The sequence below is a fragment of the Bordetella pseudohinzii genome (assembly GCF_000657795.2).
GTDB lineage: Bacteria > Pseudomonadota > Gammaproteobacteria > Burkholderiales > Burkholderiaceae_B > Bordetella > Bordetella pseudohinzii.
Map to the genome: position 1 here is coordinate 57269 of NZ_JHEP02000012.1, position 91586 is coordinate 148854.

The following is a 91586-nucleotide window of genomic DNA, read 5'->3' on the forward strand; positions in this document are numbered from 1 at the left end:
GCTGGAGCACGTCTCCAAGAATTACGGCGATCTCTGTGTCGTCGCCGATATGAACCTGGAGGTGGAACAAGGCGAGTTCCTATCCCTGCTCGGCCCGTCGGGCTGCGGCAAGACCACCACCTTGCAGATGATCGCCGGCTTTGCCGAGGTCACGCGCGGGCGCATCACGCTCGATGGCCGCGACATCACGCACGCCAAGCCCAATACGCGCGGCCTGGGCATCGTGTTTCAGAGCTATGCGCTGTTTCCGCACATGACGGTCAATGACAATGTGGCGTTCGGCCTGGCCATGCGGCGTCTGGCGCGCGACGAGCGCGAGCGCCGCACGCGCGAGGCGCTGGCCCTGGTCAAGCTGGACAATTACGGCGAACGCTATCCGCGCGAACTGTCCGGCGGCCAGCGCCAGCGCGTGGCCCTGGCGCGCGCCCTGGTGATCCGACCGCCCGTGCTGCTGCTCGACGAACCCTTGTCCAATCTCGACGCGCAACTGCGCGAGGAGATGCAGTTCGAGCTGCGGGGCATCCAGCGCCAGATCGGCACCACGACCATCATGGTCACCCACGACCAGGCCGAGGCCCTGTCGATCAGCGACCGGGTGGTGGTCATGCAGGAGGGCCGCGCGACGCAGATCGACGCCCCTTACCGCATGTACGAACACCCGCGGACCGATTTCATTTCGCGCTTCGTGGGCAAGACCAATATGCTGGCGGCGCGCGTGGCGCGCGCCGGCGAGCGCGCCGACATCCAGGCCGGACCGCTGACGCTGCAAGTCGATGGCCAGGGCCTGCGCGCCGGCGACGACCTTCAGCTGTCGCTGCGCCCGGAAAAACTGCTGCCGGTGGCCCCGGGTCAGGGCCGCCTCGACGGCCGCGTGGTCACGCGCTACTTCCTGGGCAGCCAATGGCAATACGAACTGGACACGCCGCTGGGCAAGCTGATCATGCTCACGCCCAATGACGGGCGGACGCCCCACGCCGATGGCCAGACCGTAGGCCTGGACTGGGCCGATGGCACGCCGCGGCTATTGGCCGCCGGGGAGCGGCGATGAGCACCCTGACCGCCAAGCCCCGTAGCGACGGCCTGCCCGCCCTGCTGGGCTCGCTGCCCTTGACGCTGCTGTTCCTGACGCTGGTGCTCACGCCGCTGGCGCTGACGCTGCTGCTGTCCTTCGCGCAGTTCGACTACAACACCGGCATCCAGCCCGGCTATACGCTGGACCAATATCTACAGGTACTGACGGACGGCTATTTCCTGGAGATCTTCTGGCGCACTTTCTGGATCGCCGCGCTCACCACGCTGATCTGCGTGCTGATCGGCGCGCCCGAAGCCTACATCCTGTCGCGCATGAGCAAGCCCTGGCGTTCCATCTTCCTGCTGGCGGTGCTCTCGCCGCTGCTGATTTCCCTGGTGGTGCGCGCCTTTGGCTGGAGCCTGCTGCTGGGTCCCAGCGGCCCGCTGGGCAAGACCGCCGCCGCCCTGGGCCTGGGCCCGCTGCTCTACACGCCCACGGCCATCATCATCGGCCTGGTGCACGTGATGCTGCCCTTCATGGTCATCCCGGTGTGGACCTCGCTGCAAAAACTGGATCCCACCGTGGAACAGGCCGCCTATTCCTTAAACGCCTCGCGCGCGCAGACGCTGTGGCGGGTGGTGCTGCCGCAGGCCATGCCGGGCGTGCTCTCGGGCAGCCTCATCGTCTTCGGCCTGTCGGCCAGCTCCTTCGCCATCCCGGCGCTGCTGGGCGGGCGTCGCCTGAAGATGGTGGCCACCATCGTCTACGACGAATTCCTGACGGAACTGAACTGGCCCTTGGGCGCGGCCATCGCCATGCTGCTGCTGGTGGCCAACGTCATCATCATGATGAGCTACAACCGGGTGGTGGAGCGATCCTACCGCCGCAGCCTGGGCTGACGCGCCATGCAGAAGAACGGTCCTTTCGCCCTGGCCTTCAATCTCCTGGTGGTGGCCTTTGTGCTGGCGCCGCTGGTGATCGTATGCCTGGTGGCCTTCACGCCGGCCTCGACCCTGTCTATCCCCACGACGGCGTTCTCGCTGCGCTGGTTCCGGGCGGTTTTCGCGCATGCGGACTTCATGCAGGCCTTGCGCAACAGCCTCTGGCTAGCCTTCTGTTCGGCCAGCATCGCGACCCTGCTGGCCATCCCCGCCGCCATCGCCATCACGCGCTACCGCTTCCCCGGCCGCGATGCGCTCAATGGCCTGTTTCTCTCTCCGCTCATGATCCCCCACCTGGTGCTGGGCGTGGCCCTGCTGCGCTTCTTTGCGCTCATGGGCACCACCGGCAGCTTCGGATGGCTGGCGCTGGCGCATGTGGTGGTGATCACCCCTTATGTGATGCGCCTGGTGATCGGCGCGCTGGTGGGCTTTGACCGTTCGGTCGAGCATGCCGCGCAATCGCTGGGCGCCGGCCGCGCCACGGTCTTCCTGAGGATCACCCTGCCCATGATCCTGCCGGGGGTCTCCGGCGGCTGGCTGCTGGCCTTCATCAACAGTTTCGATGAGTTGACCATGTCGGTCTTCATCACCGCGCCCAGCACCGTGACGCTGCCGGTGCGCATGTACATGTATGCCACGGAATCGGTCGATCCCATGATGGCGGCGGTCTCGGCCCTGGTGATCGCGCTGACCGCGCTCACCATGCTGCTGCTGGACCGGGTCTATGGACTGGACCGTGTGCTGGTCGGGCAAAAATAACCAGGCGGAGATCATCGTGCCTTTACTGAATCGCGTGGCCGAGACCCATCGTCCCACGCTGGCCTTCACGCTGGACGGCCAACCGGCCGTCGCCTTGCAAGGCGATACCCTGCTCACGGCCGTGCTCACCCGCGGCGAACAACTGCGGCTCTCGGAATTCAGCGGCGCCCCGCGCGCCGGCTTCTGCATGATGGGCGCCTGCCAGGATTGCTGGATGCAGCTGGAGGACGGCCGGCGCGTGCGCGCCTGCTCGACCCTGGTGCAGGCCGGCATGCGGGTGCTGACCCATCCCCGCGCGGCGGGTCCGGGAGCGGCGGCATGATGCCTCATCCCGCCATCGTGGGCGCCGGTCCGGCCGGCGTACGCGCCGCGCAGACGCTGGCCGCCGCGGGCCTGCGGCCGGTGGTGATCGACGAAGCGCCACGCGCCGGCGGGCAGATCTATCGCCAGCCCCCCGAGGGTTTCACGCGCGCCAAGGCCGAGCTCTACGGCTCCGAGCATCGCAAGGCCGACGCCATCCATCGCGCGATGGAGGCGCTGCGCGACAAGGTCGACTACCACCCCGAGACCCTGGTCTGGAACTGCGAGGATGGCGTTCTCGACCTGATGCGCGATGGCGTCTCGCAGAGTATCGGCTACAGCCATCTCATCCTGGCCACCGGCGCCACCGATCGGGTGCTGCCCTTTCCCGGCTGGCTGACCCCGGGGGTCTACACCCTGGGCGGCTCGCAGGTCGCGCTCAAATACCAGGGCTGCGCCATCGGCGGCCGCTGCGTGTTCCTGGGCACGGGCCCGCTGCTATACCTGGTGGCGTATCAGTACGCCCGCGCCGGCGCCCGGGTCGCGGCCGTGCTGGATACCGCGCGGCCGGGCGGCCGGCTGGCCGCGCTGCCCGGCATGCTGGCCGCGCCCGGCCTGCTGGCGCGCGGCATGGGCTATATGGCCTGGCTGCGGCTGCATGGCGTGCCGGTGCGCACGGGCGTGCGTCCGCTGGCGGTGCTGGGCAGCAAGCGCGTGGCCGGACTGCGCTACCGCGACGGCCGGGGCCGTGAACAGCACATCGAATGCGATGCGCTGGGCTATGGCCTGACCCTGCGCGCCGAAACCCAGCTGGCCGGCCTGGCCGGCTGCGAATTCGAATTCAACGCCCGCGACCGCAATTGGCTGCCGCGCCGTGATGCCGCCGGACGCTGTTCGGTGCCGGGTGTCTATGCGGCAGGCGACGGCGCGGGCATCGCCGGCGCCGATGCGGCCGAATTGGCCGGCGAGCGCGCCGCGCTGGCCCTGCTGGCCGACGCCGGGCTGCCGCACGATCCCGCGCGCGCCGACTGGCTGGAACGCCGGCTCGCCCGCATCGGCCGCGTGCGCGACGCGCTGGAGCGCGCCTTTCCCTTTCCCGCCGATTGGCCGATCGCCGATGACGTCATGCTGTGCCGCTGCGAGGAAATCAGCGCCGGCGCCCTGCGCGCCGTGGCCCGCGACGGCCTGGCGAAGGAACTGAATCGCGCCAAGGCGCTCACCCGCGTGGGCATGGGCCGCTGCCAGGGGCGCATGTGCGCGGCCGGCGCGGCCGAGGTCATGTCGCAGGCCCTGGGCGTGGCGCCGCAGGCGGTGGGCCGCCTGCGCAACCAACCGCCGGTCAAACCCATCCCTGTGCATCTGGCCATCGCGCGGGAAGCCGGACAATGAGTATCGAAACCGAAGTCCTCATCATCGGCGGCGGCATCGTCGGGGCCAGCGCGGCCCTGTTCCTGCGCCGCCGCGGCCTGCCCGTGATCTTGCTGGACATGGGCGCCTGCGGCGCGCGCGCCAGCGGCGTGAACTACGGCGGCGTGCGCCGCCAGGGCCGCCCGCTGGCGCAAATGCCCCTGACCGCGCGCGCCCATGAGCTGTGGGGGCAATTGCCTGGCCTGATCGGCACCGATGGCGAGTATGTGCGCAGCGGCCATCTCAAGCTGGCGCGCACCGAGCAGGACCTGGATGAACTCCGCGCCTATCGCGAGCGCACCGAAGGCTGGGGCATGGATCTGCATATCCTCCCGGCCGATGCGCTGCGCCGGCGTTTCGCCTGGCTGGACCCTGGGCTGGCCGGCGGCTCATTCTGCCCCGAGGATGGACACGCCAACCCGCGCCTGGTCTCTCCGGCCTTCGCCCAGGCCGCCGCGCGCGCGGGCGCGGACGTGCGCGAGCAACAGCGCGTGGTCCAGGCGGTCGCCGAAGACCGGCGCTTCGTGGTGCGCACCGCCTCGGGCGAGGAGATCCGCGCCCGCTTCCTGCTGAACTGCGCCGGCGCCTGGGGCGCGGACATCGCCGCGGCGTTCGGCGAACCCGTGCCCGAGACGGCCATCCATCCGCTCATGATGGTGACCGAGCCCCTGCCGGCCTTCATGGATGTCAGCCTGGGCATGCAGGGCGGCGGCATCTACGCGCGCCAGGTCGCGCGCGGCAACTGCGTGATTGGCGGCGGGCGGGGCGCGCTGCAATCCGACGGCTTCGCGCGTCCCTCGCGCAAGGAAGTCCCCGCCCTGCTGGCGCGCGCCGCCGCCTTGCTGCCGCCGCTGCGCGGCGCGCAGGTCATCCGTTTCTGGACGGGCGTGGAAGGCAGCATGCCCGACCACAACCCGGTGCTTGGCCCAAGCAGCAAGCTGCCTGGCCTGTTTCACGCCTTTGGCCTGTCCGGCGCCGGCTTCCAGATCGGGCCCGCCGTCGGCGAGGTCTTATCCCAATTGGTGGCGGACGGCGCCTCGTCCCTGCCCATCGATGCATTCCGCATCGAGCGATACACGGCCGCCGCTCACGCTGCCGAGTCTCAGTCTTCCCGTGAGCACACGCTGGAGTGAACATGAACAAGCATAAGCACGGCGCTCGCGCCAAACTGGGGAAATGGATAGCCGGCGCGCTGGTGCTGGCGGCGTCGGCCGCGAGCGCCCAGGCCCAGGAGAAAACCCTGTACGTGGGCATGAACGGCGGCGACATGGAGCGCGCCTTCACGCAGAATGTCTTCCCGGCCTTCGAAAAGGCCAACAATGTGAAGATCGTGGTCGTGCCCGGCACTTCCACCGATATCCTGGCCAAGGCGCAGGCCTTCAAGGACAAGCCGCAGATGCATGTGATGTTCCTGGACGACGGCATCATGGCGCGCGCGATCACCATGGGCCTGTGCCAGCAGATGAGCGATGATCCGGTCTTCAAGGATCTTTATCCCAGCGCTGTCATGAAGGACCGCATGGCCGCCGGCATCGATATCGGCATGACCGGCCTGGGCTACAACACGCGGATCTTCAAGGAAAAGGGCTGGGCGCCGCCCACCTCCTGGATGGACCTGGCCGACCCGAAGTACAAGGGCAAGGTGGTGTTCCAGTCGGCCGCCGGCAGCACCTTCGGGCTACACGCCTTCCTGATGTACAACCGCATCGAGGGCGGCGACGACAAGAACACCGAGCCCGGCTTCAAGAAATGGGCCAGCACCATCGGCCCCAATGTGCTGGAATACATCCCCAACTCGGCCAAGCTCGCCGAGATGATCCAGAACAACGAGGCGGCGATCTTCCCGCTTACGCCCACGGCGATCGCCCGCCTGAAAAAACGCGACATCCCGGTGGAGTACGCCCAGCCCAAGGAGGGATCGGTCATTTTGATGGTGGGCGAATGCGTCATCGCCAACAACAGCGAGCCCGAGCTGTCCCAGAAACTGGCCCGCTACCTGCTCACGCCCGAGGCCCAGGCCGCGGCGCTGGAGCATGGCGGCCACTTCCCGTCCAACCGCAAAGTCCAGGCCAACGCGCAGAACGAGGCCACGCTCACCCAGTTCCAAGGCTATATGGCCAATGCCAAAATCCTCGACTGGGACGTGATCAACGCCACGCGCCCCGCCTTCAATGCCCGCTGGAACCGGACGGTGGAGCGCTGAACCAACCCCGGCCGGGCGCGCCGCGCCCGGCCTCATTTCGCAGGGATCCAAACATGAAGGACACGCAGTTCAACTTCCAGGGCAAGACCGCCATCGTCACCGGCGGCGCGCAGGGTATCGGCGAGGCCTGCGTGCGCCGGCTGGCCCAGGACGGCGCCTCGGTCAGCATCTGGGACGTCGACCATGAGCGCGGCCAGGCGCTGGCCGCCGCGCTGGGCGAGCGCGGGCAATTCGTGGCCTGCAATGTCTCCCGCAAGGCCGAGGTCGATGCCGCGCTGGCCGCCACGCTGTCGCGCTTCGGGCGCGTGGACCAACTCGTGAACAATGCCGGCATCGTCAAACCGGCGCCCTTCCTGGAGATCAGCGAAGCCGATTGGGACCAGGTCATCGACATCAATCTCAAGGGCGCCTTCCTGGTCGGCCAGGCGGTGGCTCGCGCCATGAAGGCGCAGGGTGGCGGCACCATCGTGCACATGAGTTCGGTCAACGCCGTGCTCGCCATTCCGTCCATCGCCAGCTACAACGTCAGCAAGGGCGGCATCGCCCAGCTCACGCGGGCCATGGCCCTGGCCCTGATCGATGATGGCATCCGCGTCAATGCCGTGGGCCCTGGCACCATCGCCACCGAACTGGCCAAGAACGCCGTGATGGCCGACGAGGCCGCGCGCGCGCGCCTCATGAGCCGCACGCCCATGCGCCGCCTGGGCGAACCCGCGGAAGTCGCCGACGCCGTGGCCTATCTGCTGAGCGACGCCGCCAGCTATATCACCGGCGAAACGCTGTATGTCGACGGCGGTCGCCTGGCCCTGAACTACACGGTCTGACCATGCGCATCACCGTCGAATCGGGCGGCGCGGCGGCCCTTGAGCAGTGGCGCGGGTATTTCCAGGAATTCGACCCCGCCATCGAAGTGGTCGGCTGGGACGCGGCGCGCGGCGATCCCGCCGGCATCGGCTATGCCCTGGTCTGGGCCCCCGGCCCCGGCCGGCTGGCCGCCCTGCCGGACCTGAAGCTCATCGTGAGCGCCGGCGCGGGCGTGGACAACATCCTGGCCGACCCCTTGTTGCCCGCCTCGGTTCCCATCGCGCGCATGATCACCGAGAGCACCGCCGCCGTGATGGGCGACTATGTGCTCACCGGGGCGCTCATGCTGATGCGCGACGCCCGCGGCATGGCCCTGGACCAGGCGGCGCGGCGCTGGCGCGCGCGCGAGAACCCGCCGCTGGTCAATGAAGTCCGCGTCGGCGTCATGGGCCTGGGGCAGATGGGCGCGCACACCGCCATACGCCTGGCGCAAACCGGTTTCGAGGTGGCAGGCTGGTCGCGCACGCGGGCCGACCTGCCCGGCGTGACGTGCTACGCGGGCCCGCGCGAGCGCGATGCCTTTCTGGCGCGCAGCGACATCCTCGTCTGCCTGCTGCCGGCCACGCCCGCCACGCGAGGCATCCTCAACGCCGAGACCTTCTCGCGCCTGCCGCGCGGCGCCAGCCTGATCAACGCCGGACGCGGCAGCCATCTGGTCGAGAGCGACCTGCTGGCGGCGCTGGACAGCGGCCAGCTCAAGGGCGCGCTGCTGGATGTCTTTGACATCGAGCCCTTGCCCGACGCCTCGCCGCTGTGGAGCCATCCTGGCATCCTCGTCACGCCGCACTATGGGTCCACACCCTCGCGCCGCGATCGCGCCCGCAAGACGGTGGAAATCATCCACCGCTGGGAACGCGGCGAGACGCTGGACCTGCTCTACGACCGCCAGCGCGGTTATTGACGCCCCGCGCGCAACCCTCAGTTGACGGTCCACATTGGCCACGCGGATCAACGCCGCATCGCGCGGCACGTCGCGCGGTCAGGGCCTGGCCCCGCCCCGGCTGCATCAGCCGGCGGATTTCTCGCGCGCACAGGCCAGCATGATCTGGCCCAGGGCCTGCTCGCCGCGCTCGACCAAGGCCTGGCCAGCGCCGGCGATATCGCGCGCCTCCTTGTTCTGGCCTAGTTTGAACTTGCCTTCCAGCGCGGTGATCTCGACCTGGATGCCGACAATGGCGCGCAACATGCCGTCGATGTACTCCGGCGCGCTGTCGCTCATCTTCCAGGGCTGGGGCTCGCCGGCCTCGTGGCGGCGCGTCAGGCGCGCCACCACGCCGCGCACATAGCGCTCGTCGTCCCGGATGACGATACGGCCGCGCGCGTGGACCACGCGGTAATTCCAGGTAGGCACTTGCTTGTGGGCTTCGTGCTTGCTGGGATACCAGCTGGGGGAGATATAGGCCTGCTCGGCGCGGAACACCACCAGCGCCTCGTCGCCATCGGCCACGTCCTGCCAGACCGGATTGGCGCGCGCCACATGCGCATTGAGCACGCCCAGCGCGCCGGCGCCCTCGTCCAGCTCGAAAGGAATGTGATTGACGTCCAGCCCCGAACCGCCGTGGGTCACCAGCATCCCCAGCGGAAACGCCCGCATCAGCTCATGCAGGGCGGCTGGATCTTCGATCTTGAAATGGGCAGGGATATACATGAGCGTCCTCGAAATCAGGCCTGCTATTTTGCGCGTCGGACGGGTTCGGCCATAGGGCCAGCCGGGGAGATTCCGAAGGGGCCAGGCGGCCGGTGGCGACAACGCTTGGCGACGACAACACTTGCTTCATCTGACACCTGGAGCAAGATAACTATCTTTTTGCACAGACAAAACGGCATTTTGGCAATGTTCAATGACAAGTTGATCAATTCCCGCAAGGAACTGCGCAGTTTGTCGGATTCAAATTGGTCGCCAGCCCCGGGGACAATATCCGTGTCGCCGCCCCGCGGCCCCAGGAGCTTGCTTATGACCCGTTTCATCGACGTCCCCGCCATGTCCCAGCTGATCCAGAAGATTGGTTTGCCGCGCTTTATCGGCGAGCTGGCCGACACGATCGAGGCCGATTTCATCCGCTGGCCGGATTTCGACAAATGCGCGCGCGTGGCCAGCCACAGCGACATCGGCGTCATCGAATTGATGCCGGTCTCGGACGCCCGCGATTACGCTTTCAAGTATGTCAACGGCCACCCGGGCAACACCGCGCGCGGCCTGTACACCGTCATGGCCTTTGGCGTGCTGGCGGAGGTGGAAACCGGTTATCCGGTGCTGCTGTCCGAGCTGACGCTGGCCACCGCGCTGCGCACCTGCGCGACCTCGCTCATGGCGGCGCGGGCGCTGGCCCGCCCGGATGCCCGCAGCATGGCCCTGATCGGCAATGGCGCGCAAAGCGAGTTCCAGGCCCTGGCCTTCCATTGCCATCTGGGCATCGAAGAACTGCGCGTCTACGACATCGACCCGCAAGCCACCGAGAAGCTCATCCGCAATCTATCCGCCTTCCCGGCGCTGAAGATCGTGCGCGCGGCCTCGACGGCCGAAGCGGTGCGCGGCGCCGACATCGTGACCACGGTCACCGCCGACAAGGCCTACGCCACCATCATCACGCCCGACATGCTGGAGCCCGGCATGCACCTGAACGGCGTGGGCGGCGATTGCCCTGGCAAGACCGAACTGCATGCCGACGTGCTGCGCGCGGCCTCGGTCTTTGTCGAATACGAGCCGCAGACGCGCATCGAAGGCGACATCCAGCAGCTGCCGGCCGACTTCCCCGTGGCCGACCTCTGGCGCGTGCTGGCCGGCCAGATCACAGGCCGCCGCGACGCCGGGGAAATCACCGTCTTCGACTCGGTGGGTTTCGCGCTGGAAGACTATTCAGTGCTGCGCTATGTGCTGCAGCAATCGCGCGAGCACGATATCGGCAAGACCGTGCAACTGGTGCCCGACGCCGAAGATCCCAAGGATCTGTTCCGCCACACGGGCGCCGGCGCGGCGCGCGCCCGGCTGCGCCGCGTGGCCTGAAGCCGGGCCCCCACGGTCACAAGCCGAGCACGGCCTTGGCGACGATGTTGCGCTGGATCTCGTTGGAGCCACCGTAGATGGTGGTCACCAAGGACTGAAGAAAGGGCGCGCAAGGGATAAGCCCGGTGCCGTCGTCCGTGGACAGGCGGCTCCAGCTCCCGCCCGCCTCGTCCGCCCAGCGCACGATCTCGCGGGCAATGCCCACATAGGTCTCGGTGGCCAATATCTTCAGGCCGGACACCGAGGCGGGCAGCAGATCGCCGCGCCGCACGATATCGGCGAAAGCGCCGTACAGGGCTTCGAGCTCGGCCACCTGGCCCAGCAGCCCGGCATAGACCTGACAGAACTCGGGCAGCTCGAACAAGGACTGGCTCCGGGCCAGCTGCTCCAGGTAATGCAGGGCCAGGCGCGATTGCTGCGGGCTGCCCGCGAACACGCGCTCATAACCCAGCAGGTCCTTGGCGATGGCCCAGCCCTGGTTCAGGCCGCCCACCAGATTGGCGGCCGGCACCCTGACGTTCTCGAAGAAGACCTCGCAGAACTCCTGCTCGCCGATGATGTTGGTAATGGGGCGAATGGTCACGCCCGGCGTGGCCAGGTCGATCAGCAGAAAACTGATGCCGGCCTGCGGCTTGCCGCTGTTGTCCGTGCGCACCAGGGCGAATATGTGGCTCGCGTCATGCGCCAGCGTGGTCCATATTTTTTGACCATTGACGATGAAATGCTCGCCCTCGCGCCGCGCCTCGGTGCGCAACGAGGCGAGGTCCGAACCGGCATTGGGCTCCGAGTACCCCTGGCACCAGATATCCTGACCGGAGAGGATGCGCGGCAGATAATAGGCCTTCTGTTCGGCCGTGCCATGCTGAATGAGCACCGGCCCCAGGTTGATGATGCCCTGGTCGGGCAGGCGGGCCGCGCCCCAGCCCTCCATCTCCTCGAAAAAGATCAGCAGCTTGGCCGGCGACAGCGCCATCCCGCCATGCTCGCGCGGCCAGGCCGGCGCCAGCCAGCCATGCCGCGACAAGGTGAGATACCACTCGCGCGCCTCGGCCAGCCTCAGGCGGCGCGGCACGTGGCGCAGGGCCTGCGGATAGTGCTGGCGCAAGAAACCGCGCACCCGCTGGCGGAAAGCCTCGTCGCTCATGGCGTTGTAATCGTCGCCCTCGGCGCCCGGGCCGTCCGGGACGGCATCGCGCGCCGGCCGCAGCGCGACATGGCGCGCCAGCAAGGTGCGCGGACTGCCCAGCCAGCTCGCCGTGTGCAAGGCTCGCTTCAGATAGAGGCCGATATCGTATTCATCCGTATAGCCAATGGCGCCATGCAACTGCACGGCTTCGCGGCACAGCGCGATCACGCGCTCGGCGATGCGCGCCTTGGCCAGCGCCGCCTGGCGGGCGAGCTCGCGCGGACCGGCCTGCGCGCGGCGATAGCTGTCGGCCAGCAGCGCGCCGCAGACCTGCACGCTGATATAGGCATCGACCATGCGGTGCTGCAGGGCCTGATTGGCGCCGATGGGACGGCCGAACTGCACGCGCGTCTTCAGGTAGTCCAGCGTCAGGGTGTAGACGCGGCGGGCGATGCCGTAGAGCTCGCTGCACTGCAAAAGACGCGCCGTCTCCAGCGCGGCCTGGCACACCGTGTCCACCTCGGCGCCTTCGGCGATCATGCGCGACTCCGGCAGGACGGTGTCCAGATGCAGTGAACACAGCATGCTGCCGTCGACGCGCAGCTCCTGCTCCACCCGCACGCCGGGATCATCGGGGCGCAGCCACACCAGCGTGGGCATCTCGCCCAGCCGGGCATGCACCAGCCAGCCCGTGGCGCCCACGGGCGCCACCCAGCGCTTGACGCCCATGAGGTGGATGCGATCGCCCTCGCGCGCCACGGAGGTCGACACCGAGGTCGGCAGCAGCTCGCCCGGGTTCTCCTGCCAGGCCAGCCCCAGCACGGCCTGGCCGCTGATGACCCCCTGCCACAGATCGGCCGCCAGCGGATGGGCGTCGAAGGCGGGCAGGATGAGCGAGGGCAGCACCCCCGCGCCCAGATAGGGCTCGGGCAGGGGCGACTCGCCCACGGCCGTGGCGATGGCGCCCAACACCTCGATGTCCAGGCCCAGGCCGCCCGAGGCCTCGGGCGCCGCCGCGCTCGTCCAGCCCGCCTCGGCCAGCTGGCGCCAGACCTCCGGCTGCCAACCCGGGCTGGTGCCGCGCAAGGCGCGCAGCCGCGCCAAGGGGGACACCTGGGCGAGGATGCCGGCGGCCGCCTCCATGAATTCCGCCTGTCGCGGCAAGGGGCCGAACAGGGTGTGTGAATCGTAAGCCTTCATCGTCATCCTTGATCATGAGGTCATGCCTGCAATGGGCCAGATTCTAGGTTTGCGATCCGCGCCGGTTCATAACGCAATGCTGAGAACAGCTATTAGCGAAACCCTGTGATGCGGCACAGCCTTCCTTCCTAGAATGCGTCTACATTGAAAAAAGCGCCCCCGAGGCGAGGAGACATCCATGCAGGCTATGAAGTGCTGGCTGGCGGCCGCCGCCCTGGCCGCGGCATCCCTGGCGCAAGCCGCCGATCCCGAGCGCATCGTCGTGCCCTATGCCGTCGGCGGCATCACCGACCTCTATGGCCGCGTGCTGGCCGAGAAGCTCCAGGCGGGACAGTCCCATCCCGTCCTGGTGGACAACCGCCCTGGCGGCGGCGGCGCCATCGGCACCGCCTTTGTCTCCAAGAGCGCGCCCGATGGCCGCGTGATCCTGCTGGGCAGCGTGGGCACGGCCACCAACCCGGCCATGATCAAGGCGCTGCCCTATGATCCGGCCGACCTGCTGCCCGTCGCCCAAGTGGCCGTCAGCCCGCTGGTGCTTTATGCGCGCGCCGATCTGGCCAGCGACGTGCCCGGCCTCATCGCCTACGCCCGGCAGTCGCCGGGGCGGCTGAGCTTCGCCAACTCCGGCGTGGGCTCCAGCCCCAACCTGGCCGCCGCGCTTTTCGCGCGCGAGCTGGGCCTGCAAGTCACCCATGTGAGCTATCGCGGCACCTCGGCGGCCATCAACGATCTGCTCGGCGGCCAGGTCGACGCCTATTTCGACACGCCCCAGGCCATGAATCATCTGGCTTCGGGCCGCATCCGCGCGCTGGCCGTGGCCAGCCCGGAACGCCTCGCCCAGGCGCCCGACCTGCCCACCCTGGACGAGTTGGGCATCCCCAATGTCCACGCCTCCAGCTGGTGGGGCATCTTCGTCTCCGCCAAGACGCCCGCGCCCGTGGTCCAGGCCTTGCAGGCGCGCCTGGCGCAGGTTGTCGGCGATCCGGCCGTGCGGCAGCGCGCCGCCGAGATGGGCGCCATCGCGGTCTACCGCGGCCAGCCGGCCTTCCAATCCTTCTTCGATAGCGAGGTTCGGCGCTGGGGCGCCATCATCGCCGCCGAAAAACTGTCCGCGCAACCATGAGCACGAATCAAGACGGCGGCGGCTGGGATCTGCGCGCGCTGCGCATTTTTTCGATGGTGGCGCGCCATGGCAGCATCACCAAGGTGGCCATCGATCTCGGCGTAAGCCAACCGGCGGTCAGCCGCTATCTGTCCATGCTGGAGAAGCAGTGCGGCGGCTATCTGTTCACGCGCAACGGCCGCGGCGTGAGCCTGACCGAACTGGGCAAGCAGGTGCTGCCGATGGCCGAACAGGTGCTGGCCAGCGCCAGCGACCTGAACGATGTGGTGGCCGCCGCCCAGGGCCGCGTGACCGGCACGGTGCGCATCGGCACCCTGCCATCGCTGAGCGAACCGCTGATCGTGCCGCTCATCCTGCGCGTGCAGCGCGAGCATCCCGGCATCCAGCTCCAGATCGTCGAAAGCGCCGCGGGCCAGATAGAAAGCGGGCTGCAACGCCGCGAGATCGACATCGGCCTGCCCTATCGCAGCCACGACGCGCTGGGCAATGACGAAGACGTGCTGCTGCGCCTGCCCTCCTATCTGATCGGCCCGCCGGGCGACCGCGTCACGGCCGCGCCCCAGGTGGCCTTCGCGCAGTTGGACGGCCTGCCCCTGGTGCTGTCGCGCAAGCCTTCCTCGGTACGCATGATGCTCGACGAAATGGGCCGCCGCCACGACATCGAGATCCGCGTCATGGTGGAAGCCGATTCGGGCCTCATACAAAAACAGATGGCCGTCAGGCGCGCCGCCTACACCGTGCTGCCCTGGCATGTGGTCGCCGCCGAAGTCAAGCGCGGCGAACTGCAGGCCGCCGAGATCGTGCAGCCCTCGGTGCTGCGCATTGTCTCGCTCATGTTGACCGACCGCCCCACCCAGGCGGTCAAGGTCGTCGCCACGCTGTTGCGCCATCTGGCGCGCGAGGCCGCGCCCCGGCTGGCCGCCCGCCCATGACAACAATCAGCCCGCCCGCCGGGCAGGCACACAAGGAGACTCCCATGAAACGCCTTATCCCCGCCGCCCTGCTGGCCCTGGCCGCATTTTCGGCCCCCGCGCCGGCGGCCTACCCGGAACGCCCCATCCGCCTGGTGGTGCCCTTCGCGCCCGGCGGCGGCGCCGACATCACCGCGCGGGTCGTGGCCGAGAGCCTGAGCAAGCGCCTCGGCCAGCAGGTCGTGGTCGAGAACAAAGCCGGCGCGGGCGGCGTGATCGGCGCCGGCGCGGTGGCCCGGGCCGAACCCGACGGCTACACCCTGCTCTACACCACGCCGGGACAGCAGATGACGCTGCCCTATCTAATGAAAAACATGCCCTATGACCCGGCCGACTTGCGCCCGGTCTCGCAGGTCTCGCTGGCGCCCAGCGTCCTGGTGGTCAACACCAAGCTGGGAGTCAAGACGCTGGACGAACTCATCGCGCTGGCCAAGAAGCGGCCCGGCGAATTGAACTTCGTCTCGGCCGGCATCGGCGCCTCCAGCCATCTGAATGGCGAACTGCTGCAAATCCTCGCCGGCATCCAGCTGCAACACGTGCCCTACAAAGGCACGGGCGAAGCGGTCAAGGACCTGGTGGCGGGCAATGGCGACCTGGCCATCGACACCGTGGGCATCTACACCTCCTTCATCAAGGACAAGCGGCTCATTCCGCTGGGCGTGACCACCAGCACCGAGCTCGCCATCCTGCCCGGCGTGCCGCCGATGTCGCAGGCGCTGCCCGGCTATGACGCCTCGCCGGTGAACTACATCTCCGTGCCCAAGGCCACGCCCGAGGCCATCGTCCAGACCCTGGCCAGCGCCATCCAGGCCAGCATCGCCGAACCCGAGGTCAAGGCCAAGATGCTGGACCAGGGCATCCTGGCGATCTCCAACACCCCTGAGCAAATGGCCGAACTGCTCAAGAAGGAGCAGACGCGCTGGCGCAACGTCATCAACCAGGCCGGCATCGCCGAGAAGTAGCCCCGGAGTTTCCATGTCTCATCCGCTTTCCCATATCCGTGTCCTCGATCTGAGCCGTGTGCTGGCCGGCCCCTGGGCCAGCCAGACGCTGGCCGACCTGGGCGCCACCGTCATCAAGATCGAACAACCAGGCGTCGGCGACGACACGCGCGCCTGGGGACCGCCCTTCCTGCGGCGGGAAGACGGCTCGCGCACCGGCGAGTCCGGCTACTACCTCATCTGCAACCGCGGCAAACGCTCGGTCACGGTCAACCTCAAATCGCCGCGCGGACAGGCGCTCATCCGCCGCATGGCGCGCGAAGCCGACGTCGTGCTGGAGAATTTCAAGGTCGGCACCCTGGACGGCCTGGGCCTGGGCTATGAAGACCTCAAGCGCGAAAACCCGCGCCTGATCTATTGCTCGGTGACCGGCTTCGGCCAAAGCGGCCCCCGCGCCCGCCAGCCGGCCTACGACTTCATGATCCAGGCCATGAGCGGCCTGATGAGCATCACCGGCGAAGCCGATGACCGCCCCGGCGGCGGCCCGATGAAAATCGGCGTGCCCATGGTGGACCTCATCACCGGCCTGTACGCCGCCACCGGCATCCTGGCCGCGCTGGCGCGGCGCGAAGTCAGCGGCGAGGGCGAACACGTGGACATGGCCATGCTGGACGTCGGGGTGACGCTGCTGGCCAACCAGGCGATGAACTATATGCTCTCCGGACAGGTGCCGCCGCGGCGCGGCAACCGCCATCCGAACATCCAGCCACAGCGGGTCTACCAATGCCGCGACGGACGCATCATCATGGCTGTCGGCTCGGATGCGCAATTCGCCAAACTGTGCCGGGTGCTCGGCCACCCCGAGATGGCCGAGGACGAACGCTTTCGCAGCAATGCCGGGCGCGTCACCCATCTCGATCAGCTCGATCCCTGGCTCGATGAGCAACTGAGCCGGCATGACAAGGCCGCGCTGCTGGCCGCGCTGGAGGCCGAGGGCGTGCCCTCGGCGCCGATCAATACCATCGCCGATGTCTTGCAGGACCCTCAGGTCCGCCATCGCGGCATGCGCTTTGACGCGCCGCATCCCGAGGGCATGCCCATGCCGCAGCTGCGCAGCCCCATGCAGTTCCGCAACAGCCGCCTGCGCCTGGACCAAGGCCCGCCGACGCTGGGCCAGCACACCGACGAGGTGCTGGGAGAACTGGGCCTGTCGGCCGGCGAAATCGCGCAACTGCGCGCCGAAAACACCATCTGACTCCGGACCCTCCCCATGGCTGACTATCAACGCTTCTCCACGCTGCGAGTGCAACTGCAAGATCACATCGCCACCGTGTGGCTGGCCCATCCGCCGGTCAATGCCGTAAACACCGCGCTCATCCAGGAACTGACCCTGGCGCTGGACATGTTCGGCGAGGACCCCGATGTGCGCTGCGTCATACTCACCGGAGAGGGCAAGGTCTTCTGCGCCGGCGCCGACCTCAAGGGCCGGTCGCAGATGCTGGCCGAGCCGGCCGGCCTGCCGCAGCATTCGCGCCGCACCCGGGAACTCTTCCACGCCATCCGCGAATGCCCCAAGCCCGTGATCGCCGCGCTCAACGGCCCGGCCCTGGGCGCGGGCCTGGGCATCGCCGCGTCCTGCGACATCCTGGTGGCGGCCGAGAACGCCAGCCTGGCCCTGCCGGAGGTCGATGTCGGGCTGCTGGGCGGGGTCAAGCATGCGCAACGGCTGTTCGGCCACTCCCGTCTGCGCCGCATGATGCTTACCGGCTTGCGGGTGCCGGCCGCCGAGCTGTATCGCCTGGGCGTGGTCGAGGCCTGCGTGCCGCCGGAGCGGCTGATGGCCGAGGCCGGCGAGATCGCGCGCCAAATCGCCAGCAAGAGCCCCGTCTCCGTGCAGTTGATGATCCAGACGGCCAACGCCATCGAGGACATGAGCTTGCGCGACGGCTATCGCTACGAGCAGGACATGACAGCCCAGGTCGCCAAGACCGAGGATGCCCAAGAGGCCCGGCGCGCGTTTCTTGAAAAGCGCCCGCCGGTCTTCACCGGGCGATGAGGCGCGATACCTATTCGCGAATCCTTAACATCCATAAGGCGGTCGGGGGAGTTTTGCCGGCCGCCTTACCTAGGATTTTCCCTGATACGCCTGCCTCCCAGGCAAGCCCAGGATCGCGCTTTTCCCTCTGTGAACGCCCCATTCATCAGCAGGGCTTATGGATTTTGCCGCAGCGCTAATTTGAATCCGGCGCGCCGGCTCTTTAAGGTGGGCACTCTTCGTCCACAGGAGCCATCCATGCAGCACGCCCAACCGGGGGCCGGCGAGATCCGCGCCACCATCGACCAGATCAAGACTTTGTTCGCGCAAGAAGGCGAAAACCGCGCCACCCTGGCCCGGACGCTGGACAAACTCATCGGCCTGGCCGCGCACAAGGACTGGTGGAATGCCGAGCGCTATCCGGCGCCCGAAGCGGGCGAGCTGCAGGCCCGCTACCTGATCCAGGAGGACGATGACAAGTCGTATGCGCTATACCTGAACGTGATGCGCCCGGGCAAGAAAATCGTGCCGCACAACCACACGACCTGGGCCTGTATCGCCGCCGTCGAGGGCGTGGAGCTGAACTACACCTACGACCGCCAGGACGACGGCGGCCAGCCCGGCCGCGCCACGCTGGCGCAGACCGGCACCGTGGTGGTCGCGCCGGGCAGCGGCATCGCGCTCATGCCCGATGACATCCATGCCGTGCATATCGAAGGCCAGGACGTCATCCGCCATCTGCACATGTATGGCCGCGCGCTGGAGACGCTGGACCGCCGCATCGCCTTCGACCTGGAGCAAGGCACCTGCCAGCGGATGGCCATAGGCGTGAAGACGCGCCAGTGAGCCAAGACATGTCCAAGGACTTGAACCCGGCCTTCAGCGCCCCCCTGGCGCGCACGGACGCCGCCACGCTCAAGGACTGGCTGCACGACGGCCAGGAGATCGCCCTGCTGGATGTGCGCGAACATGGCCAATATGGCGAGTCTCATCTGTTCTACGCCGTCAACCTGCCCTACAGCCAGCTGGAATTCGAGGCCGCCCGCCTGGTGCCGCGCAAATCCACCCGCATCGTCGTCTACGACGAGGGCAAGGGCGTGGCCGACCAAGCCGCCCGGGCGCTGCGCGCGGCCGGCTACGGGCAGGTAACCGTGCTCGACGGCGGAGTCCAGGCCTGGCAGACGCGAGGCTATGCGCGCTTTGCCGGCGTCAATCTGCCCAGCAAGACCTTCGGTGAACTGGCCGAGCACGCGCTGCGCACGCCGGCCATCAGCGCCAAAGCGCTCAAGCAGCGCCTGGCCCGCGGCGAGGATCTGGTGGTGCTGGACGGCAGGCCCTATGCCGAGTTCCAGAAAATGAGCATCCCCGGCGCCATCTGCTGCCCGAACGGCGAGCTGGCGCTGCGCATCGACGAGCTCGTGCCGGATGAAAAAACCACTATCGTGATCAACTGCGCCGGCCGCACGCGCAGCATCATCGGCGCCCAGACCCTCATCAACCTGGGCATCAAGAACCCCGTCTACACGCTGGAGAACGGCACCCAGGGCTGGTATCTGCAGGATTACCGCCTGGATCACGGCCAGACCCGCCGGCACGGCCTGAGCGCCTCGCCCGAACAACGGGCCCGCGCGCGCCAGCGCGCCCAAGCCCTGGCGCGGCGTCATGGCATCGGCGCCATCACGCCCGAGACCTTGCGCCGCTGGCAGGCCGAAGCCGGCCGCACGACCTATGTCTTTGATGTGCGCACGCCCGAGGAGTACGCCCAGGGCACCTGGCCCGGCGCCGCCCATGCCCCGGGCGGCCAGCTGATACAGGCCACCGATCAATACGCCGGCACGCGCGGCGCGCGCCTGGTGCTGGTCGATGGCGAAGGGGTGCGCGCGCCCGCCGTGGCGAGCTGGCTGCGCCAGATGGGCTGGGAAGTCCATGTGCTGGAAACCACGGCCCTGGATGCGCCCCCGGCGCCCGCGCCCGGCGTGCCGGCCACGCTGCCGCGCATCGCCAGCGCCCAGGCCGCCGCGCTGCTGGCCGAAGGCCGGAGCTTCATCGACCTGCGGCCCAGCATGGCCTATCGCAAGGAACACATCGCCGGCGCGCAATGGCGCATCCGCGGCCTGGGGGAAGCGCTGCCGCCCGGCGCCGTGCTGGTGGCCGATGACGCCCGGGTGGCCGAGCTTTACGCCCGCGACCACGGCGGCCAGGCCGGCGCGCGCCTGCTGCTCGATCCGCCTTCGCAATGGCGCGCGGCCGGCCTGCCGCTGCAGGCCACGCCAACGCTTCCGCCCGACGAGGCCTGCATCGATTTTCTCTTCTTCGTGCATGACCGGCATAGCGGCAACAAGGCCGCCGCCATCCAGTACCTGGCGTGGGAAACGGATCTGGTCAACCAGATCGACGAACGCGAACGCGCGTCCTACCGCTTCATCCCCTGACGCCCTTGGCGGCGCCATCGGCCGAATTGCGCTATGGTCCGCGGTGCTAGACCCTTCTATCGAGAATCGCCATGCGCAACCTGGATCTGGACCTGCTGCGCACGCTGGTCGCCATTGCCGAACATGACTCGTTTTCGGCCGCCGCCGACAGCCTGCACAAAACCCAATCGGCCATCACGCAGCAGATGCAGCGCCTTGAAAGCCTGATCGGCCTTCCCCTGTTCGAGAAACGCGGCCGCAACAAACGCCTCTCCCGCCATGGCGAGAAGCTCGTCACCTATGCGCGGCACATGCTGGCCATCAACGACGAGGCCCTGCGCTCTCTGCAGGACAGCCTGCTCGAAGGCGAGCTGCGGCTGGGCTCGCCGCACGACGTGGCCGACAGCATCCTGCCCAGCGTGCTGACCCATGTGGGGCGCACCTTCCCGCGCATCAAGCTGGAGATCCGGGTGGACCGCAGCCCGCGCCTCATGACGGCGCTGCGCAACGGCGAACTGGACCTGACCGTGTCCACGCGCTTTGACCAGGATTTCGAAGGCGTGGTGCTGCGCACCTCGCCCACGGTATGGCTGTGCTCGGCCGATTATGTGCATGACATCCATGCGCCCGTGCCCCTGGTGCTGGCCGACGAACCCAGCATCTTCCGCCGCATCGCGCTCAATGCCCTGGAGCAATCCCAGGTGCATTGGCAAACCAACTACGTCGCGCCCAACCTGGTCGGCATCAAGGCCGCGCTGCGCGCCCGCCTGGGCATCACGGCGCGCAGCGTCGAACTGCTTGGCGCCGACATGCGGGTGCTGGGCGAGAAAGACGGCCTGCCGCCCCTGCCGGACGTCAATTATTTCCTGTGGATGCGGCGCGGCCTCATCAATCCGTTGACGCGGCACGTCTACGACATGCTCAAGACCAGCCTGCGGCTGTCGGCCGACAAGACGACGGGCTAGCAGCAAGGGCCGCGCGGCCCTTGCGCCTAGGGGATGCGGGTGGCCGACCAGCGGCCCGAGCCGTTGACCGTGCCGGTGATCGTATCGCCCTGGACCTCGCCAACATAGCGGTCGCCGCCAGCGACAAAGGCGATGCGCGCGCCGTCCATGCGCGCCTCGCGCAGCGTGATCGCATCGGCGCCGTCATGCAGATTACCGTCCAGCTTCTGGAAACGCTGGTTCAGCGTCAGCCGCTTGCCCTCAAGCCGCCAGCTGCCTTGCACCTTGGCCGGCACCACCCACTTATAAGCATTGCAGTAATTGATGCAATCGCCGCCCGCCTGGGCGGTCTCGTCCGGCGTCCAGTCGTCCATATTGAAGGAATTGGACACCACCCGCGTGCCCGGCTTCATGTCCAACAGGATGGGCCGCAGGCGCAGATTGAGCTGCGGCAGCAGGAACAGCGTCACCACCGTGGCCTGGGAGAAATCCGTCTTGAAGATATCGCCTTGCTCGAAGGTCGCGGTCTTGGACACGCCCTCGTCCTGGGCGGCCTTGCGCGACAGGGCCACGAGGTCCGGATTGAACTCCACCCCATGGGCGCGCACCCCCCGCTTGGCGGCCGTGATCACCGTGCGGCCATCGCCCGACCCCAGGTCCACCAGATAGTCCTGGGGCGTGACCTCGGCCATCTCCAACATGCGATCGACCAGCGCCTGGGGGGTGGGCACCCAGACCACGTCCTTGCCTTCCTGGCCCACCGTGGGCTGGTAGGCCGGGGCTTTCTGGGCCCAGGCCCCCGCCGTGGCCAGGCCCAGGGCCAGCACGGCCGCGGCCCGGCGAATCCGGATCTTCATTGCATCTCTCCTGAAATGAGCTGGGTGGGAACGTCGTCCTCCGCCATTTATTCAGCTAGTTGTCAGAATATGCAATGTACCGGCTGTCCGCCGTCATGAACAGGGTTTGTTACAGCCAGCGGCCCGCCACGCGCTAGGCGGACGGAATCGTCAAGCCGCGCGCCACGGCCGGCCGCGCCACGAAAGCATCCAGCACGCGCTTCACATTGGCGAAGCGCTCAAAGCCCACCAGCCCGCCCGCCTCATAAAAGCCGACCAGGTTGCGCACCCAGGGAAAGATGGCGATGTCGGCAATGGTGTAGGCATCGCCCATCACCCATTGGCGGTCCTGCAGACGCTGGTCCAGCACGCCCAGCAGCCGGCTCGACTCGGCCGCATAGCGGTCACGAGGACGCTTGTCCTCATAGTCCTTGCCGGCGAATTTATGGAAGAAGCCCAGCTGGCCGAACATCGGGCCGATACCGCCCATCTGGAACATCAGCCATTGCAGGGTCTCGAAACGGCCCGCCGCATCGGCCGGCAGCAAGGCGCCCGTCTTGCTCGCCAGATAGACCAGGATGGCGCCCGACTCGAACAGGCCCAGCGGCTTGCCGTCGGGACCGGCCGGATCCAGGATGGCCGGGATCTTGTTGTTCGGGCTCAGCGACAGGAACTCCGGCGAAAACTGATCCTGCGCATCGAAACTCACCCGGTGCGCCTCATAAGGCAGGCCGGTTTCCTCCAGCATGATGGACACCTTCACGCCATTGGGCGTGGGCAGCGAATACAGCTGGATGCGGTCGGGATGGAGGGCGGGCCATTTGCGGGTGATGGGGAAGGCGTCCAGGGCGCTCATGCGTAGTCTCCGGGTGAAGGGGTGGCGGACATGCTAGCGCATCGGCGGGGATTCTCGGCGCCCTGCGCGCCGTTGCGGCGGGCGGCCCCTGGCGGCCCGGGCGACAGGCGCTGTCTGGCGCCTCAGCGCGGCGCGCCCGCCAGCGCCGGCCAGGCCGCCAGGGCCGAAGCCGCGATGCCCTCCAGCTCGCGCCGGCTCGCGCCGTCGCGCGCCTGGATGGACATGCCCTGCTGCACGGTCACGTAATAGCGCGCCATCGCATCCAGGTCGGCGGCCGCGGATATCTCGCCCGCGGCCGCCCCGGCCCGCAGGCGCTCGCGCAGGTCGGCGATATTGGCGGCCCGCATCTCGACCAGGCGCTTGCGCATGGCGCCGGCATGGTCGTCCAGGGCCGACAGCACGATCAGGCAGCCGGCCGGCTTGGCGCGGCGCGTGAACACCCGGGCCGATTCCATCAGATAGGCCTGGACGGCCTCGTAGGCGCTGCCGGCCCGCGCGAGCGCGCTCCAGATTTCCCTGCCCTCGGTGGCGCTGTAGTAGGCCAACGCCTCGCCGTACAGGGCCTCCTTGCTGCCGAAGGCGGCGTAAAGGCTAGGCGAGGCAATCCCCATGGCGGCCGTCAGGTCGGCCATGGACGCCGCTTCGTAGCCTTTGCGCCAGAAGACCTCCATGGCGCGCGCCAAAGCGGCCTCGCGGTCGAAACTCCTGGGACGGCCTCGCTCTGCCATGATGGATATCCAAATTCTGTATTGATTGACAAATAAATGCTTGACGCCGGGAACGACTCTACCATAGCATTTTTGTACCGATCACTACAAAATTAAGGAAATCCCATGAGCACATTGCAAGGCAAGAAGGCCCTGGTCACCGGCGGCAGCCGCGGCATCGGCGCGGCCATCGCGCGCCGCCTGGCCGCCGAAGGCGCCGACGTCGCCATCACCTACGAGCGCGCGGCCGACCGCGCGGCCCGGGTCGTGGCCGACATCGAGGCGCTGGGGCGGCGCGGCCTGGCCATCCAGGCCGACAGCGCCGACCCCCGCGCCGTTCCCGCGGCGGTGGACGAGGCGGCCCGGTCCCTGGGCGGGTTGGACATCCTGGTCAACAACGCCGGCATCTTCCGCGCCGGCCCCATCGAAGACCTCAGCCTGGCCGACATCGACGCCACGCTGAACATCAACGTGCGCGCTGTCATCCTCGCCAGCCAGGCCGCGGCCCGCCACATGGGCCAGGGCGGACGCATCATCTCCATCGGCAGCAATCTCGCCAGCCGCGTCCCGGCGCCGGGCATGAGTCTGTATTCCTTGAGCAAGTCGGCCCTCATCGCCTGGACGCAGGGCCTGGCGCGCGACCTCGGGCCGCGCGGCATCACGGTCAACATCGTCCACCCCGGCTCGACCAACACCGAGATGAACCCGGCCAACGGCGAGCACGCCGACGCCCAGCGCGAGCGCATGGCCATCCCTGAATACGGCTCGCCCGACGACATCGCCGCGCTGATCGCCTTCGTCGCGGGCCCGCAGGCGCGCTCCATCAACGGCGCCGGCCTGACCGTGGACGGCGGCGCCAACGCCTGAAGCGGCCGCGCCGGCTGAGAATCAAAGGCGCCGCACCGAGGCGTCCAGTTCAGGAAACTTGCTCGACCACATTTCCTTGATCTCGCGCAGCCGGCGCGAAAACATGCCACTGAAGCGCCTCGCGGCCAGCGTGGGAGGTGACCGCAGGTCATGCAATAGAAAGAGATCGAACTGCACACGCGGATTGGAGATGGGATAGATGAAATACTGCTCGGTGTCGATCTGGTCGGCCACCGAGTTCATCAGGCAGATCGCGCCCCAGCTGGAATGCCGGATGCTCTCCAGGGTCGCCACCATGCCGTCTATCTTGATGACCTTGCGCGCCTTGACGCGGCCGCTGGCGATATAGCTTTGCATGGTGGATCCCAACAGATGCCGCTCCGAAGGAATGACCAGGACCAGATCGTGCATCGTCGACAGATCGCAATGGCTGAAGGTCGGGCCGTTGATGGGCTGGCTGGACACCAGCACGAACTCGTCGGTAAAGCCCAGTTCGCAGGACAGGCTGGTGCTATCTAGCGGCATGGCGCCCAGCCCCAGGTCCAGCGTCCCGGCCTGCACCAATTCGGTGATATTGCGCGCATACCCCTCGGTGACGGAAATGTCCACGGCGGGATATAGGCGCAGAAAATCGTCCAGCACCTTACCCAGCACGTTCTTGCACATGGATGAGGTCACCCCCACCTTGAGCGAGCCGGTGACGACATCGCCGGCCACCAGGTCGAGGATTTCTTGCTTGGCCGCCGATAGATCGCGCGCGATGGGCACCGCCAGCTCATAGAGCCGCCGGCCCGCCACGGTTGGCGTCAGGCCGCGCTGGCTGCGCTCGAACAGGGGCGTCCCCAGCTCTTCCTCCAGATTGCGCACCTGCATGCTCAGGGCGGACTGCACCACATGCATGCGCTCGGCGGCGCGCGTAAAGCTGGCTTCTTCAAAAACGCCGATGAAGTAATGCAGGGCCCGGATCTCCATGGCCTGTGTCTCCTCCGGTGGGCCGGCGCCGCAGCGCCATCAGGATTCCTGATCCCACCCATCAATCAATATCGTCATGCCCGGCCGGGATCATCCCTAGACTGCCGCCATGCCTTTCTTATCAGGTCTGGAGACAATGAAGTATCCCCCCGAGAATATATTCCATGCGGCCACGCGCGATGAAGCCGCCTTGCGCGCCGCGCTCGAAGAAGCCGACATCGTGCCCGCCGCGCTCGTGCTGGTGCACCTGACGGGCGATCTCGCGATTCTGGACGAGATGACGCCCCACATCCAGGGCGGCTGGAACTATATGGAAAAGGTGCCGGAACCGCTGCGCCGCCGCATCCGCGAGCGGCTGGTAGCCGTGCTCAAGGAAAAGGCCGCCGACCCCCGCCTGCCAGCCCTGCCGCCGCCGGATGTCCTGCATCGCATCATGAGCGCCAGCGTGGGCGCGCAAATGCCGCCCGAATACGTGCCCCTGTTCATCGAGGAGCTGGGCCTGGCGCAGGCCAATACGCGCGCCCTGCAATGGCGCCGCGACCCGGCCCCCCTGGGCCTGGCGGATTTCCGCGTGCTCATCGCCGGCGCCGGCCTGTCAGGCATCTGCGCGGCCGTGCGCCTGAAGCAGGCCGGCATCCCCTTCGTCATTCTGGAACGCAACGAAACCGTCGGCGGCACTTGGCACGAGAACACCTATCCCGACTGTGGCGTGGACACGCCCTCGCATTTCTACTCGTACTCCTTCAACCCCAACCCGGAGTGGTCGCGCTATTTCGCCAAGCGCGACGAAATCCAGCAGTACATCGAGGACACCACCGACAAGTTCGGCTTGCGCGAGCACATCCGCTTCGGCGTATCGGTGCAAAGCGCCCGGCTGGACGAGGAAAGCGGCCTGTGGCTGGTGCACAGCGTGGATCGCGACGGCCGCGCCCAGGCCCAGGCCTGCAATGTCTTCATCACCGCCGTGGGCCACAATGTGCCGGCCACGCCGAGCATCGAAGGCCTGCAGGATTTCCGCGGCGATGTGGTGCACACGGCGAAATGGGATCCGGCCGTCAAGCTCGACGGCCGCCGGGTCGCGATGATAGGCACCGGCGCCAGCGGCATGCAGGCCGGGCCCGCGCTGGCGCCCAAGGTGGACAAGCTGACCATTTTCCAGCGCTCGCCGCACTGGGCCATGGGCAATCCCAATTACCACCGTGCCGTCGCGGATGGCCAGAAATGGGCGCTGCGCCACATCCCCTACTTCAATCAGTGGGCGCGCTTCCTGATCTTCTGGGCCGCTTCGGACAGTTTTCACGACAGCCTGTTCATCGACCCCGATTGGGACCAGCCCGATATCTCGCTCAATGCCAAGAACCACCAGATGCGCGAGAACATCCTGGCCTATATGCGCGAACAGCTCGGCGGCGACGAAGCGCTGATGCGCAAATGCACGCCGGGCTACCCTCCCTACGGCAAGCGCCTGCTGCGCGACAACCATTGGTTCGCGACGTTGAAGCGCCCCAATGTCGAACTCGAGACGGACGCGATCGCGTGCGTGACGGCCGACGGCATCCTGACCCGCACGGGCAAGCTGCACGAGGTCGACGCCATCGTCATGGCGACCGGCTTTCACGCCTCCAAGCTGCTGTGGCCCATGGAAATCATCGGCCGGGGCGGCCGCAGCATCCGCGAACTCTGGGGCGACGACGATCCCCGCGCCTACAAAGGCATGAGCGTGCCCGGTTTTCCCAATCTGTTCGTCCTGGCCGGCCCCAACACCATCCTCTCGCATGGCGGCAGCGCCATCTTCCATAGCGAGTGCCAGGTCACCTACATCCTGCAGGCGGTACGCGAGATGGTCGAGCGCAATCTGCGCACGCTGGAAGTCCGCCGTGAGGTGCATGACCGCTACAACCAGCAGATCGACGAACGCCATCGCAACATGGTCTGGGCCCATCCCGGCGTGACCAGTTGGTACAAGAACAAGCACAACCGCGTCACCATGACTTCGCCCTGGCGCCTGGTGGACTTCTGGTCCCTGACCCGGGAATTCAACCCTGACGATTACCTCTGCACCACGGCAGCACCCTATGCGGCAGCGGCCTGACGGCCACGACATTGCTTTGATCAACACAGGAGTCATGACTTGGATGGAATATTGACCACCCGGACCGTACGCGACATTCCCGCACGCATGCTGCGCGGGGGCCAGGGTCCGCGCGTACTGTTCCTGCACGGCGCCGCCGGCCTGAGCGGCTGGCCTGAATTCTTCCAGCACCTGGCGCGCAGCCATGAGATTTGGTTTCCCGAGCACCCCGGCTTTGGCCTGACGCCAGAGTCGCCCGATATTGGCTCGACCGCTGAACTGGCCGCCTACTATCGCGACTTCCTGCGCGCCAGCGGCCCCTGCCACGTCATCGGCAGCTCGTTCGGCGGCTGGCTGGCGGCCGAGCTGGCCACGCTGGATGCGGAGAATGTCTGCAGCCTGACCCTGATCGGCCCAGCCGGACTGCGGCCCAGGGTGGCGTCGGCCCCGCCCGCCAGCGAAGAGGCTTTCGTGCGCAAGCTCTACTTCGATCAGAGCGTGGCCGAGCGCATTCTGGCCGAGTCCATGGACGATACCCAACGCGCCCTGCAGAAGCGCAATCGCGCCGCCACCGGCAGGCTGGGCGGCAGCTTCCACAACCCTCGTCTCGAAGCCGCGCTTGCCGGACTTGATATCCCCGCGCTGGTGCTCTGGGGTGATCAGGACCAGCTCGTACCGGCCGAACAGGCCACGCTCTGGCAGGCTTGCCTGCGTCATTCAGAGATGACCATATTCACCGACTGCGGTCATCTGCCCCACTTCGAGCAACCGCAAGCCGTGGCGCGGCGTATACAGGCCTTCCTGCAACAGCAGGCATAAAACGGCGGCGGCACGCATCGCCCGCCAGATTCACGTTTCTCGAGGAGACTTTGCCTTGAAAATCTTTGCCCCAGCCCTGATGGCGCTCGGCCTCGTGGCGGCCGGCGCCCCCGCGCAGGCCGATTTCCCTGAACGCCCCATCACGATGATCGTGCCCTATCCGCCCGGCGGAGCCACGGACATCCAGATGCGCAGCCTGAGCGCGGCCGCCTCGCGCCACCTCGGCCAGCCCATCACCATCGTGAACAAACCCGGCGCCGGCGGCTCCCTGGGCGCGGTCAACCTGAGCACGGCCATGCCCGACGGCTACACCTTGTCGCAGGTGTCGGTGGGCGTGTTCCGCATGCCCGCCATCACCAAGATGCCCTACGACCCGGCCAGACTGTCCTACATCATCGGCGTATCCGGCTATCTCTTTGGCGCGGCCGTCAAAAGCGACGCACCCTGGAAGACCTTCGACGAGCTGGTTGCCTATGCAAAAGCCCATCCCGGAAAAGTACGCTACGGCACCATAGGCACGGGCTCGGTGCAGCACGTCACCATGGAAGCGGTCGCCCAGCAACGAGGCATCGATTGGCTACACGTCCCATACAAGGGCAATTCCGAGGTCAACATGGCGCTGCTATCCGGCCAGGTGGATTTCAGCTCCGACGGCAGCGCCTGGGCGGAACTGGTGAACAGCGGCCGCGTGCGGCTGCTTGCCGTCTATAGCGAAAAGCGCGCCAAGAAATGGCCCGACGTCCCGACCCTCAAGGAACTGGGCTATGGCATCTCGGAGCAATCGCCCTATGGTATCGCCGGCCCGCCGGGCATGGCGCCGGACGTCATGGCCCGCCTGCACGATGCCTTCCAGCAAGCGCTCAACGACCCCGAGCACCTCAGGACACTGGAGACGCTCAACCAGGACGTGGTGTATATGTCTGGCGCCGATTTCGCCGCGCATGCCCAGCGTGAGACGGCGCGCCAGGCCGGGATCGTGACCCGCTTCGGGCTTAAGCAGCGGTAGCGCGCCAGGCCGGTCCGGCCATGCCGGGCGGCGCCAAAGAAAAGGGACCGCGGGCTGTGCCAGCCGGCGGTCCCTTTCATAATAAGTAGGGATGAAGCCCTACTCTGTTCAGTCGTCGTCCTCCAGCAAAGGAGCCTTATAGTAGTCAAGCAAGGTTTCAGCCTCTATCAAGATCTGCTTTTCCAACAGACGGGCGTGGCGCCTTTGCAGTAGTGCCATTAAAACAGGCCGTTTGTCCCTTGCCCTTCCGTAGTGAAGTTGTCTATGACAGGTGGGACAGAGAGCAACCAAATTTGCTACGACATCCAAAGAATATTCGTAATCATCCTGACGAGAGAACGGGATAAGATGGTGAGCTTCGACGTAAGGCTGCTTACGAGTCAGGAAGGTGATATGCGCGGCGTTTACTTCGCAGCGAAAATTTGCTCGCATTAGGGCCGCAGCAGCCACCTCGGGATTGCGTACATATTTCTCGGTGGAGGCAACTGACCTCTTTGGCGGCTTATGCAGTCCTCCTGGTGGTTCGACGAATTCCATCGTCCTCGGTTTAGCGGCCTTCTCAATAACAGCTTCCTGGAACTGCCCCTCCGATTGAGTCGCAAGTGAACTTAGGGACGGACCAAAGCTGCGATAGAGCACATCATAATCAGACAGCAATTTCTGAAATTGACGGCGGACGACCTCGGGATCAGGCAATCTATCTGGAAAATACACATAACTCTTGATCGCTGCAGCCTCGTAGCCCTTACCCAGAGCTCCCGTCGCTCTTAGATCTATACGGCCATGAATCGTCTCCTCCTCCTGGAGAAGGTGCTTTCCTGCCTGCGCAGAGACCCATCCAATCTTCTGGTGAGCCGTCTTGTCTGAGAATTGCTGAGAGTACTCTGTAAACCCCTGATTAAGACTGAGGTAACAGCAGCTCATATCCTCCGCAAAGAGCAGAACAATATAAAACCCTCGCTGAGCAGAGACAGTAATTTCGCGGCGGAAAATTGCTACCCATGGCACCCGAGCAACATTCCCATTGCCGATTGAGCCCTCCACCAGATACTCTACCTGGCGTCCCAAGGTGATGAGTACATGCTCAAAAAAAGCGGGTAGCGCTTCGAGTATGGCCTGCTGATCCAAAGTCCCCGTACGCTTTGCTACCTTATTCGCTTTGCTGGCAGCATAGTTTTCAAACACGTCCCTTAGTGCCTGCACTTTCGCTCCACTCTTGAATAAGTCTCGACAAGTATTTCAAGATATTAACAAGGTGTGCGATTGAGCATTCGTCGCGCTTCCCGCCTCACAAAAACGTGGCATAAACCGATAAGCCACCTGCTATCTGAGGACCGGAGAATCTCGTCAACACTTCCAGGCCGTCAGAGTGTCTCGAAAGCCTTGTTCACCAGCTTCTCGACCAGGGCGCCCACGCGGGCGGCCTGGTTTTCCACCCAGGGGTAGGGGTGGCGCTCTTCCATATAGGTGGACTGGCACATCTCCAGCTGCACCGCATGGATATCCTTGGCCGGATCGCCATAGTGGCGCGTGATATAGCCGCCCTTGAAACGGCCGTTGACCGCCCAGGTGTAGGCCGACTGCCCTTCCAGCTCGCGCTGGATGGCGTCCTGGATGGCGGGCGCGGCGCTGGCGCCGCTGGAGGTGCCGATGTTCAGGTCGGGCAGCTTGCCTTCGAACAGGCGCGGAATGACGCTGGCGATCGAATGGCCTTCCCAGAGCAGGACCTTGCCGTGCCGGGCGCGCAGGCGGTCGAGCTCGCCGCGAAGCTGGTCATGGTAGGGCTGCCAGTACTGCGCGCGGCGCGCATCGCGCTCGGCATCGCCAATGGCGTCGCGGCCGTCGAGATAGAGGGGCTGGCCGTCGAAGGTATGCGTGGGACAGAGGCCGGTCTTGGCCTGGCCGGGATAGAGGCTCTCGTCATTGGGCGGGCGGTTCAGGTCCACCACATAGCGCGAATAGCGCGCCCACAGGAAGGAGGCGCCCAGCTTCTTGCCGAAGGCGTAGAGGCGATCCAGGTGCCAATCGGTATCGCCCGAGCGCAGGCCGAGTTCGGTCATGAGCGGCTTTTGCGCCTCGGGGATCAGGCTGCCCAGATGGGGGATGGAAATCAGCAGCGGCGCGGTGCCGGCCTCGAAGTGAAAGATGTCGCTCATGAACGCTCGTCGGTATGCCTGCGGGCCGGGGCCCGCGCGAAGATGATGTCCATGATACTAAAACCGGCCAACCGGCTTCCGGCTCTCATTTATTGAGAATCGCCGGCCCGGCGCGGGCTGCATGAACCCAGCCGGGCGTCCTTCAATGCTGCAGGGCCTGCATCACCTGGCGATGCACCTCGAACAGGGCGGGATCGTCGGGGTCGCGCGGCCGGGGCACGTCCACCTCGATAATGCGCACGATCTCGGCCGGCGAGCCGCCCATGACGGCGATGCGGTCGGCCAGGAAGGCCGCCTCCAGCATGTTGTGCGTCACGAGCACGCCGGTCGGCCGCGGCCCTTCGCCCGACAGCCACATGGCCTGCAGGAGCTGCCGCAGGCGCCGTGCCGTCAACTCGTCCAGCGCGCTGAAGGGCTCGTCCAGCAGCAGCACATCGGGCTGCACGGCAAACGCGCGCGCGATGGACACACGCTGGCGCTGGCCGCCGGAGAGGAATTGCGGAAAGGCCTGGGCATGGTCGGGCAGTTCCACGCGCTGCAGCAGCTGGCGCACGGCCCGGGCGGTGTCTTCCCTGGCCTGCCCGGACAGCACGATGCCGATGTTCTCGGCCACGCTGAGCCAGTCCAGCAGGCGCGGCTGCTGGAACACCACGCCGAGCTTGATGCCCTCGAAAGGGCGGTCGAAGCTCACTTCGCCGCGGGAAGGCAGATCCAGCCCGGCGATCAGATTGAGCAGGGTGGACTTGCCGCAACCGGACGGCCCCACCAGCGCGAGCAGCTCGCCGGCGCGGATATCCAGGTCCAGTTGCGTGAGCACCGTGCGCTCGCCCGCGCCGCCCATGGGCGGATAGCGCTTGGCGATGCCGCGCAGACGGATATTGCTGCTCATCGCGCGTTCCCCCGCTTCCAACGATTGGCGTGGATCTCCAGCGGCCGGAACACGCCATGCTCGATGACCAGCATGGCCATCCAGAACGCCAGCGTCCAGGCGATCACGCCTTCGACATCCTGGGTGCTGAACTTGGAATTCAATTGATAGCCCACGCCATCCGACATGCCGAAAATCTCGACCAGCACAATGACTTTCCAGGCGATGGAAAAGCCCACGCGGCAGCCGGAGACGATAAAGCTGTAGAGCAGGGGCAGCCAGACTTTGCGCAGCACCAGCGCCGGCGGCAGGCGAAACACCCGCATCATCTCCACGCGCTCATGCTCCAGCGAGCGCACGCCCTGGTGGACCGAGATCACCATCGCCGGCAGCACGCCCAGGGCCACCGCCACCACGGGCGAGGCCAGCGACACGCCGAACCAGATCACGCACAGCAAGGCCCAGACCAGCCCCGGCACGGTCAGGCCGAGGATGACGCCCGGCTCGAAGAAGCGTTCGGCGGTGCGCGACACGGCCGTCAGGATGCCGATGGGCAGGGCCAGGACCAGCGCCAGCAAGAAGCCCAACGACATGCGCAGAAAGGTGACACCGATCTCGGTGAAGGCAAAGCCGCTGCGCACGATCTCCACCAGCTCGCGCAGGATCGCGCCGCAGCCAGGCACCAGCGGCGAGTGCAGCCAGATCGCCATGGCCTCCCAGGCCGAGGTCAGGAGCGCGAAGAAGGCCAAGGGCGGCCAGGCGCGGCTGGCGACCGCCCGCCAGGGAATACGGCGCGAGGACACGGCGCCATGCAGAAGCGCGTTGTCGGTACTCATTCAAGCCTTCACATAGAGTTTGCGCGCGGGCGCGGCGTCCAGCAGGCCCAGCTGGACGGCGACCTCGACCTGTTTGTCTATGGTCGCGAACACGCTGACATCCCATTTGCTGGCATAGGTAGGCGCCAGGCGCTGGGGCAGCAGATCGATCGCCTGCGTCTCATCGGACTTCAGGCCCAGCTCGGCGGCAATGGGCTTGAGGCTGTCGGGATGCTGCGCGATCGTGCTGCCGATGCGCTCGAACAGCCTGGCCAGCTTGCCCGCCGTCTCGCGGTTCTGCTCGAACCAGCTCCGGCTGCTGGCCAGGCCCACCAGGAAAGGATCGTCGGTCTGGCCCGTGGCCTGCTTCCAGATGTCGGCCACGCGCGCGATCTCGCGCGCGCCCCGGCCCACCAGGCGCGTGGCGGTCGGCTCCAGCGTGATGATGCCTTCCACGTCTCCGCGCTCGAACAGGGCGAGATTGGCCGTGGGCGAACCAAAGATGACCTTGACGTCCTTCTTCAGGTCCAGGCCGGACAGCGAGGCGGCGATGCGGGCCTGCTGATAGGTTTCACTGGTTTCGGCGGTCGTGGCGATGCGCTTGCCGATCAGGTCCTTGGGAGAGCGGAAAGCGCTGTCGCCGCGCACGATCCAGCGTCCATGATTGTTCAGCGCGGGGCCGAAGAGCACGATATCGCTGCCGCGGTTGGCCAGCGTGGCCAGGCCCACCGCGCCGAATACGCCGACATCCAGCGATCCCGCGCTCAGCTGCACCTGCATCTTGCCCGGATCGGCCGTCACCCATTCCAGGGCGATGCCCAGATCCTGGTCCAGCTTGTAGCGCTCGACGATGGGACGCCAGGCCGAGCCGGCGCTGCCGGCCGAAGGCAGCGTGATACGGACTTTTTTCTTGTCCTGCGCCCAAGCGGCGCCCGGCAACAGTCCGGCGGCGGCCGCGCCGCCCGCCAATTGAAGAAATGTTCTGCGTTTCATGATGCTTCTATCTGGAAAAGACCGGTCGGGAGGTCAGCTGGGCAGCACGAGGGCGCGATGCATCACGCGCCGCTGGCTGCCGAAGTCGGGGACGCCGCGATGCTGGACGGTCCGGTTGTCCCAGATCAGGGCCGTGCCGTTCTCCCAGCGATGGCGCGCCTGTACCTCGGGCGCGCTCAAGGCATCGAAGAGCACGTCCAGCAAGGCCTGGCTGGTGCGCCGGCTCACGCCCAGGATGCGATGGGTGTAGAGCTCGTTGACGAAAATCTGCTTGCGGCCCGTCTCGGGATGCTTGCGGATGAGCGGCACCTCGATGGGCGGATACTTGCGGCGTTGCTCGGCGCGGGCCTCCAGGTCGTGATAGGCCAGCGTCAGATAGCCCATGGTGTCCGCGTCGTGCACCGCGGTCAGTGTCTCCAGGTAGGCCGCCAGCATGGGATCGAGCAGCTCGTAGGCCGCGGTGGCATTGGCGAACAGCGTATCGCCGCCCAAGGCGGGCATGGTCTCGCCCAACAAGGCCGTATAGGGCGGCGAAACCGGCTGGAACACCTGGTCCATATGCCAGATGTAGTTCATGCGCGTTTTCTTGGTCGATGCGTCTATGGTGTTGAGCTGGCCGCTCTTGCCCGTCTCGGGCGTATAGGGCGTGTTCATCAGCTTGGCCTTGCCAAAGAGCGACACCAGGCGCTCGAAGTGCTCCACCTCCACGGTGCCAGGCTCGAAGCTCAGAAAGCCATAGCGCAGCAGCGCCTCATAGAGCTGCGCGCGCACGCCGGGAGAGGGGTCGCCCTCCCCATCGATGCGCAGCCCGCTCACCCGCGCGCCCACCGTGGGCGAATAGGGCGTCACGGTGACGCCGCCATAGACGGCGGCGTCGGCGGGATAGCGCGCCATATCCAGGATCCTCGGCTGGATCCGGTCGATTTTCTCGTTGTCGACGATGATGCCGTACATGATGTTTCTGCGTCCTTGTTGCCGGATGGCCTAGGCTGTCTGCACCGGATACTGTTCGGAAGTGCCCCATTCGTTCCAGGAAGCCGGGTAGACCGCCGTGGCGGCATGTCCGGCCAATTGCAGGGCGACAAAGGTGCGCGCGGCCCGGCCGCCGCCGCCGCAATAGACGATGGCTCGTTGTCCGGCGGACACGACGTCGCCGGCCTTGCGCGCCACCTCGGCCGCCGGCGCGTAGCGGCCGTCGGCCGCCAGCTCCTGCCCGGTATCCCAGAAGCGCGCGCCGGGCACGCGGCCCTTGCGCCCGGCATTGCTGCGCAGCCCGTCGAACTCCTCCCGGCTGCGGGCATCGACGATGCGCTCGGCGCCCGAGCGGGAGGCGGCCAGCACCTCATCGGCCGTGGCCAGGTAGGCCGCCTGCGGCCGCGGCTCATAGGCCGTGGCCCGCACGGCGGGCGCGACGGCCTCGCGTGCGCCCGTCCAGGCCTCGATGCCGCCGTCGAGCAGGCGGATATGGGGCTGGCCGGCATAGGCCAGCGCCCAGGCCACGCGCGCGGCGTTGACCTCGTTATGCGCCCCGGCCACCACCACGCGGGCTTCGCGCGACAAACCGATGGCCGACAGACTCCAGGCCAGCACCGCATGCAGGCGCGCCAACGAGGCGGCGTCCGTCCGGGTGACGGCAAACAGCGAAGGGTCGAGGTGCCTGGCGCCAGGCAGATGTCCGGCCCAATAGTCGGCCGCCGGCCGTGTATCGATGATCACGAGATCCTGCTGCCCAATGTTGTCGGCCAGCCAATCCGGCGTCGCCAGCTCAAGTAATGCCATTGCCTTGCTCCATTGCGGGATGGGTACTGGAGGCATCCTATCGTCAGCGGACTAACTATCAAACGCACATTAATTTGTTAGCTTATTTACTATTCGCATTTTTGGCAGGCGCCCCGAAGGCGCAGAATGGCGTACTTTCCCGCCACTTCCACGCAGCAGACATGCCCAGCTCCATCCGCGGCGCTTCCCATGGCGCGGCCGTGCGCGACACCAGTTTCCGCCCGCTTTCCATCCTGGTCGGCTCGGCCTACTTCATGGAGCAACTGGACGCCACCATCATCAGTCCGGTCATCCCCGATATCGCGCGCGACTTCGGCGTGGCGCCGCTGAGCCTGAACCTGACGATGACCATCTATCTCCTGTGCTCGCTGGTGTTCCTGCCCTTGAGCGGCCTGGTCGCGGCGCGTTATGGCACGCGCACGGTATTCACCGGCGCGGTGGCGCTGTTCACGGCCAGCTCGGTCATGTGCGCCCTGGCGACCAGCCTGCCGGCGCTAGCCGCCTTCCGGGCGCTGCAAGGCATGGCGGCCGCCATGATGGTGCCGGTGGGCCGAACCGCCATCGTGCACACCACCAGCAAGGCGCAGCTGGTCGAGGCGCTGGCCTGGTTCATCACGCCGGCCATGGTGGGCCCCATGCTGGGCCCGCCCCTGGGCGGCCTGCTGTCGGCCTATCTGTCCTGGCACTGGATCTTCCTCATCAATGTGCCGGTAGGCCTAGCCGGCCTGTGGGCGGCGCGCTTCATCATGCCCCAGCTGCATCACCGCGCCGACCTGCGCTTCGACCTGCGCGAGTGGCTGCTCGCCACGGCCGCGCTCGCCCTGCTCATCCTGCTGATGGAGCGGGCGCGGCACGGCGCCGGCCTGCCGCTCCTGGCCGCGCTGGCGCTTGCCTTGCTCCTTTGCGCCGGCCTCTACCTGCGCCGCTTCCGCGGCCTGGCCGCGCCCATGCTGGACTTCCGCCTGCTGCGCCAGCCGACCTTCGCCGCCGGGTTCTGGGGCGGCTCGCTGGTGCGGGTGGGCTATGGCTCCCTGCCCTTTCTCCTGCCCCTGATGCTGCAGCTGGGCCTGGGCTATACCGCCCTGCAAAGCGGCATCGTGCTGCTGATCAGCGGTTCGGTGGCCTTCTTCACCAAGACGCAGACCAGCCGCGTGCTGCGCCGTTGGGGCTTTCGCCAGGTGCTCTGCTACAACGGCGCGGCCTGCGCCCTGTCCCTGGCCGGATGCGCGCTCTTCGCACTGCCCTATTGGGGTCTGGCGGGCATTACCGCCTTTGTCTCCATGGCCAGCTTTTTCCGCGCCGTGCAGTTCAACGCCCTGACCGCCATTTCGTATGCGGATCAGCCGAGGGAAAAAGTCGCTTCGGCCACCACGCTGAACACCATGGCCTGGCAGTTGGCCATCATGCTGGGCATTTCGCTGTCGGCGCTGCTGGTGCAGTGGTCTGCTAATCTAGGCGCCCGCGCCACGCCCGCCGCCATGGATTTCTCGGCGGCCTTTGTCATCCTGGCCCTGTTCGCCTGCGCCGCGATCCCTTGCTGCCGCGCCCTGTCCGCGCAGGCCGGCGCGGAACTCAGCGGCCACCGCCAGCCATGAGGCGGGCGGCCCCATCCCCAGCGCCCCATTGATCTCCATGTCCGCTCACGCCATCGAACGACTGCCCCAGCTTTATTCGCGTCCCGGCTTTCTGTTGCGCCGCGCGCACCAGATCTACGTCGCGATCTTCGAGGAGAATTTCGAGCGCCTGGGCCTTTCGCCGGCCCAGTATTCCGTCATGATCGCCCTGCATGACCTGCACGGCATCAACCAGGGCGACCTGGCCAAGGCCATCGGCATGAACAAAGTCACCGTCTCGCAGATCGTGCAGGCCCTGGAAAGCCGCGGCTGGATCACCCGGCAGCAGGCCGATGCCGACCGCCGCCGGCGCCGGCTGACGCTCACCGCGGCCGGGCACCGGGCCCTGAACCAGACCGCGCGGATGGCCGAAGCCACGTATGCCGAACAGATGGCGCCCTTGTCCGAGGCCGAGCGCACCCGCCTGCTCAAGCTCCTGCAGCGCATCGTCACGCAGCTGGAGCCTCGGGCGCGCACGCCTTTCGAACCCATCGTCGCCGAAGATTGAACCGACGGGGCGCTTGCGCTTCGTCGCCCTAGTCCAGCCAGGACGTATACGCCCGCGGATCCACGCGGTCGGGCCGGAAGGTATTGACCGGCGCCGCCTCATCCGCATGACCCAGGGCCAGGGCGCACACCAGCCGCTCGTCGCCCGCGCCAAGATGCGGCAGGACGATGGAGGCGAACGGGTTCCAGGCCGCCTGGATGCAGGAGTGCAGGCCTTCGGCCCGCGCCGCCAGCATCACGTTCTGCACGAACATCGCGGTATCGACCAGCGCCCCCTCGGCCAGCAGGCGTTCGTTGGTGAAGAACATCCCCACCGGCGCGCCGAAGAACTCGTAGTTGCGCTGGTGCTGGGCCTGCATCCGCGCCCGCTCGCCCTTGGCGATATTGAGCACGCCATATAGACCCAGGCCGCAGGCGCGCCGGCGCTCGATATAGGGCGACGCCCACTGCGTGGGGTAGTACTGGTACTCCTCGCGATAGCGCTCGGCCAGGGCCGGGTCCGCATTGACGGCGTCTTGCGCCGCGCGGACCTTGCGAGACAGGGTGTCGCGGCTGGCGCCTTGCACCACATAGACCTTCCAGGGCTGGATGTTGGAGCCGGACGGCGCCCAGCTGGCCACGCGCAGGATGCGTTCCAGCACGTCCCGCTCGACCGGCCTGGACAGGAATTCGCGGCAGCAAAAGCGGCTTTCGATCGCCGCGTGGACGCTGGCCGGATCGGCCACGACGGTACTCACGGGCGGCGCCAGCATGGCGGCGCGCATTACAGCGGTATCAGCAGTCATCGTCATCTTTATCGAGGAATGGGCCGTCGCGGCCGCCTATCGGGTCGGCGCGGACGCTGGGAAGCAGCAACTGTCGCATATCGCCGAAACAGCGTCGATTTCTGCGGATTTTTTTCGTCAAAGCGAAAATCTGGCTATAGTGAATCCTGGCCCCAACACGACAAGGACAGCCGCGCATGACATACGACCCAGGTATCCAGGCTTATGTGGAAGAAGCGCGGCGCGCGCTTGGCCGGATGGCGGGGCTGCAGATTTCGCTGGCGCAGCGCCGCACACGGGCGGACCAGTATGCGGCGCTGGTACGCGAGCCCTACCCCGCCGGCCTGAACGTGAGCGACACCTATATCGTGCGCCAGGGCCACGAAATACCCGTGCGCATCTACCGGCCGCAAAGCCAGGCGGCCCTGCCCACCATCGTCTACCTGCATGGCGGCAGCTTCGTGGCTGGCAGCCCTCAGGGCCACGATTTCATTACCGCCAGCCTGGCCGCCAATACCGGCGCCCAGGTGTTCAGCGTGCACTACCGCCGCGCCCCGGAGAACCCTTATCCCGCGCCGACCCAGGACGCCTACGAGGCCCTTCTCTGGGCCGCCGATGAGGCGGACATGCTCAAGGTCGACACCGATCGCATGGCGGTGGCGGGCGACAGCGCGGGCGGCAATCTTGCCGCCGCCTGCGCGCTGCTGGCGCGCGACCGGCAAGGCCCGCGCCTGCGCATGCAGGCGCTGGTCTATCCCACCCTGGACGCCGACCTGAACACGCACAGCTATCTGCACAATACCCAGGACGCCTTCCTGACGCGCGAGGCGATGTCGTTTGCCCTGAACGCCTTTCTCCCGGACGGCCTGGATGGGGCGGACGGCTACGCGCTTCCCATGCTCGCCACGGACCACGCCGGACTGCCACCGGCCTATCTGCTGCTTGCCGACCACGATCCGCTGCTCGACGATGGCCTGCGCTACGCCGACAAGCTGCGGCAGGCGGGGACGGCGGCGCAAGTGCGCGTGGGCCAGGGCATGATTCACGGCTTCTTGCGCGCGCGCCGCTATAGCGCCGTGGCCGAAGCCGAATTCCAGCGCCTGTGCGATGCGCTGCGCGGGGCCCTGGAGCTGCCCGCACCCGCACAGCGCTGGTGAACTACAGCTGACGGGCCGCCAGCGGTTCGTGTGAGATGATCCACAGCAAGCTGGCGGGCTCGTCGTAGGGATTGCTGAAGATATGTGGCGTGGCGCCGTCGAACTGAAAGCTGTCGCCACGGCGCAGCTGCAACACCTGGTCGGCCAGGGCCAGGTCAAACGCCCCTTGCAGCACCATCCCGCCTTTTTCGGCCGGATAGCTCAGGGCCGCCGGGCCGGACGTGCCGCCCGGCTGGATGGTCAGCACCATGAACTGCAGACGCTGGCCGGCAGGCGGAGACAGCATCTCCTTGGTCATCAGCGGCGTACCGAACGGCAGGGCGCGCCTTGTCCCCTCGCGCCGGACGTGGGCGCCCAGGCCGCTGGCATCCGCCGGGCCGGCGCGCGGCCCGTCGAACAGCGCGCTCAACGGCACTTCCAGTGCCTGCTGGATGCGCATCAAGGTCTTCAGGGAAGGATTGCCCAGGTCGCGTTCGATCTCGCTAAGGATGCCAATGGCGACCCCGGACGCAGAGGACAAGGCTTGCAGAGATATCTTTTTTTCCTTGCGGATGCGCCGAATGGCCTGCCCGATGGGGCTGGAATCATCATTTTTCATGCGGGCAGAGGCAAACGGGTTCAGGGCGCCGACTTCACGCCCATATCGTTGAGGATAGGCAGCCAGTTTGCATAGTCTACTTCGAAGCGTTTCTTGGCATCGGCCAGCGATCCCGACAGCGGTATCAGGCCGAGTTGCCGCAGCTTGTCCTGGAATTCCGGATCCGAGACCGCCTGGTCGACGGCATCGTGGATGGATGCCTCGATCATCGGCGGGGTGCCGCCGGGCGCGAAAATGGCCTGCCAGGGCTGCATCATGTGCTGGACACGATCGCCCAGACCGGCCTGCGCGACCGTCGGCACATCCGGCAGGTCCTGCAAGCGCGACTCGCTGAAAACTGCCAGCGCGCGCAGCTTGCCGGCCTTCACCATCTCCTTGACTACGGGTGGCGTGTCCACGAGATAGGCATTGCGCCCTTCGACCAGGTCGGTCAGCGCGGGCGCGCTGCCGCGGTAGGCGATGTGCACGACGTCGGCGCCGATCGCCTTGGCGAAATACTGCGCGGTGACGTGTCCAGACGTCCCGATGCCGGCGGAACTGAAGTTGTATTTGCCAGGAGACTGGCGCAGGTATTGCGCAAAGCTCTTGAGGTCCGTGGCCGGCGATGTCGCCGGCACGACCAACACGAGCGGCACTTTGGATATCAGCGCCACGGCCGACAGACTCTTGACCGGGTCATAGGGCAGCTCGGGCGCGGTCCCCGCGAGCAGCACCTGCGTGGACAGGCCACCCAACAGTAGCGTATAGCCGTCAGGCTTGGCCCGGGCCACCGCCTGATTACCGACCAGACCGCCCGCGCCGGCCCGGTTCTCGACGATAACCGGCTGACCCCAGGACTGCGTCAGCCGCTCCGCGACGCGCCGGGCCACGATATCGGAATTGCCGCCTGCGGGAAACGGCACGACCAGGGTCACCGGCCGCTCGGGATAGCCGGCGTGGGCGCTCGCGGAAAGGCACAACAGGGCAGTCGACAGCAAGCCGGCGAACCGGGAGGCAAGGAACGGGAACATGGCGTCGCTCGCAGCTAAAAATTTACTGTTTAACGAAAATGTAGGTTCACAATATTCGTTAAGGCGTAAATCTCGCCATTCGGGAAAGCCCGGCCCGGCGGTGTCCATGCCGTGGCCGCGACCTCCGCAATTTCCGCAAAACAGTTCTGCGCAGCCATGGGGTAATCTCCACGGCCGATAAAACTTACCATTTACGTGGATAAATAACCGAGGACGGCTGCCGCGCCGTCCCCCCACGACGCCCGCCCGGCCATCGGGACGGCCGTTCCCGCCGAGGAATGGCCAGGGGCACAAGGGAGCAGGAGACAGACTTATGTACAAGCCCACGCGCCGCGGCTTCATTGCCGCGGGCGCCCTCATGATGCTTGCCCGGCCGCTGCGCGCCGCCCCCAAGCCGGTTTCCCTCATCGTGCCCTACGCCGCCGGCGGGCCGAACGACAATTTCGCGCGACTGCTGGCCGAAGGCATGAGCGCGGAAATCGGCCGGCCCTTTATTGTCGAAAACAAGGCCGGCGCCAATGGCATCATCGGCTCCAGCTACGTGGCGCGCGCCCCGGCCGACGGCTCGACGCTGCTGATGGGCGGATCGGGGCCGCTGTCGCTCAACGTCCTGCTGCGCCCCGCGCTGCAGTATGGTTTTGACAGCTTCGCGTCCGTGGCCATGCTTTTTGACGGCCCGCTGACCATCACGGTGCCGCCCCAGATGGGCGTGAACTCCATCGCGGAACTGGTGGCCTATGCCAAGCGCGCGGGCCGCCCCCTGACCTACGGCTCGCTGGGTCCCGGCAGCGTCACCGATCTCTACGGCCTGATCCTGTCCAAGACGCTGGACATCCCGCTGACCGCCGTGCCGTACAAGAGCACGCCCACCAGCCTGATGGACCTGATCAGCGGCCGCAATGATCTGTCCTTCATGACCCCCATCGCGCTGGCGGACCACCAGAAGGCCGGCGCGGTGAAGATCCTGACACTGACCACGGACCGCCGCGACCCGGCGCTGCCGGATGTGCCGAGCGTTACGGAATTGGGTTATCCGCAGCTCAAGGCCAGTTACTGGACCGCCCTGCATGCGCCCAAGGACACGCCGGATGAACTGGTGCAGGCCTATTCGGCCGCCGCCATCAAGACCGTGCAGACGCCGCGCTTTCGCCAGATGCTGGCCACCAATGGCCAGACGGAAAAGACCGGCGGCCCGCAGGCGCTGGATGCCCAGCTGGAGGCCGACCGCCAGTATTGGGGCAAGGTCATCAAGGACAACCAGATCGTCCTGGACTGAGCCGTCCCCGGCGCAAAGCCAAAAGCCCGCGCAAGCGGGCTTTTTTATGGACCTGCGGGCGCTGTCCGCCTTTATTGCAGCAGCGACAGGCGGTGCGTGGCGGCGTTGAAATTGACCACAGGCTGCGCCTGGCGGCAGGCCGTCTTGCGGATCTTGCCGACAATCAGGTCGTGCGTGCCGAGCGCTTCGGTGCAGACGATGTCGCACTCGATGCTCGCCAGGGCGTCGGAGAGCACGGGCAGGCCCTGCTCGGTCATCACCCAGCCGCCCTGAGCGAAGCGGGCGCTGCCCTGCGGCTGGCGCAGAAAGGCCTGGATGATCTCGCCGTGGTCTTCGCCCAGCACATTGGCCACGAAGCGGCCATTGCGCAGCAGGGCGCCGCGCGCCGAGGAAGTCTGCTGCACGAAGAACCCCACCATGGGCGGCTCGGCGGAGATCGACGTCAGGCTGGAGACGATCAGGCCGGCGACCGCTTCGCCATCGCCGGTGCTGACCGCGCTGATGCCCGCGGGCAAGGCCCGCATGGCCGCCTTGAAATCATCGATCGACACCACCTCGTCGCGCTCATTGACCACCATGTGCGCGCGGATGTCGCCACGCTCGTCCACCCAGCCGTGCCGCGCCGCGTAATCCACCATGGCCGAAAAACCCGCCTCCCACTGCGGATCGCCCGCATGCTGCGAGAGAAAACGCAGCACCGAGGGCGCCAGGCGCAGATGGCGCTCGTCCTCGCGCCGGCCGACGCGGGCGATGGCCTGCTCCAGCCGCTCGCGCGGCTGCGGGTCGGCCAGCACATCGAGCCGGCGAAAGTCCGTCGGATGGCGCAGGGTGATCGCGCCGGCATTGCTCAGGTAGATCTGCATGATCTCCTCCTCAGGCGACCGCCGCCGTGCTGCCGATTTCCTTGCGGATGGCCGGAATGATCTTGTCGCCCCAGAGTTCGATCTGGCGCAGCATGGTCTTCTGGTCGAAATCGCCCAACTGGGTCTGCAAGGCAATGTGCTTGGGTCGCAGGATGCTGATTTCTTCCAGCATCTTGTCGATCACCTCGTTGACCGAGCCCACCGGCAGGTTCTTGCGCAGCTGCTCGAAGGTCGGATCGGTTTCGGACGGCACTTCCTTGACCATATAGCCATCGTCGCTTTGCGCCCGGCGGTACTTCAGGCTCTCCGAAATCCGGCGCTGGAAGCGCGCGCAATCCAGGTAGGCGTCGATCTCGGCCTTGTTGTCCGAAGCGTAGCCGCAGCGCAGGAAACCGAACTTCACGTCGCGGTCCAGGTCCTTGCCGTTGTCCGCGGCGACTTTCTCCAGGCGGCCGCGCAGGCCGGCGATGGCCTCGTTGCCATTGAGCAGCGCGGTCACGAAGAGATTGTGGTTCTCGCGCACGCCGCGGCCCAGGGTCACCGGATTGCCCGAGGTGATCCAGATGGGCGGCATCGGATCCTGCAGGCAGCGCACGGCGATGGAGCTGGGCGGAATATTCAGGTATTGGCCCTGGTGCTCGAAGATTTTCTGCGTCAGGCCCTTGGGGATCACATCCAGGAACTCATTGAAGATGGCGCCCGATTCGGCGATCTGCACGCCGAATCGCTCGAACTCGAACTCCTGGTAGCCCGACCCCACGCCCAGCTCCAGCCGGCCGTTGGACACCGTGTCCACGAAGCCCACCTCGGCCAGGAAGCGCGCCGGATGATAGAGCGGCAGGATGCAGACCGCCGTGCCCAGGCGGATGCGCTGGGTCTTGGCGGCGGCATGGGCCACCGTCATCAGGGGCGACGGCGAGAGCGAGTAGTTGTTGAAGTGATGCTCGGCATACCAGGCCGTGTCAAAGCCCGCCTGCTCGGCGGCCACCGTCTGCTCGATGGAGTTGTTAATGACTTGCTTGGAGGACTGGTGGTAACCTCGCTGCTGCGCCAGGATGAATACGCCGAATTCCATAATGTCTCCTCAATAGCGGATTTTGAGGAAATTCTAGAGGCCGGTAGCTACTGGCTGGAATACAAGAAAAGCGGCGTTCTGTGCTGCGCAAAGTGGAGGAATGATGGACAGGCTGCGCGCGATGGAGCTGTTTCTGTCGATATCGAAAACGGAGAGCTTCTCCGAAACCGCGCGGCAGTTCGGTGTCTCGGCCACCTCGGTGTCGCGCATGATCACCGAGTTCGAGGCCGAACTGAACGTCAAGCTGCTGCTGCGCTCCACGCGGCAGGTCGTGCTGACCGAAGCCGGCCAGGAGTACGCCGGCCAGCTCGAAGGCATACTCTGGAACATCAACGAGGCGCACCGCAACATCACCGAAATCCGCTCGGCGCCCAAGGGCACGCTGCGGGTGCATTCGCGCATGATGTTTGGTCTGGGCGTGCTGCCGCCCCTGGTGGCGGCTTTCCGCGAGCAATATCCCGATATTCATATCGAGCTGGTGCTCTCCGAAGCCAAGACCGACCTGCGGCGCAACAATTTCGATATCGATTTCCGGATTTCCCCGCCGGTCGAGGCGGGGCTGAAACGCCGCATCCTGTTCAAGAGCGAGCGCTATCTGGTGGCATCGCCCGCCTACCTGGCCGCGCGCGGCATGCCGCAGCAGCCCGCCGACATCGCCGGGCACGCCTGCCTGGCCTATCTGCTGCCAGGCGAACAGTATTGCTGGCGCTTCAAGCACGAAGAAGCCATCGACGAGGTGCCGGTCAAGCCGCGCCATGTCAGCAACAACGGCGTGGCCCTGCTGGAGCTGGCGCGCCTCGGCGAGGGCATCGCCCTGCTCGATGACTACACCGTGCACAACGACATCGCCCGCGGCACGCTGGAGCGCATCCTGCCGCAATACCGGGTGACCAACACCACTTTCGAGGAAGGGATGTACGCCACCATCCTCGACACGGCCATGATTCCAGCCAAGATCCGCCTCTTCCTGGATTTCGTCGCCGACCACGTGTCCGGCCCGGCGCTGCGCTTTACCGCCTATAAGGGCGGCGCGGGCGCCGACTGAGGCGAGCTCAGGGACGGATGCGGCAGCGCGGCCGCGGCGCGCCGCGCCGGCCCGTTCCGCGCACGCGCAGCAGCGCCCCATCCAGCGGCCCATCGGCCGACAGCCGCCCGCTGTCGCTGATCGAAGTGACATAGAGGTCGTCGAGGCCGTCGCCGCCGAAGCAAAGCGAGGCCGGATGCCGCACGGGCAGCTCGATGCGCTGATCCAGCCTGCCGTGGCTGTCAAAGCGCGCGATGGCCCCGGCATGCACCAGCGCCGTCCACAAGCCGCCCTCGACATCAAAGCAGCAGCCGTCCGGCGCCGAGCCCAGGGCATCGGTGTCGACGAAGACTTCGCGCTCGCCCAGGCCGCCGCCGGCGTCCATCCGGAAGCGGAAGATCTTGCGCCGCGAACTGTCGCAGACATGAAAATAGCCGCCGGCCGGGTCGGGGCCGGGGCCGTTGACGACGCCCAGATCCTGGGCGATGCGCGTCAGCCGGCCTCGCGTGTCCAGGCGATAGAGGCCGCCCAGCGGCGGTTCGCCTTCCTGGCGATAGATATGCATGGTGCCGGCCACGAAACTGCCGTCGGGCATGGGCACGCCGTCATTGAGGCGCAGATTGGGATGGCTGTCGCCGATGCTCGCCAACGTGCGCAGGCTGTGATCGGCCGTGTCAAAGAGCACGAAGCGCTCTTTCAGGGCCACCACCAGCTCGTCATCGCCATTGAAGGCGAAGGAACCCAGGGGCGCGGGCAGCTGCCAATGGCGCGTCGCGCCGCTGTCGGGATCCACTGCCAGAATGTGGCCGTGGCGGCAATCCGCCATCCATATGCGTCCGCGCGCGGCGTCCCATACCGGGCACTCGCCCAGGGCCGCGCGCACCGTGCCGATTCGCTCGATCTGCATCTTTCGTTTGTCTCCTGACCAGAGGCATGGTATCGGCTGGCGGGCCTCTGGAATATGGCGCTTTCCTGCAGAACACAACCAACATTTATGGCCTGAATCTTGCGCATATCGCGTCCATATAATCCAAAAAAAACCGGCGGCCCAAGGCTGTGAAGCAGGGCCGGACCGCTCAATGCGACTCGAGGAGACTCACCATGCAGCATGCCCACGGCGCGACGCGCGCCCCTGTTTTTTCCCGTTCGAACGAGGTGGCGGCATGAGCGAGCCCGCCGTCAAGTTCGAGATCGACCGCGGCGTGGCGCTGGTCACGCTCAACCGTCCCCCGGTCAACGCGCTGAACCGTGAAACGCGCCGCCGCCTGGTGGCCATCTTCGACGAAATCTCGGAGCGTGAAGACATCCGCTGCGCCGTGCTGACCGGCAGCGGCAGCGTGTTCTGCGCGGGCGCCGACCTCAAGGACCGTCCGGCCGCCGACATCGCCGGGGACTTCCTGGAGCACAACCGCATCACCCGCGAGACCGGCAACGCCATCCGCGAATGCAGCAAGCCCGTGATCGCCGCGGTCAACGGCACGGCGCTTGGCGCGGGCCTGGGCCTGATGGCCGCCTGCGACATCATGTACGCCTCGGAAAACGCCACCTTCGGCATGCCGGAGATCAACGTCGGCCTGGCCGGCGGCGCCTCGATGCTGCGCACGCTCTTTGGCCGCTCCACGCTGCGCCGGATGTTCTTCACCGGCCAGCGCCTGACCGCCCAGGAACTCTTGCGCCGCAACGTGCTGGAAGACGTGCTGCCCGCCGACGAACTGCTGCCCACGGCCCTGGCCCTGGCCCATGAGATCGCCTCGAAAGCGCCGCTGGCGGTGGTCTATGCCAAGCGCGCGGCCAATATGGTCGACCTCATGCCGCAGCGCGACGCCTACCGCTTCGAACAGGACTTCACCATGGCGCTGGCCAAGACCGAAGATGCCCGTGAAGCGCGCATGGCCTTCCTGGAAAAGCGCCAGCCGCAATTCAAGGGACGTTGAGCATGGCGGTACAGACGCAACGCCCCGGCGCGGGGCTGCAGGCCTTTTTCGAGGCGCGCGGCATCGCCATCATCGGCGCCTCCGACGACATCACCAAGATCGGCGGCCGGCCGGTGCACATGCTGGTCAAGTATGGCTATGCCGGCCCGGTCTATCCCATCAACCCCAAGGGCGGAACCATCCAGGGCCTGCCCGCCTATGCCAGCGTGCGCGACACGCCAACCGCCCCGGAACTGGCCATCCTCGCCGTCCCGGCCGCCGCCACGCCGGCCGCGCTGCGCGACTGCGCCGCCCGCGGCGTGAAGGCCGCCATCGTGCTGTCCTCCGGCTTCGTCGAGGCCGGTCCGCAAGGCGCGGCGCTGCAGGACGAACTGGTGGCCATCGCGCGCGAGAACGCAATGCGCGTGCTGGGGCCGAACTGCCTGGGCGCGGTCAACGTGGCCGACCGGCTGATCGGTTCTTTCTCCATCGCGCTGGAAGAGCATATGCCGCCCGCAGGCCAGGTGGGCATCGTGTCGCAATCGGGCAATGTGGGCAGCCACACCATGCAAAGCGTGGCCCGGCGCGGCATGGGGGTGAGCCGCTTCATCGCCACCGGAAACGAAGCCGATGTGGATGTGGCCGACGGCATCGCCGCCCTGGCCGAAGACCCCGCCACCCGCATCATCCTGTGCTGCATGGAGACCTGCCGCCATGCCGGCAAGCTGATCGAGGCGCTGCGCATGGCGCGCGAACAGGGCAAGCCGGTCATCGTGCTGAAGATCGGCTCCACCGAGAAAGGCCAGGCCGCCGCGGCCTCGCACACCGGCGCGTTGACGGGCTCGGATGCCGTGATCGACGCCATTTTCCGCCGCCACGGCGTGCTGCGCGTGCGCTCGGTCGAGGCCTTGATCGACATCGGCCACGCGGCCTCGCTGCTGATGCCCGGCCGCCTGCCGCGCAACGACGCCGTGACACTGGTGGCGGCGTCGGGCGGCTTCGGCATCATGATGGCCGACGCCATGAGCGAAGCCGGCCTGGCCTTGCCGTCCCTGGCCCCCCACACCCAGGCGCGCATCCGCGAGGCGGTTCCCACCGCCAGCACCGGCAACCCGGTCGATGCCTCGGCGCAGATGTCCAGCCGTCCCGACATCCTGCTCAAGATGCTCACGGCGCTGCTGGACGATCCTTCCGAGAGCGCGCTGGCCTTGTTCATGTCGCTGTCGCTCTACAACACGCGCCTGCGCGGCATCTACCTGGAGGCGCTGGCGCAGGTTCGCGCCAGCCACCCCGACCGCCTGCTGATGATCATCAGCCAGGGGCCGGCCGAGGCCATCGAAAAGATCAATGCCCTGGGCATCCCGGTGTTTTCCAGCATCGACGCGGCCGCCACGGGGCTGGCCGGGCTGATGCGCCTGGGCCAGCTGCGCGCCGCCGATGCCGCGCCGTCCCGGGAGATGGCGGCCGAGCCGGTCGACCCCGCGGTCTTTCGCAATGAGTTCCACGCCAAGCAAGCCCTGGCCCAGGCCGGCATCGACGTCCCGCGAGAGATTATCGCCCGCGACGCCGATGAAGCCGCGCGCGCGGCCGAGGCCATCGGCTACCCGGTGGTGCTGAAGATCGCCTCCGAGGACATCGCGCATAAGACCGAAGCAGGCGGCGTAGCGCTCAATCTCGCCGACGCCCAGTCCGTGCGCGAGGCCTACGCCCGCGTGCAGGCCAATGCGGCGCGCCACTCGCCGCGGGCCCGCATCGACGGCGTGCTGGTCGCGCCCATGGTCCGCGGCGGCACGGAAATGATCGCCGGCATCTCGCAGGATCCCGTCTTCGGCCCCATCGTGATGGTCGGCATGGGCGGCATCTATGCCGAAGTGCTCAAGGACGTGGCCGTGCAGGCCGCGCCGGTCAGCGAAGAAGAGGCCCGGGCGATGATCCGCTCGCTGAAGATGTTCGCCATCCTGGACGGCGCGCGCGGCCAGCCCAAGGCGGATATCGACGCCGCCGCGCGCACCGTGGCGCGGCTGTCGGAGTTCGCCTACCGGCATCGCGGCGATATCGCCGAGATCGATATGAACCCCATCCTGGTGCGGCCCCAGGGTCAAGGCGTCGTCGTGCTCGATGCGCTGATGATCCCCCGCGCCGCGCCCGCACTCTGAGGACAAGCATGCACTTCGATCAACACGTGGCGGTCCCGGATCCGGCCGCCGGGCCCGAGGTCTACCGCCAGCACGCGCGCACCTGGCTGCGCGCCAACCTGCCCGACTTCATGCGCAGCGACAGTCAGGACTGGCGCGCTCCCGCCCTGGCCGAAAGCAGCGCCTGGGAGGCCGCCATGTACCAGGCCGGTCTGGCCGGCATGACCTGGCCCAAACAGTACGGCGGGCATGGCCTGTCGCTGCGCGAACACCTGGCCGTCAACAAGGAAGTCGGCGCGCTGCCCATGCCCGAGAGCGTCAGCTCGATCGGCAAGGAGCTGGCCGGCCCCATCATCATGGCGGTCGGCACCGAAGAACAGAAACAGGCCTTCCTGCCCAATATCCTGTCCATGAAGCAGTACTGGTGCCAGGGCTTCTCCGAGCCGGACGCCGGCTCCGATCTGGCCCGGCTGCGCACCAAGGCCGTGCAGGAAGGCGGCCAGTGGCGCATCAATGGCCAGAAAATCTGGACCAGCGGCGCGGCCAAGGCGCACTACTGCCTGCTGCTTACCCGCACCGGCACCGTGGCCGACAAGCATCGCGGCCTGTTGATGTTCGCCGTGCCCATGGACACCCCGGGCATCCGCGTGGTGCCCATCAAGTCCATCGACGGCAAGTCCTCGTTCGCCGAGGTGTTCTTCGACGATGTCGTCGTGCCCGACAGCGCGCGGCTGGGCGCCCCGGACGAAGGCTGGAGCGCCGCCATCCGCGTGCTGTCCATCGAACGGGCCACCAACCGCATGTACCGCCCCTGGCGCTTCGAATGCGAGCTGCGGCAGCTGATCGCGGCCTGCAAGTCCGACGGCCAGCTTGCCAGCGCCCTGGATGATGGCTATGTCCAGCGCCGCATCGGCGACCTGGTCGGCGAGATCGACGGCCTCAAGGGTCTGGTCGAACTGACCGTCGAGCGCATGATGCGCGGCGAATCCATCGGCGCGCGCGGCTCGCTCACCAAACTCTATTGGTCGGAGTGCCACCAGGCCTTCGCCGGGCTGGCCCTGTCGCTGCTGTCGCAGGCCGGCCCGCACTCCAGCCCGCTGGCGCGGCGCGCGCACGCGGCCTTCACCAATGCCTATCTGTTCGCGCGCGCCGAGACCATCTATGCGGGCACGACCGAAGTGCAGCTCGATGTCATCGCGCAGCGCATCATGAATCTTCCCAAGGATCTGACATGAGCAGCGAAGAACTGCGCCCCGAAGAGTTCGCGCAGGCCGCCTGCGCGGCCATCAGCGATGCACTGACGCGCCAGGACCGCCATGAAATGGCCGCGGTATTGGCCGAGGCCGGTTTGTTCGGCGTCATGGCGGCTGAAGACGACGGCGGCCTGGGCCTGGACCTGGCCTTCGCCCTGCCCATCGCCCATGCCGCCGGGCAGCTGCACCTGCCGCTGCCCCTGGCCGAACAGATCCTGCTGGCGCACGCCCTGCCGGGCACGCCGCAGGCGGCCGCCCTGGTCGCCGGCGAGCGGCTGGCCGGCATCGCCTGGCAAGGCGGCGTCCAGACCGGCCACGCCCGCCTGGACCACGGCCCGGCCGATTGGCTGCTGGTGGCCGACGGCGACGGCGCCGTCTTGCTCGATGTCACGGGCGCGCCGCGCCAGGAGCAGGTTGCGCTGGATCCCGAACATCCCCAGCAATGGCTGGCGCTGCAGGACGCCCCGGTGCTGGCCCGCCTGGACGCCGCCTCCTGGACGGCCTTCAAGCGCCGCGCCCACCTGCTGCTGGCCGAGTTCGCCAACGGCGCGGCCGAAGGCGCCCTGCAGGCCGCCGCCAGCTATATGGCCACCCGCGTGCAGTTCGGCCGCCCCTTGTCGGCCAAGCAGGCGGTGCGCCATTTGCTGGCGCGCATGCGGCTGCTGCAAGACGTCTCCAGCGCGGCCATCCGCCGCGCCATGCAGACCGACGAATACGGCGCGGCGCGCGACACGCGCCCTGCCCTGGCCGGCGCGCTGGGCAATGCCGCCTTCGTCATCGAAAAAGCCATTCACCTGCACGGCGGCATGGGTTTTACCTGGGAACTGCCCCTGCACCGCGCGCTGCGCGCCGTGCGCAAGCTGGACGCCGCCTTCGGCGGCCTGTCGCGCGATACGGGCCGCGCCTACATTCAATCGGTATAAGGACATGAGCATGCAACAAGACCTGGCCGGGCGCGTGGCGCTCGTCACCGGCGCCGGCGCCGGCATCGGCCGCGCCACGGCCAGCCAGCTGGCCGCGCGCGGCGCCATCGTCGGCGTCAACGACCTGAAGGAAGAACTGGTCGATGCGGCGGTCGCGGGCATCATCGCCGAAGGCGGCAAAGCCTTCCCCGTCACGCAAAACGTCTCGACCCGCGAAGGCATCGCCGAGGCCGTGCAGCGCGCCGCCGAACATGGCGGGCGCTTCGACATCCTGGTCAACAACGCGGCCTGGGTGCGTTACCAGAGCGTGCCCGACATCCAGCCCGAGACCATGGACCGCATGCTGGATATCGGCTTCAAGGCCGTGGTCTGGGGCATCCAGGCCGCCGCCGCCACGATGGACCCCGAGCGCGGCGGCGCCATCGTCAACGTCGCCTCCACCGCCGCCCTGAAATCCGCCCCCAACTCCATCGTGTATTCCGGCATCAAGGCCGGCATCCTGGGCATCACCCGCGCGGCGGCGGCCGAACTCGGCGCGCGCAACATCCGCGTCAACGCCGTCTGCCCGTCCGCCGTTCCTACCGAGGGCACGCAGCGCAACCGCAACGCCGAGCGCGATGCGCGCCGCGTGGCCAGCACGCCCTTGGGCCGGCTGGGCACGGTGCAGGACATCGCCAGCGGCATCGTCTTCCTCGCCAGCGACGAAGCGCGTTTCATCACCGCGCAAGGCCTGGTGGTGGACGGCGGCATTACCTTCACCACGCTGTGATGGAGACGGTCCTCCTGACCGGCGCGGCCAGCGGCATCGGCCGCGCCACGGCGCGCCAGCTGGCGCTGGGTGGCCGGCGCTGCGTCCTGGTGGACCGCAATGCCGAAGCCTTGCGGTCCCTGGCCGACGCGCTGGGCGGCGCGCACCTCACCCGCGTGGCCGACCTCACCGACCCGGCGCAGATCGCGGCGCTGGCCGAGGGCCTGCCGCCGCTGCATGCGCTCATCAACAACGCCGGCATGACCGATGACAGCAACCCGCCGGTCATCGGTCAGGATCCGGCGGGCTGGCGGCGCCTGCTCGACCTGAACCTGCGCGCTCCGGCCCGCCTGCCGCTGGCCCTGCGCGAGCGCCTGGTCCCCGGCGCGCGCATCATCAACGTGGCCTCCGGCGCCGGCCTGCGCGCCATCCCCTGGCGCGGCGCCTACAGTCCCAGCAAGGCCGGGCTGATCGCGCAGACCCGGGCCATGGCGCGCGAGTTCCCGGCCTGGCGTTTTACGGTTCTCTGCCCGGGCTTTGTGCGCACCGAACTGGTCGCCGCGCTCATCCAGGCCGGCCGCCTGGATCCGGCGCGCGCCGTGGCCAAGATCCCCCTGGGCCGGTTGGGCGAACCGCAGGAGATCGCCTGCGCCCTGGCCTTCCTGGCGAGCGCCGAGTCGGCCTCGCTCAAGGCCGATCTGCTGGCCGTCGATGGCGGCTCTTCCGTCTTCGGCGGCAGCCAGGCCTATCCGCCCTGCGCGCACGCGCCCATGGCTTACGACACGCCGCTGGCGCTGCGGGTGCAAGGGCCTTGGGACGGCCCGCTGCAAACCGCCGCCCAGGGCTATCCGGCGCTGCTGGACACCCAGGTGCTGGCCAGCCCGCCGGGGCGGCGGCTCGACGCCATCGTGCAGGCGGCGCGGCAAGCCGCGCTCGACGGGCCCGGCAGCCTGACCCTGTTGCTGCCGCGTGACCCGGACGAAAGCTGGGAAGGCGCGGGCGAACGCGCCGCGGCGCGCATGCTGATCTCCACGCTGGCCTGTGAATGGGGCCCCAAGGCGGCCCGCATCAATGCCGTCGAAGTCCCGCCCGGCGCCGACCTCGCCGCCAGCCTGCCGCTGCTGCGCTTCGTGGCCGGCGCGCAGGCGCAATACCTGACCGGACAGACCCTGGGCAGCCCATGACCGATCCCGACACCATCAAAGCCTGTTTCATCGCCGCGCGCGGCTACTGGCGCCCCTGGAATGAGGCGCTGCTGCGCGCCAACCCGGCCTTCCTGTCGCACTACGCGGCCTATGCCGGCCACCCGGCGCGCACCGGACCGCTGTCGGCGCGCATGGTGGAACTGATCTACGTCGCGCTCGACGCCTCCGCCACCCATCTCTACGAACCGGGCCTGACCACGCATATGCGGCTGGCGCGGCAGGCCGGCGCCAGCGAAGCCGACCTGTTCGATGTGCTGCACCGGGTCACGCTGCAAGGCCTGAGCTCGGTGTTCCAGGCGGCCGACCTGCTGCACGAAGCCGCGCCGCTGCCAGCGCTGGAGGCGGACGATCCGCTGCGCGCGCGCATCGCGGCAAGCTGCCCCGAACACGCGGCCAGCCTGCTGCGCCTGGCCGCCGCCGATCCGGGCTATGTTGCCGTGCTGCTGGATTTTCTGGCCCATGGCAAACCCGAAGGCGGGCTGGCCGCCGACGAGCGCGTGTTGATCGATCTGGCCCTGCATGCCTGCTTCACGCACGCCGACATGGCCGCCGCGCGCGCGCTGATCGCGCGAGGCCTGGCACTGGGCATCGCGCGCCCCGCGTTGCTACAGGCCATGCAGCTGGGGGCCCATCTGGCGGTGCACGGCGCGGCGCTGGGCGCCACCGTGCATGCGCGCGAGACGGCGCCCTCCGAGCGCCAGGCATAGACGCTTACCGAGGCGGCCTGCCGCCCTCGCGCGCGGCGGCCTCGAAAGACTGGGCCAGGTCCATGAGCTCGCGCTTGTAGTCGTCCAGGCTGCCGGTGTAGTCGTCCAGATAGAGATCGCGGCGCGCCTTTTGCATGGCCGCCGAGGCGGCCGCCTGCCGCACGGCGGCGGCCAGCCGTTGCCGCGCCGGTTCGGCGATGCCGGCGCGCACGGCCACGCTATAGCTGCTGTGGAACACCATGTCCGGCACCCCCTGCTCGGCAAACGTCTTCACGCCGGGAAGATGGCTCGCGCTGCCGGGCCGGCCCGTATAGGCCAGCACCTTCACATGGGGATTGTCCTTCACGCTCTGGGTCGTGCCCAGGGTGGTGAAGTAGGCGTCGATCTGGCCGCCGAGAATCGCGGCCAGGCCCTCCGCGCCGCCCTTGAAGGGGATGGCGCGATACGCGACGCCCAGGCCCGAGGCCAGGCGCGCGGCCAGGGTGGAGTAGGTGCCCACGCCCAGGTCGGCCGTGCCGATATCGATCTCCCGGTTCGCGTGCTTGATGTCGGCCAGCCGCGTCCAGCCCCGGTCGGCCGGCACGATGAAGGCATAGCTGCTCTGGCCCAGCGGGGCCAGGATCTCGAAATCCGAGAACGCATAGCCCGCGCTGGGCGTCATGATTTTCGCGCTGTAGAAACCCTCGGCATGGACCAGCAGCGTGTAGCCGTCGGCGGGCCGGCTCTTGACGGCCTGGATGCCGATGGCCGAGCCCGCGCCGGGCCGGTTCTCCACCACCACGGGCTGCCCCAGGACCTTGCCCAGCGCCTGGGCGAAAGCGCGCGAAATCGCGTCCGTCGCCGCGCCCGGAGGATAGGGCACCACCAGGCGCAGGGGTTTGTCCGGGTAGTCCGCGCGCGCGCCGGCGGCCATGGCGAACAGGGTGCAGAAGGCCGCGCTGCCAAGCAGCAGACGGCGACGGATGGCAAGGCTCATGGATAGCTCTTTTGGCGGTTGTCCCCGCCAAAAGTGTATCGATCGCCGCGCCGCCGATTCCCCCTGCGGCGCGCAGTTCTGATCTGCGGTTTCAGCTATAGGCAATTCAACTGAGCTACCTAGAATTTAGGGGATTCATATAACGCAAAAAGATTCGGAGACGCTGCAATGACCCCTTCCCTTCTCACACGGCGCGCCGTGCTGCTGGGCAGCTTGCTGATGAGCCTGGGCGCCCATGCCTGGGCCGCCGAGGACAGCTGGCCGCAGCGCCCGATCCGCATGGTGGTCGCCGGCTCGCCCGGCGCCGGCGGCGACATCTTCGCCCGCCTGATTTCCGCCCCGCTGGCCAAGGCGCTCAAGCAGCCCGTGGTCGTGGAGACCAAGCCCGGCGCCAATGGCATGATCGCCGCCGAGACGGTCGTGCGCTCGGCCAACGATGGCTACACGCTGCTGTTCGCGCCCTCGTCGACCATCCTGCTCAACCCGGTCGTGCTGCCCGCCATCCCCTATGACACCGACAAGGACCTGCTGCCCGTGGCCCAGGTCGGCGCGGCCGGCATCCTGCTCATCGCCAACCCGGGCACTGGCTTCAAGAACCTGGCCGACATGGTGGCCTACGCCAAGGCCCATCCCGGCAAGCTGGCCTATGGCTCCTGGGGCACGGGCTCGTCAGGCCACCTGGCCATGGAAGGCATCAAAGCGCATTACGGCCTGGACATGCCCCATGTGCCGTACAAACAGCTGGTCACCGAAAGCACCGACCTGATCGCCAACAACATCAGCGTCGGCTTCATGGACATCGCCTCGCCCATTCCCCATATGCGCAGCGGCAAACTGGTCGCGCTCGGCCAGACCGGCTCGCGCCGCTGGCCGGCCTCCATGGACGTGCCCACCCTGGCCGAGCAAGGCTATACGTTCGAGGCCGATGGCTGGTACGGCGTCTTCGCGCCGGCCGGCACACCGCCCGAAATCATCAAACGCCTCAACGCCGAGATCTACCGCGCGCAGCACGACCCCGAGGTGCAGGAAAAAATCGAAGGCCAGAACATGATCGTCCCGCCCAATGCCTCGCCCGCGGAATTCAGCGCGTCGATCAAACGCGACGCCGCCATCTGGCAAGACCTGGCCAAGCTCGCCGACCTGAAGAACAAGTGAGTCCGAAGGGGCTCGCTCAAGAGGCAACACGCATGGATATGCTTTCCGCTTTTTCCGACCAGGCCCTGCAAGGGCGCGTGGCCGTGGTCACCGGCGCGACCGGCGGCATCGGCCTGGCCATCTGCCAGCAGCTGCGCGCCATGGGCGCGGCGGTCGTGCAGGCCGACATCAACGCCGACGACGGCGGCACGGACGGCTTGATGAAGGTGCGCTGCGACATCGCCGACCCTGACTCGGTGGCGCGCATGGCCGATCAGGTCCGCTCGCGCCTGGGCCGTTGCGACGTCCTGGTCAACAACGCGGCCGTCAGCACCGCGCCGACCCCGCTGGAAACCTTCCCGCTCGATCTCTGGGACCAGCTCTTGCGGGTCAACCTGCGCGGCGCCCTGCTGTGCGCGCAGGCGTTTTTCCCGCTGATGCGCGACCAGCAGGCGGGCAGCATCGTCAACGTGGCCTCGATCTCCGCCCAGGCGCCCACTCGCGTCGGCGCCTACGGCACCGCCAAGAGCGCCCTGCAGGCCCTGACCCGCCAGATGGCCGTCGAATGGGGCCCGCGCGGCATCCGCGCCAACGCCATCAGCCCCGGCATGATCCGCACTCCGCTATCCGAAAGACACTACAGCGGCGACGCCGTGCTGCAAAAACGCATCGCCAGCATCCCCGCGCGGCGCATCGGCCTGCCCGCCGACATCGCGGGCGCCGTGGCCTTTCTCGCCAGCGATGCCTCGCGCTATGTCAACGGCCAGGACATCGTCGTCGATGGCGGCTTTCTCAAAGCCTCGCTGACCAATCTTTACGGCGTTTGATCCGCCGCCCCGGGGCGCGGCCGCCCGCCGGGCCTTGCGCTCCCGGGCCCAAGCGCCCTCAGCCCGACGGCCCTTGCCGCACGCCCATCAGCGAGCGCGACAAGCGGCTGGCCGCGGCGAGGACGGGCTCCTTCAGTTCGAGCAGCACGCTCTCGTTCAGGCGCGAGATGGGTCCTGAAATACAAATCGCGCCCTGCAGCGTCCAGTTGATGCCATAGACCGGCGCCGAAATGCTGGACACCTCGGCGTCGCGCTCGCCCAGCGACAGCATATAGCCGGCGCGACGCACCGATTCATAAGGCTCGCCCGGTTCTCCCGAAAACGCCAGCAGCACGCGGCCCGGGCTGCCCAGTTCCAGCGGCAAGGCCGCACCGACACGCACATGGTGTCGGATGGACTTCGGGCCTTCGACCCGCGCCATGCAAATGCGCTGCTTGCCCTCGCGCACATAGAAGGTGGCGCTTTCGCCTGTCGCCGCCGACAGTTCGCGCAGGACGGGCTGGACCACTTCCACGATATTGAACGTGGCCTGGTAGCAGGCGCCCAGCCAGCCCGCGGCGCGCGCCAGGCGCCAACTGCCGTCGGGCCGCTGCGCCAGGTAGTCGTCCATGGCCAGCGTGCGCGCCAGACGCAATACGGTGGAGCGATGGCAGCCCGTGCGCCGGCTCAATTCGGCCAGCGTCAGATGCGTGTCCTCCACGCCAAAGGCTTCGAGGATGCGCATCGCGCGCCGCACGGCCACCACGCCCTCCCCACCCTGCGCATCGGCGGAATCGGGGCCTATCTCATCGTTCGTCATACGCAACATGTTTCACTGTACGAACTTGTATTGTATTAGATGGAACATAGCCAGACAATGCGCGGATCAAAAACCAACATCGGAGACAAAACATGAAGCCGTTCGCGCGCTTGCTGTCGGGACTGGCCTTGGCGGGCATGAGCAGCCTGGCCGCCGCCCAGGGCTATCCCGATAAACCCATCCGGCTGATCGTGCCCTTCCCGCCCGGCGGCGGCACCGACGTGCTCGCCCGGGAGGCGGCGATCAAGGTGGCCGGCAACACCGGCTGGAACATCGTCACGGAAAACCGTCCCGGGTCGGGCGGCAACATCGGCGTGGACGCGGTGGCCAAGTCGGCGCCGGACGGCTACTCCCTGGTGCTGGGCCAGACCAGCAATCTGGCCATCAACCCGACCCTGTACGCCAAGCTGCCCTACGACCCGGAAAAGGATCTCGCCGCCATCGGCCTGGTGGCCGACGCGCCGCTGGTGATCGTGGTGCCGGCCAACTCGCCCTTCAAGACCTTCGACGAGATGATCGCGGCGGCCAAGGCCAAGCCGGGAGCCCTGAATTTCGCCAGCTCAGGCAACGGCACGGTGGCCCACCTGGCCGCGGTGCAATTGCAGAACGCGGCGGGCATCCAGCTCACGCACATCCCGTACAAGGGCGCGGCGCAAGCCTCCAATGACCTGATCGGCGGCCAGATCGACATGTATCTGTCGTCGGTGCCCACGCTCATCGGCCATGTGCGCAACGGCAAGATGCGGGCCCTGGCGGTGACTTCGGCGCAGCGCGTGCCGGACATGCCCGAGGTTCCCACGATCGCCGAGCGCGGCTTTCCGGGCTTCGAGGCGGTGACCTGGTTCGGCCTGGCGGCGCCCGCCGGCACCCCGAAAGACGTCGTGCAGCGCCTGAACACCGAGTTCAACAAAGCGCTCCAGGCCCAGGACCTGCGCGCCAAATACCAGGAACAAGGCGCGCGCGTGCTGACCAGCACCCCCGATGCCTTTGCCAAGCTCATCCACGACGACCGCCTCCGCTGGGGCAAGATCGTCAAGGACTCGGGCGCGAAGGTCGAGTGATCCCGGCCTGCTCTCCTGATTCTCATCTGTTAATTGGAATTTTCATGGCCACCCAGGACATCATCAAGGACTTCCCGCGCGTCAACGCGGACATCGTGCGCCGCGCCGCGGCGTTGCAGCCGGCTATCCTGGCCGACGTGGCGGGCCGCCGCGGCGCGCTGAGCGGCCGCATCCGCCCCCTGCATCCCGGCATGAAGCTGGCCGGCGCCGCGCTGACCGTCGAAGTCCGCCCCGGCGACAACCTCATGATCCATGCCGCGATCTCGCTGGCCCGCCCGGGCGACGTGCTGGTCATCGACGGCAAGGGCGACCTCAGCTCGGCGCTGATGGGCACCATCATGATGACCGCCTGCCGCAAACTGGGCATCGCCGGCGTGGTGATGGACGGCGCGGCGCGCGACGCGACCGAGATCATCGACATGGGCTATCCGGTCTTCGCCGCGGGCACCAATCCCAACGGCCCCACCAAGAACGTGCCCGGCCGCATCGGCCATCCCGTGTCGGTCGGCGGCGTGACCGTCCACCCCGGCGACTTCGTCATTGGCGACGCCGATGGCGTCGTGGTGGTCGAGCGCGAGAAAATCGCCGACCTGCTGCCTGCCGCCGAGAAGAAAGTGCGCGACGAAGCCGCGCGCATCGCCGCGATCCAGACCGGCGACACCGAGGCCAAATGGCTGCTGGCCGCCCTGCGCACCGCCGGCGTCCTGAAAGAAGGAGAGTCGCTGTGAGCCAGTCCGTCATCCTCGTGACCGCGGCCGACCTGGCCCCGGAAGCGGCCGCCCTGCTGCGGGATTTCAAACTGGTGTTCGCCGGCAAGACGCCCAGCGAAGCAGACATCGTGTCCTTGTGCCGCGAACACAACCCGGTCGCCATCATCGTGCGCTACAGCAAGGTAGGCGCCGCCGCCATGGACGCGGCGCCCGCGCTGCGCGTGATCTCCAAGCATGGCAGCGGCACCGACACCATCGACAAGGCCGCCGCCGCCCAGCGCGGCGTGCAAGTGGTGGCCGCGGCCGGCGCGAACGCCGCCGCCGTGGCCGAACATGCCCTGGCGCTGCTGCTGGCCTGCGCCAAATCGGTCGTGAGCCTGGATGCGCGCATGCGCGCGGGACATTGGGACAAATCGACCCACAAGAGCCTGGAACTGGACGGCAAGACCATTGGCCTGGTGGGCCTGGGCGCCATCGGCCGGCGCATGGCCGCCATGGCGCAGGGCCTGAACATGCGCGTGATCGGCTTTGATCCCTACGCCAAGGACCTGCCTGGCGATATCGAAAGCGGGCCGCTTGAAGCCATCTGGCGCGAAGCCGATGTGATATCGCTGCACTGCCCCCTGACCGACGAAAACCGCGGCATGGTCAATGCGGCAAACCTGGCGCGGTGCAAACCCGGCGTGATCCTCGTCAACACCGCGCGCGGCGGCCTGATCGACGAAAACGCGCTGCTGCAGGCGGTGCGGTCCGGCCAGGTCGGCGCCGCCGGCCTGGACAGCTTCGCCGTCGAACCCATGACGGCCGGCCACCCCTTCCACGAAGAAGCCCGCATCCTGCTCAGCCCGCACATCGGCGGCGTGACCCGCGAGGCCTACGTCAACATGGGCGTGGCCGCGGCGCGCAATGCGCTGGACGTGCTGGCCCGCGCGGCCGCCTCCGCCTGAGGGACCGCGCCATGCCGCCTGGATGACACAAGGGTTTGCGGCGGCCGCTATTCGGCCTTGGCGTTGATGGCCTTGACGATCTCGGCCTGCCGGACGGTCTCGGTCTTGATGTAGTCGCCCAGCTGTTGCGCCGTGCCGCCTTCCACCGTAATGCCGCTGGCCTCCAGCCGCGTCTTCACTTGCGGATCGGCCAGCACCTGGTTGGCGACGGCGTTCAGTTTGTCGATGATGGGCTGGGCGACGCCGGCGGAGGTCAGCAAGGCAAAGCAGGTATCGCTGACCAGCTCCGGCATGCCCAGCTCCGTGGTGCTGGGCACCTGCGGCAGCACCGGCGAGCGCGTCGTGGACATCACCGCCAAACCCTTGACGCGGCCCTCCTTGACGTAAGGGACCATCATGATCACCAGCGGCAGCATCGAGTCCAGCTGGCCCGACAGCAGATCCGTGGTCGCCGTGCCGGGCGTCGTGTAGGGCACGTGCACCAGCTTGGCCCCGGCCTCTTGCTGGATCATCGCCCCGGCGATGTGCCACGAACTGCCCGTGCCGGTCGAGCCATAGGTCAGGCCGTTAGGCCGGCGCTTCGACAGCGCGATGTAGTCCTTCAGATTCTGCACCGGCAGGTCTTTGTTGACCGCGAGGATGTTGGGCACGCAGCCCACCTTGGTAATGGGCGAGAAATCCTTCCGCGAATCGAAGCCGGGCGCTTTGTACAGCGCCATATTGGTGGCCAGGGGGCCCGTCCAGCTCAACACGATGGTGTAGCCATCGGCCTCGGCCCGCGCCGCCTCGGCCATGCCGATATTGCCGCCCGCGCCCGGCCGGTTGAACACGGCGACAGGCTGGCCCAGGCGTTTCGACATTTCATCGGCCAGCAGTCGCGCGGTCGGATCCGACGAACCACCGGGTCCGGCGGGCACGATCATGCGCAATGGCTTGGCGGGCCACTCGCCGGCCGCCGCGCCGGCCGGCCCCGCCGCCAAGGCCAGCGCGGCGGTCAGGCCGGCGGATACGGCCCGGCCGGCAAGGACGCGAACGCCTGTGCCGCGGCCGATGGCGTTTTGCTTCATGGTGTTGTCTCCTGGAGTGGGTTATGTGTCCCAATGGATCATGAAAAGGCCGCGCCCGGGCCGGCTAGGGATGCGTATGCACGCTCAGCTGGAATGGCACCCGGTGGCGCGGCACCAGCGCCGAATTCAAGCCCACCACGGCGCGCACTCTCGAACCTGGCGAAGTCGTGGCCCACTTGCCGGTGCCGTATGCGCCGTTGACGGCCAGGGGATCGACTTCCTGGCGCAGCTTCTCCGCCTCGGCGCGCGTGTCGGTGCGGATGGCGATGCGCAAGACCACCTCGTATGGCTCGCCGCGCGCCGGCGGCGTGGACTCGCGATGCACCGCGTTCAGGCCCACGTAGTCCATGCGCATCTCCCTGGGCGCCAGGCCGACTTTGCGAAAGCGCTGGCGCAGGATGTCCTGGGTCAGCTCGGCGCGGGCCAGCGCGCCCGGGCCGGCGAACAACACCATTTCTTCGGTCATATAGCCTTCGTCCAACCCGATCAAGGCCTTCAGGGTGTCGGTGCGGGGCCGGCCGGCCTGGTCGATCAGCACCTCCACGCGGTCCGGGCCCGCTTGCCGGAAGGCGACGCGGGTCAGGTCGGCAATGCAGTCCGGGCACAGATAGCTGGCCGGATCCTGCACTTCGTAGATCAGCTGCTCCTTGCAGGTGGCTTCCGACACCAGGCCGCCCGTGCCGGGCAGCTTGGTGATGAAGGCCGTGGTCTGCGTCACTTCGGCGATCGGCGCGCCGACATTGGCCAGATCAGGCACCTCCTTGTAGCCGGGGTCGGCGAAATACCCTCCCGTGACCTGGGTGCCGCATTCCATCAGATGGCCGATGATCATGCCGCGCGCCATGGCATGGCAGTCGTCGAACGACCAGCCGAACTCATGGGCCAGCGGCCCCAGGTAGACACAGCCATCGGCCACCCTTGTCGTGATGACGACATCGGCGCCCTGCGCCAGGGCCTGCGCGATACCCTCGGCGCCCAGATAGGTCTCGGCCGACAGAATCCGCTCGCGCGCCTCGGCGATGGGCCTGCCCGTCTCCTTGAAATCCAGGCCCATGTCGGCAATCGCCTCATGAAGCACGCCGCCGGACACCGCCACGATCTTCAGGTCCTCGATGCCCAGCTCTGCGGCCAATTGCGTCAGGCGCTGCGCGGCCGCGGCCGGATCGAGCCAACCCGCATTGGTGACGATGCGTATGCCCTGGCGCTTGCAGTCGCGCAGAATGGGGCGCATGCGCTCGACCAGGTAGGGGTCGTACGGCACCATGGCGGCATTGTCCATGCGCGCGACCTGCGCGGCGCTCATGGTGACTTCTGACATCGAATCGAAGCACAGATAGTCCAATTGGCCACGCGCCACCAGGTCCGGCGCGTGATCGAAGCGGTCGCGCGCCCACGCGGCGCCGCATCCCAGCCTGATGGTCTTCATGCGGCCTCCGCCATCGAACGGGAGCGCTCGGGGGTATCGTCGGGCACCGCCAGCGGCAGGCTCAACATCAGCGAGGCCAGGGCCTTGCCCGACTCCTCGAAGGCCAGCGTCCGCGAGCGTCCGCCGTCCAGCACATTCTCCAGCACGAAATTCAACGCCCCGATGGCGGGCAATTCATAGCGCTGGATGGCTCCCTTGGTGATGGGCCCGTAAAGACGGCCGACCGCCTCGACCGTGACCTGTTCGCGGATCAGCGGAAACAGCGCGGCATCGTAGGCGATGACCGACACATTGGAATCGTTGCCCTTCTCTCCGGACCGGGAATGCGCCAATTCGCGCAATGCGACGGTTTTCATGAAACGTCCCTGTTGCAGAGCCCTGGCAGACTCGCGCCCCCCCCGGGCCGCGATGCCGGCCTGCCAGAACAGGGACTATCCTACGGAGAGACCATATATTAGTTAAATCAAATCTTGTTTAAGAATAATAAGATTTTCTAATAATTTGCCCGTGGGCCGGCAGCGGGTTTATCGCGCAAGGACCGCAATGTTTTCTCCGCCTTCAGCATGGCCATGAACGCCTGCGCCGACGGCGACAGCGTCTTGTTCTTGAGCCGCACGATGCTCAAGCGCCGGTCCATCCCCTTGATATCCACCGGCCGCGTGCGCAGGCGGCGGTCCACCGCGAGATCAAAGCCGCTTTCCGGCAGCAAGGCCACCCCCAGCCCGGCCTGCACCATGCCAATGGCCGTGGTGTTGTACGAGGCCTGGCAGGTCGCCATGGCGATCCGCCCCTGGGCCGCGAACGCCGTGTCGACGATACGCCGCACCGTGCTGCCGGGCGCCATCAATATCAGGTCATGCCGCGAAAGCTCATCGATATCCACGACCTTCGCCTCTTGCACCGGATGGCCCTCCAGATACAGCAGGCTGATGGTTTCGTGCAGCAAAGGGTGGATGGACAAATTGGCCGAAGGGTTGGGCACATCGGTGATGCCGAAATCGATCTCGCCGCGCATCACCATGCCCACCACCTGATCGCCCAAGCCGTCGCTGACCATGAAGGACACCCCGGGATAATCGCGGCGAAAACGGGCGATGCGGCCAGGCAGATACTGCATGGCCACCGACGGCAGGCAGCCCAGCCGGACCGTGCCCGTGCGCTTATGCCGGATATCCTGCGTCGCGCCCACCACATCATCGAGCTGCTGCACCATCCCCGACAGCACCGGCACCAACTCGACGCCGATATCCGTCAAACGCAATTGGCGCGTCGTGCGCTCAAAAAGCTTCAGGCCCAGCGCCTCCTCCAGCAAGCGGATCTGCTGCGTAATCGCCGGCTGAGTGCGGTGCAGCACCTCGGCCGCGCGCGTAAAACTGCCAAAACGGCTGACGGCCAGAAAGGCTCGCAGCTGCAAGAGCGAAATATTGAGTGAAGCGCCCATCACAGCCCCCGCAAAATGAAATACGGCACAGCGTACCCCAAGCGCCGCAGTTGGTGATCGGACAGGACGAGAACCACTATTTTTAGTCTATTATGGACAATAATTATTTTATTTGTCCATAATAGCGAACATGCCGAGCAAGCCGCCTATTGTGTTTCCCCAGGAACAGCGCCTGCTCTCCGCACTTGGAGAGCGGCTGCGCCTTGCCCGCAAGCGACGCAAGCTGAGCAATGCCGTCGTGGCACAACGCGCGGGCATCTCAAGAACGACTTTGTACAAAGTGGAGGCCGGCGATCCGGGCGCTACGTTGGGATCCTATGTCCGCGTCATGGCCGTGCTCGGGCTTGAGGGCGACCTCAACCAACTTGGCGCCGACGACAGGATAGGCCGGAAATTACAGGACTTGGAGCTCGAGCCCGCTCCCAAGCGCCGCACGGCTGCGCGAGCCAAGCCGGTCAAATCCCCGCCAGCCTCGGACACTGAGGAATCCACATGAGCGCACAAGACAACCACCTGGAAGTCTGGCTCGACGACGAATTCGGTCCTGCGCGCCCCGTCGGCACGCTCGCCCATGGCCGGAGGCTGCCCGTCGGATGCGTATTAGCCGTGCAGATATTGTCACCTGGGTTGGCTTCCCAGTGACATGATGGGGGCAAAGCGATATTGGAGCGGGTGATGGGAATCGAACCCACGCTTGAGGCTTGGGAAGCCGCCGTTCTACCATTGAACTACACCCGCCTCGGGGAGGCTGGCGCTGGGCGCCGGCAGGGCCGGTGTCAGCGCAGGCGCGAATTATAGCTCGCCTTTGGCCGCATGGGGCCGCGGCCGCGGCCTAGTCGGCGCGTTCGGAAATCTCGATGAGATTCAGGTCGGGATCGCGCAGGTAGATGGAGCGCAAGGGATGGACGGCGCCGGTGCGGCGCACCGGGCCTTCGACGATGGCCGCGCCCTTTGCCTTTAGGCGGGCGATCACGTCATCTAGCGGGATGGCGGCGATAAAGCACAGGTCCAGCGCGCCCGGGACGGGCAGGTGGGCCTTGGGTTCGAATTCGCCGCCCTTGATATGCAGGTTGATTTTCTGGTTGCCGAACCGGAAGGCTTTGCGGCCCTGGCCGAAGGTCTCCAGCGTCATGCCCAGCAGGCCGGCGTAGAAGTCCACGCAGGCGGCCTCGTCGGTGGTGGTGAGGACGAGATGGTCCAGATGGTCGATCATGATGGGCGCCCCGGGTTGCTTGCGGCCATGGTAACGCGCCCGCGGTCGGCGGCAGGAGCCGGGCGCCCGGCGGACATGCGACCCTATTTTTTGGAGGCCGGCGCCTCCCACTACAATCCGGGGTATGAATGCGAATACCCCCACGAATCCTCCCCCTGCCGCGCCCCTGACGCCGGCGACCCAGGCCGCGCTGGAACCGGCCGCCCATGCGCCCGCCAGCCCCGGCGCCACGCATATCCGCAGCTTCGTGCATCGCCGCGGCCACATCACGCAGCGCCAGCGCGACGCGCTGGAGCAGCTGATGGACACATGGGCCATCCCCTATGCGCCGCGCCAGCTGGATCCGGCCGCCGTGTTCGGGCGCGAGGCCCCGACCATCCTGGAAATCGGCTTCGGCATGGGCGAGACGACCGAGAAGATCGCGCTGGCCCGGCCCGGGGACAACTTCCTGGGCGTGGAAGTCTTCAATGCCGGCGTGGGCTCGATGCTGCACCGGATCGAGACTTCGCAGATCAGCAATGTGCGCATCATCCAGCACGACGCCGTGGAAGTGGTGCGCGACATGATCGCCCCCGATTCGCTGGCCGGCGTGCATGTCTATTTCCCCGATCCCTGGCCCAAGAAGCGCCATCACAAGCGCCGCCTGCTGCAGCCGCCTTTCGTGCATCTGCTGGCCAGCCGCATCCGGCCGGGCGGCTATCTGCATTGCGCCACCGACTGGCAGGACTACGCGGTGCAGATGCTGGAAGTGCTGGGCGGCGAAGCGCTGCTCGAGAATACCGCGCAAGACTACGCCGAACGGCCCGATTATCGTCCTCAGACCAAGTTTGAAACCCGCGGACTGCGCCTGGGTCACGGCGTCTGGGACCTGATCTTCAAGCGCAAGGCCTGACCCCTCACTGGAGAGTACGCCCCATGCTCTATCCCGCGATCGAGCCCTACCGCCATGGCATGCTGGACACCGGCGATGGCCACCAGGTGTATTGGGAGCTTTGCGGCAATCCGGAAGGCAAGCCGGCCGTGTTCCTGCATGGCGGCCCTGGCAGCGGCTGCTCGCCGGTGCACCGGCAGCTGTTCGATCCCGAGCGCTACAAGGTGCTGCTGTTCGACCAGCGCGGCTGCGGGCGCTCCACGCCCCACGCCAGCCTGGAGAACAACACGACCTGGGATCTGGTGGCCGACATGGAGCGGCTGCGCGAGGAGGTCATGGGTGCGCAGCGCTGGCTGGTGTTTGGCGGCTCCTGGGGTTCGACGCTGGCGCTGGCCTATGCCGAGACCCATCCGCGGCGCGTCAGCGAGCTGGTGGTGCGCGGCATCTTCAGCCTGCGCCGCGCCGAGCTGCTGTGGTTCTACCAGGAGGGCGCGTCCTGGCTGTTCCCGGACCGCTGGGAAGGCTATCTGGCGCCCATCCCGCCGCAAGAGCGCGGCGACATGATCGCGGCCTACCGCAAGCGGCTGACCAGCGATGACCCGGCCGAGCAATTGCGCGCCGCCAAGGCCTGGAGCCAATGGGAAGACAACACCATCACGCTCCTGCCCAGCCCGCGCCACCAGCAAAGTCATGCGGCCGACCGCGCGGCGCTGGCCTTCGCGCGCATCGAAAACCATTACTTCGTGCACGCCGGCTTCATGGAAGAAGGCCAGTTGCTGCGCGATGCGCACAAGCTGCGCGGCATCCCCGGCACCATCGTGCAGGGCCGCTACGATGTCTGCACGCCGGCGCGCACGGCCTGGGACCTGCATCGCGCCTGGCCGGAGGCGGAATTCCACCTCGTGCCCGATGCCGGCCATGCCTTTGACGAGCCCGGCATCCTGGCCCGGCTGATCGAAGCCACCCACCGATATGCAAGCAGCAAGGACTGATATGCAGATTACCCTCAACGGTCAGGCGCGCGAGCTGCCGGCCGCCACCACCGTCATCGGCCTGCTCGAAATCCTGGGCTACGCGGGCAAGCGCGTCGCGGTCGAACGCAATGGCGAAATCGTGCCCAAAAGCAAGCATGCCGGCACGCCGCTGTCCGAGGGCGACCAGGTCGAGATCGTGGTGGCCGTCGGCGGGGGCTGAGCCCTGGGCTAGCAAGCTGTTACAACCTCGTCATTCCGCCGACATGCACCCTTGCCCATAATCGAGCCTGGCGCCAGGGTAAACAGGCCCTGGCCCTCGTTGTCATCAACAACCGGAAAAGGAACAAGACCATGGGCCTGCTCAGTTTCATCAAAGATGTCGGCGAAAAACTCTTTGGCGCCAGCGAAGCCAAGGCCGCCACGGCGGAAGAACTCAAGAAAGAACTCGACAAGCATGGCTTGTCCGCATCCAACCTGAACATCAGCGTCAATGGCGACACCGTCACGGTGAGCGGCGAAGCCGCGTCCACCGAAGAGGCCGAGAAGATCGCGCTCGCCCTGGGCAATACCGTGGGCGTGGCCAAGGTGGACAACCAGCTCTCGGCCAAGAAGGCCGCCCCCGAAGCCGCCATGTACACGGTGCAAAAGGGCGACACGCTCTGGAAGATCGCCGAGGCGCAATACGGCAAGGGCAAGGGCGGCCAGTACAACGTCATCTTCGAGGCCAACAAGCCCATGCTGAGCGACCCGGACAAGATCTATCCCGGCCAGGTGCTGCGCATCCCGCCGCTGTCCTGAACCCATACCTGATCAAGCCGGCCAACCCCGCAGCGTTGGCCGGCTTGTGCCGGTGCTGGCCATCCCCGTCAGTGCCGGCTGATTCGGCCAAACGCAATGTTTGGCCGTTTTTTATGCGCCGGCCTCGCCGGCAAAAACCTCCAGCAGCCGGTCCAGGCCGCCCTCGTCGATGGCCACGCGCGCCTGTCCGCGCACGGCGGGCTTGGCCCGATAGGCCACGCTCAGACCGGCCACGCTCATCATGGCCAGGTCGTTGGCGCCATCGCCGACCGCGATGGCCTGCGCCGGCGAGATGCCCATGGCCTGGCAAGTCTGCAGCACCATGCGCTTTTTCTCTTCGCCATCGCAGATATCGCCCCAGGGCTGGGGCAGCAGGCGTCCGGTGATGCGGCCGTCGGCGATCTCCAGCACATTGGCGCGCACATCGTCCAGACCCAGCCGGGCCGCCAGCCTGTCGGTAAAGCAGGTAAAGCCGCCGGTCACGAGAATGCACCGCAGGCCCGCGGCCTTGCAGGCGGCGATCAGCGTCTCCACGCCCGGGTTCAGCCGCACCCGCTCGCGCCAGACGGTGTCCAGCGCGCTTGCCGGCAGGCCCGCCAGCAAGGCCACGCGCTGGCGCAGGCTGGCCTTGTAGTCGGCGATTTCGCCGCGCATGGCGGCCTCGGTCAGCGCCGCGACTTCCGCCTTGCGACCGGCGAAATCGGCCAGCTCGTCCAAGGTCTCGATGGCCAGCAGGGTCGAGTCCATGTCGAAGGCGATGAGTTTGAAATCCCGCAGCCTGGGCCGGGGGCCGCGCAGGCTCAGGCCCGGGGCCAGCGTCAATGCATTCATGCGTACTCCTTGTCGGGACGGGCGAGCCAGTCCAGGAACAGCCGCGCCAGCGGCGCGGCCGGCGAATCCGGGCGGAACAGCGCGTGCACGCCCGCATTGGGCAGGCGCGGCTGCTCGAAAATCGGTTGCAGGCGGCCGGCCTGGATATCCTCGGCCAGCAGACACCAGGGCGCCAGGGCCAGGCCCAGGTCATTGCTGGCCGCCTGCATGGACAGGAAATGATGGTCAAAGACCGGCCCCGGCAGCATGGAGGGCACTTCCACGCCCGCCAGGCCGAACCACTGGGTCCAGTGGTCCAGGCAGCCGCTGACCTTGAGCAGCGGATGCCCGACGCAGTCGGCCGGACGGCGCAGGCGGTGGCGGGCGATAAAGCGCGGCGAAGCCACCGGCACATAGCTGTCTTCCAGGCAGGGCAGGCAGACATGGTCAGGCCTTTGCATGGGGCCGTGCCGGATGATGAGGTCGTGGGCGGCATCGGCGCGGTCGATGAATTGCCGGCCCAGGGTCGCGACTTCGACATCGATCTCGGGATAGAGACGCTGGAAATCCGCCAGCCCGGGGATCAGCAGCTTCATGGCCAGCGAGGGCGTGGCGCACAGCCGCAGCTGCCGCGCCTGGCGCGGGCGTTTCAGGTGGGCGGTGGCCTGGGCGATGCGCTCCAGGCTGGCCTGGACCTCGGAGAAATATTCCAGGGCGCCGGGCAACAGGGCCACCCCGCGCGCCTCGCGCGCGAACAGGGGTTGGCCGATGAAGTCCTCCAGCGCCCGGATCTGCTGGCTGATCGCGCTGTGCGTGATGTTCAGTTCCTGCGCGGCGGCGGTAAAGCTGCGCAGCCGCGCCGCCGCTTCGAACACCCTCAGGGCCTTGAGAGGAGGCAGGCTGCGGGCCATGGTCAGCGCCCGGCCTGCCTGTATTTGCGAGTCTTTCCCACTTGTGCGTTCTATCTCTGCGGCCGCCGATGCGTTGCCGGCGGCGCAATCCCAGTTGCGGCCATTCTAGGGGATGCGGCGCGATCCAGCCCCCAGAAAAACTTACAGCTGTGTTTAAAAATGCCCGCTGGTGGCAGGCGGGCCGCCTTTCTATGATGCCGGCAGCGAGAAGCAGGATCATCCATGGCATCCATCACTATCGACCGTATCGTCAAGGTTTTCGACGGCCAGAGCGTCCTGCGGGACTTGTCTCTGCACATCCCCGACGGCGCCTTCTACACCCTGCTGGGCCCCAGCGGCTGCGGCAAGACCACCTTGCTGCGCTGCATCGCGGGCTTTTACGAGCCCGACGGCGGCCGGCTGCTGTTCGACCAGGATGACATGACCCATGTCTCGGCGCACCGCCGCGACATCGGCATGGTATTCCAGGACTATGCGCTTTTTCCCGACAAGACGGCGTTCGACAACGTCGCCTATGGGCTGCGCGCCCGCGGCGTGGGCCGCGCCGAGATCAAGACCCGGGTGGCCGAAGCCCTGGACAAGGTCGGCCTGGCCGCCCTGGCCGGCCGCTACCCGGCCCAGATGAGCGGCGGCCAGCGCCAGCGCGTGGCCCTGGCCCGCGCCCTGGTCATCCGCCCGCGCGTGCTGCTGATGGACGAACCGCTGTCCAATCTGGACGCCAAGATGCGCGTGCAGATGCGCGACGTCATCCTGGACCTGGTGCGCGAGGCGCGCATCACCACGGTCTTCGTCACGCACGACCAGGAAGAAGCCCTGGCCATGTCCGACCAGATCGCCATCATGGACCGCGGCAACATCGCCCAGCTGGGTTCGCCCGAAGACCTCTACGGCACGCCGGTCAACGCCTATGTGGCGGACTTCATCGGTTCGGCCAATGTGATCCCCGTGCCCACCGAGATCGTCTCGGGCAGCGACAACGGCGGGCTGCCCCATGTGCGCTACCGGATCGGCGCCCACCCCTTCGACGGCGCCCAGGGCAGCCCGGCGCTGGGCGAGCGCGGCATCCTCATCGCCCGGCCGGAAGAACTCAGCCTGGTCGCCGCCGCGCCCCGCATCCCCAATTCCCTGCCCGGCCGCGTGCTGCGCCGCCAATACCTGGGTTTCAAGACGGCCTACCGCATCGTGCTGGAGGACAACAGCGAAATCCGCGTCGAGCTGCATGCCGGCAATATGGTGGGCGATTTCCAGCCCGGCGACGCCGTCCAGGTGCTGGTGCCGGCCGACAGCCGCGTGGTGAGCGAGTGAGAGGCCGGCCATGAGCTTCAAGTGGTGGCCCTGGGGCCTTCTGACAGCGGCATGCCTGGCCCTGCTGCTGTTTTTCGTGATCTATCCGCTGGCCGTGCTCTTTGGCAACAGCGTGACCGGCGCCTCCGGCGGCTTTTCGCTCGAGGGCTTCGCCGCCCTGGCGCAGGACGGCGAATACCTGCAGGCCTTGCGCAACACCCTGGTATTGGGCGCGGTCGTCACCGCCTGCACCGTGCTGGTGGGCGTGCCTTTCGCCTACATGGTGGCGCGCTACGATTTTCCGCTGAAGAATCTCGTGGCCATCCTGCCCATCCTGACCATCGTCATCCCCGAGATCATCGTCGGCCAGTCCTGGCTGCTGGTGCTGGGCAATAACGGCCTGCTCACCAATGCCCTGCGCGAGATCGGCATCGAGCTGCCCTCCTTCTACGGCTGGAGCGGCATGATCTTCTCGATGACCCTGGTCTATTACACCTATATCTACCTGGGCGTGCTGGCCGCGCTGCGCGGCTTCGACGGTCAGCTGGAAGAGGCCGGCCTGAGCCTGGGCACCCCGCCCTGGCTCACGCGCATCCGCGTCATGGTGCCGGTGATCGCGCCGGCCGTGCTGGTCAATGCCCTGGTGGTCTTCACGCTGGTGGTGGGCAATTTCGCGCTGTCCATCATGCTGGGCAGCCGCGTGCCGCTGCTGTCGGTGATGACCTACAACACCTTCGTCAACGAGATGGGCGGCAGCCCCACGCTGCAAAGCGCCATGTCGGTGGTGTCCATCGGCATCGTGGCCGCCGTGCTGTTCGTGCAAAAGCGCATGGTCGAGCGCAAGGTCTACACCATGACCCAGGGCCGCGCGCCCGCGCCGCGCCGCGTGCGCTCCTGGGCCGCGGCCGGCTATGCCGGCGGCGTCACCCTCATCGTGCTGCTGTCGCTGCTGCCGCTGGCGGTGGTCTTCATCGCCGCCTTCACGCACACCAGCGGCCCGGTCATGCATTGGGGCAGCTGGTCGCTGGCCAGCATGCAGCGCGCCCTGCAGGGCGCGCCCGAGCCCATCCTGAACTCGATCAAGTTCGCCTCGCTGGCGACGCTGCTGGGCGTGGCCTTCGCCGTGCTGGCCAGCTATCTGACGGTCAAGAAGCGCAACCGCGCCACCCAGCTGCTGGACTACATCCTGGTGCTGCCGCTGACGATTTCCGGCACGGTGCTGGGCATCGCCCTGGTGCAGACCTTCAATACGGGCTGGCTGATACTGGCGGGCACCTCGGCCATCATGGTGCTGTGCTACACGGTGCGCCGCCTGCCCTTTGCCGTGCGCAACGCCTCGTCCACGCTGTTCAACATCCCCGACTCCATCGAGGAGGCCTCGATCAGCCTGGGCGTCTCGCCGCTCATGACCTTCTTCAAGGTGATGCTGCCTGCCATGAAGGCCTCCATCATCTCTTCGGCGATCCTCATGTGGTTGACCACGATCTCGGAGCTGTCGGCCTCGATCGTGGCCTATAGCGGCGGGCTGGAAACCATGCCCATCGCCATTTTCCGCCAGGTTGACGGCGGGCGCCTGGGCATGGCGTCGGCCTATGGCGCCGCGCTGGTCACCGTGATCCTGATCCCGGTGGTGGTGTCGATCAAGGCCTTCAAGGTCAACCTGTTCTCCGGCAAGTAGCACTCTCAGAAAAAGGCCTTTCCATGCGCTTCTCTCATCTGCTGCAATCCGGCCTGCTGGCCGCCGCCCTCGCCGGCGGCGCCGTCCAGGCCCAGACCGTCATCCTCTACTCGTCCAACAATACCGACACCATCGACACCGCGCTGGAAGCGGTCAAGAAGACCATGCCCAAGCTGGACGTGCGGCCGGTCACCGGCGGCACGGGCACGCTGATGAAGCGCATCGAGGCCGAGGCGCAGAACCCGCGCGGCGACCTGTTCTGGAGCGGCGGCTTCGGCACCCTGGGCGCCTACCGCGCGCAGCTCGAACCCTATACGCCCAAGGACGTGGCCGCCATTCCGGCCGAGTTCCGCGGCCCGGACAATCTCTGGATGGGCACCAATGTGCACGTCATGGTGATGATGGTCAATGAGCGCCAGCTCAAGGGCGCGGCCGCTCCCGCCACCTGGTCCGACCTGATGCAGCCGGAATGGAAGGGCAAGTTCGCCATCACCGATCCGTCCAAGAGCGGCACGGCCTATATGCTGGTCTATGGCCTGTACAAGCAGTTCGGCGCCGAAGGCCTGGACAAGATCGCCGCCAACGCCGTGGTGACGGGCTCCTCGGGCACGACGTACAAGGGCGTGGCCGCCGGCGAATACGCCGTGGGCCTGACGCTGGAGTACGCCGCGCAGGAATACGTGGCGGGCGGCCAGAAGGAAATCAAGCTGGTCTACCCGGCCGAGGGCAGCTATCTGGCGCCCGAAGGCATGTTCATCATCAAGGGCGCCAAGAACGCCGAGGCGGCCCGCCAGCTCTACGAGGGCCTGCTCAGCAAGGAAGCCCAGACCGCCCAGCTGGTGAAGAACTTCCGCCGCCCCTCGCGCAGCGACATCGAAGTCTCCAAGCTCACCACCCTGCCCGAGCTGGCCTCGATCAAGATCTTCCCGGTGGACCAGCTCGAAGCGGCCGCCGATTACGAGAAGGTCGTCGCGGCCTGGAACGCCGCCGTGGCCAAGGCCCGCTGATCACGGCCCGCGAAACAAAACAGGGTGCCTCGCGGCACCCTGTTTTGTTTGCGATGGCGGCAGCTCAGCGGCCGAATCCGCCGAAGCGCCCCATGCCCTTGAGGCCGCCCATGGCGCGCATCATCTTGGCCATGCCGCCTTTTTTCATCTGCTTCATCATGCCCTGCATCTGCTCGAACTGATTGAGCAGGCGGTTGACCTCCTGCACCGGCACGCCGGCGCCGGCGGCGATGCGGCGCTTGCGCGCGGCCTTGATGAGCTCGGGCTTGGCGCGCTCGCCCGGCGTCATGGAATTAAGGATGCCCTCGGTGCGGCGCAGCTGCTTCTCGGCCTGGCCGCCCTGCAGCTGGCCGGCGGCCTGCTGGAACTGCGAAGGCAGCTTCTCCAGGAGGGAATTCATGTCGCCCAGCTTCTTGACCTGGCCCAGCTGCTCGCGGAAATCGTTCAGGTCGAACTTGTCGCCCGACTTGATCTTCTTGGCGAGCTTCTCGGCCTCGGCGATATCGATGTTCTTCTGCGCCTGCTCCACCAGCGAGACGATGTCGCCCATGCCGAGCACGCGCTGCGCCATGCGCTCGGGGTGAAAAGCCTGCAGGCCATCGAGTTTTTCAGAAACGCCGACGAACTTCAGCGGCTTGCCGGTGATGTGGCGCACCGACAGCGCCGCGCCGCCGCGCGCATCGCCGTCGAGCTTGGTGAGCACCACGCCGGTCAGCGGCAGCGCCTCGGCAAAGGCCCGGGCGGTGTTGACCGCATCCTGGCCCTGCATGGCGTCGACCACGAACAGCGTCTCCACCGGCTTGACCAGGGCATGCAGCGCGGCGATCTCGCGCATCATGGCCTCGTCGATGCCCAGGCGGCCGGCCGTGTCGACGATCAGCACGTCATAGTGGTGGCGGCGGGCATGCTCGACCGCATTGCGGGCGATGTCCTCGGGTTTCTGGCTCGGATCGGAGGGCAGGAAGTCCACGCCGACCTGGGCGGCCACGGTCTTGAGCTGCTCGATGGCCGCCGGACGATAGACGTCGGCCGAGACGACCAGCACTTTTTTCTTGCCCGTCTTGCGTCCGCCCTGGGTGTGCTCGCCCTCGGCCAGCCAGCGCGCCAGCTTGCCGGTGGTGGTGGTCTTGCCGGCGCCCTGCAGGCCGGCCATGAGGATGACGGCCGGCGGCTGCACGGCCAGCGACAGTTCGCCGCTGCCCGGGCCGAGGTCGCCGCCCATCAGGGCGGTCAGTTCTTTGTGGACCACGCCGACCAGGGCCTGGCCCGGCGTCAGGCTGGAGGACACCTCCTCGCCCAGGGCCTTCTCTTTGACGCGGGCGACGAAATCGCGCACCACGGGCAGGGCCACGTCGGCCTCCAGGAGCGCCATGCGCACTTCGCGCAACATCTCCTGGGTGTTGGCCTCGGTCAGGCGGGCTTCGCCACGCAGCGTCTTGACGACGCGCGACAGGCGTTGAGTAAGGTTATCGAGCATGAGAGGCGTTTCCGCTTAAACTAATTGATTGAACGAGACCGCGCGGGCCCCAAGGCCGGCGGCGGGCGATGTCAGCGGGTGACATTTGCCCTGGTCCCACCCAGACAACGGTTTTTATGTCATCAGGCATTGTATTTCACGCCGTGGCCGCCCTGGCCTACGCCGTGCTGGGCGCCTCGATGTGGCGCCGCCTGCAGCGCGCCGGCAGCGTCGAGCAGACCGGCAAGATCGCCCGGCTTTGCCTGCTCGGGGCCTTGATCGTGCACGGCTATGCCCTGCGTGAATCAATGCTGGGGACAGATCATATCTTCATTGGCTGGGCCCTGGCTCTGTCGGCCGCCCTCTGGCTGGGCCTGATCATGTACTGGCTCGAAAGCCTCTTCATCCGCATCGACGGGGTGCAGCTGCTGCTCCTGCCGGCCGCCACCCTGGCCGCCCTGCTGGCGGCCTTGTTCCCGCAGGGGGTGATCGTGCCGCATGCCGGCAATCCCTGGCTGCGCATCCATCTGATCATCGCCCTGGCCGCCTACGGCCTGATCACGATCGCGGCGCTGCACGCCATGCTGATGGCCCTGCTGGACCGGCACCTGCACCGCCCCCTGGATGCGCCGGCCTCCCGCAGCATCGTCGGCCGCGTCCTGGACGCCCAGCCGCCGCTGCTGGTGCAGGAGCAGCTGCTGTTCCGCATCATCTTCATCGGTTTCCTGGTCCTGAGCGCGGCGGTCGCCACGGGCTCGGTGGCCTCCATCCTGCTGACCGGCCGCATCCTGCCCTTCGACCACAAGACCATCTTCACCCTGCTGTCCTGGCTGACGTTCGGCGGCCTGCTGGTGGGCCGCCAGGCGCGCGGCTGGCGCGGCCGGGTGGCGCTGCGCTGGACGGTGGCGGGCTTCTGCTTCCTGATCCTCGCCTATACCGGCAGCCGGTTCGTGCTGGAAATGATTCTGCATCGGAGTTGATCCCAGGTGGGCAAGCTCATTTTCTGGTTCTTCGCCATCCTGGTCGTGCTGACCGTCTGGCGCATGCTCAACGCGCGCAACCGCGGCGACACGCCCCGCAAGCCCGCCTCGCCGCCGGCCGCCCGGGCCGCCGAACCCATGGTGCGCTGCGCGCACTGCGGCATCCACCTGCCGCGCTCGGAGGCCGTGCTGCTCAACGGCCGGACCTGGTGCAGCCAGGAACACGCCCGCCTGGGACCGGCGCCATAGGCAAGCGGCGGCGGGGCCTGCATAATGCGGCTTGCCCTTGATCCGCCTTTCGCCATGACACTGCAACTGGATCGCCACGGCTGGCTGCGCCCCGCGCCCGCCGTCACGCGACTGCCCTCGCCCAATGTCGATGCCCGCCCGCCCGGCACGCAAGTCTCGCTGCTGGTCGTGCACAACATCACCCTGCCGCCCGGCGAATTCGGCGGCCCCTATGTGGCCGACCTCTTCCTGAACCGCCTCGACCTCGGCGCCCATCCCTGGTTTGCCCGCCTGGCGGGCCTGCGGGTCTCGGCGCACTTCTTCATCCGGCGCGACGGCGGCATCGTGCAATTCGCCTCGGTGCACGACCGCGCCTGGCACGCCGGCGTCTCGCGCTTCCAGGGGCGCGAGCGCTGCAATGACTTCTCGGTCGGCGTCGAACTGGAGGGCACCGATCGCCTGCCCTACACCGACGCGCAGTACGCCGCCCTGGCCGAACTGGCGCAGCGCCTGCGCGAGCGCCTGCCCATCCGCGCGGCCTGGGGGCACGAGGACATCGCGCCCGGGCGCAAGACCGACCCGGGCCCCGCCTTCGATTGGCCGCGCTTCGCGCGCGGCGCAGGCTTTCTGCGGCGCGACCTGCCGCCGCGCTGATAGACAAGGACAGGCAATGCTGAAGATCTGGGGACGGCTGAACTCCGTCAACGTACAGAAAGTGGTCTGGGCCGTGCGCGAACTGGCCCTGCCCCATGCCCTGACCGAGGCTGGCGGCCCCTTCGGCGGCCTGGACACGCCCGAGTACGGGCGCATGAACCCCAACCGCCGCGTGCCCGTGATCGACGACGGCGGCTTCGTGCTCTGGGAATCCAACGCCATCGTGCGCTATCTGGCCGCGCGCTATGGCGCGGGCGCGCTCTGGCCCGCCGATCCCTGTGTGCGCGCCGACGCCGACCGCTGGATGGATTGGCAAACCACCGAATGGCAGCCCGCCCAGGGCCCGGCCTTCCTGGGCCTGATCCGCACGCCCGAAGCCCAGCGTGATTCCGCCGCCATCGCGGCCGCGGTCAAGCGCTCAACCGCCTGCGCGCTGCTGCTGGAGCAGGCCCTGCGGGGCCGCGACTTCATCGCCGGCTCGCAGTTCACCATGGGCGACATCCCGCTGGGCTGCGCGGCCCATCGCTGGTTCGGCCTGCCCATCGAGCGGCCCGAGACGCCCCACCTGGCCGCCTGGTACCGCCGCCTGATGATGCGCCCGGCCGTCCAGGGCGTGCTGACCTTGCCCTTGAGCTGAGCCCGGCAGGCGCGCCGCCGGCCCTACATCCCCAGATAAGCCTGGCGGACCTCGTCGGAAGCGGCCAGCTCGGCCGCCCCGCCCTCCAGGGCCACGCGCCCGCTCTGCATGACATAGGCCCGGCTCGCGACCTCCAGCGCCTGGTTCATGTTCTGCTCGACCAACAGCACCGACAGGCCATCATCGCGATTGAGCGCGGCCAGCGCATCGAAGACTTGTTCCACCAGCAGGGGCGACAGGCCCAGGCTGGGCTCGTCGATCAACAAGAGGCGCGGCCCGCTCATGAGCGCCCGGCCGATGGCCAGCATCTGCCGCTCGCCGCCCGACATGGTGCCGGCCAGCTGCGCCTCGCGTTCCTTCAGGCGCGGGAACAGGCGGTAGACCCTTTCCAGCCGTTCGGCGAACACCGCCTCGTCGCGAACGGTGTAGGCGCCCAGGCGCAGGTTCTGGGCCACCGACTGGCGCGCGAAGACGCGCGCGCCCTCCGGAATCAGGGCGATGCCCTGCGACACCAGATGCTGGGGCGGCGTGCCCGTGATGTCGCGCCCTTCGAAGCGCACGCGGCCGGTCTTGGGCCGCACGGCGCCCACGATGGCCATCAGCGTGCTCGACTTGCCGGCCCCGTTGGCGCCCAGAAGCGCCGTGATCTCGCCGGCCTTTACCCGCAGGGACAAGTCCCGCACCGCCTGCACGCCGCCATAGGCCACGCTCAGGTTTTCCACTTCCAGCATCATGTCAGACACGGTGCTTTCTCCCCAGATAGGCTTCGATCACGGCGGGATGGCGCACAATGTCTTGCGGCGGCCCCTCGGCGATCATCTGGCCGAAATTCAGCACCAGCACGCGCTGCGCCAGGCGCATCACGACTTCCAGCACATGCTCGACGATGATGAGCGTGACGCCGGCGGCATGGATGCCGCGCAGGATCTCCGCCAAGGCGATGGCTTCGGCCGGATTCAGGCCGCCGGCCACTTCATCGAGCAGCAGCATGCGCGGTTCGGTCGCCAGCGCCCGGGCCAGCTCGACGCGCTTCTGCCCGGCGACGTTCAGGCCCGCGGCCTTGACATCATGCCGGTCGGCCAGGCCCACCAGCTCCAGCACGCGCATGGCCTCGCGGCGCGCATCGGCCAACCGGGGATGGCGCAGCAGCGCCCCCACCATGGCGTTCTCCAGCACCGTCATCTGGCCGAAGCTGCGCGGAATCTGATAGGTGCGCACCAGGCCCAGCGCGGCCACCTGCTCGGGCCGCTTGCCGGCCAGCGGCTCGCCCTTGAAGCGCACCGTGCCCGAGGTCGGCTCGTGATGGCCCACCAGGCCATTGAACAGCGTGCTCTTGCCCGCGCCGTTGGGGCCGATGATGGCGACGATCTCGCCTTCCTCGACCGACAGCGAAATATCCTTGTTGGCGACCAAGCCGCCAAAGCGCTTGGTCAGGTCCTTGACTTCAAGCAGTGCCACGACGCCTCCTCAGGGTCACCAGGCCACCCGGCAGAAAGAGCGTGACCAGCAAAATCGCCAGACCGAAGATCAGCAGATCCAGGCCCAGCCCCGAACTGCCCCAGGCCACCCGCGTGCCTTCCGACAAGGGCAGCAGCACGGCCGCGCCCAGCCAGGGCCCGACCAGCGTGCCCACCCCGCCCAGGATGGCGACCAGCACCACCTGCACCGACATGGTCAGGCTGAACATGGACTCGGGGTCGATGAAACCCACATACATGGCGAAAAATCCGCCCCACACTCCCGTCATGCCGGCCGACAGCACAAAGGCCAGCATCTTGTAGCGGTCTGCCGGCACGCCCAGGCTGCGCGCGGCCGCCTCGTCGCCATTGATGGCGCGCCAGTAAAAGCCGGTGCGCGAATGCACCAGCAGATAGGTGGCGAGAAAGGTCAGGAAGGCCAGCGCCAGCGCGATCCAGTAATAAGGCACCTTGGTGCGGAACAGCAGCATCCATGGCGCATCGGCGATCGGCGCCTCCAGCCCGACCGCGCCGCCGGCCCAGCTCCAGTTCACCATGAGCAGCAGGCCGATCTGCAGAAGCGCGATGGTCGCCATGGCGAAATAGTGGCCCGACAAACGCAGCGTGGGCCCGCCCACCAGCCAGGCCAGCGCCGCGCTGATCAGCCCGCCCAGCGGGATGCCCAGCAGCGGGGTGAGCTTGAGGTGCTGCAGCAGCAACAGCGTCGTATAGCCGCCCACGCCGACGAACACGCCATGCCCGAAGGAGATGCGGCCAAGAAAACCGCCCACCAGGTTCCAGCAGGCGCCCAGCGCCCCGAACATGATGGCCAGCAGCAGCACCTGCAGGGTGAAGGCGTCGCGCACCGCCAGGGGCACCAGGGCCAGCAGCACGGCGGCCAGCAGCGCCGCCGCGATCGGCCATTTGGGCAGGCCGGCATGGCCGGCGGCCGGAATTTGTTTATCTGTCATCTGCATCTCACCACCGCCCGAACAGCCCGCGCGGGCGATACCACAACACCAGGATGAAGAGGATGAAGACGCTCACGGTCTTGAGCGCCGGGGCCACGAAATAGCCCGTCATCGCCTCGATGATTCCGATCAGGATGCCGGCGATGAACGCGCCCGGCAGCGAACCGAAGCCGCCCATGCAGACCGCGACAAAGGCCAGCAGGCCGAACACCGTGCCCACCGAAGGGAAGACATAGAAGAAGGTCGTCAGCAAGGCGCCGGCCAGGCCGACCGCCGCGCTGCCCAGCATCCAGACCTGGGCGTTGACGCGGTCCGGCGAAATCCCCACCAGCGCGGCCACCTGGCGATCCTCGGCCACCGCCTGCAGGGCATGGCCCCAGCGCGTGCGATACACCAGGAAAAAGAGCGCCACCACCAGGGCCAGCGCCACCAGCCCGGTCACGACCTGGGGCCGTCCCAGCGAAATCCCGGCCAGCGACACACTGCCGGACACCAGGGTGTCGGGCAGGCTGCGGTAGTCGGGCGAAAAGGCGATGAAGGCCAGCTGGCGCAGCACCAGGCCCAGGCCGAAGGTCGCCAGGATGACGGCCATGGCCGGGCCCTTCTGCAGACGCTTGATGATGAGGGCATAGGTCAGGAAACCGACAAAGCCCAGCAAAATGGCGACCAGGGGAGCCGACAGGGTCGGATCCAGGTGGCCCAGCGTAAACATCCAATAGGCGGCATACATGCCCAGCATCAGGAACTCGCCATGGGCGAAGTTGATGACGTCGGTAATGCCCCAGATCAGGGCCAGGCCCACGGCCACGGCGGCATAGATCAGCCCGTTGAACAGGCCCGCCGAAAGCGCTTCAAACATATCGAACTCCCCGAGGCGGCCCCGCGTGGCCGCCTCCGTCACGCAACAGGTTTATTTCCAGCTGAACGGCAGCGTGGGCAGGCTCTTGTCGCTGCGATACTTCTCGGGCCACACGGTTTGGTAGCTGCTGCCCTTGAGTTCGAGAATGAGGCCGGCGCCCTTGGTGTTCTGGCCCTTCTCGTCGAACTTCACGCCCGACCAGGGCATGGCCACCTGGGCCTCGGACAGGTCGGTGGCCGCCAGGGCCTTGCGGATGGCTTCCGGATCGGTCGAGCCCGCGCGGTTGATGGCGTCGGCCAGCACCAGCACGCCCTGCATGGAGCGCGCGTTATTGCCGTTGAGCTCCTTGCCGGTCTTGGCCTTGTACATATCGTTGATCTTCTTCAGGCCCGCCTTGGCCGCGGCCACGTCGCTGCCCCAGACATCGCGCGACAGCACGCCCTGCACCTGCGGCCCGACTTCCTGCACAAAGCGCGAATCGATAAAGCCCGCGTCATTGGCCAGGAACACCGGCGGCGCATACTTGCTCTCGCGCATGGTGCGCACGAACAGCATGGCGTCGGAGGTGTAGCTGGCGAAAATCGCCACATCCGGCTTGGCCGCGGCCAGCTTCTGCACTTCGGCCGTGACCGAGGCCGAACCGGCGCTATAGGCGATATTGGCGACCAGCTCGCGCTTATACTGCTTGGCGAACTTCTCCACCGCCTTGTAGGTGTTCACGCCAAAGTCGGTGTTCTCGTACACCACGGCGATCTTGGCCGTGGGCACGGCCTTGATGCCATCGAGAAACTGCATCATGTTCTCGACGAAAGTGTCATCATTGGGCGACGTGCGGAAGAACCACTTGTAGCCGCGCTCTGTGAGGTCCGGGCTGCTGGATTCGCCGTTCACGTAGGGGATGCCGCGCTGCTCGGCGATGCGGCTGGCCGTCTTGGTCACGGCCGACTGGTAGGCGCCGGTCAGGGCCACCACTTTTTCCTGGTCCAGCAGGCGCTGCGCGTCGGCCAGGCCCACCTCGGGCTTGCCTTGCGAATCGCCGAACACCACCTCGATCTTGGCGCCCCCCAGCTTGGGCAGGCCGCTGCCGGCGGCCAGCGGGATGCCCTCGAGCTCCGGATGCGGGTTGTTGACGATATCCACCGCCAGCTCGATGGCCGCCTTGATCTCGGCGCCCGTGGAAGCCAGCGCGCCGCTCAAGGGATAGATGGCGCCGATGCGCACCGTCTTGTCCTGGGCCTGGGCCCCGAAGGCGGCGCAGGCCAGCGCCAGAATCGCGGCTGCACCCGCGTAGCGTTTCATCTTCATCACTCGACTCCTGAAAAATACTTCTGTGTAGAAAGCAGATCGGGAGCGCCGCGCCGCCACCCGGCGCGGCACTTCGCCGCGGCCGTGCCGCGGCATGAAGCCTTGTCGCCTCTCGTCCTCCGAGGACTCTTTTTTTTTATGAAAAGCGGATGAAACAGGCGGCCCTGGGGCCGCCAGGCACTCAGAGCACGGCCACGCGGCTGTTCAGCCAATCGGTGACCAGCATGTGGCCCGGCGCGTGCGTGATGCAAAACTCCGGCTTGACGGCGGCCACCACGGATTGCGGGGTCACGCCGCAAGCCCAGAACACCGGGATTTCGCCCTCGCGGATTTCGACGGCATCACCATAGTCGGGCCGATTGATATCGGCAATCCCGATAAGCGAGGGATCGCCAAAATGCACCGGCGCGCCATGCACCGACGGAAAACGCGAGGTCACCTGGATGGCGCGGATGGCGTCGGCGGCCTTCAAGGGGCGCATGGACACCACCAGCGGGCCGCCGAAAGGCCCCGCCCGCTCGGTCGGCACATTGGTGCGGTACATGGGCACGTTGCAGCCCTGCTCGATATGACGCACCGGCAGGCCGTTGTCCAGCATGGCCTCCTCGAAAGAGAAGGAACAGCCGATCAGGAAAGACACCAAGTCATCGCGCCAATAGGCGCGGATATCGGTGGGCTCGTCCACCAGCTCGCCGTTTCTCCAGACGCGGTAGCGCGGCACATCGCTGCGGATGTCGATATCCTCGCCCAAGCGCGGCAGACTGGGATCGCCGGGCTCCGACATCGCGAGCAAAGGGCAGGGCTTGGGATTGAGCTGGCAAAAGTGCAGAAAATCGGCGGCCAGCGCGCGCGGCAGGATGGCCAGATTGGCCTGCACATGGCCGGGCGCGACATTGGCCGTGGGGCCGGTATGCTTGCCGTTGCGCGCATCCAGGCGCGCCTGATAGGCCGGCTTGGCGGATGAGGCCATGGTTTTTCCCTTGTGATGTTGTTGGGCGGCATTGCACCTCAAGCCATCGCCAGCGTCCAATCACATGTTGCGATACCGTCCGATCAATTTTTCTTATCAGGGTGAAACCCTTAAGGGAAAACGCTAGCGCGGCGGCGCGCTGGCCCGCCGCTGGCTGTCGGCATGCGCGATCTCCTGCGCCATGCGCGCCACCACCTCCGGCACATGGCTGTCCGGCCCGCGCATCCAGCTCGCCGTGTAATGCAGCGGCGGCAGATCCGGCGCCTTGACCTGCAAGATGCGCAACTCTCCCTGGTTGAGTTCTTCGCGCAGAAAGATAGGCGCGATGACGGCGGTGCCGATGCCGTCCATGGCCATGCGCACGATCACACTGAGCGCCGAACTGCCATACATGCGCGGCGCCTTCACGCCCGCCTCGTGCAAGGCGTGGCGCACGGCGCGGTGCGGCTCGGTGGTGGCGCTATAAGTGATGATGGGCCATTGCGCCAGATGCCTGAGCGCCACCGGCTGGCGGCCGACCTTGAGCTTGGGGCTGGCCAGCCACGACAAAGGGTAATCGCACAGAAACAGATTCTCGGCGCGCTCATCCTTGAGCGGGCCGAGCAAAAACGCCAGGTCGATCTGATGCGAGGCGAGCTGAGCTTCCAGCGCGGTGGTGGTCTCGACCTGGATCTCCACCATGAGCGCCGGATAGGCATCGTGCAGCCGCTCCATGAAACGCGGCAGCCAGGTATGCACCAGGGTTTCGGACACCCCCAGGCGCAGCGTGCCGCTCATCACATTCTTGGCCACGGCCGCGGCCTGCATATCGTGGCGCAGCTGCAGCATGCGCTCGGCATGCGACAGCAGCTCCTGCCCCTTGGCCGTGAGCCGGATGCCGCGCGTGTCGCGCTCGAACAAACGCACCTTGAGATCGGCCTCAAGGCTGGCGATGCGCTGCGAAATCGCCGGCTGGGTGGCGTTGAGCTTCTCGGCCGCCGCCCGAAAACCGCCCAGCGTGGCGACCCAGAAGAAAGTCTCGATATTGCGCAGATCGATCATCGCGGCGGCAATCTAGTCCAGGAACCCGCATTCTAGAGTGTCGCGCGCCGGGCGAACCCCAGGCCCGCCAAAAAAAAACGGCCCCGAAGGGCCGTCCGCCTGCCAGGCCTCAAACCTTGAGCAACAGCGCGTTCAGGCGCTTGACGAAGGCCGCCGGATCGGCGATCTGCGCGCCCTCGGCCAACAGCGCCTGGTCCAGCAGCAGCTGCGCCCAGGCGCCGAAATCGGCGTCCGGCACATCGCGGATGCGGGCGATCAGGGCATGCTCGGGATTGATCTCCAGCACCGGCTTGACCTCGGGCGCCTCCTGGCCGGCGGCCTTGAGCATGCGCAGCAGATGCGGGCTCAAATCGTTCTGGCCCACCACCACGCAAGCCGGCGAATCCACCAGGCGCAGCGTCACGCGCACCTCCTTGACCTGCTCGCCCAGCGCGGCCTGCAGACGCTCGACCAGCGGCTTGAAAGACTCGGCCACCTCGGTCTGCTTCTTCTTTTCTTCCTCGTCGGCCAGATCGGCCAGGTCCAGGCCGCCCTTGGCCACCGACACCAGCGACTTGCCCTCGAACTCGCGCAGATGCGAAAGCATCCACTCGTCCACGCGGTCCCACAGCAACAGCACCTCGATCCCCTTCTTGCGGAAAATCTCCAGATGCGGGCTGTTGCTCGCGGCCGAGAAACTATCGGCCGTGACGTAATAGATCTTGTCCTGGCCCTCCTTCAGGCGGCCCAGATAATCGGCCAACGACACCGTCTGCGCCGCATCGCCCGACTGCGTCGACGCAAAGCGCAGCAGCTTGGCGATGCGCTCCTGGTTGGACGGATCCTCGCCCACGCCCTCTTTCAGCACCTGGCCGAACTCGCCCCAGAAAGCGGCGTAATCCTCCGGGCGGTTCTCGGCCAGATCCTCCAGCAGCGACAGGATGCGCTTGGCCGAACCCTCGCGGATGGCGCGCACATCGCGGCTCTCCTGGAGAATCTCGCGCGACACATTCAGCGGCAGATCGGCCGAATCAATCACCCCGCGCACAAAACGCAGATAGGTCGGCAACAGCTGCTCGGCGTCATCCATGATGAACACACGCTTGACGTAGAGCTTCACGCCGCGGCGGGCGTCCCGGTCCCACAGATCGAAAGGCGCCCGGCGCGGCACATACAGCAGCTGCGTGTACTCGCTGCGGCCCTCCACGCGGTTATGCGTCCAAGCCAGCGGATCCTCGAAATCATGCGAGACCGTCTTGTAGAACTCGCGATACTGCTCATCGCTGATATCGCCCTTGCTGCGCGTCCACAGGGCATTGGCCTGATTGACCGTCTCCCACTCATCGCGGATGACCTGCTCGCCCTTGTCCGCGTCCCACTCCTCCTTGCGCATCTGGATGGGCAGCGAAATATGATCGGAATAACGGCGCAGGATCTCGCGCAGCTTCCAGCCGCTGAGAAACTCATCCTCGTCGGCGCGCAGATGCAGCACCACATCCGTGCCGCGGCCGGCCTTCTCGGCCGGCGCGATCGAAAACTCGCCCTGGCCATCCGACTCCCAGCGGATGGCCTCGTCCGAACCGGCGCGGCGGCTCAGCACGCTCACCTTGTCGGCCACGATGAAAGACGAATAAAACCCCACGCCAAACTGCCCGATCAACTGGGCATCCTTCTGCTTGTCGCCCGTCAGCTGCGCAAAAAACTCGCGCGTGCCGGAACGGGCGATCGTGCCCAGATTGGCGATGGCCTCCTCGCGCGACAGGCCGATGCCATTATCGGCAATCGTGATCGTGCGCGCGGCCTTGTCATAGCTCACGCGGATGGCCAGATCGCCGTCGCCGGCCAGCAGATCCGGCTGGTCGATGGCTTCAAAGCGCAGCTTGTCGCAGGCATCCGAGGCATTCGAAACCAGCTCGCGCAGGAAGATCTCCTTGTTGCTATACAAGGAATGAATCATCAGGTGCAGCAACTGCTTGACCTCGGCCTGGAATCCCAGGGTTTCGGACGTGGCGTCTTGAGTCATGATGGAGAAGATTGGCTGAAAAATGGTTGGATGGTCGATGGCGGCGGCCCGCCAGGCCCTCCCGACATGGGGACGGCCCCGGCCGATTTCAAGAGTCTAGCCTCCCCCCTCCCGTCCCCGGGCTCCCTCCCTGCCCCCAAGCCCGGTAAAATCCCGCACTTTGGCCGGCCCAACCACCGCTCTTTCCGACCATGAGCTCCGCCCCCCTATCCTCCTCCCTGCCCGACGCGGCCGACCGACAGACCGCCCCCGACCTCGTCTACGGCCCCGATGACCGGCCCTCCGCCCCAGTCACCTTCATCGCCGCCCTGCAGCACCTGCTGGCCATCCTCGTGCCCATCGTCACCCCGGGCCTGCTCATCTGCCAGGCCCTGGGCGTCTCCAGCCGCGACACCACCCTCATCGTCTCCATGTCGCTGGTCATCTCCGGCATCGCCACCTACGTCCAGTGCCGCCGCTTCGGCCCCCTGGGCGCCGGACTGCTCATCGTGCAGGGCACCAGCTTCAACTTCGTCGGCCCGCTGATCGCCGGCGGCAGCATCATGGTCAAACAGGGCACCCCCGTCGAAGCCGTCATGGCCGCCATCTTCGGCGTCGTCATCGCCGGCTCCTTCGTCGAAATGGGCATCTCCCGCATCCTGCCCTTCGTCAAACGCCTCATCACCCCCCTGGTCACCGGCATCGTCGTCCTGCTCATCGGCCTGACCCTCATCAAGGTCGGCCTCATCAGCATGGGCGGCGGCTTTGCCGCCATGCAGAACGGCACCTTCGCCAACAGCGAAAACCTCCTGCTCTCCGGCCTCGTCCTGGGCACCATCATCGTCCTCAACCGCATCCCCGTCGTCTGGGTGCGCAGCGCCGCCCTCGTCATCGCCCTGGCCATCGGCTACCTCGCCGCCGCCTCCCTCGGCCGCCTCGACCTCACCGGCGCCCGCGAAGCCGCCCTCTTCCAAGTGCCCGTGCCCCTGCACTTCGGCCTGTCCTTCTCCTGGCCCCTCTTCGTGCCCATGCTGATCATCTACCTGGTCACCTCGCTCGAAGCCATCGGCGACATCACCGCCACCAGCCAAGTCTCGCGCCAGCCCGTCCAGGGCCCGGTCTGGATGCAGCGCATCAAAGGCGGCGTCCTCGTCAACGGCGCCAACTCCCTCCTGGCCGGCGTCTTCAACACCTTCCCCAGCTCCGTCTTCGCCCAGAACAACGGCGTCATCCAGCTCACCGGCATCGCCAGCCGCCGCGTCGGCGTCTGGATCGCCGCCATGCTCATCCTCCTCGGCCTCTTCCCGGCCGTGGCCGGCATCCTCCAGGCCGTGCCCGAACCCGTCCTGGGCGGCGCCGCCATGGTCATGTTCGGCGCCGTGGCCGCCTCCGGCATCAACATCCTGGCCGGCATCCGCCTGGACCGCCGCGCCCTGCTCATCATCGCCGTCTCCCTCGCCCTCGGCCTGGGCGTCTCGCAAGTGCCCGAATTCCTCGCCCACATGCCCCACGCCCTCAAAAGCGTCCTGGAATCGGGCGTGGCCACCGGCGGCATCTGCGCCCTGGTCATGAACTGGTTCCTCCCCGAACCGCGCCAGGACTGATCCCCGCGGCGGGCCGGCCCCAACCCCCGGCCCGCCTGCCAAACTCGCCGGGATCACGTATAATGGCCGACTTTCTTGCCAGCCTGCCCTGATCCCTCAGGACAGCGCATCCCCCGCCCGGGTGGTGAAATTGGTAGACGCAGGGGACTCAAAATCCCCCGCCGCAAGGCGTGCCGGTTCGATTCCGGCCCCGGGCACCAGAATTTAAAAAGCCGCTACTGCGAATGCAGAGCGGCTTTTTGTTTGGGCTGGTTCCCCGAGTTTTCCAACATGCGAATCCCGCCACGTGCCGTCATGGCTCGCGAGAGTGCAACTTGCTAGTGACCAGTCTATTATCCATTTAGCGACCTCCATCGGGAAAGTAAGAAATGGAAGAAGTCATTCAGCGGCTGCGCCAGTTCCGGGACGAACGAAACTGGCAGCAATTCCACAACCCCAAGGATCTGGCCTTGGCACTCAGCATCGAGGCCAGTGAACTGCTGGAGGTTTTCCTATGGAAACCACCTGAAGCCGCCGACCCCGAAAAGGTAAAAGAAGAACTTGCCGATGTCTTGGCGTACGCGCTGCTGCTATCTGACGCTTACAACTTCGACATAAAGAAAATCGTCCTAGATAAAATCGAGAAGAACGAGCAAAAGTACCCCGTGCACAAAGCCAAGGGAACCGCAAAAAAATATAACGAGCTATGAGCCAACCCCACCTCGTCGAAGTGAACCGCTATGAGTTCTCCGCAAAAACCCTGACGGATGTCGAGACCAACGCATACGCGGCGAACAATTGGCCGCTTGTGTACATTCTCAGCGATGGGAAATCACGTCGTGCTTACGTCGGCGAGACGACGGACGCGGTTGCTCGCCTGGGTACGCATATCAAGCATCCTGAGAAGAAGTTGTTGACGACGGTGCATCTCGTCAGCAGTGAACGCTTCAACAAGTCAGCGACACTTGACATCGAGTCCTCCCTCATAAAGTACTTATCCGCCGATGGCCAGTTCAGCATGTTGAACGGAAATCTCGGCCTGACCGATCACAACTACTACCAGAGGGATGAACTCTATTCCAAGATATTTAGGCAGGCCTGGGAAAAACTGCGCAAGCAGGGCGTTGCCAAAAAATCCATCGAAACCATCGACAACTCCGACGTTTTCAAGTACTCGCCGTATAAATCATTGTCAGCCGACCAGCAACAAGGCCTGATCGAAATTATGCGAGCCCTCGTCGATCCCGGGCTCAAACATATCGTGGTCCAAGGCGGCGCGGGAACCGGCAAGTCGGTACTGGCGATATTTCTTTTCAAGCTCATTCATTCCGACCTTGAAGAGCTGGATCTGCGCGAATTCTCGGAGGAGGAGCAGGAAGTACGTGAACTGCTGCGGCGGATCAAGCAATTGCTGCCCAACCCCCGCATGGCGCTGGTGATCTCCATGAACTCGTTCAGGAACACGTTGAAGAAAGCGTTCCGGAATGTTAAGGGCCTGCGCTCGGATATGGTCATCAGCCCTTCCGACCTGACGAAGCGGCACTACGACATCGTCCTGGTGGATGAGTCGCATCGCCTGCGTAAGCGTGTCAACCTTGGACAGTATTTCAAGGGCTTCGACACGGCCTGTACGACTCTTGGCATGGACAAGAATACGTGCAGTGAGGTGGACTGGGTGACGCGCCAGTCAGATAAAGCGGTTTTCTTCTATGACCCCGGCCAAAGCGTCAAGCCATCCGATGCCAACGCATCGGACTTCGACAAGATCAAAACATCGCCAGACAGCACAATCATCACGCTGATCTCCCAGTTCCGGGTCCGTGCCGGGCAGCACTACGTGGAGTTTATCGACGACCTTCTGCATGTGCGGCTTCCAGCTGGCGAAACGTTCAGCTCCAACAAGTATGAGTTTCTGGTTTTCGATGAGCTCTCCGACATGGTGAGGGAGATAGAGCATAAAAACCGCAGCCATGGCCTGGCGCGGCTGGTGGCCGGTTACTCCTGGCCCTGGCGCTCCAAGAAAACCGCCAGCCTGCATGACATCGAAATAGGTGACATTCGACTGTGGTGGAACCGCAAGACGATTGATTGGATCAATGCCAAAAACGCCGAGGGCGAAGTGGGTTGCATCCATACCACCCAGGGGTATGACCTGAACTACACCGGCGTGATCTTCGGCCGTGAAATCCGCTATGACGACAAGCTCGATCAGATCATCATCGACAGCAAGAATTATCATGATCGGATGGGCAAACAGACCATTAAAGATCCGAACGAGCTCAAACGATACATACTGAATATCTACCGAACCATCATGCTACGAGGCATACGAGGCACCTTTATCTATGCATGCGACGACAGCCTGAGGCGCTACTTCAAGCGACACGTAGCGAGCTATACATCCCGTATCGGCGCATCGCCAGCCCCTGAAAAGTCCTTGCAATCTTAGGTCAAAGCAGCCCCGCTCCATGACCCGCGAGTCACACGGTCGGAGAGTATTAAGGCCTCAAACGCCGAGGCGGTGCGAAGAATCAATGGATTCTCCTGGTGCCCAGGTCTGCCCGCCCGACGCTGGGCGCAATTGAACTCAGCCACAAAGACCGCGAACATCGCTATTGGGTAGTAAGCGAGTTTTTGGGCGTGATCGGCTAGCTAAGCCTGTTCGAAAACGCCGCCATTGGCTGGTTTACTCGCCCCATCCTTCGTCAGGTTTTCCTTTGTCAAACGCAATTGAAATGTGAGCCACTTCGCGCGTCGGCGCGCAAAGTAAATC

At 66.7% G+C, this 91586-nt stretch carries 92 protein-coding genes and 2 tRNA genes (1 of these 94 cut by a window edge); 56 read left to right on the plus strand and 38 right to left on the minus strand.

Features of this window, described 5'->3' with window-relative positions; translation table 11 throughout:
* The 9 genes in view from L540_RS15585 to L540_RS15625 are tightly spaced (at most 53 nt apart) and all read left to right on the plus strand, a layout consistent with a single transcriptional unit that may run on beyond the window.
* On the plus strand, positions 1-1048 hold the 3' portion of the coding sequence (locus L540_RS15585; RefSeq protein WP_043214062.1) for an ABC transporter ATP-binding protein. 14 nt of this gene lie to the left of the window's left edge; the window shows 1048 of its 1062 coding nt (coding positions 15-1062); the start codon falls outside the window, past its left edge; the stop codon is at positions 1046-1048.
* Complete coding sequence (locus tag L540_RS15590; RefSeq protein WP_043214060.1) at positions 1045-1911, plus strand: ABC transporter permease; 867 nt, start codon at positions 1045-1047, stop codon at positions 1909-1911. Before L540_RS15585 ends, L540_RS15590 begins: the two co-directional genes overlap by 4 nt.
* Positions 1912-1917: 6 nt before the next feature.
* On the plus strand, positions 1918-2712 hold the full coding sequence (locus L540_RS15595) for an ABC transporter permease (protein ID WP_043214058.1): 795 nt from the start codon (positions 1918-1920) through the stop codon (positions 2710-2712).
* Positions 2678-3034 carry a (2Fe-2S)-binding protein gene (locus L540_RS15600; RefSeq protein ID WP_197085661.1) on the plus strand — a complete coding sequence of 119 codons (357 nt, stop codon included), beginning with the start codon at positions 2678-2680 and terminating at the stop codon, positions 3032-3034. Before L540_RS15595 ends, L540_RS15600 begins: the two co-directional genes overlap by 35 nt.
* Complete coding sequence (locus tag L540_RS15605; protein ID WP_043214055.1) at positions 3031-4401, plus strand: FAD/NAD(P)-dependent oxidoreductase; 1371 nt, start codon at positions 3031-3033, stop codon at positions 4399-4401. The genes L540_RS15600 and L540_RS15605 overlap by 4 nt, the downstream gene beginning before the upstream one ends.
* Entirely contained in the window at positions 4398-5552 is a 1155-nt protein-coding gene (locus L540_RS15610; RefSeq protein WP_043214053.1) for an NAD(P)/FAD-dependent oxidoreductase, read from the plus strand. Before L540_RS15605 ends, L540_RS15610 begins: the two co-directional genes overlap by 4 nt.
* Positions 5553-5554: 2 nt before the next feature.
* On the plus strand, positions 5555-6622 hold the full coding sequence (locus L540_RS15615; RefSeq protein WP_043214051.1) for an ABC transporter substrate-binding protein: 1068 nt from the start codon (positions 5555-5557) through the stop codon (positions 6620-6622).
* 53 nt (positions 6623-6675) lie between these two features.
* Positions 6676-7446 (plus strand): SDR family NAD(P)-dependent oxidoreductase, encoded by a 771-nt coding sequence (locus tag L540_RS15620; protein ID WP_043214050.1) that lies wholly within the window; start codon positions 6676-6678, stop codon positions 7444-7446.
* Positions 7447-7448: 2 nt separating this feature from the next.
* On the plus strand, positions 7449-8387 hold the full coding sequence (locus L540_RS15625) for a 2-hydroxyacid dehydrogenase (RefSeq protein WP_043214048.1): 939 nt from the start codon (positions 7449-7451) through the stop codon (positions 8385-8387).
* A 105-nt stretch (positions 8388-8492) separates the two neighbouring features.
* Here the strand turns inward: L540_RS15625 and L540_RS15630 are convergent, their stop codons facing one another.
* The gene (locus L540_RS15630; RefSeq protein WP_043214047.1) at positions 8493-9134 is read right to left on the minus strand and encodes an FMN-binding negative transcriptional regulator; all 642 of its coding nucleotides are present in this window, start codon (positions 9132-9134) and stop codon (positions 8493-8495) included.
* A gap of 306 nt (positions 9135-9440) precedes the next feature.
* Between L540_RS15630 and L540_RS15635 the strand changes: the two genes are divergently transcribed.
* Positions 9441-10490 (plus strand): ornithine cyclodeaminase, encoded by a 1050-nt coding sequence (locus tag L540_RS15635; RefSeq protein WP_043214045.1) that lies wholly within the window; start codon positions 9441-9443, stop codon positions 10488-10490.
* Positions 10491-10506: 16 nt separating this feature from the next.
* Here L540_RS15635 and L540_RS15640 read toward each other — a convergent pair whose 3' ends face one another.
* Complete coding sequence (locus tag L540_RS15640) at positions 10507-12816, minus strand: acyl-CoA dehydrogenase (protein WP_043214042.1); 2310 nt, start codon at positions 12814-12816, stop codon at positions 10507-10509.
* A 178-nt stretch (positions 12817-12994) separates the two neighbouring features.
* Between L540_RS15640 and L540_RS15645 the strand changes: the two genes are divergently transcribed.
* From L540_RS15645 to L540_RS15680, 8 genes are all read left to right on the plus strand, one after another.
* Positions 12995-13939, plus strand: a complete 945-nt coding sequence (locus L540_RS15645) for a Bug family tripartite tricarboxylate transporter substrate binding protein (protein ID WP_043214040.1) — start codon at positions 12995-12997, stop codon at positions 13937-13939.
* The gene (locus L540_RS15650; protein ID WP_048026511.1) at positions 13936-14871 is read left to right on the plus strand and encodes a LysR family transcriptional regulator; all 936 of its coding nucleotides are present in this window, start codon (positions 13936-13938) and stop codon (positions 14869-14871) included. Before L540_RS15645 ends, L540_RS15650 begins: the two co-directional genes overlap by 4 nt.
* Before the next feature lie 44 nt (positions 14872-14915).
* Positions 14916-15872, plus strand: coding sequence for a Bug family tripartite tricarboxylate transporter substrate binding protein (locus L540_RS15655; protein ID WP_043214038.1), 957 nt, complete (start codon positions 14916-14918; stop codon positions 15870-15872).
* A 13-nt stretch (positions 15873-15885) separates the two neighbouring features.
* Positions 15886-17106, plus strand: coding sequence for a CaiB/BaiF CoA transferase family protein (locus L540_RS15660; RefSeq protein ID WP_043214036.1), 1221 nt, complete (start codon positions 15886-15888; stop codon positions 17104-17106).
* Between the two features lie 15 nt (positions 17107-17121).
* The gene (locus L540_RS15665; protein ID WP_043214032.1) at positions 17122-17907 is read left to right on the plus strand and encodes an enoyl-CoA hydratase/isomerase family protein; all 786 of its coding nucleotides are present in this window, start codon (positions 17122-17124) and stop codon (positions 17905-17907) included.
* A gap of 237 nt (positions 17908-18144) precedes the next feature.
* Positions 18145-18732: a cysteine dioxygenase family protein gene (locus tag L540_RS15670; RefSeq protein WP_269430911.1), complete on the plus strand. Its 588-nt coding sequence runs from the start codon at positions 18145-18147 to the stop codon at positions 18730-18732.
* An 8-nt stretch (positions 18733-18740) separates the two neighbouring features.
* Positions 18741-20318 carry a rhodanese-like domain-containing protein gene (locus tag L540_RS15675; protein WP_048026513.1) on the plus strand — a complete coding sequence of 526 codons (1578 nt, stop codon included), beginning with the start codon at positions 18741-18743 and terminating at the stop codon, positions 20316-20318.
* 71 nt (positions 20319-20389) lie between these two features.
* Complete coding sequence (locus L540_RS15680) at positions 20390-21262, plus strand: LysR substrate-binding domain-containing protein (protein WP_043214030.1); 873 nt, start codon at positions 20390-20392, stop codon at positions 21260-21262.
* 26 nt (positions 21263-21288) lie between these two features.
* Here L540_RS15680 and L540_RS15685 read toward each other — a convergent pair whose 3' ends face one another.
* The 3 genes from L540_RS15685 to L540_RS15695 form a co-directional block, all read right to left on the minus strand.
* Positions 21289-22098 (minus strand): SAM-dependent methyltransferase, encoded by an 810-nt coding sequence (locus L540_RS15685; RefSeq protein ID WP_043214028.1) that lies wholly within the window; start codon positions 22096-22098, stop codon positions 21289-21291.
* A gap of 133 nt (positions 22099-22231) precedes the next feature.
* Positions 22232-22933 carry a glutathione S-transferase N-terminal domain-containing protein gene (locus L540_RS15690; RefSeq protein ID WP_043214026.1) on the minus strand — a complete coding sequence of 234 codons (702 nt, stop codon included), beginning with the start codon at positions 22931-22933 and terminating at the stop codon, positions 22232-22234.
* 122 nt (positions 22934-23055) lie between these two features.
* Positions 23056-23661, minus strand: a complete 606-nt coding sequence (locus tag L540_RS15695; protein WP_043214024.1) for a TetR/AcrR family transcriptional regulator — start codon at positions 23659-23661, stop codon at positions 23056-23058.
* Between the two features lie 105 nt (positions 23662-23766).
* Between L540_RS15695 and L540_RS15700 the strand changes: the two genes are divergently transcribed.
* Positions 23767-24507 carry an SDR family NAD(P)-dependent oxidoreductase gene (locus L540_RS15700; protein WP_043214023.1) on the plus strand — a complete coding sequence of 247 codons (741 nt, stop codon included), beginning with the start codon at positions 23767-23769 and terminating at the stop codon, positions 24505-24507.
* Between the two features lie 21 nt (positions 24508-24528).
* Here the strand turns inward: L540_RS15700 and L540_RS21270 are convergent, their stop codons facing one another.
* Positions 24529-25479, minus strand: a complete 951-nt coding sequence (locus L540_RS21270; protein ID WP_053073228.1) for a LysR family transcriptional regulator — start codon at positions 25477-25479, stop codon at positions 24529-24531.
* Positions 25480-25615: 136 nt separating this feature from the next.
* On the opposite strand from L540_RS21270, the gene L540_RS15710 reads away from it, so the two are divergent.
* Genes L540_RS15710 through L540_RS15720 form a run of 3 tightly spaced genes read left to right on the plus strand, consistent with a single transcriptional unit; the run spans position 25616 to position 29375 of the window.
* Complete coding sequence (locus L540_RS15710) at positions 25616-27571, plus strand: flavin-containing monooxygenase (RefSeq protein ID WP_048026514.1); 1956 nt, start codon at positions 25616-25618, stop codon at positions 27569-27571.
* A gap of 39 nt (positions 27572-27610) precedes the next feature.
* On the plus strand, positions 27611-28369 hold the full coding sequence (locus tag L540_RS15715) for an alpha/beta fold hydrolase (RefSeq protein WP_131726047.1): 759 nt from the start codon (positions 27611-27613) through the stop codon (positions 28367-28369).
* A gap of 55 nt (positions 28370-28424) precedes the next feature.
* Positions 28425-29375: a Bug family tripartite tricarboxylate transporter substrate binding protein gene (locus L540_RS15720; protein ID WP_043214021.1), complete on the plus strand. Its 951-nt coding sequence runs from the start codon at positions 28425-28427 to the stop codon at positions 29373-29375.
* A 108-nt stretch (positions 29376-29483) separates the two neighbouring features.
* On the opposite strand, the gene L540_RS21590 is transcribed toward L540_RS15720, so the two are convergent.
* The 7 genes from L540_RS21590 to L540_RS15750 form a co-directional block, all read right to left on the minus strand.
* Positions 29484-30560: an MrcB family domain-containing protein gene (locus L540_RS21590; protein WP_165590424.1), complete on the minus strand. Its 1077-nt coding sequence runs from the start codon at positions 30558-30560 to the stop codon at positions 29484-29486.
* Positions 30561-30739: 179 nt separating this feature from the next.
* Positions 30740-31531, minus strand: a complete 792-nt coding sequence (gene hutG / locus L540_RS15725) for an N-formylglutamate deformylase (protein WP_043214019.1) — start codon at positions 31529-31531, stop codon at positions 30740-30742.
* 142 nt (positions 31532-31673) lie between these two features.
* Positions 31674-32420, minus strand: a complete 747-nt coding sequence (locus L540_RS15730) for an ABC transporter ATP-binding protein (protein ID WP_043214018.1) — start codon at positions 32418-32420, stop codon at positions 31674-31676.
* A complete protein-coding gene (locus L540_RS15735) occupies positions 32417-33235 on the minus strand; it encodes an ABC transporter permease (RefSeq protein ID WP_043214015.1) in 819 nt (272 codons plus the stop codon). The genes L540_RS15730 and L540_RS15735 overlap by 4 nt, the downstream gene beginning before the upstream one ends.
* The gene (locus L540_RS15740; protein ID WP_082149657.1) at positions 33236-34207 is read right to left on the minus strand and encodes an ABC transporter substrate-binding protein; all 972 of its coding nucleotides are present in this window, start codon (positions 34205-34207) and stop codon (positions 33236-33238) included.
* Positions 34208-34240: 33 nt separating this feature from the next.
* Positions 34241-35161 carry a TauD/TfdA dioxygenase family protein gene (locus L540_RS15745; RefSeq protein WP_043214011.1) on the minus strand — a complete coding sequence of 307 codons (921 nt, stop codon included), beginning with the start codon at positions 35159-35161 and terminating at the stop codon, positions 34241-34243.
* 30 nt (positions 35162-35191) lie between these two features.
* A complete protein-coding gene (locus L540_RS15750) occupies positions 35192-35986 on the minus strand; it encodes a sulfurtransferase (RefSeq protein WP_043214009.1) in 795 nt (264 codons plus the stop codon).
* A 161-nt stretch (positions 35987-36147) separates the two neighbouring features.
* Between L540_RS15750 and L540_RS15755 the strand changes: the two genes are divergently transcribed.
* Together L540_RS15755 and L540_RS15760 are read left to right on the plus strand one after the other, a co-directional pair.
* A complete protein-coding gene (locus L540_RS15755; RefSeq protein ID WP_043214008.1) occupies positions 36148-37581 on the plus strand; it encodes an MFS transporter in 1434 nt (477 codons plus the stop codon).
* A gap of 37 nt (positions 37582-37618) precedes the next feature.
* Complete coding sequence (locus L540_RS15760; RefSeq protein WP_043214006.1) at positions 37619-38107, plus strand: MarR family winged helix-turn-helix transcriptional regulator; 489 nt, start codon at positions 37619-37621, stop codon at positions 38105-38107.
* 28 nt (positions 38108-38135) lie between these two features.
* On the opposite strand, the gene L540_RS15765 is transcribed toward L540_RS15760, so the two are convergent.
* Positions 38136-38870 (minus strand): nitroreductase, encoded by a 735-nt coding sequence (locus tag L540_RS15765; RefSeq protein WP_372432935.1) that lies wholly within the window; start codon positions 38868-38870, stop codon positions 38136-38138.
* A 197-nt stretch (positions 38871-39067) separates the two neighbouring features.
* On the opposite strand from L540_RS15765, the gene L540_RS15770 reads away from it, so the two are divergent.
* Positions 39068-40027 (plus strand): alpha/beta hydrolase, encoded by a 960-nt coding sequence (locus tag L540_RS15770; protein ID WP_043214000.1) that lies wholly within the window; start codon positions 39068-39070, stop codon positions 40025-40027.
* Position 40028: 1 nt separating this feature from the next.
* Here the strand turns inward: L540_RS15770 and L540_RS15775 are convergent, their stop codons facing one another.
* Positions 40029-40625 carry a helix-turn-helix domain-containing protein gene (locus L540_RS15775; protein WP_043213998.1) on the minus strand — a complete coding sequence of 199 codons (597 nt, stop codon included), beginning with the start codon at positions 40623-40625 and terminating at the stop codon, positions 40029-40031.
* Between the two features lie 20 nt (positions 40626-40645).
* Positions 40646-41635: a tripartite tricarboxylate transporter substrate-binding protein gene (locus L540_RS15780; RefSeq protein WP_043213996.1), complete on the minus strand. Its 990-nt coding sequence runs from the start codon at positions 41633-41635 to the stop codon at positions 40646-40648.
* Positions 41636-41948: 313 nt separating this feature from the next.
* On the opposite strand from L540_RS15780, the gene L540_RS15785 reads away from it, so the two are divergent.
* Positions 41949-42911, plus strand: a complete 963-nt coding sequence (locus tag L540_RS15785) for a tripartite tricarboxylate transporter substrate binding protein (protein ID WP_043213994.1) — start codon at positions 41949-41951, stop codon at positions 42909-42911.
* Between the two features lie 71 nt (positions 42912-42982).
* Here the strand turns inward: L540_RS15785 and L540_RS15790 are convergent, their stop codons facing one another.
* Both L540_RS15790 and L540_RS15795 read right to left on the minus strand, forming a co-directional pair.
* A complete protein-coding gene (locus L540_RS15790) occupies positions 42983-43774 on the minus strand; it encodes a flavin reductase family protein (protein WP_043213990.1) in 792 nt (263 codons plus the stop codon).
* Between the two features lie 10 nt (positions 43775-43784).
* Positions 43785-44849, minus strand: a complete 1065-nt coding sequence (locus L540_RS15795) for an LLM class flavin-dependent oxidoreductase (protein ID WP_043213987.1) — start codon at positions 44847-44849, stop codon at positions 43785-43787.
* 103 nt (positions 44850-44952) lie between these two features.
* On the opposite strand from L540_RS15795, the gene L540_RS15800 reads away from it, so the two are divergent.
* Positions 44953-45894 (plus strand): LysR family transcriptional regulator, encoded by a 942-nt coding sequence (locus L540_RS15800; protein ID WP_043213985.1) that lies wholly within the window; start codon positions 44953-44955, stop codon positions 45892-45894.
* 7 nt (positions 45895-45901) lie between these two features.
* On the opposite strand, the gene L540_RS15805 is transcribed toward L540_RS15800, so the two are convergent.
* Positions 45902-46780 carry an SMP-30/gluconolactonase/LRE family protein gene (locus tag L540_RS15805; RefSeq protein WP_043213983.1) on the minus strand — a complete coding sequence of 293 codons (879 nt, stop codon included), beginning with the start codon at positions 46778-46780 and terminating at the stop codon, positions 45902-45904.
* 256 nt (positions 46781-47036) lie between these two features.
* Between L540_RS15805 and L540_RS15810 the strand changes: the two genes are divergently transcribed.
* From L540_RS15810 to L540_RS15840, 7 genes are read left to right on the plus strand one after another with little or no spacing between them, the layout of a single operon-like run.
* Complete coding sequence (locus tag L540_RS15810) at positions 47037-47807, plus strand: enoyl-CoA hydratase/isomerase family protein (RefSeq protein WP_043213980.1); 771 nt, start codon at positions 47037-47039, stop codon at positions 47805-47807.
* Between the two features lie 2 nt (positions 47808-47809).
* Positions 47810-49942: an acetate--CoA ligase family protein gene (locus L540_RS15815; protein ID WP_043213978.1), complete on the plus strand. Its 2133-nt coding sequence runs from the start codon at positions 47810-47812 to the stop codon at positions 49940-49942.
* A gap of 8 nt (positions 49943-49950) precedes the next feature.
* A complete protein-coding gene (locus L540_RS15820) occupies positions 49951-51156 on the plus strand; it encodes an acyl-CoA dehydrogenase family protein (protein ID WP_043213974.1) in 1206 nt (401 codons plus the stop codon).
* Positions 51153-52097, plus strand: coding sequence for an acyl-CoA dehydrogenase family protein (locus tag L540_RS15825; RefSeq protein WP_043213972.1), 945 nt, complete (start codon positions 51153-51155; stop codon positions 52095-52097). The genes L540_RS15820 and L540_RS15825 overlap by 4 nt, the downstream gene beginning before the upstream one ends.
* A 4-nt stretch (positions 52098-52101) precedes the next feature.
* Positions 52102-52866 (plus strand): SDR family NAD(P)-dependent oxidoreductase, encoded by a 765-nt coding sequence (locus L540_RS15830; RefSeq protein WP_043213970.1) that lies wholly within the window; start codon positions 52102-52104, stop codon positions 52864-52866.
* Positions 52866-54029 (plus strand): SDR family NAD(P)-dependent oxidoreductase, encoded by a 1164-nt coding sequence (locus L540_RS15835; RefSeq protein WP_043213967.1) that lies wholly within the window; start codon positions 52866-52868, stop codon positions 54027-54029. Before L540_RS15830 ends, L540_RS15835 begins: the two co-directional genes overlap by 1 nt.
* Positions 54026-54757: a carboxymuconolactone decarboxylase family protein gene (locus L540_RS15840; protein WP_043213964.1), complete on the plus strand. Its 732-nt coding sequence runs from the start codon at positions 54026-54028 to the stop codon at positions 54755-54757. Before L540_RS15835 ends, L540_RS15840 begins: the two co-directional genes overlap by 4 nt.
* 4 nt (positions 54758-54761) lie before the next feature.
* Here the strand turns inward: L540_RS15840 and L540_RS15845 are convergent, their stop codons facing one another.
* Positions 54762-55733: a Bug family tripartite tricarboxylate transporter substrate binding protein gene (locus L540_RS15845; protein ID WP_043213963.1), complete on the minus strand. Its 972-nt coding sequence runs from the start codon at positions 55731-55733 to the stop codon at positions 54762-54764.
* Positions 55734-55901: 168 nt separating this feature from the next.
* Here L540_RS15845 and L540_RS15850 point away from each other — a divergent pair, with 168 nt between their 5' ends.
* Together L540_RS15850 and L540_RS15855 are read left to right on the plus strand one after the other, a co-directional pair.
* Entirely contained in the window at positions 55902-56888 is a 987-nt protein-coding gene (locus L540_RS15850) for a Bug family tripartite tricarboxylate transporter substrate binding protein (RefSeq protein ID WP_043213961.1), read from the plus strand.
* A gap of 38 nt (positions 56889-56926) precedes the next feature.
* Entirely contained in the window at positions 56927-57694 is a 768-nt protein-coding gene (locus tag L540_RS15855; protein ID WP_043215455.1) for an SDR family NAD(P)-dependent oxidoreductase, read from the plus strand.
* A 58-nt stretch (positions 57695-57752) separates the two neighbouring features.
* Here the strand turns inward: L540_RS15855 and L540_RS15860 are convergent, their stop codons facing one another.
* On the minus strand, positions 57753-58502 hold the full coding sequence (locus L540_RS15860; RefSeq protein WP_043213958.1) for an IclR family transcriptional regulator: 750 nt from the start codon (positions 58500-58502) through the stop codon (positions 57753-57755).
* Positions 58503-58585: 83 nt separating this feature from the next.
* Between L540_RS15860 and L540_RS15865 the strand changes: the two genes are divergently transcribed.
* From L540_RS15865 to L540_RS15875, 3 genes are read left to right on the plus strand one after another with little or no spacing between them, the layout of a single operon-like run.
* The gene (locus L540_RS15865) at positions 58586-59554 is read left to right on the plus strand and encodes a Bug family tripartite tricarboxylate transporter substrate binding protein (RefSeq protein ID WP_043213956.1); all 969 of its coding nucleotides are present in this window, start codon (positions 58586-58588) and stop codon (positions 59552-59554) included.
* A gap of 44 nt (positions 59555-59598) precedes the next feature.
* A complete protein-coding gene (locus L540_RS15870) occupies positions 59599-60282 on the plus strand; it encodes an RraA family protein (protein WP_043213954.1) in 684 nt (227 codons plus the stop codon).
* Complete coding sequence (locus L540_RS15875; RefSeq protein WP_043213951.1) at positions 60279-61211, plus strand: NAD(P)-dependent oxidoreductase; 933 nt, start codon at positions 60279-60281, stop codon at positions 61209-61211. The genes L540_RS15870 and L540_RS15875 overlap by 4 nt, the downstream gene beginning before the upstream one ends.
* A gap of 47 nt (positions 61212-61258) precedes the next feature.
* On the opposite strand, the gene L540_RS15880 is transcribed toward L540_RS15875, so the two are convergent.
* The 4 genes from L540_RS15880 to L540_RS15895 form a co-directional block, all read right to left on the minus strand.
* On the minus strand, positions 61259-62278 hold the full coding sequence (locus L540_RS15880) for a Bug family tripartite tricarboxylate transporter substrate binding protein (protein WP_082149661.1): 1020 nt from the start codon (positions 62276-62278) through the stop codon (positions 61259-61261).
* 64 nt (positions 62279-62342) lie between these two features.
* Positions 62343-63704, minus strand: coding sequence for an acyclic terpene utilization AtuA family protein (locus tag L540_RS15885; RefSeq protein WP_043213949.1), 1362 nt, complete (start codon positions 63702-63704; stop codon positions 62343-62345).
* Entirely contained in the window at positions 63701-64060 is a 360-nt protein-coding gene (locus L540_RS22005; RefSeq protein WP_043213946.1) for an AtuA-related protein, read from the minus strand. The genes L540_RS15885 and L540_RS22005 overlap by 4 nt, the downstream gene beginning before the upstream one ends.
* Before the next feature lie 137 nt (positions 64061-64197).
* Positions 64198-65145: a LysR family transcriptional regulator gene (locus L540_RS15895; RefSeq protein WP_053073229.1), complete on the minus strand. Its 948-nt coding sequence runs from the start codon at positions 65143-65145 to the stop codon at positions 64198-64200.
* 130 nt (positions 65146-65275) lie between these two features.
* Here L540_RS15895 and L540_RS15900 point away from each other — a divergent pair, with 130 nt between their 5' ends.
* Together L540_RS15900 and L540_RS21795 are read left to right on the plus strand one after the other, a co-directional pair.
* The gene (locus L540_RS15900) at positions 65276-65641 is read left to right on the plus strand and encodes a helix-turn-helix domain-containing protein (protein WP_043213944.1); all 366 of its coding nucleotides are present in this window, start codon (positions 65276-65278) and stop codon (positions 65639-65641) included.
* Positions 65638-65787: a hypothetical protein gene (locus L540_RS21795; RefSeq protein WP_156185333.1), complete on the plus strand. Its 150-nt coding sequence runs from the start codon at positions 65638-65640 to the stop codon at positions 65785-65787. The genes L540_RS15900 and L540_RS21795 overlap by 4 nt, the downstream gene beginning before the upstream one ends.
* A 22-nt stretch (positions 65788-65809) precedes the next feature.
* Here the strand turns inward: L540_RS21795 and L540_RS15905 are convergent.
* Both L540_RS15905 and L540_RS15910 read right to left on the minus strand, forming a co-directional pair.
* Positions 65810-65883 (minus strand) — tRNA-Gly (locus L540_RS15905).
* A gap of 94 nt (positions 65884-65977) precedes the next feature.
* Positions 65978-66358: a VOC family protein gene (locus tag L540_RS15910; protein WP_043213940.1), complete on the minus strand. Its 381-nt coding sequence runs from the start codon at positions 66356-66358 to the stop codon at positions 65978-65980.
* Positions 66359-66482: 124 nt separating this feature from the next.
* Between L540_RS15910 and trmB the strand changes: the two genes are divergently transcribed.
* From trmB to lysM, 4 genes are all read left to right on the plus strand, one after another.
* Positions 66483-67250 (plus strand): tRNA (guanosine(46)-N7)-methyltransferase TrmB, encoded by a 768-nt coding sequence (gene trmB / locus L540_RS15915; protein WP_043213938.1) that lies wholly within the window; start codon positions 66483-66485, stop codon positions 67248-67250.
* 23 nt (positions 67251-67273) lie between these two features.
* On the plus strand, positions 67274-68221 hold the full coding sequence (gene pip, locus L540_RS15920) for a prolyl aminopeptidase (protein WP_043213936.1): 948 nt from the start codon (positions 67274-67276) through the stop codon (positions 68219-68221).
* A gap of 1 nt (position 68222) precedes the next feature.
* Positions 68223-68423, plus strand: a complete 201-nt coding sequence (gene thiS, locus L540_RS15925; RefSeq protein WP_043213934.1) for a sulfur carrier protein ThiS — start codon at positions 68223-68225, stop codon at positions 68421-68423.
* 131 nt (positions 68424-68554) lie between these two features.
* On the plus strand, positions 68555-69001 hold the full coding sequence (gene lysM / locus L540_RS15930; protein ID WP_029578077.1) for a peptidoglycan-binding protein LysM: 447 nt from the start codon (positions 68555-68557) through the stop codon (positions 68999-69001).
* Between the two features lie 111 nt (positions 69002-69112).
* Here the strand turns inward: lysM and serB are convergent, their stop codons facing one another.
* Together serB and L540_RS15940 are read right to left on the minus strand one after the other, a co-directional pair.
* A complete protein-coding gene (gene serB, locus L540_RS15935) occupies positions 69113-69832 on the minus strand; it encodes a phosphoserine phosphatase SerB (protein ID WP_043213931.1) in 720 nt (239 codons plus the stop codon).
* Entirely contained in the window at positions 69829-70722 is an 894-nt protein-coding gene (locus L540_RS15940; RefSeq protein ID WP_043213929.1) for a LysR substrate-binding domain-containing protein, read from the minus strand. Before L540_RS15940 ends, serB begins: the two co-directional genes overlap by 4 nt.
* Before the next feature lie 222 nt (positions 70723-70944).
* Here L540_RS15940 and L540_RS15945 point away from each other — a divergent pair, with 222 nt between their 5' ends.
* Genes L540_RS15945 through L540_RS15955 form a run of 3 tightly spaced genes read left to right on the plus strand, consistent with a single transcriptional unit; the run spans position 70945 to position 74691 of the window.
* On the plus strand, positions 70945-72027 hold the full coding sequence (locus tag L540_RS15945) for an ABC transporter ATP-binding protein (protein ID WP_043213927.1): 1083 nt from the start codon (positions 70945-70947) through the stop codon (positions 72025-72027).
* 10 nt (positions 72028-72037) lie between these two features.
* Positions 72038-73684: an ABC transporter permease gene (locus tag L540_RS15950; RefSeq protein ID WP_043213925.1), complete on the plus strand. Its 1647-nt coding sequence runs from the start codon at positions 72038-72040 to the stop codon at positions 73682-73684.
* A 23-nt stretch (positions 73685-73707) separates the two neighbouring features.
* Positions 73708-74691: an ABC transporter substrate-binding protein gene (locus L540_RS15955; protein ID WP_043213923.1), complete on the plus strand. Its 984-nt coding sequence runs from the start codon at positions 73708-73710 to the stop codon at positions 74689-74691.
* Positions 74692-74755: 64 nt separating this feature from the next.
* Here L540_RS15955 and ffh read toward each other — a convergent pair whose 3' ends face one another.
* Positions 74756-76168: a signal recognition particle protein gene (gene ffh / locus L540_RS15960; RefSeq protein ID WP_043213921.1), complete on the minus strand. Its 1413-nt coding sequence runs from the start codon at positions 76166-76168 to the stop codon at positions 74756-74758.
* A gap of 116 nt (positions 76169-76284) precedes the next feature.
* On the opposite strand from ffh, the gene L540_RS15965 reads away from it, so the two are divergent.
* The 4 genes from L540_RS15965 to L540_RS15980 are packed head-to-tail and all read left to right on the plus strand — an operon-like array spanning position 76285 to position 78646.
* The gene (locus L540_RS15965; RefSeq protein ID WP_043213920.1) at positions 76285-77127 is read left to right on the plus strand and encodes a cytochrome C assembly family protein; all 843 of its coding nucleotides are present in this window, start codon (positions 76285-76287) and stop codon (positions 77125-77127) included.
* Between the two features lie 6 nt (positions 77128-77133).
* A complete protein-coding gene (locus L540_RS21800; RefSeq protein ID WP_043213918.1) occupies positions 77134-77376 on the plus strand; it encodes a PP0621 family protein in 243 nt (80 codons plus the stop codon).
* Positions 77377-77430: 54 nt separating this feature from the next.
* The gene (ampD, locus tag L540_RS15975) at positions 77431-78009 is read left to right on the plus strand and encodes a 1,6-anhydro-N-acetylmuramyl-L-alanine amidase AmpD (protein WP_180961697.1); all 579 of its coding nucleotides are present in this window, start codon (positions 77431-77433) and stop codon (positions 78007-78009) included.
* A gap of 16 nt (positions 78010-78025) precedes the next feature.
* Positions 78026-78646, plus strand: coding sequence for a glutathione S-transferase family protein (locus L540_RS15980; RefSeq protein ID WP_043213915.1), 621 nt, complete (start codon positions 78026-78028; stop codon positions 78644-78646).
* 23 nt (positions 78647-78669) lie between these two features.
* Here L540_RS15980 and L540_RS15985 read toward each other — a convergent pair whose 3' ends face one another.
* The 8 genes from L540_RS15985 to htpG all read right to left on the minus strand — a co-directional run bounded on the left by L540_RS15985 (position 78670) and on the right by htpG (position 87251).
* Positions 78670-79377 carry an ABC transporter ATP-binding protein gene (locus tag L540_RS15985; RefSeq protein WP_082149663.1) on the minus strand — a complete coding sequence of 236 codons (708 nt, stop codon included), beginning with the start codon at positions 79375-79377 and terminating at the stop codon, positions 78670-78672.
* 4 nt (positions 79378-79381) lie between these two features.
* The gene (locus tag L540_RS15990) at positions 79382-80104 is read right to left on the minus strand and encodes an ABC transporter ATP-binding protein (protein WP_043213911.1); all 723 of its coding nucleotides are present in this window, start codon (positions 80102-80104) and stop codon (positions 79382-79384) included.
* Positions 80091-81080 (minus strand): branched-chain amino acid ABC transporter permease, encoded by a 990-nt coding sequence (locus L540_RS15995; RefSeq protein ID WP_197085662.1) that lies wholly within the window; start codon positions 81078-81080, stop codon positions 80091-80093. The genes L540_RS15990 and L540_RS15995 overlap by 14 nt, the downstream gene beginning before the upstream one ends.
* 1 nt (position 81081) lies before the next feature.
* Positions 81082-81933, minus strand: a complete 852-nt coding sequence (locus L540_RS16000) for a branched-chain amino acid ABC transporter permease (protein WP_029578063.1) — start codon at positions 81931-81933, stop codon at positions 81082-81084.
* Between the two features lie 51 nt (positions 81934-81984).
* Positions 81985-83238, minus strand: coding sequence for an ABC transporter substrate-binding protein (locus L540_RS16005; RefSeq protein ID WP_043213910.1), 1254 nt, complete (start codon positions 83236-83238; stop codon positions 81985-81987).
* 181 nt (positions 83239-83419) lie between these two features.
* The gene (locus L540_RS16010) at positions 83420-84208 is read right to left on the minus strand and encodes a putative hydro-lyase (protein ID WP_043213908.1); all 789 of its coding nucleotides are present in this window, start codon (positions 84206-84208) and stop codon (positions 83420-83422) included.
* 123 nt (positions 84209-84331) lie between these two features.
* A complete protein-coding gene (locus tag L540_RS16015) occupies positions 84332-85249 on the minus strand; it encodes a LysR family transcriptional regulator (protein ID WP_043213907.1) in 918 nt (305 codons plus the stop codon).
* Between the two features lie 109 nt (positions 85250-85358).
* Positions 85359-87251, minus strand: a complete 1893-nt coding sequence (gene htpG, locus L540_RS16020; protein ID WP_043213906.1) for a molecular chaperone HtpG — start codon at positions 87249-87251, stop codon at positions 85359-85361.
* 191 nt (positions 87252-87442) lie between these two features.
* Here htpG and L540_RS16025 point away from each other — a divergent pair, with 191 nt between their 5' ends.
* The 4 genes from L540_RS16025 to L540_RS16040 all read left to right on the plus strand — a co-directional run bounded on the left by L540_RS16025 (position 87443) and on the right by L540_RS16040 (position 91262).
* Positions 87443-88834 carry a uracil-xanthine permease family protein gene (locus L540_RS16025; RefSeq protein WP_043213904.1) on the plus strand — a complete coding sequence of 464 codons (1392 nt, stop codon included), beginning with the start codon at positions 87443-87445 and terminating at the stop codon, positions 88832-88834.
* A gap of 115 nt (positions 88835-88949) precedes the next feature.
* A tRNA-Leu gene (locus L540_RS16030) sits at positions 88950-89034 on the plus strand.
* A 168-nt stretch (positions 89035-89202) separates the two neighbouring features.
* Positions 89203-89523 (plus strand): nucleotide pyrophosphohydrolase, encoded by a 321-nt coding sequence (locus L540_RS16035; protein ID WP_043213901.1) that lies wholly within the window; start codon positions 89203-89205, stop codon positions 89521-89523.
* The gene (locus tag L540_RS16040; RefSeq protein ID WP_048026518.1) at positions 89520-91262 is read left to right on the plus strand and encodes a DUF2075 domain-containing protein; all 1743 of its coding nucleotides are present in this window, start codon (positions 89520-89522) and stop codon (positions 91260-91262) included. The genes L540_RS16035 and L540_RS16040 overlap by 4 nt, the downstream gene beginning before the upstream one ends.
* The last annotated feature ends 324 nt before the right edge of the window (positions 91263-91586 follow it).

What these genes read in the sequence shown, in the direction of transcription:
- L540_RS15590 (WP_043214060.1), top strand. Translation starts at nt 1,045, where the DNA reads ATGAGCACCCTGACCGCCAAGCCCCGTAGCGACGGCCTGCCCGCCCTG.
- L540_RS15595 (WP_043214058.1), top strand. Translation starts at nt 1,918, where the DNA reads ATGCAGAAGAACGGTCCTTTCGCCCTGGCCTTCAATCTCCTGGTGGTG.
- L540_RS15600 (WP_197085661.1), top strand. Translation starts at nt 2,678, where the DNA reads ATGGACTGGACCGTGTGCTGGTCGGGCAAAAATAACCAGGCGGAGATC.
- L540_RS15605 (WP_043214055.1), top strand. Translation starts at nt 3,031, where the DNA reads ATGATGCCTCATCCCGCCATCGTGGGCGCCGGTCCGGCCGGCGTACGC.
- L540_RS15610 (WP_043214053.1), top strand. Translation starts at nt 4,398, where the DNA reads ATGAGTATCGAAACCGAAGTCCTCATCATCGGCGGCGGCATCGTCGGG.
- L540_RS15615 (WP_043214051.1), top strand. Translation starts at nt 5,555, where the DNA reads ATGAACAAGCATAAGCACGGCGCTCGCGCCAAACTGGGGAAATGGATA.
- L540_RS15620 (WP_043214050.1), top strand. Translation starts at nt 6,676, where the DNA reads ATGAAGGACACGCAGTTCAACTTCCAGGGCAAGACCGCCATCGTCACC.
- L540_RS15625 (WP_043214048.1), top strand. Translation starts at nt 7,449, where the DNA reads ATGCGCATCACCGTCGAATCGGGCGGCGCGGCGGCCCTTGAGCAGTGG.
- L540_RS15630 (WP_043214047.1), bottom strand. Translation starts at nt 9,134, where the DNA reads ATGTATATCCCTGCCCATTTCAAGATCGAAGATCCAGCCGCCCTGCAT.
- L540_RS15635 (WP_043214045.1), top strand. Translation starts at nt 9,441, where the DNA reads ATGACCCGTTTCATCGACGTCCCCGCCATGTCCCAGCTGATCCAGAAG.
- L540_RS15640 (WP_043214042.1), bottom strand. Translation starts at nt 12,816, where the DNA reads ATGAAGGCTTACGATTCACACACCCTGTTCGGCCCCTTGCCGCGACAG.
- L540_RS15645 (WP_043214040.1), top strand. Translation starts at nt 12,995, where the DNA reads ATGCAGGCTATGAAGTGCTGGCTGGCGGCCGCCGCCCTGGCCGCGGCA.
- L540_RS15650 (WP_048026511.1), top strand. Translation starts at nt 13,936, where the DNA reads ATGAGCACGAATCAAGACGGCGGCGGCTGGGATCTGCGCGCGCTGCGC.
- L540_RS15655 (WP_043214038.1), top strand. Translation starts at nt 14,916, where the DNA reads ATGAAACGCCTTATCCCCGCCGCCCTGCTGGCCCTGGCCGCATTTTCG.
- L540_RS15660 (WP_043214036.1), top strand. Translation starts at nt 15,886, where the DNA reads ATGTCTCATCCGCTTTCCCATATCCGTGTCCTCGATCTGAGCCGTGTG.
- L540_RS15665 (WP_043214032.1), top strand. Translation starts at nt 17,122, where the DNA reads ATGGCTGACTATCAACGCTTCTCCACGCTGCGAGTGCAACTGCAAGAT.
- L540_RS15670 (WP_269430911.1), top strand. Translation starts at nt 18,145, where the DNA reads ATGCAGCACGCCCAACCGGGGGCCGGCGAGATCCGCGCCACCATCGAC.
- L540_RS15675 (WP_048026513.1), top strand. Translation starts at nt 18,741, where the DNA reads ATGTCCAAGGACTTGAACCCGGCCTTCAGCGCCCCCCTGGCGCGCACG.
- L540_RS15680 (WP_043214030.1), top strand. Translation starts at nt 20,390, where the DNA reads ATGCGCAACCTGGATCTGGACCTGCTGCGCACGCTGGTCGCCATTGCC.
- L540_RS15685 (WP_043214028.1), bottom strand. Translation starts at nt 22,098, where the DNA reads ATGAAGATCCGGATTCGCCGGGCCGCGGCCGTGCTGGCCCTGGGCCTG.
- L540_RS15690 (WP_043214026.1), bottom strand. Translation starts at nt 22,933, where the DNA reads ATGAGCGCCCTGGACGCCTTCCCCATCACCCGCAAATGGCCCGCCCTC.
- L540_RS15695 (WP_043214024.1), bottom strand. Translation starts at nt 23,661, where the DNA reads ATGGCAGAGCGAGGCCGTCCCAGGAGTTTCGACCGCGAGGCCGCTTTG.
- L540_RS15700 (WP_043214023.1), top strand. Translation starts at nt 23,767, where the DNA reads ATGAGCACATTGCAAGGCAAGAAGGCCCTGGTCACCGGCGGCAGCCGC.
- L540_RS21270 (WP_053073228.1), bottom strand. Translation starts at nt 25,479, where the DNA reads ATGGAGATCCGGGCCCTGCATTACTTCATCGGCGTTTTTGAAGAAGCC.
- L540_RS15710 (WP_048026514.1), top strand. Translation starts at nt 25,616, where the DNA reads ATGAAGTATCCCCCCGAGAATATATTCCATGCGGCCACGCGCGATGAA.
- hutG (WP_043214019.1), bottom strand. Translation starts at nt 31,531, where the DNA reads ATGAGCGACATCTTTCACTTCGAGGCCGGCACCGCGCCGCTGCTGATT.
- L540_RS15730 (WP_043214018.1), bottom strand. Translation starts at nt 32,420, where the DNA reads ATGAGCAGCAATATCCGTCTGCGCGGCATCGCCAAGCGCTATCCGCCC.
- L540_RS15735 (WP_043214015.1), bottom strand. Translation starts at nt 33,235, where the DNA reads ATGAGTACCGACAACGCGCTTCTGCATGGCGCCGTGTCCTCGCGCCGT.
- L540_RS15740 (WP_082149657.1), bottom strand. Translation starts at nt 34,207, where the DNA reads ATGAAACGCAGAACATTTCTTCAATTGGCGGGCGGCGCGGCCGCCGCC.
- L540_RS15745 (WP_043214011.1), bottom strand. Translation starts at nt 35,161, where the DNA reads ATGTACGGCATCATCGTCGACAACGAGAAAATCGACCGGATCCAGCCG.
- L540_RS15750 (WP_043214009.1), bottom strand. Translation starts at nt 35,986, where the DNA reads ATGGCATTACTTGAGCTGGCGACGCCGGATTGGCTGGCCGACAACATT.
- L540_RS15755 (WP_043214008.1), top strand. Translation starts at nt 36,148, where the DNA reads ATGCCCAGCTCCATCCGCGGCGCTTCCCATGGCGCGGCCGTGCGCGAC.
- L540_RS15760 (WP_043214006.1), top strand. Translation starts at nt 37,619, where the DNA reads ATGTCCGCTCACGCCATCGAACGACTGCCCCAGCTTTATTCGCGTCCC.
- L540_RS15765 (WP_372432935.1), bottom strand. Translation starts at nt 38,870, where the DNA reads ATGCGCGCCGCCATGCTGGCGCCGCCCGTGAGTACCGTCGTGGCCGAT.
- L540_RS15770 (WP_043214000.1), top strand. Translation starts at nt 39,068, where the DNA reads ATGACATACGACCCAGGTATCCAGGCTTATGTGGAAGAAGCGCGGCGC.
- L540_RS15775 (WP_043213998.1), bottom strand. Translation starts at nt 40,625, where the DNA reads ATGAAAAATGATGATTCCAGCCCCATCGGGCAGGCCATTCGGCGCATC.
- L540_RS15780 (WP_043213996.1), bottom strand. Translation starts at nt 41,635, where the DNA reads ATGTTCCCGTTCCTTGCCTCCCGGTTCGCCGGCTTGCTGTCGACTGCC.
- L540_RS15785 (WP_043213994.1), top strand. Translation starts at nt 41,949, where the DNA reads ATGTACAAGCCCACGCGCCGCGGCTTCATTGCCGCGGGCGCCCTCATG.
- L540_RS15790 (WP_043213990.1), bottom strand. Translation starts at nt 43,774, where the DNA reads ATGCAGATCTACCTGAGCAATGCCGGCGCGATCACCCTGCGCCATCCG.
- L540_RS15795 (WP_043213987.1), bottom strand. Translation starts at nt 44,849, where the DNA reads ATGGAATTCGGCGTATTCATCCTGGCGCAGCAGCGAGGTTACCACCAG.
- L540_RS15800 (WP_043213985.1), top strand. Translation starts at nt 44,953, where the DNA reads ATGGACAGGCTGCGCGCGATGGAGCTGTTTCTGTCGATATCGAAAACG.
- L540_RS15805 (WP_043213983.1), bottom strand. Translation starts at nt 46,780, where the DNA reads ATGCAGATCGAGCGAATCGGCACGGTGCGCGCGGCCCTGGGCGAGTGC.
- L540_RS15810 (WP_043213980.1), top strand. Translation starts at nt 47,037, where the DNA reads ATGAGCGAGCCCGCCGTCAAGTTCGAGATCGACCGCGGCGTGGCGCTG.
- L540_RS15815 (WP_043213978.1), top strand. Translation starts at nt 47,810, where the DNA reads ATGGCGGTACAGACGCAACGCCCCGGCGCGGGGCTGCAGGCCTTTTTC.
- L540_RS15820 (WP_043213974.1), top strand. Translation starts at nt 49,951, where the DNA reads ATGCACTTCGATCAACACGTGGCGGTCCCGGATCCGGCCGCCGGGCCC.
- L540_RS15825 (WP_043213972.1), top strand. Translation starts at nt 51,153, where the DNA reads ATGAGCAGCGAAGAACTGCGCCCCGAAGAGTTCGCGCAGGCCGCCTGC.
- L540_RS15830 (WP_043213970.1), top strand. Translation starts at nt 52,102, where the DNA reads ATGAGCATGCAACAAGACCTGGCCGGGCGCGTGGCGCTCGTCACCGGC.
- L540_RS15835 (WP_043213967.1), top strand. Translation starts at nt 52,866, where the DNA reads ATGGAGACGGTCCTCCTGACCGGCGCGGCCAGCGGCATCGGCCGCGCC.
- L540_RS15840 (WP_043213964.1), top strand. Translation starts at nt 54,026, where the DNA reads ATGACCGATCCCGACACCATCAAAGCCTGTTTCATCGCCGCGCGCGGC.
- L540_RS15845 (WP_043213963.1), bottom strand. Translation starts at nt 55,733, where the DNA reads ATGAGCCTTGCCATCCGTCGCCGTCTGCTGCTTGGCAGCGCGGCCTTC.
- L540_RS15850 (WP_043213961.1), top strand. Translation starts at nt 55,902, where the DNA reads ATGACCCCTTCCCTTCTCACACGGCGCGCCGTGCTGCTGGGCAGCTTG.
- L540_RS15855 (WP_043215455.1), top strand. Translation starts at nt 56,927, where the DNA reads ATGCTTTCCGCTTTTTCCGACCAGGCCCTGCAAGGGCGCGTGGCCGTG.
- L540_RS15860 (WP_043213958.1), bottom strand. Translation starts at nt 58,502, where the DNA reads ATGTTGCGTATGACGAACGATGAGATAGGCCCCGATTCCGCCGATGCG.
- L540_RS15865 (WP_043213956.1), top strand. Translation starts at nt 58,586, where the DNA reads ATGAAGCCGTTCGCGCGCTTGCTGTCGGGACTGGCCTTGGCGGGCATG.
- L540_RS15870 (WP_043213954.1), top strand. Translation starts at nt 59,599, where the DNA reads ATGGCCACCCAGGACATCATCAAGGACTTCCCGCGCGTCAACGCGGAC.
- L540_RS15880 (WP_082149661.1), bottom strand. Translation starts at nt 62,278, where the DNA reads ATGAAGCAAAACGCCATCGGCCGCGGCACAGGCGTTCGCGTCCTTGCC.
- L540_RS15885 (WP_043213949.1), bottom strand. Translation starts at nt 63,704, where the DNA reads ATGAAGACCATCAGGCTGGGATGCGGCGCCGCGTGGGCGCGCGACCGC.
- L540_RS22005 (WP_043213946.1), bottom strand. Translation starts at nt 64,060, where the DNA reads ATGAAAACCGTCGCATTGCGCGAATTGGCGCATTCCCGGTCCGGAGAG.
- L540_RS15895 (WP_053073229.1), bottom strand. Translation starts at nt 65,145, where the DNA reads ATGGGCGCTTCACTCAATATTTCGCTCTTGCAGCTGCGAGCCTTTCTG.
- L540_RS15900 (WP_043213944.1), top strand. Translation starts at nt 65,276, where the DNA reads ATGCCGAGCAAGCCGCCTATTGTGTTTCCCCAGGAACAGCGCCTGCTC.
- L540_RS21795 (WP_156185333.1), top strand. Translation starts at nt 65,638, where the DNA reads ATGAGCGCACAAGACAACCACCTGGAAGTCTGGCTCGACGACGAATTC.
- L540_RS15910 (WP_043213940.1), bottom strand. Translation starts at nt 66,358, where the DNA reads ATGATCGACCATCTGGACCATCTCGTCCTCACCACCACCGACGAGGCC.
- trmB (WP_043213938.1), top strand. Translation starts at nt 66,483, where the DNA reads ATGAATGCGAATACCCCCACGAATCCTCCCCCTGCCGCGCCCCTGACG.
- pip (WP_043213936.1), top strand. Translation starts at nt 67,274, where the DNA reads ATGCTCTATCCCGCGATCGAGCCCTACCGCCATGGCATGCTGGACACC.
- thiS (WP_043213934.1), top strand. Translation starts at nt 68,223, where the DNA reads ATGCAGATTACCCTCAACGGTCAGGCGCGCGAGCTGCCGGCCGCCACC.
- lysM (WP_029578077.1), top strand. Translation starts at nt 68,555, where the DNA reads ATGGGCCTGCTCAGTTTCATCAAAGATGTCGGCGAAAAACTCTTTGGC.
- serB (WP_043213931.1), bottom strand. Translation starts at nt 69,832, where the DNA reads ATGAATGCATTGACGCTGGCCCCGGGCCTGAGCCTGCGCGGCCCCCGG.
- L540_RS15940 (WP_043213929.1), bottom strand. Translation starts at nt 70,722, where the DNA reads ATGGCCCGCAGCCTGCCTCCTCTCAAGGCCCTGAGGGTGTTCGAAGCG.
- L540_RS15945 (WP_043213927.1), top strand. Translation starts at nt 70,945, where the DNA reads ATGGCATCCATCACTATCGACCGTATCGTCAAGGTTTTCGACGGCCAG.
- L540_RS15950 (WP_043213925.1), top strand. Translation starts at nt 72,038, where the DNA reads ATGAGCTTCAAGTGGTGGCCCTGGGGCCTTCTGACAGCGGCATGCCTG.
- L540_RS15955 (WP_043213923.1), top strand. Translation starts at nt 73,708, where the DNA reads ATGCGCTTCTCTCATCTGCTGCAATCCGGCCTGCTGGCCGCCGCCCTC.
- ffh (WP_043213921.1), bottom strand. Translation starts at nt 76,168, where the DNA reads ATGCTCGATAACCTTACTCAACGCCTGTCGCGCGTCGTCAAGACGCTG.
- L540_RS15965 (WP_043213920.1), top strand. Translation starts at nt 76,285, where the DNA reads ATGTCATCAGGCATTGTATTTCACGCCGTGGCCGCCCTGGCCTACGCC.
- ampD (WP_180961697.1), top strand. Translation starts at nt 77,431, where the DNA reads ATGACACTGCAACTGGATCGCCACGGCTGGCTGCGCCCCGCGCCCGCC.
- L540_RS15980 (WP_043213915.1), top strand. Translation starts at nt 78,026, where the DNA reads ATGCTGAAGATCTGGGGACGGCTGAACTCCGTCAACGTACAGAAAGTG.
- L540_RS15985 (WP_082149663.1), bottom strand. Translation starts at nt 79,377, where the DNA reads ATGCTGGAAGTGGAAAACCTGAGCGTGGCCTATGGCGGCGTGCAGGCG.
- L540_RS15995 (WP_197085662.1), bottom strand. Translation starts at nt 81,080, where the DNA reads ATGCAGATGACAGATAAACAAATTCCGGCCGCCGGCCATGCCGGCCTG.
- L540_RS16000 (WP_029578063.1), bottom strand. Translation starts at nt 81,933, where the DNA reads ATGTTTGAAGCGCTTTCGGCGGGCCTGTTCAACGGGCTGATCTATGCC.
- L540_RS16005 (WP_043213910.1), bottom strand. Translation starts at nt 83,238, where the DNA reads ATGAAGATGAAACGCTACGCGGGTGCAGCCGCGATTCTGGCGCTGGCC.
- L540_RS16010 (WP_043213908.1), bottom strand. Translation starts at nt 84,208, where the DNA reads ATGGCCTCATCCGCCAAGCCGGCCTATCAGGCGCGCCTGGATGCGCGC.
- L540_RS16015 (WP_043213907.1), bottom strand. Translation starts at nt 85,249, where the DNA reads ATGATCGATCTGCGCAATATCGAGACTTTCTTCTGGGTCGCCACGCTG.
- htpG (WP_043213906.1), bottom strand. Translation starts at nt 87,251, where the DNA reads ATGACTCAAGACGCCACGTCCGAAACCCTGGGATTCCAGGCCGAGGTC.
- L540_RS16025 (WP_043213904.1), top strand. Translation starts at nt 87,443, where the DNA reads ATGAGCTCCGCCCCCCTATCCTCCTCCCTGCCCGACGCGGCCGACCGA.
- L540_RS16035 (WP_043213901.1), top strand. Translation starts at nt 89,203, where the DNA reads ATGGAAGAAGTCATTCAGCGGCTGCGCCAGTTCCGGGACGAACGAAAC.
- L540_RS16040 (WP_048026518.1), top strand. Translation starts at nt 89,520, where the DNA reads ATGAGCCAACCCCACCTCGTCGAAGTGAACCGCTATGAGTTCTCCGCA.